Origin of the sequence: Vibrio navarrensis (assembly GCF_015767675.1) — a bacterium.
GTDB lineage: Bacteria > Pseudomonadota > Gammaproteobacteria > Enterobacterales > Vibrionaceae > Vibrio.
Map to the genome: position 1 here is coordinate 2,074,322 of NZ_CP065217.1, position 115,343 is coordinate 2,189,664.

113 protein-coding genes and 1 pseudogene (2 of these 114 running past the window's edge) are annotated in these 115,343 nt (G+C 48.1%); 55 read left to right on the forward strand and 59 right to left on the reverse strand.

Translation table 11 applies throughout. The features are described from left to right. The 17 genes from I3X05_RS09915 to I3X05_RS09990 all read right to left on the reverse strand — a co-directional run. Positions 1 to 649 carry the 5' portion of a hypothetical protein gene (locus I3X05_RS09915; RefSeq protein WP_337970675.1) on the reverse strand. It extends 149 nt beyond the left edge of the window, so only the first 649 of its 798 coding nucleotides appear in the window; it begins with the start codon at positions 647 to 649; the stop codon falls past the left edge of the window. After that, positions 646 to 3,915: a hypothetical protein gene (locus I3X05_RS09920; RefSeq protein ID WP_337970676.1), complete on the reverse strand. Its 3,270-nt coding sequence runs from the start codon at positions 3,913 to 3,915 to the stop codon at positions 646 to 648. The genes I3X05_RS09915 and I3X05_RS09920 overlap by 4 nt, the downstream gene beginning before the upstream one ends. Continuing rightward, complete coding sequence (locus I3X05_RS09925; RefSeq protein ID WP_045571860.1) at positions 3,915 to 4,544, reverse strand: DUF6682 family protein; 630 nt, start codon at positions 4,542 to 4,544, stop codon at positions 3,915 to 3,917. Before I3X05_RS09925 ends, I3X05_RS09920 begins: the two co-directional genes overlap by 1 nt. Continuing rightward, positions 4,544 to 5,140: a hypothetical protein gene (locus tag I3X05_RS09930; protein ID WP_045571861.1), complete on the reverse strand. Its 597-nt coding sequence runs from the start codon at positions 5,138 to 5,140 to the stop codon at positions 4,544 to 4,546. The genes I3X05_RS09925 and I3X05_RS09930 overlap by 1 nt, the downstream gene beginning before the upstream one ends. A gap of 3 nt (positions 5,141 to 5,143) precedes the next feature. Continuing rightward, positions 5,144 to 5,569, reverse strand: a complete 426-nt coding sequence (locus I3X05_RS09935) for a hypothetical protein (protein ID WP_045571862.1) — start codon at positions 5,567 to 5,569, stop codon at positions 5,144 to 5,146. 56 nt (positions 5,570 to 5,625) lie between these two features. Then, positions 5,626 to 6,006 (reverse strand): hypothetical protein, encoded by a 381-nt coding sequence (locus I3X05_RS09940; RefSeq protein WP_045571863.1) that lies wholly within the window; start codon positions 6,004 to 6,006, stop codon positions 5,626 to 5,628. 35 nt (positions 6,007 to 6,041) lie between these two features. Beyond that, positions 6,042 to 7,262, reverse strand: coding sequence for a N4-gp56 family major capsid protein (locus tag I3X05_RS09945; RefSeq protein ID WP_045571864.1), 1,221 nt, complete (start codon positions 7,260 to 7,262; stop codon positions 6,042 to 6,044). A gap of 65 nt (positions 7,263 to 7,327) precedes the next feature. After that, complete coding sequence (locus I3X05_RS09950) at positions 7,328 to 8,335, reverse strand: hypothetical protein (protein ID WP_045571865.1); 1,008 nt, start codon at positions 8,333 to 8,335, stop codon at positions 7,328 to 7,330. A 259-nt stretch (positions 8,336 to 8,594) separates the two neighbouring features. Further along, positions 8,595 to 9,185, reverse strand: a complete 591-nt coding sequence (locus tag I3X05_RS09955; protein WP_337970677.1) for a Gp49 family protein — start codon at positions 9,183 to 9,185, stop codon at positions 8,595 to 8,597. A gap of 100 nt (positions 9,186 to 9,285) precedes the next feature. Next, positions 9,286 to 11,358 (reverse strand): hypothetical protein, encoded by a 2,073-nt coding sequence (locus I3X05_RS09960; protein ID WP_045571868.1) that lies wholly within the window; start codon positions 11,356 to 11,358, stop codon positions 9,286 to 9,288. Further along, entirely contained in the window at positions 11,358 to 13,034 is a 1,677-nt protein-coding gene (locus tag I3X05_RS09965) for a terminase (protein ID WP_193157914.1), read from the reverse strand. Before I3X05_RS09965 ends, I3X05_RS09960 begins: the two co-directional genes overlap by 1 nt. Then, on the reverse strand, positions 13,031 to 13,918 hold the full coding sequence (locus I3X05_RS09970) for a hypothetical protein (RefSeq protein WP_045571870.1): 888 nt from the start codon (positions 13,916 to 13,918) through the stop codon (positions 13,031 to 13,033). The genes I3X05_RS09965 and I3X05_RS09970 overlap by 4 nt, the downstream gene beginning before the upstream one ends. A 290-nt stretch (positions 13,919 to 14,208) precedes the next feature. Beyond that, complete coding sequence (lysC, locus tag I3X05_RS23795) at positions 14,209 to 14,496, reverse strand: Rz1-like lysis system protein LysC (RefSeq protein WP_425304485.1); 288 nt, start codon at positions 14,494 to 14,496, stop codon at positions 14,209 to 14,211. Then, positions 14,408 to 14,740, reverse strand: a complete 333-nt coding sequence (locus tag I3X05_RS09975) for a hypothetical protein (protein ID WP_052702589.1) — start codon at positions 14,738 to 14,740, stop codon at positions 14,408 to 14,410. Before I3X05_RS09975 ends, lysC begins: the two co-directional genes overlap by 89 nt. Continuing rightward, the gene (locus I3X05_RS09980) at positions 14,727 to 15,278 is read right to left on the reverse strand and encodes a lysozyme (RefSeq protein WP_193157913.1); all 552 of its coding nucleotides are present in this window, start codon (positions 15,276 to 15,278) and stop codon (positions 14,727 to 14,729) included. The genes I3X05_RS09975 and I3X05_RS09980 overlap by 14 nt, the downstream gene beginning before the upstream one ends. Next, positions 15,260 to 15,568 carry a hypothetical protein gene (locus I3X05_RS09985; RefSeq protein WP_193157912.1) on the reverse strand — a complete coding sequence of 103 codons (309 nt, stop codon included), beginning with the start codon at positions 15,566 to 15,568 and terminating at the stop codon, positions 15,260 to 15,262. Before I3X05_RS09985 ends, I3X05_RS09980 begins: the two co-directional genes overlap by 19 nt. Positions 15,569 to 16,069: 501 nt before the next feature. Further along, on the reverse strand, positions 16,070 to 16,270 hold the full coding sequence (locus I3X05_RS09990) for a hypothetical protein (protein WP_337970678.1): 201 nt from the start codon (positions 16,268 to 16,270) through the stop codon (positions 16,070 to 16,072). 302 nt (positions 16,271 to 16,572) lie between these two features. On the opposite strand from I3X05_RS09990, the gene I3X05_RS09995 reads away from it, so the two are divergent. After that, positions 16,573 to 16,845: a hypothetical protein gene (locus I3X05_RS09995; protein ID WP_193157911.1), complete on the forward strand. Its 273-nt coding sequence runs from the start codon at positions 16,573 to 16,575 to the stop codon at positions 16,843 to 16,845. Between the two features lie 69 nt (positions 16,846 to 16,914). Here I3X05_RS09995 and I3X05_RS10000 read toward each other — a convergent pair whose 3' ends face one another. Beyond that, on the reverse strand, positions 16,915 to 17,385 hold the full coding sequence (locus I3X05_RS10000) for a hypothetical protein (RefSeq protein WP_193157910.1): 471 nt from the start codon (positions 17,383 to 17,385) through the stop codon (positions 16,915 to 16,917). Between the two features lie 296 nt (positions 17,386 to 17,681). Between I3X05_RS10000 and I3X05_RS10005 the strand changes: the two genes are divergently transcribed. Beyond that, positions 17,682 to 18,071: an SH3 domain-containing protein gene (locus I3X05_RS10005; RefSeq protein WP_193157909.1), complete on the forward strand. Its 390-nt coding sequence runs from the start codon at positions 17,682 to 17,684 to the stop codon at positions 18,069 to 18,071. Between the two features lie 45 nt (positions 18,072 to 18,116). Here the strand turns inward: I3X05_RS10005 and I3X05_RS10010 are convergent, their stop codons facing one another. The 12 genes from I3X05_RS10010 to I3X05_RS10065 are packed head-to-tail and all read right to left on the reverse strand — an operon-like array spanning position 18,117 to position 23,584. Next, positions 18,117 to 18,866 carry a TIGR02642 family protein gene (locus tag I3X05_RS10010; RefSeq protein ID WP_337970679.1) on the reverse strand — a complete coding sequence of 250 codons (750 nt, stop codon included), beginning with the start codon at positions 18,864 to 18,866 and terminating at the stop codon, positions 18,117 to 18,119. Between the two features lie 14 nt (positions 18,867 to 18,880). Further along, entirely contained in the window at positions 18,881 to 19,327 is a 447-nt protein-coding gene (locus tag I3X05_RS10015; protein ID WP_193157907.1) for a VRR-NUC domain-containing protein, read from the reverse strand. Continuing rightward, the gene (locus I3X05_RS10020) at positions 19,324 to 19,614 is read right to left on the reverse strand and encodes a nuclease domain-containing protein (protein WP_045571879.1); all 291 of its coding nucleotides are present in this window, start codon (positions 19,612 to 19,614) and stop codon (positions 19,324 to 19,326) included. The genes I3X05_RS10015 and I3X05_RS10020 overlap by 4 nt, the downstream gene beginning before the upstream one ends. Beyond that, positions 19,611 to 20,207 carry a DUF1367 family protein gene (locus tag I3X05_RS10025; protein WP_193264779.1) on the reverse strand — a complete coding sequence of 199 codons (597 nt, stop codon included), beginning with the start codon at positions 20,205 to 20,207 and terminating at the stop codon, positions 19,611 to 19,613. Before I3X05_RS10025 ends, I3X05_RS10020 begins: the two co-directional genes overlap by 4 nt. Beyond that, positions 20,204 to 20,488, reverse strand: coding sequence for a hypothetical protein (locus I3X05_RS10030; RefSeq protein WP_193157905.1), 285 nt, complete (start codon positions 20,486 to 20,488; stop codon positions 20,204 to 20,206). Before I3X05_RS10030 ends, I3X05_RS10025 begins: the two co-directional genes overlap by 4 nt. Then, complete coding sequence (locus I3X05_RS10035) at positions 20,485 to 20,832, reverse strand: hypothetical protein (RefSeq protein ID WP_226982583.1); 348 nt, start codon at positions 20,830 to 20,832, stop codon at positions 20,485 to 20,487. The genes I3X05_RS10030 and I3X05_RS10035 overlap by 4 nt, the downstream gene beginning before the upstream one ends. Further along, on the reverse strand, positions 20,829 to 21,206 hold the full coding sequence (locus tag I3X05_RS10040) for a hypothetical protein (protein WP_193157904.1): 378 nt from the start codon (positions 21,204 to 21,206) through the stop codon (positions 20,829 to 20,831). Before I3X05_RS10040 ends, I3X05_RS10035 begins: the two co-directional genes overlap by 4 nt. Before the next feature lie 6 nt (positions 21,207 to 21,212). After that, positions 21,213 to 21,851, reverse strand: a complete 639-nt coding sequence (locus tag I3X05_RS10045) for a DUF6475 domain-containing protein (protein WP_193264777.1) — start codon at positions 21,849 to 21,851, stop codon at positions 21,213 to 21,215. A 5-nt stretch (positions 21,852 to 21,856) separates the two neighbouring features. Then, positions 21,857 to 22,723, reverse strand: a complete 867-nt coding sequence (locus I3X05_RS10050) for a MarR family transcriptional regulator (protein ID WP_193157902.1) — start codon at positions 22,721 to 22,723, stop codon at positions 21,857 to 21,859. Continuing rightward, on the reverse strand, positions 22,723 to 22,932 hold the full coding sequence (locus I3X05_RS10055; RefSeq protein WP_045571884.1) for a hypothetical protein: 210 nt from the start codon (positions 22,930 to 22,932) through the stop codon (positions 22,723 to 22,725). The genes I3X05_RS10050 and I3X05_RS10055 overlap by 1 nt, the downstream gene beginning before the upstream one ends. Positions 22,933 to 22,934: 2 nt before the next feature. Beyond that, on the reverse strand, positions 22,935 to 23,321 hold the full coding sequence (locus I3X05_RS10060) for a hypothetical protein (RefSeq protein WP_337970680.1): 387 nt from the start codon (positions 23,319 to 23,321) through the stop codon (positions 22,935 to 22,937). Positions 23,322 to 23,374: 53 nt separating this feature from the next. Beyond that, on the reverse strand, positions 23,375 to 23,584 hold the full coding sequence (locus tag I3X05_RS10065; RefSeq protein WP_082069784.1) for a helix-turn-helix transcriptional regulator: 210 nt from the start codon (positions 23,582 to 23,584) through the stop codon (positions 23,375 to 23,377). Positions 23,585 to 23,687: 103 nt separating this feature from the next. Between I3X05_RS10065 and I3X05_RS10070 the strand changes: the two genes are divergently transcribed. From I3X05_RS10070 to I3X05_RS10150, 17 genes are all read left to right on the forward strand, one after another. Further along, positions 23,688 to 24,353: a LexA family protein gene (locus tag I3X05_RS10070; protein WP_193264774.1), complete on the forward strand. Its 666-nt coding sequence runs from the start codon at positions 23,688 to 23,690 to the stop codon at positions 24,351 to 24,353. Positions 24,354 to 24,397: 44 nt separating this feature from the next. After that, positions 24,398 to 25,693 (forward strand): hypothetical protein, encoded by a 1,296-nt coding sequence (locus I3X05_RS10075; protein WP_337970681.1) that lies wholly within the window; start codon positions 24,398 to 24,400, stop codon positions 25,691 to 25,693. 3 nt (positions 25,694 to 25,696) lie between these two features. Then, positions 25,697 to 25,861 (forward strand): hypothetical protein, encoded by a 165-nt coding sequence (locus tag I3X05_RS10080; RefSeq protein WP_193264772.1) that lies wholly within the window; start codon positions 25,697 to 25,699, stop codon positions 25,859 to 25,861. Positions 25,862 to 26,626: 765 nt separating this feature from the next. Beyond that, positions 26,627 to 27,190, forward strand: a complete 564-nt coding sequence (locus I3X05_RS10085) for a hypothetical protein (protein ID WP_193157896.1) — start codon at positions 26,627 to 26,629, stop codon at positions 27,188 to 27,190. A 94-nt stretch (positions 27,191 to 27,284) separates the two neighbouring features. Continuing rightward, positions 27,285 to 27,875 (forward strand): hypothetical protein, encoded by a 591-nt coding sequence (locus I3X05_RS10090; protein WP_193157895.1) that lies wholly within the window; start codon positions 27,285 to 27,287, stop codon positions 27,873 to 27,875. Between the two features lie 919 nt (positions 27,876 to 28,794). Next, positions 28,795 to 29,181, forward strand: coding sequence for a hypothetical protein (locus tag I3X05_RS10095; protein ID WP_337970682.1), 387 nt, complete (start codon positions 28,795 to 28,797; stop codon positions 29,179 to 29,181). Positions 29,182 to 29,195: 14 nt separating this feature from the next. Then, complete coding sequence (gene bet, locus I3X05_RS10100; RefSeq protein WP_193157893.1) at positions 29,196 to 30,047, forward strand: phage recombination protein Bet; 852 nt, start codon at positions 29,196 to 29,198, stop codon at positions 30,045 to 30,047. Further along, the gene (locus tag I3X05_RS10105) at positions 30,034 to 31,767 is read left to right on the forward strand and encodes a lambda-exonuclease family protein (RefSeq protein WP_337970683.1); all 1,734 of its coding nucleotides are present in this window, start codon (positions 30,034 to 30,036) and stop codon (positions 31,765 to 31,767) included. The genes bet and I3X05_RS10105 overlap by 14 nt, the downstream gene beginning before the upstream one ends. A gap of 70 nt (positions 31,768 to 31,837) precedes the next feature. Then, complete coding sequence (locus I3X05_RS10110; protein ID WP_337970684.1) at positions 31,838 to 33,364, forward strand: DNA cytosine methyltransferase; 1,527 nt, start codon at positions 31,838 to 31,840, stop codon at positions 33,362 to 33,364. An 11-nt stretch (positions 33,365 to 33,375) separates the two neighbouring features. Beyond that, on the forward strand, positions 33,376 to 33,618 hold the full coding sequence (locus I3X05_RS10115) for a hypothetical protein (RefSeq protein ID WP_193157891.1): 243 nt from the start codon (positions 33,376 to 33,378) through the stop codon (positions 33,616 to 33,618). Between the two features lie 40 nt (positions 33,619 to 33,658). Next, a complete protein-coding gene (locus I3X05_RS10120; RefSeq protein WP_193157890.1) occupies positions 33,659 to 34,054 on the forward strand; it encodes a hypothetical protein in 396 nt (131 codons plus the stop codon). 33 nt (positions 34,055 to 34,087) lie between these two features. Beyond that, positions 34,088 to 34,912, forward strand: coding sequence for a DUF2303 family protein (locus I3X05_RS10125; RefSeq protein ID WP_337970685.1), 825 nt, complete (start codon positions 34,088 to 34,090; stop codon positions 34,910 to 34,912). Between the two features lie 59 nt (positions 34,913 to 34,971). Next, positions 34,972 to 35,628 (forward strand): phage N-6-adenine-methyltransferase, encoded by a 657-nt coding sequence (locus tag I3X05_RS10130; protein WP_193157889.1) that lies wholly within the window; start codon positions 34,972 to 34,974, stop codon positions 35,626 to 35,628. Then, entirely contained in the window at positions 35,625 to 35,807 is a 183-nt protein-coding gene (locus I3X05_RS10135; RefSeq protein ID WP_193157888.1) for a hypothetical protein, read from the forward strand. The genes I3X05_RS10130 and I3X05_RS10135 overlap by 4 nt, the downstream gene beginning before the upstream one ends. Positions 35,808 to 35,814: 7 nt before the next feature. After that, a complete protein-coding gene (locus tag I3X05_RS10140; protein WP_193157887.1) occupies positions 35,815 to 36,009 on the forward strand; it encodes a hypothetical protein in 195 nt (64 codons plus the stop codon). Between the two features lie 100 nt (positions 36,010 to 36,109). Beyond that, entirely contained in the window at positions 36,110 to 36,517 is a 408-nt protein-coding gene (gene umuD, locus I3X05_RS10145; RefSeq protein ID WP_039461217.1) for a translesion error-prone DNA polymerase V autoproteolytic subunit, read from the forward strand. Then, entirely contained in the window at positions 36,517 to 37,773 is a 1,257-nt protein-coding gene (locus I3X05_RS10150) for a Y-family DNA polymerase (RefSeq protein ID WP_337970686.1), read from the forward strand. The genes umuD and I3X05_RS10150 overlap by 1 nt, the downstream gene beginning before the upstream one ends. A gap of 17 nt (positions 37,774 to 37,790) precedes the next feature. On the opposite strand, the gene I3X05_RS10155 is transcribed toward I3X05_RS10150, so the two are convergent. Next, a complete protein-coding gene (locus I3X05_RS10155; RefSeq protein WP_193157821.1) occupies positions 37,791 to 38,768 on the reverse strand; it encodes a hypothetical protein in 978 nt (325 codons plus the stop codon). A 305-nt stretch (positions 38,769 to 39,073) separates the two neighbouring features. Between I3X05_RS10155 and I3X05_RS10160 the strand changes: the two genes are divergently transcribed. From I3X05_RS10160 to I3X05_RS10175, 4 genes and pseudogenes are all read left to right on the forward strand, one after another. Next, entirely contained in the window at positions 39,074 to 39,442 is a 369-nt protein-coding gene (locus I3X05_RS10160) for a hypothetical protein (protein WP_193157820.1), read from the forward strand. A gap of 5 nt (positions 39,443 to 39,447) precedes the next feature. Next, positions 39,448 to 39,693 carry an excisionase family protein gene (gene xisR, locus I3X05_RS10165; protein ID WP_193157819.1) on the forward strand — a complete coding sequence of 82 codons (246 nt, stop codon included), beginning with the start codon at positions 39,448 to 39,450 and terminating at the stop codon, positions 39,691 to 39,693. Further along, complete coding sequence (locus I3X05_RS10170) at positions 39,690 to 40,952, forward strand: tyrosine-type recombinase/integrase (protein ID WP_337970687.1); 1,263 nt, start codon at positions 39,690 to 39,692, stop codon at positions 40,950 to 40,952. The genes xisR and I3X05_RS10170 overlap by 4 nt, the downstream gene beginning before the upstream one ends. A 33-nt stretch (positions 40,953 to 40,985) precedes the next feature. After that, a pseudogene (locus I3X05_RS10175) lies at positions 40,986 to 41,063 on the forward strand (integrase); the annotation flags it as partial. 65 nt (positions 41,064 to 41,128) lie between these two features. Here I3X05_RS10175 and rplT read toward each other — a convergent pair. The 5 genes from rplT to I3X05_RS10200 form a co-directional block, all read right to left on the reverse strand. Continuing rightward, the gene (rplT, locus tag I3X05_RS10180; protein ID WP_004727974.1) at positions 41,129 to 41,482 is read right to left on the reverse strand and encodes a 50S ribosomal protein L20; all 354 of its coding nucleotides are present in this window, start codon (positions 41,480 to 41,482) and stop codon (positions 41,129 to 41,131) included. 42 nt (positions 41,483 to 41,524) lie between these two features. Next, positions 41,525 to 41,719, reverse strand: a complete 195-nt coding sequence (rpmI, locus tag I3X05_RS10185; protein ID WP_045571902.1) for a 50S ribosomal protein L35 — start codon at positions 41,717 to 41,719, stop codon at positions 41,525 to 41,527. Positions 41,720 to 41,824: 105 nt separating this feature from the next. Continuing rightward, positions 41,825 to 42,376: a translation initiation factor IF-3 gene (infC, locus tag I3X05_RS10190; protein ID WP_082069785.1), complete on the reverse strand. Its 552-nt coding sequence runs from the start codon at positions 42,374 to 42,376 to the stop codon at positions 41,825 to 41,827. 3 nt (positions 42,377 to 42,379) lie between these two features. After that, positions 42,380 to 44,308, reverse strand: a complete 1,929-nt coding sequence (thrS, locus tag I3X05_RS10195) for a threonine--tRNA ligase (RefSeq protein ID WP_039435471.1) — start codon at positions 44,306 to 44,308, stop codon at positions 42,380 to 42,382. Positions 44,309 to 44,514: 206 nt separating this feature from the next. Next, the gene (locus I3X05_RS10200) at positions 44,515 to 45,258 is read right to left on the reverse strand and encodes a sporulation protein (protein WP_045571904.1); all 744 of its coding nucleotides are present in this window, start codon (positions 45,256 to 45,258) and stop codon (positions 44,515 to 44,517) included. A gap of 182 nt (positions 45,259 to 45,440) precedes the next feature. On the opposite strand from I3X05_RS10200, the gene hutC reads away from it, so the two are divergent. From hutC to I3X05_RS10230, 6 genes are all read left to right on the forward strand, one after another. Then, a complete protein-coding gene (hutC, locus tag I3X05_RS10205) occupies positions 45,441 to 46,148 on the forward strand; it encodes a histidine utilization repressor (RefSeq protein WP_039429420.1) in 708 nt (235 codons plus the stop codon). Between the two features lie 119 nt (positions 46,149 to 46,267). Continuing rightward, positions 46,268 to 47,485, forward strand: a complete 1,218-nt coding sequence (hutI, locus tag I3X05_RS10210) for an imidazolonepropionase (RefSeq protein WP_337970688.1) — start codon at positions 46,268 to 46,270, stop codon at positions 47,483 to 47,485. Beyond that, entirely contained in the window at positions 47,485 to 48,486 is a 1,002-nt protein-coding gene (hutG, locus tag I3X05_RS10215; protein WP_337970689.1) for a formimidoylglutamase, read from the forward strand. Before hutI ends, hutG begins: the two co-directional genes overlap by 1 nt. A gap of 100 nt (positions 48,487 to 48,586) precedes the next feature. After that, a complete protein-coding gene (gene hutU / locus I3X05_RS10220) occupies positions 48,587 to 50,278 on the forward strand; it encodes a urocanate hydratase (RefSeq protein ID WP_337970690.1) in 1,692 nt (563 codons plus the stop codon). Positions 50,279 to 50,289: 11 nt separating this feature from the next. Next, positions 50,290 to 51,825, forward strand: coding sequence for a histidine ammonia-lyase (gene hutH / locus I3X05_RS10225; protein WP_337970691.1), 1,536 nt, complete (start codon positions 50,290 to 50,292; stop codon positions 51,823 to 51,825). 164 nt (positions 51,826 to 51,989) lie between these two features. After that, on the forward strand, positions 51,990 to 52,715 hold the full coding sequence (locus I3X05_RS10230) for a DUF3581 domain-containing protein (RefSeq protein WP_045571909.1): 726 nt from the start codon (positions 51,990 to 51,992) through the stop codon (positions 52,713 to 52,715). Between the two features lie 84 nt (positions 52,716 to 52,799). On the opposite strand, the gene I3X05_RS10235 is transcribed toward I3X05_RS10230, so the two are convergent. Both I3X05_RS10235 and ydiJ read right to left on the reverse strand, forming a co-directional pair. Beyond that, positions 52,800 to 53,261 (reverse strand): methyltransferase family protein, encoded by a 462-nt coding sequence (locus I3X05_RS10235; protein ID WP_045571910.1) that lies wholly within the window; start codon positions 53,259 to 53,261, stop codon positions 52,800 to 52,802. Between the two features lie 43 nt (positions 53,262 to 53,304). Further along, on the reverse strand, positions 53,305 to 56,334 hold the full coding sequence (gene ydiJ / locus I3X05_RS10240; RefSeq protein ID WP_045571911.1) for a D-2-hydroxyglutarate dehydrogenase YdiJ: 3,030 nt from the start codon (positions 56,332 to 56,334) through the stop codon (positions 53,305 to 53,307). Between the two features lie 214 nt (positions 56,335 to 56,548). Here ydiJ and I3X05_RS10245 point away from each other — a divergent pair, with 214 nt between their 5' ends. The 7 genes from I3X05_RS10245 (at position 56,549) to I3X05_RS10275 (ending at position 62,316) form a co-directional block, all read left to right on the forward strand. Then, entirely contained in the window at positions 56,549 to 57,235 is a 687-nt protein-coding gene (locus I3X05_RS10245) for a DUF3334 family protein (protein WP_045571912.1), read from the forward strand. Positions 57,236 to 57,385: 150 nt separating this feature from the next. Further along, positions 57,386 to 58,075: a DUF2786 domain-containing protein gene (locus I3X05_RS10250; RefSeq protein WP_337970692.1), complete on the forward strand. Its 690-nt coding sequence runs from the start codon at positions 57,386 to 57,388 to the stop codon at positions 58,073 to 58,075. Between the two features lie 88 nt (positions 58,076 to 58,163). After that, positions 58,164 to 58,829 (forward strand): OmpA family protein, encoded by a 666-nt coding sequence (locus I3X05_RS10255; RefSeq protein WP_337970693.1) that lies wholly within the window; start codon positions 58,164 to 58,166, stop codon positions 58,827 to 58,829. A 96-nt stretch (positions 58,830 to 58,925) separates the two neighbouring features. Continuing rightward, positions 58,926 to 59,921 carry a tetratricopeptide repeat protein gene (locus tag I3X05_RS10260; protein WP_337970694.1) on the forward strand — a complete coding sequence of 332 codons (996 nt, stop codon included), beginning with the start codon at positions 58,926 to 58,928 and terminating at the stop codon, positions 59,919 to 59,921. A gap of 174 nt (positions 59,922 to 60,095) precedes the next feature. Further along, the gene (locus I3X05_RS10265; RefSeq protein WP_039435389.1) at positions 60,096 to 60,278 is read left to right on the forward strand and encodes a hypothetical protein; all 183 of its coding nucleotides are present in this window, start codon (positions 60,096 to 60,098) and stop codon (positions 60,276 to 60,278) included. A 340-nt stretch (positions 60,279 to 60,618) separates the two neighbouring features. Next, on the forward strand, positions 60,619 to 61,011 hold the full coding sequence (locus tag I3X05_RS10270; protein ID WP_045571915.1) for a SulA-like leucine-rich domain-containing protein: 393 nt from the start codon (positions 60,619 to 60,621) through the stop codon (positions 61,009 to 61,011). A 201-nt stretch (positions 61,012 to 61,212) separates the two neighbouring features. Further along, entirely contained in the window at positions 61,213 to 62,316 is a 1,104-nt protein-coding gene (locus tag I3X05_RS10275; RefSeq protein WP_045571916.1) for a phosphoribosylaminoimidazolesuccinocarboxamide synthase, read from the forward strand. Between the two features lie 345 nt (positions 62,317 to 62,661). Here the strand turns inward: I3X05_RS10275 and I3X05_RS10280 are convergent, their stop codons facing one another. The 3 genes from I3X05_RS10280 to I3X05_RS10290 form a co-directional block, all read right to left on the reverse strand. Next, positions 62,662 to 63,051, reverse strand: coding sequence for a hypothetical protein (locus tag I3X05_RS10280; RefSeq protein WP_045571917.1), 390 nt, complete (start codon positions 63,049 to 63,051; stop codon positions 62,662 to 62,664). Between the two features lie 266 nt (positions 63,052 to 63,317). Then, entirely contained in the window at positions 63,318 to 64,079 is a 762-nt protein-coding gene (locus I3X05_RS10285; RefSeq protein WP_193251880.1) for a phospholipase A, read from the reverse strand. A gap of 107 nt (positions 64,080 to 64,186) precedes the next feature. After that, positions 64,187 to 66,535 (reverse strand): helicase-related protein, encoded by a 2,349-nt coding sequence (locus I3X05_RS10290; protein ID WP_337970695.1) that lies wholly within the window; start codon positions 66,533 to 66,535, stop codon positions 64,187 to 64,189. Between the two features lie 239 nt (positions 66,536 to 66,774). Between I3X05_RS10290 and I3X05_RS10295 the strand changes: the two genes are divergently transcribed. From I3X05_RS10295 to I3X05_RS10305, 3 genes are all read left to right on the forward strand, one after another. Continuing rightward, positions 66,775 to 68,463 carry an NAD-dependent malic enzyme gene (locus I3X05_RS10295; protein WP_039443825.1) on the forward strand — a complete coding sequence of 563 codons (1,689 nt, stop codon included), beginning with the start codon at positions 66,775 to 66,777 and terminating at the stop codon, positions 68,461 to 68,463. A 133-nt stretch (positions 68,464 to 68,596) separates the two neighbouring features. Then, entirely contained in the window at positions 68,597 to 69,328 is a 732-nt protein-coding gene (locus I3X05_RS10300) for a SanA/YdcF family protein (RefSeq protein WP_193167515.1), read from the forward strand. 215 nt (positions 69,329 to 69,543) lie between these two features. Continuing rightward, positions 69,544 to 70,914 (forward strand): SLC13 family permease, encoded by a 1,371-nt coding sequence (locus I3X05_RS10305; RefSeq protein WP_045571921.1) that lies wholly within the window; start codon positions 69,544 to 69,546, stop codon positions 70,912 to 70,914. A 134-nt stretch (positions 70,915 to 71,048) separates the two neighbouring features. Here the strand turns inward: I3X05_RS10305 and I3X05_RS10310 are convergent, their stop codons facing one another. Then, entirely contained in the window at positions 71,049 to 72,368 is a 1,320-nt protein-coding gene (locus I3X05_RS10310; RefSeq protein WP_045571922.1) for a diguanylate cyclase, read from the reverse strand. Positions 72,369 to 72,702: 334 nt separating this feature from the next. Between I3X05_RS10310 and I3X05_RS10315 the strand changes: the two genes are divergently transcribed. Then, entirely contained in the window at positions 72,703 to 73,527 is an 825-nt protein-coding gene (locus I3X05_RS10315; RefSeq protein WP_337970696.1) for a DUF2797 domain-containing protein, read from the forward strand. A gap of 361 nt (positions 73,528 to 73,888) precedes the next feature. Here the strand turns inward: I3X05_RS10315 and I3X05_RS10320 are convergent, their stop codons facing one another. Together I3X05_RS10320 and I3X05_RS10325 are read right to left on the reverse strand one after the other, a co-directional pair. Continuing rightward, positions 73,889 to 75,124: a cysteine desulfurase-like protein gene (locus I3X05_RS10320; RefSeq protein WP_337970697.1), complete on the reverse strand. Its 1,236-nt coding sequence runs from the start codon at positions 75,122 to 75,124 to the stop codon at positions 73,889 to 73,891. Then, complete coding sequence (locus I3X05_RS10325; protein WP_082069787.1) at positions 75,108 to 75,767, reverse strand: 2OG-Fe dioxygenase family protein; 660 nt, start codon at positions 75,765 to 75,767, stop codon at positions 75,108 to 75,110. Before I3X05_RS10325 ends, I3X05_RS10320 begins: the two co-directional genes overlap by 17 nt. 433 nt (positions 75,768 to 76,200) lie before the next feature. Here I3X05_RS10325 and trxB point away from each other — a divergent pair, with 433 nt between their 5' ends. The 3 genes from trxB to cydC all read left to right on the forward strand — a co-directional run bounded on the left by trxB (position 76,201) and on the right by cydC (position 80,769). Continuing rightward, on the forward strand, positions 76,201 to 77,160 hold the full coding sequence (gene trxB, locus I3X05_RS10330) for a thioredoxin-disulfide reductase (protein ID WP_045571926.1): 960 nt from the start codon (positions 76,201 to 76,203) through the stop codon (positions 77,158 to 77,160). 107 nt (positions 77,161 to 77,267) lie between these two features. After that, on the forward strand, positions 77,268 to 79,055 hold the full coding sequence (gene cydD, locus I3X05_RS10335) for a heme ABC transporter permease/ATP-binding protein CydD (RefSeq protein ID WP_337970698.1): 1,788 nt from the start codon (positions 77,268 to 77,270) through the stop codon (positions 79,053 to 79,055). Then, the gene (gene cydC / locus I3X05_RS10340) at positions 79,048 to 80,769 is read left to right on the forward strand and encodes a heme ABC transporter ATP-binding protein/permease CydC (RefSeq protein ID WP_193157817.1); all 1,722 of its coding nucleotides are present in this window, start codon (positions 79,048 to 79,050) and stop codon (positions 80,767 to 80,769) included. Before cydD ends, cydC begins: the two co-directional genes overlap by 8 nt. A gap of 257 nt (positions 80,770 to 81,026) precedes the next feature. Here cydC and serC read toward each other — a convergent pair whose 3' ends face one another. Next, on the reverse strand, positions 81,027 to 82,121 hold the full coding sequence (gene serC / locus I3X05_RS10345; RefSeq protein ID WP_193157816.1) for a 3-phosphoserine/phosphohydroxythreonine transaminase: 1,095 nt from the start codon (positions 82,119 to 82,121) through the stop codon (positions 81,027 to 81,029). Between the two features lie 128 nt (positions 82,122 to 82,249). After that, on the reverse strand, positions 82,250 to 83,512 hold the full coding sequence (locus I3X05_RS10350) for a DUF945 family protein (RefSeq protein ID WP_193157815.1): 1,263 nt from the start codon (positions 83,510 to 83,512) through the stop codon (positions 82,250 to 82,252). Between the two features lie 188 nt (positions 83,513 to 83,700). Between I3X05_RS10350 and I3X05_RS10355 the strand changes: the two genes are divergently transcribed. The 3 genes from I3X05_RS10355 to I3X05_RS10365 all read left to right on the forward strand — a co-directional run bounded on the left by I3X05_RS10355 (position 83,701) and on the right by I3X05_RS10365 (position 86,888). Beyond that, entirely contained in the window at positions 83,701 to 85,635 is a 1,935-nt protein-coding gene (locus tag I3X05_RS10355; RefSeq protein WP_045571931.1) for an ATP-binding protein, read from the forward strand. Then, positions 85,628 to 86,125, forward strand: a complete 498-nt coding sequence (locus I3X05_RS10360) for a response regulator (RefSeq protein ID WP_039443801.1) — start codon at positions 85,628 to 85,630, stop codon at positions 86,123 to 86,125. Before I3X05_RS10355 ends, I3X05_RS10360 begins: the two co-directional genes overlap by 8 nt. 214 nt (positions 86,126 to 86,339) lie before the next feature. Then, positions 86,340 to 86,888, forward strand: coding sequence for a hypothetical protein (locus I3X05_RS10365; RefSeq protein WP_045571932.1), 549 nt, complete (start codon positions 86,340 to 86,342; stop codon positions 86,886 to 86,888). 64 nt (positions 86,889 to 86,952) lie between these two features. Here I3X05_RS10365 and I3X05_RS10370 read toward each other — a convergent pair whose 3' ends face one another. Continuing rightward, the gene (locus tag I3X05_RS10370) at positions 86,953 to 87,540 is read right to left on the reverse strand and encodes a TfoX/Sxy family DNA transformation protein (protein WP_045571933.1); all 588 of its coding nucleotides are present in this window, start codon (positions 87,538 to 87,540) and stop codon (positions 86,953 to 86,955) included. A 357-nt stretch (positions 87,541 to 87,897) separates the two neighbouring features. Between I3X05_RS10370 and I3X05_RS10375 the strand changes: the two genes are divergently transcribed. The 5 genes from I3X05_RS10375 (at position 87,898) to I3X05_RS10395 (ending at position 93,641) form a co-directional block, all read left to right on the forward strand. Next, the gene (locus I3X05_RS10375) at positions 87,898 to 88,818 is read left to right on the forward strand and encodes an HDOD domain-containing protein (protein ID WP_045571934.1); all 921 of its coding nucleotides are present in this window, start codon (positions 87,898 to 87,900) and stop codon (positions 88,816 to 88,818) included. 333 nt (positions 88,819 to 89,151) lie between these two features. After that, positions 89,152 to 90,057 carry a lysine exporter LysO family protein gene (locus I3X05_RS10380; RefSeq protein WP_045571935.1) on the forward strand — a complete coding sequence of 302 codons (906 nt, stop codon included), beginning with the start codon at positions 89,152 to 89,154 and terminating at the stop codon, positions 90,055 to 90,057. 72 nt (positions 90,058 to 90,129) lie between these two features. Then, positions 90,130 to 90,642: a hypothetical protein gene (locus I3X05_RS10385; protein ID WP_045571936.1), complete on the forward strand. Its 513-nt coding sequence runs from the start codon at positions 90,130 to 90,132 to the stop codon at positions 90,640 to 90,642. A gap of 170 nt (positions 90,643 to 90,812) precedes the next feature. Then, a complete protein-coding gene (gene panP, locus I3X05_RS10390) occupies positions 90,813 to 92,468 on the forward strand; it encodes a pyridoxal-dependent aspartate 1-decarboxylase PanP (RefSeq protein ID WP_045571937.1) in 1,656 nt (551 codons plus the stop codon). A 318-nt stretch (positions 92,469 to 92,786) separates the two neighbouring features. Continuing rightward, entirely contained in the window at positions 92,787 to 93,641 is an 855-nt protein-coding gene (locus I3X05_RS10395) for a MurR/RpiR family transcriptional regulator (RefSeq protein WP_039429516.1), read from the forward strand. 38 nt (positions 93,642 to 93,679) lie between these two features. Here the strand turns inward: I3X05_RS10395 and I3X05_RS10400 are convergent, their stop codons facing one another. Further along, positions 93,680 to 94,933 (reverse strand): iron-containing alcohol dehydrogenase, encoded by a 1,254-nt coding sequence (locus I3X05_RS10400; protein ID WP_045572065.1) that lies wholly within the window; start codon positions 94,931 to 94,933, stop codon positions 93,680 to 93,682. Positions 94,934 to 95,208: 275 nt separating this feature from the next. On the opposite strand from I3X05_RS10400, the gene I3X05_RS10405 reads away from it, so the two are divergent. Then, positions 95,209 to 95,472, forward strand: a complete 264-nt coding sequence (locus I3X05_RS10405; RefSeq protein WP_011080656.1) for a GrxA family glutaredoxin — start codon at positions 95,209 to 95,211, stop codon at positions 95,470 to 95,472. Positions 95,473 to 95,653: 181 nt separating this feature from the next. After that, a complete protein-coding gene (locus I3X05_RS10410) occupies positions 95,654 to 97,333 on the forward strand; it encodes an aspartate:alanine antiporter (RefSeq protein WP_045571938.1) in 1,680 nt (559 codons plus the stop codon). A gap of 69 nt (positions 97,334 to 97,402) precedes the next feature. On the opposite strand, the gene fabV is transcribed toward I3X05_RS10410, so the two are convergent. From fabV to I3X05_RS10450, 8 genes are all read right to left on the reverse strand, one after another. Next, positions 97,403 to 98,605, reverse strand: coding sequence for an enoyl-ACP reductase FabV (gene fabV, locus I3X05_RS10415; protein ID WP_045571939.1), 1,203 nt, complete (start codon positions 98,603 to 98,605; stop codon positions 97,403 to 97,405). 175 nt (positions 98,606 to 98,780) lie between these two features. After that, the gene (locus I3X05_RS10420; RefSeq protein ID WP_045571940.1) at positions 98,781 to 101,063 is read right to left on the reverse strand and encodes an acyl-CoA dehydrogenase; all 2,283 of its coding nucleotides are present in this window, start codon (positions 101,061 to 101,063) and stop codon (positions 98,781 to 98,783) included. A gap of 61 nt (positions 101,064 to 101,124) precedes the next feature. Next, entirely contained in the window at positions 101,125 to 101,751 is a 627-nt protein-coding gene (locus I3X05_RS10425) for a TetR/AcrR family transcriptional regulator (protein WP_045571941.1), read from the reverse strand. Positions 101,752 to 102,170: 419 nt separating this feature from the next. Next, complete coding sequence (nhaA, locus tag I3X05_RS10430; protein ID WP_337970699.1) at positions 102,171 to 103,328, reverse strand: Na+/H+ antiporter NhaA; 1,158 nt, start codon at positions 103,326 to 103,328, stop codon at positions 102,171 to 102,173. Positions 103,329 to 103,628: 300 nt separating this feature from the next. Continuing rightward, on the reverse strand, positions 103,629 to 104,765 hold the full coding sequence (locus tag I3X05_RS10435) for a lipocalin-like domain-containing protein (RefSeq protein ID WP_045571943.1): 1,137 nt from the start codon (positions 104,763 to 104,765) through the stop codon (positions 103,629 to 103,631). Then, the gene (locus tag I3X05_RS10440) at positions 104,765 to 107,218 is read right to left on the reverse strand and encodes an FtsX-like permease family protein (protein ID WP_193157813.1); all 2,454 of its coding nucleotides are present in this window, start codon (positions 107,216 to 107,218) and stop codon (positions 104,765 to 104,767) included. Before I3X05_RS10440 ends, I3X05_RS10435 begins: the two co-directional genes overlap by 1 nt. Beyond that, positions 107,199 to 107,870: an ABC transporter ATP-binding protein gene (locus tag I3X05_RS10445; protein ID WP_039429534.1), complete on the reverse strand. Its 672-nt coding sequence runs from the start codon at positions 107,868 to 107,870 to the stop codon at positions 107,199 to 107,201. Before I3X05_RS10445 ends, I3X05_RS10440 begins: the two co-directional genes overlap by 20 nt. Positions 107,871 to 107,983: 113 nt before the next feature. Then, positions 107,984 to 109,360 carry an MATE family efflux transporter gene (locus I3X05_RS10450; RefSeq protein ID WP_045571945.1) on the reverse strand — a complete coding sequence of 459 codons (1,377 nt, stop codon included), beginning with the start codon at positions 109,358 to 109,360 and terminating at the stop codon, positions 107,984 to 107,986. A 109-nt stretch (positions 109,361 to 109,469) separates the two neighbouring features. Here I3X05_RS10450 and I3X05_RS10455 point away from each other — a divergent pair, with 109 nt between their 5' ends. Further along, entirely contained in the window at positions 109,470 to 110,921 is a 1,452-nt protein-coding gene (locus tag I3X05_RS10455; RefSeq protein WP_193186298.1) for a DUF2867 domain-containing protein, read from the forward strand. A gap of 24 nt (positions 110,922 to 110,945) precedes the next feature. On the opposite strand, the gene I3X05_RS10460 is transcribed toward I3X05_RS10455, so the two are convergent. From I3X05_RS10460 to rsuA, 3 genes are all read right to left on the reverse strand, one after another. Further along, positions 110,946 to 111,605: a DUF2913 family protein gene (locus I3X05_RS10460; protein ID WP_045571947.1), complete on the reverse strand. Its 660-nt coding sequence runs from the start codon at positions 111,603 to 111,605 to the stop codon at positions 110,946 to 110,948. Continuing rightward, on the reverse strand, positions 111,605 to 112,807 hold the full coding sequence (locus tag I3X05_RS10465) for a Bcr/CflA family multidrug efflux MFS transporter (protein WP_337970700.1): 1,203 nt from the start codon (positions 112,805 to 112,807) through the stop codon (positions 111,605 to 111,607). Before I3X05_RS10465 ends, I3X05_RS10460 begins: the two co-directional genes overlap by 1 nt. 239 nt (positions 112,808 to 113,046) lie before the next feature. After that, positions 113,047 to 113,748 (reverse strand): 16S rRNA pseudouridine(516) synthase RsuA, encoded by a 702-nt coding sequence (rsuA, locus tag I3X05_RS10470; RefSeq protein ID WP_039429560.1) that lies wholly within the window; start codon positions 113,746 to 113,748, stop codon positions 113,047 to 113,049. A 73-nt stretch (positions 113,749 to 113,821) separates the two neighbouring features. Here rsuA and I3X05_RS10475 point away from each other — a divergent pair, with 73 nt between their 5' ends. Continuing rightward, positions 113,822 to 115,343 carry the 5' portion of a DEAD/DEAH box helicase gene (locus tag I3X05_RS10475; protein ID WP_337970701.1) on the forward strand. It continues 224 nt past the right edge of the window, so only the first 1,522 of its 1,746 coding nucleotides appear in the window; the start codon lies at positions 113,822 to 113,824; the stop codon falls past the right edge of the window.

Below are 115,343 nucleotides of genomic sequence, written 5' to 3' on the forward strand. Positions count from 1 at the left end.
TCCAGCCGATAGACTCCTGCGCTTTATCTGGATTCGCCGCCACCGCCGCAATGCGTTTGTTGAAATTATCAATGCCAAACAAACCATCTTTGCCTTGGCCCATCTGATACAACTTACCGTGGTACTCGATATCACTGAACGTTGCAGACTTGCGAGTTTGAATCGCTAAGTCAGCATGGTAGGCCGCGATGTCACGCATCAAATCGTGGGTAAAAGCTTCCTGCTTGGCCACATCCACCACCGGACGCTCTGGCGCGGGGATAATTGTCTCGATGTATTCTTGCTGTTCTTCATCCCAAACTGGCTCTGTAGGTTGCTCTTTCTCCCACAATGATAGGGCGTACAACCAGTCGAGGTACTGGTTGTGATTTACGCTGAACTCTTCCCAAGCAATGGCTCTTTCAAGCTCCGGCTTGATAACGCTATCCCAAGGCTTACGCTCACTCTTACGAAGCTGCACATCTTGGTAAGTGACTTTATCCGGCTGGTTAACGACCACCACAATGTAAGGCTCTACGATAGGAGAGCTTTCGCCCTCCTCGTTAGGTTCCGTATACCCAACCACACGTTCGCGAGTATCTTCTGCGTAATAGTGACGTATGTTTTCATCCACCTCAGCAAGCGAGGCGTAGTTTGTATCAATCATCATAAATCCACTCCTGGCACTTGCGCCCCAAACCTTGCGTGGTTGTCTACCCAGCCAATAGGCAGGGCCAGTTCAGCGTAGCCGTACAAGCATGATTGCCCGTTAAGGTTGTTGTAGGTGCCAATGCCATCAATAACCCGCATTTGACCATCATCATTCCAGCTAGTACCGTCATGCTTAAGCTCATTCCAAACAAAACCAAGGGTTGCTTGACCGTTTCTTGAGGCGGCATGAGGTAAGATTTTGATTGCGACTTGGGTAGGAGACGCTTGGTTGGTAGCTAGAGATATCGGTAAGTGAGAAGGGAGCTGGCCGTATGTTGAATCAGAACTGATCTTACCGTCAGACGACAGGAAGTATTGAGTGATGGAGATTTTTTGCACAGTTTTTCCAACGCTAACGTAATTACCTGCTTTACCCAAAATACTCTCAGTTAGCAAAACTCCAGACTGTAAGCTTCTAGACATAGTAGCTAAAACATCGCCTAGACCAGCCCTACCACCATAAACTGGCAAAGCCGCTGACGGCTTGGTCACTTTCGAAGCGGCAGTGTAGTTTAGTATTAATACGCCACTAGTTGTAGTAAAGGTAAAGTCATTAGTGCCGCTTGAAAATGACGGAGTAAACGACCCCCAAGTGCTGCCAAAGTTATTACTGAGCAACCCTGTAGGGTCAGATAATGCCTTCCTCGTCACGAGGTATTTCTTGCTAGTGCCATCAGGAATCTGAGGAATCCAACTACCCAACCACCCATCTTTCAACGCCTCAACTTGCAGGATATTTGCGGGATGGCCGGAGACGTCGGTTTGCAGGAAGTTGCCGGAGACTGACGGGCCTATATCTCTAGAAACAACAACGTGATACGTCCCAGCAGGGAATTTAGACACCACGTTGCCAGCTTCTCTTGAGATGTAACAAACACCACCTAAAGCGAGGGGGGTAATGACCCCAAGCGGGTATACACTTCCATCTGACGCAATTATGTAACTATTAGGTAAACTGGCGTCTCCGGCAGAAATAGCAAAACCATACCAGTCTGAAAATTCTGCTGACCAGACTTGCCCTGCGGCAACTAGCTTTGTGTAGCCATCACTGTAAACAGCGTTTCCTGTATGTGTAACTGTTCCAACCTTAGTCCAAACCAGCTTCTCCATACCCCGCATCGTGCCGTTCTCAGCCTTCGCAATCGCTTTGAAATAGTCTTCCATTGTGACGGGAAAAGCCGACAGTCTGCGGTCAATCACACCGCCTACGCCGTCGGGGTAGATTGCGTCGTAGAATTTCCCGTCTGGTCGGCCTGAGTTATTTCCAGAAATACTACCATTGCCGCTATTTGCAGTGACAAACTTAAAACACTCCGCCCGAGAAGACGGGGCGTAAGCAGAAGAACCATACCAAAGCCACCCGTTATTAATATCACCTGTTTTATCGTGAAATCGACCAGAGCCAAGCGGATTAAAGCTTGGGTGATACGCCCCTTTATTGAGTCTAAGCACAGTGGCTAAGACGTAGAAGTAGCATTCGCCGTCTGCGGCTACACCTTCAACTGGATCCCCTCCCGTACTGGTACAGGTGTAAGCCCCCCTAACCTTATTCCAATTGTTATAGTGGCCAGTGGCGTAATAGTAAAAGCTGCTAGTCCCAACTTTAGGGGCGGTATCCAGTAACCCTTGAGGGATGACTCTAAGGACAGGCCCATTTATCGAGAAAGCCAGTATGCCGCCATTTGTTGAATCAACCCCAATCCAATCCCCATTCCCCGCACCTGCAATCGTTCTTGGGCGAACTCTGAACTGCACCAACTTCCCATCAATCACATAAACATGATGGTACGGGTTCTGCAAAATCGTCAGCAGTTGCGCATCGGTTAAATCGTTCAAATTCCAACCACGGCCACGAGACGTTGTATCACCGTCGAAGTTGGCGAAGTAAGTGATTGGTCGAACGTTATCGACTGTGGTAGCAATGCCGTCAACACTGGTTGCTTGGTTGTTAATGCCGCCGTATGGGTAGATGTACGGTTTGGCTGGCGTGATTTCTTCTAAGTAGCCTTCGAGACCGGAGAGGTCTACGCGTTCGGTGACGACTTCTTCTGTGATTGGGCGGATGTAATTAAGTCTGAAATGAGCAACCTTGAGTGCGTCTTTTACTATTAGACTAATATACGCGCCCTCAGTGGCAGTAAAAGTACATACGTAAGATCCCGCTATATAAGGGTAGAAGTAAGTGTTGCTACTGCTTGTACTTGGCTGTAGGTCTGTAATGCCACCATAAGAAGAAATGCCTGCCCCGACAACCTCCCCAGTATCCAGTAACTCAAACGAGATTTCATATTTAACGCCAGCTTTAAGAACTTGGTTAGCTCTTGCGCTACCCCACACGCTATCGCCCTCTACACCGATAACCTTATTACCAATATCGGATAGTGTCGTACCAGAACTCTTAGACCAACCATCTAAACCATTACGCAAATCAGCGTTCTTGGCTGCACCCTCAAACGCCCTCGCCACCGCCTCGTTTACATTCGGCGCGACATCCCCATACTTAGGGTCAACTTCGGTTAGCAGGTTCAGCGTAGGCTTGCCCGTACCACGGCAGTTGCCAGAACTGTCGTAGATATCGGTGCCGTCTGGGGCTTGGGGGAATTTGATACTTGCCTGTTTGGTTGAAGCCGTGTTAACCCCAATAAGTGAGACTGGAAACCCTGCAATATTAAACATAGCTTCATTTGTATCACTAGACCCAGAAGCAGACGCTACCCTACCTAGGTAGATTAGGTTTGCGGATGCACTAGCTGATATAGCTTTTATGGCAAACATCCCCTCATTGATCGGCCCCCAGTTGGAGCTGTCTAGGTGTTTACCCGCATGAATCATCCCACTCGCCGCGCACTGACGATTAACCGACGCTCTCATTGCGTCCATGTCTGCTTTAGTACGGGCGAACGCAAGCGCAGTAAGCCAGCCTGAACTAATCTTACCCTGTGAATTCGCCAGCGGAATTTTGCCCGGTAAAGGATCAATCGTTGCGGTCCCTCCGGTGACGATAGCAGCAGCGTTTTGTTCGGATATCTTGGCTTCGGCGGCTTTTTGGGTGGCAATATTCGCCTGGTTGACTGAATTTGTTTCCGACGCTTTGGCAGCGGCGGCAGAGCTGGCCGCATCACTGGCGCTGTTTTGCAGCACGGTGTTGCCCTTCACATACTCTTGGAGTAGTGCCGACGTCTCATCTGTCAGCTTGTTAACGCTATTTACCAGCTCTTGACTCATTACCGCGCCCCTTCACTTTGGTTAATCATTTGTGCTTTGGCGTTATCCGTGGCGGTTTTATCACCAAGCGCCGTGGCAAACGCTTGCAAGTGAAGCTGTGCCTTCTGCCCTTCTGCCGGATTTAACGAATCTTTGTTGTAGGCGCGATACATCACAAAGTCAGCGACAACGCCTTCATAGACTTCTGAGAGCGGAAACGCCGCACTTTCATCTGTGACTTTTAGTGTGCGGGAGTAGACCACCTCCACATTCACTTGCTCTTGTGGCGCTGGATATAGAAACAGTGTGGTTTCATCGAGCTCATTGCGCGTCCAGCATACCGGTGCGCCAACCGTCGTGCGCCATTCTGGATAGAGCTGATTAAGCTTGTTGATGCTAACAAACGTCGCGGCAACGTTATCGATGTGGTTCACAGCAAGGATTTGATACGCATCGGCGGGCAACGCCACCGTATTCGATGACGTCGCGACAGCCGCCGTAGCACGGCTCAAATCAGGACGACGAATGACAATCGCGGCAATCGCATCATTCATGAAGTCGATCAGTTCAGGGCGCGACCAACGCACATTGCGAAGATCGATTAAGTCCCGCGAAATGCGGTCAATCAGGTTTTTAACGGTGATGGGCATTAGAAGAACTCCCGTTTGCGGATCGGGTTAGAAAAGGCTTGCGGCTCGCCAGATTCCAAAGCAAAGCGCTTCGCGCTACGCATCGCTTCAACAAACCATTGACGGTACTCATTACCGAGCGATGGGTTATGCCAATCGCTGTCGGGTTGAAGCATCAGGCGATGGGCAGCACCGTAACAAATGGCTTGCGCGTACTCATCGAGCAACAGCTTCGGCAAGGTTTTAGAGTTGACACCAGGCTCGACACTGCAATGCACGTAGACAACCGGATTCGAAACGATAAACGACATCACATCGCGGCTCATTTGGCGGTAGTGTTCACCTTTAGTCAGTGCCGCGTGTTCTGCGTCAGTCACGCTAATCATTTCGCTGGCAATGTAACTGCCTGAGTCGCTGTTCAGGTCCGAGCTTCCAACCACGGCAATCACATCGCCCGCCGCCACGTTTTCCAGCGTTCGTGAGTAACGAACCACACCGCTCTCGCGGCAAAACTCCTGCGCTGCTTGAACCAGTGCCGAGTGCATAAGCGGCGGCAAAGTCACATTGACGAGCTGGCGAAGCTTAGGCGTAAACAAATCGACTGAGACAGTTTCCATGGTTTACCCTTTTAACTCGGAGCGAACACGCTTGCGGTAATCATCCGCACTTTCACCAGATTGCTGGCCTTTGATATCCAGACCAGCAGCAACGATATACGTATGAATTTTCGCAGCGGCTAACTTAGAAATATCAACTTCTTCACCGCCAATGCTGACCAAGAACGAAGCTTGTTCTGCTTCTAGCTCAGCTTGCTTTTTACGTTCTTCTTCTAACGCTGCTTTATGGGCTTCGGCTTCTTTCTGCTCTTTGATTTTGCTTTCAAGCTTATCAACATGAACAAATGTATTTTCAAAACGAAGTAGGATTGCCGCTGCCTCTTCGGTCACTTCAATTGGCTTTAAACGTGGGAACACCTGACGACTTCCAGTGATGGTGTCACGCTTACGCTCTTTAGGTCCGATGTAAACAATTTGGACTTTTGACATGTCTTTTCTCCAAATAAAAAAGGCGGACCATGCCGCCTTTCCTTTGACTGGGTTGGTTAGTAGCCTTCGGCTAGATATTCCACGCCAAGGGTTACCGTGCCGTTTGCTTCAGCACCTTTGATAACGAGTGCCAGTGGCTGCTTGCTTTCTGTGTATTCAGTAGGGATCAGAATGCTTTCTGCCTTAGCACCAGAGAGTGCAATACCAGCTTTAACGACTTTTTCACCAACTTTGATGTCAGCAGTAACGCCAGCGCCAATACCAGTGGTGATTACACGAAATCCGGTGATCTTCATGCCGATTTCAAGTTCAATTACTTGAATCTCATCATTGGCGGCAATGGCAGATAACTGGACATTAACCAGTGCCAATGCAACGTTGCCGTGGGTGCCTACATAAATCCGGTCTCGCATGGATGGTGCTTCATGAATTGCCATGTTTGTTTCTCCAAGGGGCACTTAGCCCCCTCTAATTAAAAGCCGAGCTTCACCGCCGTATCGAGAACGATGATGCCGTGATCGTTGACGCGTCCAGTTTTGTCAGCGAAACGGATTTTCTTAACGCCATTCATCCAGCCGATAGTGATTTCGGTTCGGTTCCCGGCGTCCGTTTTTTCTTCGACGATGGAGAAAGAGTTACCCGATTGAGTTTTGCCCCACGCTGTAGCTAGAGCTTGACCGCCCATCAACATAGCGCGATCAATAGTCGTCCCCGCGGTTTTCTGTGAAACCGTAGCCAACTTATCGTTGTTCGATACCTTGACTGTGGAACCGGCATTGAAGCGAATCGGCATCCCTTTGTACTTACGCACAAGAATGTTGCCCATCATCGCGCACTCACCAGAGAACACCGGATGCTTGAAATTGCGGCCTCGGTTCAATGCTGATGCGACCAACATCTGCCAATCTTTGTAGCTAGAAGTTTTTTTCCAGCTATCCCACTGACGAGGCGTTACGTTTAATAGATAGAACGGTTCATCACCTGCCAGTTCGTCTCCATTAAAGCGGATTGGCTGAATCGGGTTCGCCATCTCTTCAATGAACAAGTTCAAATTGTCCACCGACTCCATAGAGAAAACATCAGCTTCGTCCAGCTCTTCGAAGCTATTGGCATCACCGCCGAAGAAATGGCGATCATGAGTTGGCGGCAACACATCGTTTACCATGATCTCTGCGTACTCTTCGTGAGACTCTTGCGGCACGATGCTGTCTATCGCGAAATGGTCGCCACGCGCACCAGCAGCATGGATAATCGACACTTGATCTTGAAGATTGTTGAAGTACGGGCCAAGCAGCGTTCGTGCGGTCTTGCGTAGATCATGAGTCGTACGCTGTTGCGTCATTTTACCGCCAGCATCGACTTGGTGACGGCCTTGGTTGATACCAAGCTCGAAGCTGGTGAAATCGATTGATTCACCACGCCCCGCAATTTTCTTATCACCCATTGTCGGACGTTTGTTCAAGTGATGGACAATCTGCATATCCACCGTATCGCCGCCGCCTTTAGAAAGGTCAGTCACACGCACAATAGGAGCGTGGGAGCTGGTTTGACGCTCCATGCCTTTCTTATCTGGCATGGCTTCTTTGGGGAGTTCTTCGGTCAACATATTGACAAGAGAACGGGCACGAAGCGTAGAGGTAAATAAGCCAACCTCTTGAATTTTCCGTGCTTGTTGTTTGGTAATGGTAGTCATTTGTCAAACTCCAGACATAAAAAAACCCCGCTCTTTCGAACGGGGTTGGTTATTTGCTGCGGCGTCTACACGCCTGCCATTTCAAGTAGTGCTTCAATTTCTGCTGTGCTCTTACCTTGCATCATCGCCATCAAGCCTTCGGCATCTGCGTTTGCCATCTTTTCCAGCTCAGAGGGCTGATGCTTACTAGTAGAGCCAACAGCGCTAGGCGAAGAAGGCAGAGAGTTTTTCACTTGGCTCTCCACCTCTTCAGCTTTAGCTTTTATGTCTTGCTCAGTGATCTGCGACGCAGGCGCAGGTTCTGGCACCGACATTTCGGCTTTGGTCAGATTAACCACTTCGGCAAAGCGCTCTGCCAGTGGCTTGTTTGCCCAATTTGGATCGGCACTTAAACGGTCATCAATCTCACACGCCTTTTGCCATTGCTCTCCACCTTTCTCGCGCCAAGAAGATAGATCAGCATTCCCTTGAAGCGCTTCAAAGATGGGGTCAACGTTAGGTTTCTGTGTTTCCTGTGGCGATGTATCGGCTTGCTTCGCCGCACCATTGGTTTTCGCAACGACGACCTTCAAGATTTTACCAATCTCTGGATAGTCATCCATTAGAGCGTCAAGCTGTTCATCGGAAATTGACAAGTTCTCTGGTAAGTCCTCAGGTTCAACGCCGAGCTTTTCCAACTGCTTATTGCGAATTTCAAGTAAGCGCTCATTCTGGCTAAGCTTTTCACGATCTTTTTCAAGCTCTTCGAGCTTAGCTTTCAGTTGCTTGTTAGTCTCACGTTCACGCTCAAGCGTTTCGTAAGGGATAACGTGCTCACCATCTTTCGCTACAATGCCAATTGGCTTTTGTTCCGCTACCTGCTGCTCTTTAACTTGTGCGGGTGCCGAGTCCGCAGCATCACTATCGGCAATGTCAGTATCCGAGCTACCATCCAGAGTCGTGTCACCAAGCTCAATGGGTTCATCGTCGTCATGCTCTGGATCGTCATCCAACACGCCATCAATGCTATCAAGCAAGGCTTCAAGCTCTTCGGGGGTTTCACTACCAGTTAAATTGTCTAGATTGATTCCCATTTGTACTTCTCCTGTGTAGACGTATCGCTGTCTGTGCGCGTAAGCACTCTGTTAAAAAATGCTTACGAGCTCAGGCAAGCAATATCAAATTCGGTGGGTTGAGCGGTTTTAATGCAAGCGCATGTAAGAAGTTGGGCGTCTTGCTCTGGGTAGTCGGTGATCACAGCCTTGCCAATAGGCACTGAGCGAAAACCTTGGTCGCATAAAAAAACCGATAGCCCTTGAGCCATCGGTTCTGTGTAGCATTCGAGTTTGAGCATTAGATGTAGTTTCGCTGTTCGAAAACACTGCGGCGAACGTGGTAGATATCTTTCTCATCCAAGAAGCAAACGAAGTCGCCAGCATTAACAGGCTCGAAATGGGCAAACTGGTAGCGCTCACCACCAATCGCAATCTCACTCAAGCATGGACCACCTGATTCTGCTTGTTTGAGTGGGATAATTACTTCATCTGGTTTCACTTCATAGGCAATGCGCTCTATGGCCTTGCCCTGATAAACCTTGAATTCATTCAAAACGGCATGAGGTTTTGGTTTGTTAGTATTTGCACAGGCATTTCCGGTACTTGGATCGCCAAAGCGATCACTCGTTTTGCCCGTCACTTTCAGCAAGTAGCCTTCAAGCTCCCATAGTTTGTTAACTGCCGACTGTACGCAACGCTCTTTCGCGTACTTGCAGCCGTCTTCCCATTTGTAGTTTTCCGGATCGACACAAGCTGATTCGCCGTAAGCCACTTGAAAACCATTGGGCAGAAAAGCCCAACATCCTGTTACCGTTGTGTTCTCAACTCGAGCAAACTTGAATTCAAGCTGGTCAACCAAGTTAAGGATGTGTTCCTTTTGCACTTTCATCTTTTGCACCCAAATTTCGCCAAATAAAAAAGCCCCGACCAGTTAAGGGCGAGGCTTTGCATGATGGGAGAAATGTACCCCACATTTTGGCGCCGTTCAATTACAACGTCAGAGCTTCCAATTGCTGCTCAATCATATTGGCCCATTGAGCTCGGATTTGCTGCAACTCTTGATTCATTCGCTCTACTTCCTGCAGAAGCTTGCCCGTTTCAGCTTGTGTCTTGGCATCGTTGTATCGCGCTGAATTTGCGGCCGCTCTCTCTTTCTCTGCAGCAGCAATGGCCCTCTCAACTTCGGCTTCGAGTTTCTTCACTTTCGCTTCCATCTCACGCATCGCCAATTGCATCTGAGCTTCCTGCTGTTGCTGCTGAGCCTGAATAGCCGCTAACTCTTCCTCGCTCATCTCCTCTTGAGGCTTCTGAATACCAATCGCATCGCGAACCCGATCAATAAACTCGGCTTTGTTTGGAATATCGGTCAGTTCAGCCACAAGGTCTATTACGGCAACTTGAACCTCTGGCGGCATCTGGGCGGTAATTTGCATCATGCGATCTGCAAGCTGCTGTTTATAAGCCGCGGTCTGTTGGACTGGTGCCAACGCAATGTGTGCTCGTAGCTTCGTGATGTCGTTGCTTAAACCTTCATCCGTTTCTTGGTTAATCATCACATGCTTGCGCTTACGTCTGTCTTCACGATTAATCGTTACTGGTACGTTTCTGCGTCCCTTGAGGTCCGTAATTAAGTAACCAAGGATCAACTCTCCGAGTAGCTGGCAAGAGTAGCGATAGTTATCATTGATTTCAGCGAGTGTCGTGGCTCCTTGTTCGACCAGATTTGCGATTGCAACACCACTCGCTGCATTGGACTCTTGACCTAGAAAAGCCCCATATACGCCCATGGTATCTTGAATCAACTTCATTGATTCTTGCATGACCGCAAATTGCTGTTGAGCAATGGCAAAATCCTGCTCAACTTTGAACGCATCTGATACCGATTTTTTGTTGCGCCGTTCCGGGTTGAGCTCAATGTAGCCATCAGCGCGCTCTATCTCTGTCAACACACTCTCACGGCTCATGTTTGTCGCATCTTGGTCGGCGATGACACGTTTGGCTTGCAGTAACCAAGTCAGCTTGATACGTCTAAAGTTCACTTCATCCTGTGCAGGAATTGCTCGAGCAATCAACCCATACGGTTCACCGTTCGCATCTTTGCGGTAACCAAAGAAAGGAACAAGCGGAAACAACCCCTGAGGCGCATCACACTCTTTATCGCCGAGATGGTGCGGCCCTGCGTACCAACTCTCAATGATTCGGCTGACTTGAGCCATTCGCACATTTGCCTTACCGAGTGCTGCTGCAGTCGCATGCACCAAGTTATTTTTATCGAACTCAATCACTCGTCCATTTTGCAACTCGATTACCGGCTTTCTCTCCATCGTCCGGTAGTAAATCACCTGCAGACGAATACGTTTTCGGTTTTGGGATAGCCACTCGGTTTGCTTACGACTGTAGCCTTTGTACTCTTCATAGGCATTGACCAGATTAGATTCCATGCCCTCAACCAGTTCTGTTTCAACAAACCCATGCCAACCATTGGCCGCGTTCTCTAAGATGTCAGCCTTGTGCGGCACCAATGTCATCAGCTCATCAACGTCAATCCAGCGACAGCGCATTACCCATCTTGCATCGGACCAGTCAGGTTCTTTTGATAACCAGTCCCAATACACTTCATCGCGAGGAACACTTTGAATCTTATACTTAGGACCAAAGAGGTTTTCATTTCGAAAGACTTCGACGACACCAAAGCCGCATTTTATTTGAGATGAGTAAGCATCAGAGCGGGCTTTATCCAACTTACTAAGACGACAAATGTCCTTGAACTGCTCGTTGATTGCCTCTGCGAGTTCATCAAACTCTTTGCTTGGGTCATCGGCCATCACAACTAGGTCAGTGCGAGTCTTTGCCTCCATGCCAAGCACACCGTCAACGGTTGGCGCAATCAGGTTGTGCATTGTCATCGGTTGATCGCGTTCTTTAAGCACTTCAATGACTTTCGGTGCAAGCTGGTCGCCGTCGTAGTAAGCGCAGGCCTTGTTCGCGTTGGTTCTCCATCCGGGTTGTCCGTCGATATCAGACATGATCTCTAGGAGTTTTTGTTGCTCGATTTTTTTCATTAGTGCGCCATCCAGTGCTTGGGTTCGCGTTTAATTGGAGAGGATTTGTGTGTGATTGGCATTCTTGCCCGCATTTCTTGGGCGATGGCGTAGCTCATGACTTGATCGTCAAAGCACCCTTCTTGAGCGTTCATTGAGCCGTTTTTTTGATAAACGTAAGTGGTAATTTCACTGATTGTGCCAATCCAGCGAATGCCGGACTGTCGATTCCTAAGTAAAGTCTTTAGGCCTTCTGTCAAAATCGGCTTGCTGTACTTATTAGTGAGCCAGCCTAGTTTCACCGTTTCATCTTCATCGGCCCTATCAATATATTGCTCAGAGTAAATTCGGCTGAGTTTGTAATGCTTTTTAAACTCAAGAATGAAAGCGTGGCCATGGTTATTGCGCTCTGGCCCTGCATAAGCCCAGTTGTAAAGCTTGCCGATGTGCGCTGCCAACTGAGCAAAAAGCTCTACATCCAAATGCCCGTACCAATGAGCCACTTGCTCGCCAGTGCTTCGCTTGACGACATCAAGACTGCAGCGGTCACCGTGTTCAAGTCCTTCTGCGATATCGATACCCATCGCGTAGTCTTCATCTTTTTCAGGCAGTTCCCAGACAAGCAGCATGTTCATCACTGAGTTCTGCCCCTGCTCATCCATTGTTTCTGGTTTATTAGCTCTGGCCATGTTCCCGGTTACGGGTTCAACGTCATAGACAATGAGCGGATTCATCGTTTCGCCTTCCGCTTGCATGGTACTGAGCGAGTCAAAGACGCGACGGCCAGAAGTCAGAAAGGCTTCGAGTGGCGTGGATGGAAATTCTTGTTTCATTTCATCGCGTTGTTCCGCTTCTTTCAAAACGTACCATTGGCGCTGCTCATCATCGATAATGCACCCCATCGCATCCTCGATAGCGTCAAAGTACTCTCTCTGAGTTTTGCTTATCACAAGCCCAGTATCAGGCACCTTGGCGCGATACTTCGGATCTTGCCACCACGCGAAGAAATGAAACTTCCAGTCGAGCTGAGTTAGCGGCTTTTCAATGCGACTCATCTCTAGCGACTTCATCGTCATGTTGTAGAAATCACCGCCAACGCCCTCGGCAGTGGATTCGATGAATGCAATACATCCAGGATGGACGGCGTTAAGCGTCCCTGTTCGAACCTCTTTCGCTTTCGCAGGATACTTAGCGCAGATTTTGCCATGCTCTGAAACGTGCAAGCGGTGAACGGTACCGGAACGAAACGACGTCGCTACTTGAATGCTTGAACCATGTTCAAAAACAATGTAGCCGCCAGTTGAACCAGAGCGCCTGCTTTTAACCTTAAATCGCGTCTTGAGCCAAGCTGGCAAGTTATCAAACGGTACCTCAATCTTGGTTCGATAAATTTCACCTGACGCGGATTGGTCTTGTGCGATAATCCCGCACTTTAAGTTATTGTTAAAAAGCGCTTCATCGAGCAGGTAGATATCAATAGCCGTTGAGAAACCAAGCTGCCGCGCTTTTAAGATAATGTTGAGATACCACATCATCTCAAAGAGCAAACGCTGAGCGGGTCGAAGCCGGAAGCGAACTAACTGCCCCTGCTCGTTCTCGATCATGTAGAGATTATCGAGACGCCACCATTTATCGCTGAGTTTGTCCTCAATCTCGAGGAGTTCAGCATCGGAGATTTCTTCAAACTGATGTGTCATTGCGTCTTGCTCATCAAGCCATCGCCGCCCATGGCGCGAATATCATCAAGAATCTTGGAAACTGGCGTGTCGTCGCCTTTGCCCTCTTTACTGATTTTGTCAGCTTCTAGGCCAAGTTTGCGCGCTGCGTTTTCAACTCGCTTAGTATCAGCAACGATGTGTGGCACTTTGACTGTATCGATTTTCAAAGCGGAAAGCGTTCGAGTAATCGACTCAATACGGCTAGTCAACGAGCCCAATCCATTTTCAATTCGATAGTAGGATTCATACAGCGAAACGCGGTCCTCGATGCTATTTGCGTTTTTAATGTCGTCCATGCATTGAGAAAGCGCCTCCGCGCCAGATTGAAGACGAACACGACAAAGCTCCAATTCATCTTGCAAGTCTGCAATGGCCGCAGCATCAAACTTCTCAAGCTCGTTTTCTTTGAAGTACCTAGCGTAGATGCCATGTTTTCTGGCCCTAGAGTTGCCTGGCTCTGCGGAATTGCTTGGATTGGGATTGCCAGCGTTGCCAACAGAGATTTTATGACCGGGAAGAAAACGCCCGCTTTCATCTCGTTCGCTTTGTCCCATGTCATGTTCGTTACTGGGCTCTAAAGCCTCTGACTGCTTGTGATTTTGTTTGTGACCATTTTTTCGTGTCACTTTTTTCTTATCTGCTTTTTGCGCACATTGCGCACTTCGACTTTGCGCAGAGTGTTTTTGCGCATTTTGCGCAGTGCGATGCGCAGATTCATCATGCGCAGTGTTACGCACTTTGATATATCGCCGAGCGGTCTGATAGTTGAGCCCTTCGCTCTCACACCACTCCTTTGCAGAAATGCCAGTTCTCGCGTGGGCAACTTCGAATTTCTTTTGTAATAGTTCCCATTTGTTCGACATGTTTTTCTCTTACTACTTTCTCATAAGCTCGTTGGAGAGTTCCCCTTCCACTACCCAATCCCCGATAACGGGACGATGGGTAGTTGGGATGCAAATGCGTTCACCCGAAGAGAGGTAAACCCGAGCCGATTTGCCGTTATACCCGATAACGCCCTTAATCTTTCCTGTCCGATTTGGTTGACTGACTTCAGTGAGCTTTTTCATTTGGGCATTCCACTACAAACATAATTGGAGCCACTGCGGTGAGTGGCTCCTGTTATGGCTATGGTGTTATCGGTGAGAGAAGTGAGCTAACCCGGCTTGTTCTTTTGAGTACGCCATTGGAGATACTCGTCGGCTTGGGCTGCGCATTCACTAAGTGCAGCTTTCAACCGCGGGATGTCTTGAGTAACGATTTGCGGCCAGGTACCGATGACTTGAGGCTTATAACAGGGAACGATAAGCCCCTCGGGAGGGAGAATGTATTCAGTTACTACGATGGGTTCAGGTTTAGTAGGGCTGGCGCAACTGCTCAGTAACGGTATCAGGGATAGCGCAGCGACTATCCGCCACTTGCTGCTCAAGGAACTGGATGTCATGGCGAAGCTTTTCCTCCTGCTTTGCGTTTCTGTTGGCTCTTTCGATAAGTAAGGTGTTCATGCGCTCGCGTTCGTTACTGACTTGCTCAAGAAGTGTTTTGCGCATCAGGCTCGTTGCATTGGCGCTGGCCAGTTGCTCACGTAACAGCGAGTTTTCAGCCTTTTGAGCTTTGATGTGCATAGCCATCCCAAAGAGCGTGGCAATGAGAAGAGCGGCGACTACCGCTTTACTAGCGAAGCTCATTGATAATTTCCGTATCGGTTGGAAGCTGGCCCAGTTGGATCAGTGCGTCGTAAACAGAGATTTGCCCGAGACAGAGCTGGGTTTCGATTTCCCGCCTAGAGACTATTCCTCGGCATTGCCACTGCGGATCCCGACAGTCTCTTGGTTCTCCGCCAATCGTGACATAACGCCAACGGTTGAACTGATAACAGGCGTATTGGATTTGGCCACGCTGCAGATGACGATAGAGTGTGGAGTTTTCGAGTGCTCCGACTCCGACGTTGTAAGCAAAGTCCAGCGTTGCGATGTGAACATTAGGGGGGAGTTGGTAATCGAGTTTTTCAAGTGGCTTGTTGTGTTTCTCTAGGGATTTAGCCAGCATTGCCGAGCATTGCGCATCACTAAACGAATCCCCCGGTTCGATACCTGCCGTTTCACCAAAGCAAGCAGTCCAGACACCACCAACATCCCGATATGCCACATTCTCTTTGCCCTCGAATGCAGCCGTTAACGCAACGGCTCCGACAAGCGTTGCACCGATTAGTCTGTTGTACCGCATTGTTCATGCTTCTCGATGGGAGATTTAGGATACAGCCATCGAGCGGCCGTTAGCGCGATACCCAAAATAGACAGCGAGGTACCGACCACGAAGGCAATATCACTGCCATACCAAGTAAAATTGCCCGCAATGATGTCTGCAAAGCTCGAATTGAGCATGGATTGGTAGTTTTCTACCCCTTTTGCGACACCAACGCCGACGGTTGTGCCGCTACCAACGGCGATAGACATGGTGGCTTTGTCGGTAAGAACGGGGCTGGATGTCTTACCGATGGAAAAGAAGAAGCTCATTAATAGTCCCCAGAAACGAAAAAACCCCGCCGAAAAGGCGAGGTTCTACATCATGGGTAATAATCTACCTATTTTTTTGGCTCAGTCAATGACAACCAGCTTGATAATACCGTAAACAACTTTTTGACAGAATATTAAACTTTGCAGTACTGCAAGTCCCCAATAGAAGGGGAAACATATTGTATATTGTTCGTAGTTACAGACACCTGTGACAATAATTACTGCTGTAGCACAGACAACACAAATCATTGATTTATAAGGACAAAATATGTTTACAACATCTGACACTCTAATATTTATCATATTCTTAATTGCATACATGTATTTTGGTTATAAATACGGAATTAAGGCAGCTACTATTTTTTGCGTACTATTTTCCATCACATGGTATGCTTTTGACACATTAGGGTTACAGTTTCTTGTCCAAATCGCTCTAACCGTCACGAGTACAGTTTTAACTACCTACTGCATTTCCGTCTTTAAGAAATAACAACTACTGATTTAATCGACATAAAAATCCGAACACATCAGCACAATATCTTCGACCTGTCCAGATTCATTATAAATGAAGTGTCGCTCGTCAACTCGGAAGAATACTTTAGCCTCAAAGCCTAACGATATCGTATCGCCAATGCGTGGGGCCGCTTCGTTCTGAACTGTCTGTAAAATGGTATCACCTGTGTTGGTGTGTATTACTCTCATATATAGCCCTCATCGTTTGTTCCCTACATTTAAATGAGGTCAAAAGTCGCTTCAAATATAGAGCCTGAGTTTTCGAGTCAAAGCCAATAAAGTTGAAAGACTAGTGTTAACGAAGAATTGATAAATGTGACCTGCATATGATTTTTTGGTATACAACACCGCCGATAATCGTATGCAATAGCCAACGTCCGAGCATGAAATCACAAATAAGAATTAACTCAAAAAAGACTTAAACCACGTGATTTTTCATTGAATTATGCTAGGTTATCAGCCCTAAACAACATTTATATTTAGAGGAACTTATGACGGTTTACATGTTTGCATCTGTAAAAAATGGTTTAATGTATACTAGTTCAAACAAAGGCTACGGCGAAATGAACCTTGATGAAGCAAGGGAAGACTTGAAGACATTCGCTCGTAAATCTAAATTGAAAAGTGAATTAGATGCAATTGCTTATAGTGATGATTTCTACTTTTCAGCATTTGATAACGTAATTTCTCTGGATGAATACAAAGCACTTCTTGGTGAGTTTGCCTATCATGGCTGCAAGTTAGTTGGAAAGCCGACAATTTAGAGATAGCCGTTGCAGATGTAAATTGGCCACAGTTTGTGGCCAATTTTGGTTTGATTGCTAGTCGTCTAACTAGTCAATCATGCAAGCTTTCTTGCTTTCGTCTTGTTCTTCACCAGCGTCCGAAAGACCTGATTTTTCATGACTCTCAGTGATCATCTGCAGCAATTGAGCTGATTCATAGAGCCTAACAGAGCAAGAACTAGATTTGGGCGGCACTACAACCATCTTGTCTTCATGCAACTCAAGAACTACTGGACCACCGTCTTTCGCATCACTTGCGGTAAGATAGCAGTAAAAATTGGCTTTACAGGTATAGATTTTCCCGCCGCGTTTAAACTCTATCCACCAATAATCATAGCCAGTTCGAAGAAATCCGGTCCAATAGACAGCCTTGCCTATTGTCGCTTCTGCGCGGTTTTCTAGGTTGTCTAGTTTACCGTGATCGTAGCTGTCCTCATCATATCGGTGAGAGAAATGAATGTCCTCGATATGAGAGCCAGTTTTATTCAAAACTTTCACAGTTGTAGTATTCTTTCCCATGCCAATCTCCGTTGATTTTTGTTGTATACCGTTTTTTAACCTTCAGTTAAGCAGGCTCCTAATCAGCTAGCCCACCACAACAAATATGAATCAAGGTTCATAATAAGCAAGTTCATTTCATGCTCTTCTATCAAAAATATGGAAGCTATTTCAGCATTTGCGCGCGACCTCAATGTTACACTGATTGCACATTCAATTTGTCGCATTTCTTAAACATACCAAGCGAACAAGAACATCTCCGCAGCTAGAAATGGCGGACCACTGATTCAAACAACAAAAACAAACAAGGTGAACATGTGAAATTCAAAACCATTATTATTCTCTTGCTGGGAACAACGGTAGGCTTTACGGCTCAAGCTAAGGTGTGTAAGAAAGGCCAACCATGTGGTAACTCGTGCATTTCATGGAAGAAAACTTGCCATAAAGGAACGTATTCGTCGTATTCGAGCCCAGTTTATTCAAGTGACAGTACCAGCAATACCGTTGGTATCGCTGGTAAGTATGTTGTCACCGCAAACCGTCTCAATGTACGAGACAATCCGTTCAATCCTGGAAATGGAAACGTAGTTGGTACCTTGGTTAAGGGCGAAGAGATTAACGTTAAATTGTTCCTTCAAGATTGGGCGATGTTTGAATATCAAACGGGGCTGTTCTGGGTTAACCAAAAATACATTAAGTTGCTTTAACCTGTTACTGATGCAACCGCCTAATCCAACAAGGCGGTTGTTTGCTTATCCCCCAAACTTCTCCAATCTCAGCCGCTTTTCCAAAGCATCTGCTGCGATGATCTCCTGCCTGCAATAGCCACTCACAAGCTCAGTGATCACCGGGAGGAAGGTACGCGCAAAATCCTCTTCTGAAATGCGCACGCCGAGCTGACGAAACTCCGCGTATATCTGCTCTCTTGTTGGACGAAGCATCCCTACACCACCGCATTCATTGCACAAGCGAAGCAGGTAGTTACCTGAACCATGACATTTGGGGCAATTGAGTGATTCACCCGCTTTCATCTGCGCATGTTCGTGTAACCTCGCTTTCTCAAGTTCTATGTCCTGCTGGTGTTTCTCTATCAATGGTTGCATGGAAAGATTGCCGGACTTTTCCATCGACTTGATGCGCAATTTCCACGTATCGATAAGCTTCAGAGAGCGCTTCGAACGTGCGTCGTATTTCTTATACAAACTGCGCAGTTTAACTCGCTGTGAACGCAGAGGAACTTGCAGCACAAGGTTGGCAACAATATCGGCTACCGCGCTCACATGGTTTACCTTCTCCTGCGCGACAGTTGCGCGCACATGGTCAATGAAGGTCAGGCGTGCAGCTTCATCCCCCAAATAGCGTGCCTCGATAATGGTTCGACCTACTGGGTGATGCAGCAGTTCAGCCGAGAACGCTGCCAGTATGACATCTGGCGTTAATCGTCTGCGCCCTACTTTCGACTCCACAATCATTGCCTTTGGTGCATGGAGCTTTGCCAACATTTCCACTGCTTGATTCATAGTTCACCCGCCATATAGTTGATTATTATTTGTTTTGCTTCTTCACAGCCTTTCGGAAAGACCACCAAGTAACCCTGCTGGCACAACTTGTCACCTAGCTCACTTTGCGCATTTGAAATTACAGAGCGATAAGGCGCAGGCGTTTTCATTTCAATGCGCAAGCCGTGATAGCGACTTCTGGCCACATCAAAGACGTAGTCCATGTAGCCAGATGTCCCGCCCATTTCGATGAAATCCTTTCGTGCTTTAGGCCCGCGCTTTCCTTCATTGGGAATGTGAGTGAGATAGTCGGCGATATTCAGCCCGTCGATGACAGTGCGCTTGGCCCACTGATACAGCGCTTTGCATTCGGCCAATTCGATTTCTCTGACCTTTCGCTTAGCCTTATCACCGCTCATAGAGACATGCTTCCCCGCAAGCCTTTCGATTTCATAGGGGTTCATGCAAACGTCAGTATCCCTTCTTCCACAAAACTTTCTTGAGTCTCTTCTACCGCTCGGAGCTTATCGGCTGCATACGCTTCGCGACCGCAGCGATCAATCTCTGCATGGCAGGCTGAACATGCATAAACCACCATGTTATCGCCTGCTTTAATGCCCATCCCACGGCGTAAGCCAACATGCGCCGCCACCGTCGTTTCTGGGTCAAAATTACAAATGCCGACTAAGCGCAAAGTGCATGCTTTACCACGAGCCGACTTCATGATTTTTTTACTGCGAACGAGCGTCATACATACCCCAGCATCTGGTTAATGACATTTTCCATTTCGGCTTCGTTTCTTAGATAGCCACCTGGTCGAACGATTTGATTCCAAACCACATTGAATGAAGCGCGATACAGCTCCTGAAACTCGTGCTCCTGCATGTTGGCAAAGCTGATTGACTTAGGCTCTTTGCGGATTGCGCCATTAGGTAGCGTCACAATGCTGAAAAAGCCCGCTTCCACAACAACCCAACGGCGGTAAGAGAGAAAACTCTTTTCAACGGCGTAAGAGGTTCGCTTGTGTGTGAGCTGGTTGAGAAATGCCGATTCGAACTCGAGCAAAACGTCTTCCTCTCCAACATGCTTCACTAAGAACTTCACAAAGTTATCCAGCAAATGACGCTCGTTCGGACACACGGCCCCGCCAGTGGGTTGCCAATAGTCAAACCCAAGTTTGAGCAGTGCCATATACTTGCGGTGAAACATTGGATTGCGCACTTTGCTTGGCAGCTTGGGGAACTCAATCACTTCGCCGATGGCGTAGCGACGTAAAACCTCATCATCTTCAGGAGACAGAGGGGCTAACCCCCCTGTTTTACAGCGAACAAGGGATAAGCTCATTGCAGATCCCCTTGGTCGTCTTTAAGCAGGCTCAGAATACGATCATTCGAATGGCTGAAGTTCTCGTAATCTTGTGTCTCGCACTCGTCCCAACGCTCGATTTCTTCGCGCTTTGCCTCACCGGAAATGCAGTAAAAAACATACGTCACCACACACGCGCACGCGTAAGCAAACAGCGCCTTTTCTTCAGGCTCGAATGACGTCAAAGAAATAAAATAGCCAGCCGCAATCGCAATACAAACCGCGACAAACATCATGGAGATTGATTGAATAGATTTCATGAGTTCACCTTCATCCCTATTCGTTTCGCCACCTCTTTCACTGGCAGAGACGGCACAAGGCGATAGCGCCAAACTTGTTTCTTGTTCACGACTTCCATTTTGCGCTGCTTAACCAAGCCATGCCGTGAGGGGCTGACTTCGCGAAGCCTCGCAGAAATGGCCGCTTGCGTATCACGGTCTGGAAAATGAGCGTGGATCATCGCTTCAATCTCGCGCAGAGTATGCCAACCGTTATCCGACACCATCACCGCAATCACTCGGCCAATCTGTGACGTATTGAAATTGATCTGCTCTGGATACTTACTGCGTTTCCACGCTTCGATGGATGTCATCACTTCCGTCATGCAACGCGCTCCGTCTTCAGGCCCATTTCCCAATGCTTGAACAACTGTTTAGTGGGCGGTAAATGCTTGTCTGCTTCAAAGCAGTACATCAGCCATTGGTGCACAATGGCCCGTGTAGGACGAAACTGGTGTAAATACATCTTCACGCCGTATTCTTTGGCAAGATCAGCAAGGACAACCGCGTGCTTTCTTGGTATGCCCTGCTTTTCCCAATCTCGAACAGCGCCATAACTCAGATCATCACAGCGACGAGCGATCATAAAAATCGCGTCTCCCCGCTCCATTGGCAGTTTGCGAAGCAGTGCGAGAAATGCATACGCACTGAGCTCATCACGCATGGCTTTAAATTCACGTTTGGTAAAATGGATAATCATTGGTCGTTACCTCTTTTGGGCTAATTGCATTTGCACAACATTGGATTGGCCAACAAGAGCCACTGGCGCTTTCTGAGTGGCATCACCGCCTCGATACACAAGCTTGCATTGCTCCCTATCGCCAACACTCAATGGCGGGTCGATAGCAAAGCCCGAAGCCGCGTTCTCCGTTTCAGATACACCAGCCAACACTCTGGGATAGCTGCTCGGCGGATTGAACAGATACGTGCGATAGCGGTTCTCAAAGTCCTTTTGGCGAAATGTCAGCTCTTCCTCGCTTCCGTGACAAAGCGCTGGCCATCCTCCCATATCACTCACCACTGCATGGATCAGCGCATCGTCAAACACCACAGAGGTGTAAGAACCAACACTGCCTATCGCCTTTTTGGTTTTGTTCCAAGCCAAGATCGCCCGATCTTTCGAGGTACCGCCAAGCAAGCGCACAATGTCTGCCGGCTTTGGCGCAAACTGGCCGTTATCTGGGTTGCGGCGGTGCATGGATAACGCCTGTTTCACCGCGGCAAGGTCAAAGATACTCAGGTCTTCCCAATACACACTGAGCAGTGCGGGGGTCAGTTCCATCCGGTAAATACTCAGCGTGGCCGCGAGTGTTTCTGCAAATTCTGGTCGTTGATTTGGTGTCATGGTCGTTACTCTCCGTGTTCGAAGGTGTTTCCTGTGCTTGTGGTCGTTCCTAGCCATTGGTCAATGGCGCTCTGGTTCCTCGCTTCCAGCGCGGATTGACGCCCTTGAGGTGGCGCAGAGATTGGCGCATGTGAACGTGCCAAGTGGTTTTCCAGCCACTCAACCTCAAAGCCTTGCCAGCCTCTCTCCACGCAAATCCCCAGCACATCGTCGGCGGTCAGCCCAAGTTTCTGCTGGGCAAGTTCAAGTTTGGGTCGCAGACGGTTGATCGCCGTTTGCGTCAGAGGGGCGCGTTTCTTGTTGCGGATTAGTTGCCAATCACTCAGCACCTGATCGCTTGGTTGTGTTGGCCAGTTTGAAAAATCCAAAGCCTGCGCTTTTTTTGGTTTACTTTTTTTCTCTTGTTTAAATTCAGTATTTGTTAAGTGATCAGTACTTATTAAAAGATCAGTATTTATTAGTGTCGGCTCAGCCGGATACGGTTCGGCCGTTTCCGGTTCAGCCGTATCCGGCTCATCCACCGTTTCCGTGTTATCCGTATCCGGTTTAGGCGCATCCGGTTTTTCTAGTGGTTCATCAAATACCACATAGTCCACACCCGACATTCGGCCAGAGCCATTACGCCGTTGTCTGCGTTCCACAAACCCTTTCTCAACCAGTTCTGTAATGGTTGCGTAAACAGCGTCACGCCCAATAGGAGCCGCGGTATCACTAAAACACTTCACCAACTGAGCAGGAGACACCTCCCAGTTATCCGGCTTGCTCAAGAGGTACGTCAGCACTCCAATAGCGCGTGGGGACAAACCGCTATCAAAGATGGCGTTATTGATAATCGTAAAACCGACCTTTCTGGCGCTACGGATGATGCTCATTAGTGAACTCCTTCCGCTTTCTTACTGAAATCAAAGGGATTATCAGTCCCCGCCCCTAACATATGCGCAATCAAACGGCCACGAACTTGATCGCGGCGCTCGCCTGAATACTCAGCAGCCTGAGTGATCACCAATTCAACAAACGCGGACTCCGAACTGCATGGAGTGTGAGCGGGGTTGGTCCCCCGCCCTTTTTTAGTTGTGTTCATGTTTATCGGGCCTCTTGTTGTGGCGAGCGAGAGGAAGGCGTAACAACATCAAACTCCCCCTCAACGGTGAATGGTTTGTGATTTTCGATCTCATCAAAAAAATCAAGTCGCTCTCCCCCTTGTCTCTGCCAAGCAAGCAGCACTTGGTCTCGTAACTCGGGTTCGCTTTTCAAAAGCGCGATCACCGCTTGGATGATCAGCACATTGCAAAGAACGGCCTTTTGCGCGTCTACCTCATTTGCCAGCAAGGAAAGAAACTCGCTTTCATCCAACGTGAATCGGGCTTTCACCTGAGACGTTCGAACCTTATCGAAGGGCAAGCCCTCCATTCCTACAGTTCGGTTTTGCTTGAGCAGTTCAATTTGCTGGTTGATTTTGGTCATTTTCATTTGGTCGTTACCTCGTTAGGGGCCATTTCATTGCCCATTTACTGTTAGTCTCACTACGAGTGAGGTTCAGGGAACACATCACTGAAAGTGCAATTAGCATTTAAGCCATTGAGAGCCTTTACGATTTTCCAAGCGGTAGAAACATTTAGATTTCGCTCACCGCTTTCATATCGGTCAATGGTGCTTTGGCCGACACCAATGGCTTCGCCCAAATCTTTTTGAGTTGCTCTAACGGCATTTCTGTAGTGTCTGATCTTGTTCATAACACCTCCAAATTGGAACTTATACCATATCGGAATACAAGCAACAACATGGATATACCAATAAGGCCATTTCAACCACATTCCGATATGGCATAATCTGGGAATGAAAATGAATTGGAACGATCTGGTTAAAGCCAGAATGAAAGAAATTGGCATGACACAGGATGCTCTTGCCGAAAAGATGGGTCTTGCGCAGGCTTCGATAGCCCGTTACCTAAATAAAAAACGAGAGCCAGATATTGACACAATCGCCAAGATTATGAAGTGTGTAGGTCTTGATCAATTGATGTTGAGCTCTGATGGTTATGTTGAATACCCTGACGAAGTATTGGCGAACGTATCGAGAGTTAAGGTTCAACTCAAATACCAGAATTCTTTCCCGCTATTGAGCTCAGTTCAGGCTGGCGCTTGGTCTGAAGCCGTCGAACCCTATCGGCTTGATGAAATAAGCCACTGGTACGAAACCACAGAAAGAACCAGTGAGCGCAGCTTTTGGTTGGAAGTAGAGGGTGATTCAATGACATCCGCAACAGGAGTGAGCTTCCCAGAGGGTACGCTAGTGTTGGTGGATACAGAAAGGGATTACCAAAACGGTTCACTTGTCGTCGCTAAGTTAACCGATGTAAACAGCGCAACGTTCAAAAAGTTGGTAATCGATGCAGGGCAAAAATACCTTAAGCCCCTGAACACCGCTTACCAAATGATGCCCATCAACGGAAACTGCCGCATTATTGGTGTTGTTGTTGATGCAAAACTAAAACTCTTCTGAAAGGGCCTCCATTGTGAGGCCCTAATCTATATAAGGATATAGTCATGACTGCAGAGATCGCCGTGTATAACAAAAGCGCCATAGCCTTGGCCGCAGATTCAGCCGTAACGATTTCTGATGGTAGTAGCTCAAAAATTTACAACGGAGCAGAAAAGTTATTTGCTTTGTCCAAATATCAACCGCTAGGTATTATGCTATATGGTGCAGGTAGCCTATGCTCTATTCCTTGGGAATTAATAATCAAACAATATCGGAAGAGCTTAGGGAAAGAGTCGTTCCAAACCTTAGATGCTTATGCCGAAGACTTTTGGTCTTACTTGTCGAATGCTCAAAGGTTAGTCCCAAAAGATCTTAGGTACTCGTTTTTGGATAGCTCTTACAACAGAGCCATACAACACGTTATAACTATGGTTGATGGGATTTTCAAAAGAGAAATCGAGTTAGACAACTCTTTTCAGATTACCACAGACCTAACAATGCAAACGTTTTTAAGGTGTTCGGCAGAAATAATTATCGAACTACAAGAAGCCGATTTTTTTAGTGGCTTTGACTCGCATGATCTGGTTGAGGCTGAGGTCTATGCAAGTTTATTTTTGGAGCGTAATTTAAGCTCTTTGTTTCCTGATATCGATTTCCCAGATGCGAACATTTCTTCGTTTAAAAGGTTATTAGCACTAATTACATGCAAAGATAACCAACTAGGGCTCATTACTGGTGTGGTGTTTGCGGGCTACGGAAGTGAGGAGTACTTTCCTGTGGTCTTAGCCTACAACGTACATGGATTCTTTGGAAATAAGTTGCGTTTTACTCAAAATCTTGAAAAAAGCTCTGCTGCTGGGAATAGCGGGATGACGGCTTATGCTCAAGAGGAAGAAGTATTTGCATTTGAATACGGCGCTAACCCTAGGCTGCTCAACATCATTAATGAAAAATTTCGGACAATGCTTGGTGATAGCCTGACTGAATTTGAAAAAATAGTCGGTACCCTAACAAACGACAATGATTTGAAAAAACGTCTTGTTGTTGAGTTTACAAGCTTTACTGAAAAAAACTGGCAAAGAAATGTTAACAGCGTAAATGATTTCATAAGAGTTGAACACTGTGACAAGGTAACTCAAATGATAGAGTTCTTGCCTAAAGACGAGCTAGCTTATATGGCAGAGTCACTCGTAAACATGACCGCATTCAAAAGAAAGGTGTCAAATGATGCTGAATCCGTTGGCGGGCCCATTGATGTTGCTATAATATCTAAAGGTGATGGCTTCATTTGGGTAAAGCGTAAACACTATTTCTCTAAAGAGCTGAATAGCCATTACTTCAACGAATTTCTTAGAGGATAAATCATGACACATAAAACGCTGCAAGGAAGCGTAGCGCTCGATGAATGGAGAAAACTCTACAACATAGAGAAGTTCAAACAGGAAGAGAACAAACAAAGAGCTGCTAATGCTCCTATTGCAAGAAAGAAAACACAACATAAAAGCAACGCACCTGCTTTTTCATACTAGTTTTCAATAACTTGCTAAGTCATTGATACACTAAAAGGGAGCTCACGCTCCCTTTTCTATATATGGCCTTTTTTGGCTGGTTAGTGCCTAACTACCAACAACTCATGTCATTTCTTAAGATTTCATCTTTAACCTTGCACTACATAAGTGTCGTAATTTTCTGTCGTTGTTTGTCCGAACCCTCAAAAGCTCAATTTGATACCGTGATTCTGTAGCAATCAACGTCCAAATTTTCCTCTCCTAGACATACACCCTCAGTAGCAATCCAAAATGCCATACAGATCACATTCCCGTATCTCCAAAAATTTAATTCCAATTTGGTATTGACAGCACTATACCATTTCGGAATACTGATTATACCAAAGGCAAACTGCCTTCCGCTCTTTAACAACATGAACCATGAACGATAACTACCCTCTCCGCTAGTAGGTGAGAGTAGAGGTCAGCCCAAGCTCCACGAATGGGCGACATGAATTTCGTGAAACAGACTTGTGTGCCTCTTGCGGCGACCGGATGTTGGCCCCTATGGATAACGGGAAAAGCTTGGAAGAACCAAGCCGCTAACAGTGCTGGAATGGCTTAACCGAGTGGATGACCCGCAATGCACACAACCCCGCCTAGTTTCGGCGGTGAGATAGAAACGCAAATCGGCTTTGCTAACAGAGCCAATTTGAAACCCCTTTTTTGGTCGGACAGCGGCGTTAGGAAAGGCCGACAAAGCCTAACAAAACTGCATTAGAGGGGTTTCAAATAGAAGGAGGATTTATGCTTGAGCAGCGATTCATTTTCACTAAGCCAATGCCGTTCATTGCTTATCGCCATTTTGACAGATTGATGGCCGATATTAACGGCCTAATGAAATCACAAACCCATACCGATATGTTACGGCTCACTCTCTGCTTGGTTGCGAGTAATGGGCAGATCACTGTTGCGGGCTTTACGACATTCGCAAAACTTGCCGAACGCAAAGATGTAGCCGTTCATTTTCAACTGCCGTCCATAGTTGATGCATATAACTTACGCGGCATTCCAGAACATGACCATAACGTAACGTTCACTTTGTTAGGAATTGAACTGCTCTCTGGGTCGATAGAAGCAATTACTGATCTGATTACCACCTATGAAGGAAAAATGTGCTTTATGAACTTCTCAAGCGACATCACTCAACGAGCAATGTCGCCAGATTCTTTTGAGCATTGGAAAAAGAATGAAGTTTCTACTTTAGCGCTCACAGACGCGACTTTGCGCCCCGCTCAAGTAGATGTTGATGAGTTGTCTCTTCCTCAATTAGCTCGAAGCGTTCTAGATATTTTTGATACCGATTCTTAATGCTTTCTGACACTCAGTAACTCGGGCGCGAGCTATAAAAAACAAGCAGTCAATCTTGTGTTTGGGGAAAGAGTTTCAAATAGAAGGAGGTTCTGTGTCAGATCTTGTCAGAAAAGGGCTGGTTTTCCCAAGCTATCGGCCTTCACTTAGCTATAACGAGGCATACAACGTTTTCAACGTTTTGCGCGATGAATGCTCTAAAGGCCTTTACCCAAATCAAAACTTTGTTGTCATGCTCAGTTTCATCTGCCGATTCAAAGATTTTACGTTGGGAGCCAACGTCAGCTTTATGCAAGCCGGAAACGAGGTTCGCACCGATTGCTCTCAGGTTGGCCTCTTTGACCACGGAGTTGTCCCAGATGGCATATGTAAAACAAATGGTTGGGAAAACACTTTAGCCTTAGAGCTCGTTGGCATTGATTCCCTTATAACCACGCGCAAGAGTAATCTTGTCGAGTTATTTAAAGCGTTTTGGGAATCAAACGAGCGCTTCTATCACCTTACAGGCGACATCAATAAAAACCTGATGCCACCCAGCAGTGAGTTCGAACAATGGCTGAATGGAAAACTTATCTCATTTTCTCAGGAAGCGCACTTTTCGCTCCAATCTCTTGAAGATAATCAAGGGAAACATCCACAGGTGTTAATTTGTAGCCTTTTAGAAAGTCTGGATACATGGCAATAACATCTTCAGTTACCCAGTAATCTTGCTTGCCGTACTCGTCAGGATTTTTATTGTAAATCAAAAAATTAACCTGCTTTGGTGAGCGACTGTTTTTCTTCAACTTTTGACTGTCGGTGTTAAATTTTTGAAGGTCGCTCAACCAAAGCAAGTGAAAGCGTGACTACAAGGTGTGTCAGCTAGTAGTGCAAATCCTTGGCTCGATGTTCCCAACATCGAGTTGCCGCAGCCGGGGCAGAACCGGACGTTGAATTAGCGGTAAAAACACTAGCATTGCAGGGGCTAAGCCTCCAAAAGCCTGACTGCATGGACACCGGGAAAGACTGGCGAGTGACTGCCGAACGTAGTCATTTTGAAAGCAGTTTGAAAATAATGAAGCCCCTATTTCAGACTGTTTTCAAAATATAGTTCATCGGTGTAGCTGGCAGCTTACTGCCTTTAAACCAGATACCCACTGTGAGGCACTAAGCAGTGGCGCGGGGATGGCGCGTAATCAGGGTGTTCGTCACTAACACAATATCCCATCCGAACGGCAAAGCGGTTAACTCTGCAATGTTCGTTCAGTGACATTAGCCAACTGACGTTGTTACACATTTAGCCCCATACATCATGGGGCTCTTTTTTACGGATTCAGTATGAATGAGCGGAAAACGTTCTTGATTAATCAATCGCTCTACATAGGCATGCTTATCATGGTTTTGCTGTGATGTGATTCAGCATCACAGCAAAACAAAACCAAAAAGCCCGACTAATGCCGGGCTATTGGGGAGTGCATAACGACCAAGAAACGCACTCCAAACCGCCGAGGCGGTCAAGGTAACGACCAATAGACAACCACATCGCAGACTCATCCACATTGCAAAGGCCTATTGGCAGCTAAGGCAACGACCAAGAAGCCCTAACCGTTTGGGAGAATAACAAAGTGAATATCCTAAATCTAGTACCCGAAAATCAAGAAGCTGCGTTCAGCCACTTCATTGACAACGGAATCAGTCGCATTAAAGCCAATCGCGAATTTTGCGGCTTAACCCTAAGCAGTTTTGTTGAATGGATGCTCGAGCAAGATATGCCCTTTCGCATGATGACAGGCCTCGTCCGCAATATTCTCTCCATCCAGTTTGAACCCATGATGAGTAGCCACAAACTCATCGAGCTTGAAACCTTTCAAGAGCACTTTAATGAGCTTTTAGAAAAGTACGTGGATGCCAACCGGAACATTGTTCTTAAAGGCTACCGCGAACTCAAAAACGACCAAATCCAAGAGCAGAAAGTGACTCAGTTTGAGCAACAGCAGCTCTCTAACTTTTAATCGAGGTAATGATAATGACCAATATTGTGCCATTTGAGCAGCGTCACCCACTTGTCGCACAGCGCGGGATAGACGAGGCCACCTGGTCTGCACTGCAAAACAGTGTTTATCCGGGTGCGAAGGAAGAATCTATCTTGATGGTGACGGATTACTGCCGTGCCCGCCACTTAGATCCGCTTCTTAAGCCCGTTCATATCGTGCCAATGAACGTAAAGAACTCACAAACCAACAACTACGAATGGCGTGATGTGGTGATGCCCGGCATTGGGATGTATCGCATTCAAGCAGATCGCAGTGGTAGCTACGCTGGCTCAACAGATCCAGAGTTCGGCCCACTGATTGCCATGGAATTTAAAGGTGAAAATAACCACTCGGAAATCATCAACATTCCAGAATGGTGCAAAATCACGGTCCATAAACTGATCAATGGCACTTTAGTCGCCTTCTCGGCAAAAGAAATGTGGTTAGAGAACTACGCAACTGCAGGGAAGAACACCCAAATTCCCAACGCAATGTGGAAGAAACGCCCATACGCACAGTTAGCAAAATGCGCCGAGGCTCAAGCTCTTCGCAAAGCATGGCCTGAAATCGGACAGCAAGCGACTGCTGAAGAAATGGAAGGTAAAGACCTCATTATCGAGCACGATGTTACGCCATCTCGCAACAACATCACCGCAAAGCAGTACCCCGCTCAAGACTTCGAAAAGAACTTCCCTTCTTGGCGAAAGAAAATCGAATCAGGCCGCAACACACCTGAACGCATCATCGCCATGGTTGAAGCCAAGGGAGCACTAACCGAAGACATGAAACAGCGCCTTTTAAGCGTTAATACCATTCAGGGAGAAACCACTCATGCAAGTCACTAACATCCAGTTCCACAACGTTCAGCAAGGCACCGATGAATGGCATGCTTTGCGTGAAACCGTCGATTTTACCGCTTCTGAAGTTTCTGCCGCACTAGGGTGCTCACCTTATAAAACCCGCGATCAGCTCATGCACGAGAAAGCGACGGGCATTAAGCCAGAAATCAGTAGCTATCAAGAGAAAATCTTCGCCGATGGCCACCGCTTTGAAGAAATGGCGCGCCCTATTCTGGAAAGTAATCTTGGTGAAGAGCTCTATCCGGCCACCATTACTGGCGAATGCGAAGGGCTTACTCTACTCGCTTCGCTTGATGGCTTAACAATAGATGGCGACATTGCATTCGAGCACAAATCGCCTAATGGAAAGCTTGTTGCCAAAATCGCTGAACGCAACTTAGACACTCATTATGTTGTGCAGATGGAGCAGCAGTTACTTCTCTCTGGCGCGGCAGTCTGCAAGTTTGTAGCAAGTGATGGCACAGAGCAAAACTGGCACGAAATGGACTACTACCCCGACGAATCGGTACAAAGCTGGATTATTTCAGGCTTAAAGCAATTCAAGTCTGACTTAGCGGAGTACAAGCAAAAACTGGCAAACGGCGAAATCGCTCAGGAAAGCAAGCCAGTGGTAACCGCCGAGGTAATTCAAGATTTACCCGCCGTCACCTATAAAATGAACGGCCTTGCGATTGTCAGCAACCTAGACGAGTACAAGGCTAAGGCGCTAGAACTGGTTGAGCAATCCAAAAAGAAACTGGAAACAGACCAAGATTTTGCCAACGCAGAAAGCATGGTGAAGGTGTTCAAATTCGCCGAAGATAAACTCGGCCTAATGTCACAGCAAGTTCTCGGTGAAGTGGAGAGCATTGATACCTTTGTGAAAGATCTTGGCTTTATCAGCGAAAACATCCGCCAAGCGCGCCTCGCCTTAGATAAACAGGTCAAATCTCGCAAAGAAGAGATCAAGGCTGAACTGGTTATGAAGGCAAAGACTGAAATTCAAGCCTTAGTTGCTGACATGTCACAAAAATATAATGTCGGTTTTAACGTTAAGCATGACTTTGCTGCGGCCATTAAAGGCAAGCGCAACATTGAAAGCATGCAAAGCGCAATCAATGACGAACTGGCCAAGGCAAAAATTGCACTGTCTGAGCTAAAAGATATCGCGCAAACCAACCTAGATACCGTTAATCAGAATAGCGAATACCGCTTCTTATTTAACGACTGGGGGCAAATAGCCTTTAAAGCACCGGAAGACTTCGCAACGCTCGTTAAACTGCGTATTGCCGAGCACAAAGATGCCGAAGAGAAACGCCGTCAAGCAGAGCGCGACCGCATCCGCAAGGAAGAAGAAGCCAAAGCGCAAGCCGAAGCCGAGCAAAAAGCAGATGCATTACGTAAAGAGCAGGAAGCCGAAGATCGCCGCAAAGCGCAAGAGCTTGCACAAAGCCAAGCTAAAGAGAACGCGGTTGAACAAGCAATGCAGGACATCCCTACCCCTGCAGACCCAAATCGCATAGCGCATGCTCGCCGAGTTTTAGCAACGGCCGAAACCGCCGAAGTAAAACCGTTCACCGCTGCGACCAAAGCGGTTATCACCATCCCAACCGACGAATACAACGAACTGTTACGCAAAGCAGATTTGCTTGAAGCGCTCTACGCATCGGGTGTCGATAACTGGGACGGATACGGCGAAGCCATCGCCATGTTGAAAGCGTCTTAAGCCACTTCTCCAAGTGGCTTTCTTTTTGACTAACTCAGGGGCTAGCCCCTGAGAATCAAGGTAACGACCAATGATATTTCCCAATGAAATAGTAGTAGATAACTTTGCGGGCGGTGGCGGTGCATCAACTGGAATAGAACTTGGCTTAAATCGTCATGTTGATATCGCTATTAATCATGATCCAGAAGCAATCGACATGCACAGAATGAACCATCCAGAAACTAAGCACTATTGTGAATCAGTTTGGGATGTTGACCCGATTGAAGCTTGCGCTGGCCGTCCAGTTGGTTTGGCTTGGTTCTCGCCTGACTGTAAGCATTTTTCAAAAGCGAAGGGAGATCGTCCAGTAAGTAAGAATATTCGAGGGCTTGCATGGGTAGCGGTGAAATGGGCTCTTAAGGTGCCCGTTCGTATTCTGATGTTAGAAAACGTTGAAGAGTTTATGACGTGGGGTCCGCTAGTAAACGTAAACGGTAAATTTCGCCCTTGCCCAACGAGAAAGGGGGAAACGTTTGATGCATTTGTAAAGGTATTGACCACCGGGCTATCAACTTACCACCCCGCATGGAGTGAAATGTGCGAGGCGATAGGCATTGAAGATGATATCGACGCAAAGAGAAAGCTACGGGATGGCCTCGGCTATAAGCTTGACTACCGAGTATTGAGTGCGTGTGATTACGGCGCGCCAACCATTCGTAAGCGCTTTTTCTTGGTCGCGAGAAATGACAACAAGCCGATTATCTGGCCATCACCAACGCACGGACCAAAAGGGTCTGGTTTAACACCCTATGTAACAGCGGCAGACATTATTGATTGGTCAATCCCCGTCAAATCCATCTTTGGCCGAGCAAAGCCGCTTGCTGAAAAGACAATGGAACGAATTGCCAAAGGGCTGGAAAAATTCGTTTTCGGCGCGGATAAGCCCTACGTTGTCGAAAGCGGGAGCTGTGCATTTATCGCTAAGCACTATACGGGAGTAACAGGCTCAGATTTAAGAAGCCCATTAGCGACCGTAACAACCACCGATCACAATGCTCTTGTGATGGCATTCATGACCAAATTCCGAATGGGTAGCGTTGGCTATGATATTGAAACGCCTGTCCATACCATTACCTCTGGCGGAGAACAGAAGAGACCGGGAACCGCCAATACTCAAGCGCTGGTAACGAGCCATATGGTCAAGTTGCGCGGCACAAACATCGGTCACGGAACCGACGAACCTGTACACACGATTTCCGCCGGCGGTTTTCATCTCGGAGAGGTTCGCGCTTTTCTTCTCAAATACTACGGCACCAGTTTCGGCGAAGATCTTCAAACCCCTATTGGTACAGTCACCACAAAAGACCGATTCGGCCTTGTTACCGTTAGAGGAGAGCAATACCAAATTGTCGATATTGGTATGCGTATGCTCGAACCGCATGAGCTGTTTGCTGCGCAAGGATTCCCTGCCAATTACAAAATCACTCATAACTCTGTAGGTAAGAAAATCACAAAAGCAAGCCAAGTAGCGCGTTGCGGCAATGCCGTGTGCCCACCAGTAGCACAAGCACTTGTTGAGGCCAACATAGCCAAAGAATCAATTTCTAAAGCAGCATAAGGTAACGACCAATGAAAAAGCACATTTCATTTATTGCTTACGGCCCCGTAAGCATAGATCCACGCGATGGCGAGACCGAAGCCACCGCAAAAATCGAAGACGTTCTCGGTAACTTCACTGCAGAGGAAATCGCTGAACACGTTAACACCGAAGAATTGCTAAGTGAGATTGGCAAAGACAAGGTGATTGAATGGCTACTCACCCAAATGGGGACTGATGAGCTGATTAGTCTATTGATGCTTAAAGCTGCATAGATCGACATAAAGATATAGCTAACTAAACGAGGGCATTGACATGTCAAAAACAGAAGCAGGAAACCTCAGTATTGAGGACCGCACCACCAACTTTCCAAAACTCATGCAAGAACTTGACGGCGGCGTTATCTCCAATGTTATTGGATTGGCTCTCTCGAATGTAGCTCGCGCAGTCTCATACAGCGATAAACAGGGCAGCGTAAAGATTGATCTAAAACTAAAGCCAATGGGCACAAACAATGAAATGGTCGAGATCACCGCCAACATGTCGGTTAAAGAACCTAAAGCTGGCTTTGGAACCAAAAACGAAGACTTTCAATACACTTCAATCGCTTTCGTTGGCAAGGGCGGAAAACTCACTTACGACCGCCCTAAAGAAGATATCCGCGGGCAACTAATTATCGACGATTCTAAACAGTTGCGCGAAGTACGTTAATTCATTCACCAATCACATTTGAGAGAAACAGCTATGAGTATGGACAAATCTGCTATTCAACAAATTCAAGAATCCGGCAGTGCCAAAGATTTTCTAAACCAGCTGGTAAATACTGGTTTCCCTGTCGCAGCACTGCCAAGTTCGTTCGATTTACACGATCTGGAATCATACATGCCACACCGCAATATGTTTCGCGGTGTTATGGAAACGAGCCATATTGATGAATTTGTACGTTACCACGAAGAGTATCAAACCGAAGGTATTCAGTGTTTCATCAGCACAGAACGTATGTCAGCCACAACAATTTTTGATATCGGTACGATAATGAAGCCAGGCCACTGTAGACATAAGGCTAAACTCGCACTTCGGCAAACGGCATCATATCGAGCCCTTTTAGAGATCAACGGCGAGCGCCTAAATCAGAAGAAACTCTCGGATTGGATTGAAGACTACAGCACATCCATTCAAGTATTCTCCACCACAGGTGAGTTAATCGAGAACTCCATAGCCTCTGCTGCAGTACGCAATATGAAATTTGAATCCAAAGCGGGCCGAGAATCGAACGTGGATGATTTTAGTCATCAACAATCAGAATACGAATCGATAGCCGTGCGCACCAAAGAAGAATTTCCAATGCCAGCAGTTTTCAAATTCACCTGCCAACCATATCTCGGACTTTCAGAGAGAGAGTTCGAGCTGCGAATGAGCACCATTGGAAACGAAATTCTAGTACTACGAATCAAGCGACTCGAACAGCACGAGGAAGAAATGAGCGAAGAGTTTAAAGACAACTTAGGAAGAGGATTTATCTCCGAAAACATCGAGATCAACACTTTTATCGGCACATTCACTTCTTAACCGCTTATCTTCACTTTTTCTTTAAGCCCTCACACGAGGGCTTTTTAAGGTAACGACCAATGAACCACTACGCACAAAAGCTGCTAGAAACACAGCAGCAACCGAGCCATAAACTGAAAGAAATCGGCGACCAATGGCAGACACCAAAAGCCATTGCTTGGGGGCTATTTAGCACCTTCAACGCTCGTCTTGGCTCCATCGTCATCGATATATTTGCCGATGATTGCAATACCCTACTTCCAAGCTACTACACCGCTGCTGACAATGCCTTAACCAAAAATCTAGCGGAGGACCTACGCAAGATCGGCGGCAGTGCAGCTTATGGCAACCCGCCATACTCAAGAGCGAGTTTTGATGACGAGAATAACGCCATCACAGGCATGGAGCACATCATTGAATGGTGTCGAAATCAGCGTGATGAAGGCGCAAAAATTCTCTTGCTCATCAAAGCGGCCACCTCTGAAACATGGTGGCCAGAGGATGCAGATTTCATCCAGTTCATCAAAGGCCGCGTTGGCTTTGAAGCACCGGACTGGTTTGTACCTGCCACGCCCAAAGACAAGCCAAGCTCTGCAGGCTTCCCTTCCGCAGTCGTCATCTTCGATAAATCGTGGGCATGGGAACGCCGACCAACTGAGCGACTAAATCGAGATGACCTTATCGCCCAAGGTAAAGTCATTTTAAACATGATGGCAAAACAGAAGGAGGCAGCATGAAGATACGAATGCTTCCAAAAAGCAAAGCCGCCGATGCTGCAGAAATTAGCTTTAAGCGGAATCTAATTTTCGAACACGACGGCAAAGCTTACTTCGTCAAATCACTTAGCAAAATCGGCACTGGGCAAGATTCAAGGTTAGTCGCTGAGTTAGAACCTGCCTTCAACCCCATTCATTGAGGTACCCATGGGAAACATTGTAAAACTTACCGATATTGGCGAGAACGAAACGCTGATTGATTATGCGGTTCGCAAAGAGGCAGAATGCAACGAACTCCGTGACCGCATTGCGATCCTACGTGAAACCATCGGCCAAGCCTGCATAATGGAAGACAGTGAACAAATCACCGAAATACTCTCCGGTGCGCTAGTGTCTGTTTGATAGCAAACGATGCTTTTTAACTCGCTTGGGCTTTAGCGTATTGCCTTTTTCCGTATCTCATATCAAAATAACACTGTATAAATAAACAGTGTTATTATCTATGAAAGTTATCCCTATTTACGCGAGTGCCGGCATTACTGGCTTTGAAAGCCCTGCGGCTGAGTACAAGAAGCTTGCAATAGATTTAGATGAATTGCTCATTGAGCACCCGAGCGCAACCTTTCTAGGGCAAGCAAAGGGCGACTCGATGCAAGGCGTTGGGATCTTTGATGGGGATTTGTTGATTGTTGATCGGCATGTGCAAGCTTCAGATCAAGACATCATTGTTGCTAATTACAACGGTGAATTTGTCTGTAAGATCCTCGATATTCGTCGCCGTTTGTTACTTTCAGCCAATGAACATTTACAGCCTGTTCCTATCCATGAGTTTGATTCTTTTTCAATTGAAGGTGTGGTGATTCGCTCGATTCGCTGCCACCGCCCTAGCCCGTTGTTGTGTGGTGAATAATGTTCGCGCTTGTCGATGCTAACTCGTTTTACTGCAGTGCAGAGCAAGTCTTTCGGCCTGAATGGCGGGGTAAGCCGGTGATTGTTTTGTCGAATAACGATGGCTGTATCGTTGCCGCAAACCGACAAGCAAAGGAAGCCGGCATCGAGAAGTTTAAGCCCTATTTTCAAGTTCGCGCCTTGTGTGAACAGCGAGGGGTGATTGCCCTTTCTTCTAACTACGAGCTGTATGCCGATCTGTCAGAAAAAATGATGCAAGTGATCGGTCGATTCGCACCAGAGCAGCATGTTTACTCTATCGATGAAACTTTTCTTTCTTTTGAACGTTGTTTAGCTGCGATCGGCGATTTTCGTCAGCACGGCACTTTGATTCGTCGAGCGGTTTGGAAAGAGTGCCGTTTACCGGTTTGTGTTGGCATGGGCCCGACCCTTACGTTAGCTAAGCTTGCCAACCACGCGGCGAAAAAAATACCCGGTTACTCCGGTGTTTGTGTGCTCGATAATGAAGCCGAGCGCCTAAAAGTCTTAGCAAAAACGCCTGTTTCAGACGTATGGGGAGTTGGCCGTAAACTCTCTTCCCATTTCAAACTAATGGGTATCAATACCGCGCTTGATCTCGCCAAAAAGCCTGCGCCGTTAATGCGCAAAAATTTTAATGTTGAAGTCGAACGGACCATTCGAGAGCTGAACGGTCAACGCTGTAAAGATTGGGATGTGGCTAGGGCTGATAAGAAACAGATTTTTTCTACACGCAGCGCAGGCCAGCGGATCACCGATGTTGAATCACTGCGCCAGGCATTGTGCCTGCATGCGGGGATAGCCTCACGCAAAGCGAGAAAACAAAGTTCGCTATGCCGTGTGATGTTAGTGTTTGCCTCGAACTCTCCATTTGATGAAAAACCGGTGAGTTTTAAAGCCATACATCGCTTTGCTTACCCTACATCTGACGTTACTCAGATCACTTCTGCGGCGTCCCGTTTAGCCAATGAAGTGTTTCATGAGGGGGTTCGCTTCTACAAATTTGGGGTTGGTTTGCTCGATTTGCAAGACGGCCGACATGAGCAAAAAGACCTTTTCAACCCATGTCCGAACGATGAAAAATTGATGGCCGTATTTGACAGCTTAAATCAACGTTATGGGGATGGCGCTGCTTTTCTAGCAGCGCAAGGCATAGGGAGTAAATGGGAAATGCGGCGTGAAATGCTCACGCCACAATACACGACCCGTTGGCGAGATCTGCCTAAGGTAAGGTGTTGAGCCTCAAATACATATCGCTAAGGCTTAATAAACTCATATTTCTTACCTTGCGTGTATATCGCAGGGACAACAACATTAGTCATTCGATATGAGAATGTTTTTACGCATGTTGCACATTTCCAATCTTCTGGGTTTTGTACTGTTTGATAACCTGTATGCGGAAATGATGGCAGGTAGAAATAAAAGCCCTTTGGTAATTTAGCTGTAACGTCTTTTAGGTATTGCTCGTACCCCTCTACCCCGCTATACCCTTTTATTTTATTGTCGTAGAAAAGGTAAAGTGAACCAGGACCCATCGCAGGAGTATTCCAAGCTGTGACATACTGAGACTCAGCATCAATTAAATTCGTCTTGCCAAATTTCATACCATTCAGGTTTTCATAATCATCGCTAACCAGTCCGAAACTGACTGTTTTATCTTCACCAATGACATAACTGGTTCGCCCATAAATCTTTCCTCCAAACGTAGCTGTCCGTTCTTCCTCAAGAACTACTTTGGAAAGGACATTTCCTTTTTCTCGGAGCGTTTCTAATACAGCATCTTCGATAAGCTTATTCGCAGCCATATTTGCTTCAATACCATCTTTATATGGAGCGGCATCAACCGAAATGACCCAGCCAGCTCTTGAAGCAATATGGTCAGATGTTACTAGCTTCTCCAATGAACCACCTGAAAAATGAATTGCTGATGCCATCAAATTTCCGGTTGTAAGAGCTATAATCGATGCTAAATAGGCACCGTTCCCACGCTGATTCTTAAGAGATGTCTTCAGAGACTCAATCTCTTCTTCAGTGAAATCTTTAAGCGGACTTTGATAGGTTTCGAGACCCCACGTAAATGGTTGTCTCAAATATGACTGGTTAGCGATATTTAGTGCAAAGCTATTTTGGTCACTGAAAGGTACTGGTTTAACTTCAGTTTCTGACGTAACACTTGAGGAGGAGCAGCCTGAAAGCATTATCCCCAATATAACCAGAAAACTAAAACGCTTCATATTACGAATTCCTTTTTATTAACTTTTACAGAGAGTTATAGCAAGCTTTAAGCGCTATCAATTGAATAGATAATCTATCATATCAAGCAAAGTCACATAACTAGCCTAAATGCAATTTATTGAATTATATCAAAATATGAAAATTAGATATCACAAGTTTGGGATAGAATTCCAACGATAAATGCAATCATACAAAGCCGATATTCGGAAGCTTTAACAGGTTTTAAACAGAATGAGGGTCCATGAGCCCCTATCTTACCTAGCTTTTACCGCTACATTGCATACGAGATAAAGGAGTCATCTCAATGCAATGTAGCCGCTGCGACCAATCCGCCATTGTTTCCAACCCAAAGCCTCTTTGCGAAGGCTGCGCACTAGACACGGCTTTGGGGCTGCTCGCCGCTTGTAGACTCAGCGAGCAATCTATTAAAGCACTCATTCAATCTGGCTTTGCTATGCCTGTCATAACCGAACGTCACTATTCCGCGACCGATCTTGCTAAGGAGTTTGGCATATCGGCGCAGAAGATAGGCAAGTTGGCGAATGCGAACAACCTAAAGCAAGCGCCATTCGGTCAATGGCGGTTAACCAAAGCCGCTAACAACCCCAAACAGATCGACTCCTTCTTTTATAACGAGGAAGGACGAGACCAAATCAAGCAACTATTAAGGTAACGACCATGCCACAAAAAGAAACCACTAATGTAGAACCTATTTTCATTGCACCAAATGAATGGGTTGAAGATACTCTACTTTCAAAAATAACCGGAATGACTGAAGGGCAAATTAAAAATTATCGTCAGTATCGTTGGGTTGAAGGCATACACTTTAAACGAGCTTCTTCATGCAATTCCAGTAGAGGTAGTACTTATAAATACAACCGTATCGCAATTGACCAATTTTCTTCACAAGAGAAGGTGGCATGATGAAGCTTCCAGAAGGCGTTGAAGTACGCGGAAACTCGATTCGTATCCGCTTTACTTACAAAGAAATCCGATGTGGTGAAACGCTGAAGGGCTGGGAAGTTACTAAGAGTAACATTAAAAAAGCTGGGCAATTGCGAGCCGTTATTCTATCGGAAATCAATGACGGCACATTTAATTACATTCGCAGATTTCCAAACTCAAAAAAAGCAAAAGAACTGTCCTCCCCTAGCACCCTAGTATCAGAAATGACCGTACAGCAGCTACTAGATACATATTACGAATTCAAAGTAAAAAAACTCTCATCCCAGACTCAATACGTAATAAAAGGGACCATTGAACGCTGTAAAATGTTACTAGAAAACACAAAAGTAAAGGATTTCAACCACATACATGCATTGGAGTTTCAGAAGTTTCTAGTAGAGAAACCGACTATTCGTGGTAAAGCACGAAGCCCAAAGACAACAAACAACCACACTAAGCTTATGCGAAGAGCATTCGATTTAGCCGTCAAATCTAAATTTATTGACTCCAATCCATTCGCAGATCTTCAACTTGTTAGAAACAAGCCATCTGAACCTGACCCGTTAGAGCGAGATGAGTTTGAAAAATTACTTAAAGCAACACCTAATGAACGATGGGCAAACATGTTTACCGTCGCAGTTTACACTGGTCTACGAACCGGGGAACTATGTGCCTTAGCGTGGGAGGACATTGATCTAGAAAAAGGCATCATCAACGTTAGGCGCAACATTGGAGTAAAAAGAGTATTTACAACCCCCAAAACTCACCGCTCGACTAGGACTGTACATTTGCTAAAGCCAGCCTTAGAGGCTCTACGCTCACAGATGAAATATACCTACTCGCTTACTGCGAAAGATATTGAAGTTGAGGTAAAGAATACCAGTGAAGTTCGTCGCGAATCTGTGAGATTTGTATTTGTTCCTATGAATTGTTTGCAGAAGACCGAACTAACCTACAAGACAACCACCTACAATCGTTTGTGGACTCGCAGGTTGAAGGCAGCGGGCATTCGCCACAGATGCTCCTACCAATCACGCCACACCTACGCATGTTGGTTGATAAGCAACAATGCAAACCTATCATTTATAGCAGAGCAAATGGGGCACGTAGGAACGTCTATGCTAGAAAGAGTATATGGCCGATTTATGAAGTCACATGCTAGCAATCAAATAGACATTTTGAATAAAGTAATTTCCAATTGGCCCACCAGTGCCCCATCAGAAAATTCTATCGAATAGAACACTTTAAAATCAGATAGTTATTGAGAGTGTATGAAAACGACGCAAATATATACTCACGTGCTCGACAGAGGCGCATCGGGCGTACTCAGCCCGCTATCTCGTTTGTAAATGAAGAAAAAGGATAAGAAAAAAGGAGAGCAAATGCTCTCCTTTTCTTAAACCCAAACTGCTAATTAAAGAGCAGCTTTCGCTTTTTCAACGAGAACAGCAAATGCTGCTTTGTCGAATACTGCGATGTCGGCCAGGATCTTACGATCGATCTCGATAGAAGCTTTCTTAAGACCGTTGATGAAACGGCTGTAAGATAGACCATTTTGACGAGATGCTGCGTTGATACGTGCAATCCATAGTTGACGGAATTGACGTTTCTTAGCGCGACGGTCACGGTAAGCGTATTGACCAGCTTTAGTAACTGCTTGGAAAGCTACGCGGTAAACACGAGAACGTGCACCGTAGTAACCTTTAGCTTGTTTCAGAACTTTCTTATGACGTGCACGAGCTTGTACACCACGTTTTACGCGAGGCATTATGCTTCTCCTAAACTAAACGAATTAAAAACTAAAAACAAATTAAGCGTATGGCAGACAACGAACGATACCCGCAACTTCACATTTAGGAAGAATTGCGTTTGGACGTAGTTGACGTTTGTTCTTAGTAGTACGCTTAGTCAGGATGTGACGTTTGGTAGCGTGTTTGAACTTAAAACCACCAGCAGTTTTCTTGAAACGCTTAGCAGCACCTTTGTTGGTTTTCATCTTAGGCATGATGAATAACTCCGCATTGTAGTAGTTTAATAAACAACGTAATTAGGGCGAATAAAAAACCGCCGCGTTAAACGGCGGGTATTTATTACTTGCAAAAGCCGTTAATTACTTCTTTTTAGGGGCCAACACCATGATCATCTGGCGACCTTCAATCTTCGTCGGGAAAGATTCCACAACAGCGATATCTACTGTGTCTTCTTTCAGACGATTCAGAACGTCAACACCGATCTCTTGGTGAGCCATCTCGCGGCCACGAAAGCGAATAGTTACTTTCACTTTGTTGCCTTCCTCAAGGAAACGCACCAGGTTGCGTAGTTTTACCTGGTAGTCTCCGATATCAGTTCCAGGACGGAATTTAAGTTCCTTGATCTGAATCTGTTTTTGCTTCTTCTTTTGCTCTTTAGTAGCTTTGCTCTTCTCAAAGAGGAACTTGCCATAGTCCATCACTCGACAGACTGGTGGCTCGGCGTTAGGGCTGATCTCTACGAGATCCATACCAGCTTCATCGGCTGCTGCTAATGCTTCTTGGATCGATACGATACCGACAGATTCACCGTCAGCGCCTGTTAAACGAACTTCACGAACGCCACGAATTTCACCGTTTAAACGGTGCTGGTTTTGTTTGACCGGAACTTGGCCACGTCTTCCGCCTTTAATAGTTTATTCCTCCAGATTGAGCTTACGGCTACTGATTTGGTCTTGGATGTAAGAAATGAAGTCATCCACCTTAAATTTACCTAAATCATTACCTTTACGAGTACGCACTGCGATTTCGCCAGCTTCCATTTCTTGGTCGCCGCAAACCAGCATAAATGGCACGCGCTTCAAAGTGTGTTCGCGGATTTTAAAGCCAATCTTTTCATTTCTCAAGTCCGCTTTTGCTCTAATTCCACATTTTTGTAGTTTTTGAGCAACTTCCTGAACATAATCAGCCTGTTTGTCAGTGATGTTCATAATCACTGCTTGCTCTGGCGCCAGCCAAGTTGGGAAGAAACCCGCGTATTCTTCGATCAAAATACCGATGAAACGCTCAAGTGAACCCAAAATCGCACGGTGAATCATAACCGGGATAAGGCGTTCGTTGTTTTCACCAACGTAAGTTGCACCAAGACGAGACGGCAGGTTGAAGTCGAGCTGCACGGTACCACATTGCCAAGCACGATCTAGGCAGTCATACAGCGTGAATTCGATTTTCGGGCCGTAAAACGCCCCTTCACCTTCTTGGATTTCGTATGGAATCTCCATCGACTCCAAAGCCAGTTTCAATGCTTCTTCTGACTGATCCCAAATTTCATCGCTACCAACACGTTGTTCTGGGCGAGTAGAGAGTTTCACGACGATGTTATCGAAACCAAAAGTTTGGTAAGTGTCATACACCATCTTGATACAGTTGGTCACTTCTTCTTGAATTTGACTTTCTGTACAGAAAATGTGCGCATCGTCTTGAGTAAAGCCACGAACACGCATAATGCCATGCAGTGCACCAGAAGGCTCGTTACGATGACAAGAGCCAAACTCCGCCATACGCAGTGGTAGATCGCGGTACGACTTCAAACCTTGGTTGAAGATCTGCACGTGACCCGGACAGTTCATCGGCTTAATCGCATACTCACGGTTTTCAGAAGAAGTCGTGAACATCGCGTCAGCGTATTTGTCCCAGTGACCAGAACGCTCCCACAATACACGGTCCATCATCAATGGGCCTTTCACTTCTTGATAGCCATATTCGTTTAGCTTGGCGCGAATGAACACTTCCAAGTCGCGGAAAATTGACCAGCCGTTGTGATGCCAGAACACCATGCCCGGTGCTTCTTGCTGCATGTGGAACAGATCAAGTTGCTTACCGATCTTACGGTGGTCACGTTTTGCCGCTTCTTCAAGGCGAGTCAGGTGGTCTTTCAGCGCTTTCTTGTCGTGGAAAGCCGTACCGTAGATACGTTGCAGCATCTTGTTGTCGCTGTTACCACGCCAGTACGCACCAGCCACATTCAACAAAGTGAAGTGTTGGCAAAAGCCCATATTAGGGACGTGCGGACCACGACACATGTCGATGTATTCTTCATGATGGTACAAACCGGGACGATCGTCACGAGAGACATTCTCGTCCAAAATTTCCATCTTGTAGGTTTCGCCGCGCGCTTCAAACGTATCACGCGCTTCCTGCCAACTGACTTTCTTCTTGATAACCTGATATTTGGTTTTCGCCAGATCTTTCATGCGAGCTTCGATCTTTTCTAGATCGTCTTGTGTTAACGACTCTTCAAGATCAATATCGTAGTAGAAGCCACTGTCGATGGTCGGACCGATCGCCATTTTCGCATTTGGATAAAGCTGCTTAAGCGCGTGCCCCAAAAGGTGCGCACAAGAGTGGCGCACAATCTCAAGACCATCCACTTCATCTTTTGTGGTGATGATTTCAAGACTGGCATCGCTTTCGATCAGATCGCACGCATCCACACGTTGACCGTTGACACGACCTGCAATGGTCGCTTTCGCAAGACCAGGACCGATCGATTGCGCAACTTCCATGGTAGAAACTGGGTTATCAAAATGACGCTGACTGCCGTCAGGAAGAGTAATAATTGGCATGTTTTTTCCTTTACAGTGGTGTTGCACACCAAGCAACACATGTTTTAAGAAATACGCTTTAGATTCATATTGGTATGAAAAACGCATTGCGAGTGTAATTGATTTGGTACGAATTTTGGTGCAATTACGGATGCACCAGCCTAGGTACTGAACCCGCATTCTAACCAATGAAACTGAAATCGCAATGAGTTTCTTGTTTGTGAAGCCTACAGATTCAACGTCGGCGCAAGCGCTTGAGCAATTTGCGCGGCGGACGCATCTAACGGCAGGGTAAAGGAACGATATTGATCGCCAGAAAAGCTCAATGAGCGATCAATTTCCGCCAAGCAATGGACTCGCTGCCCGTCCAAAATAAACGACAGTTCGATCTCTTTACTGCCGATAAAGCCGTTACTGCGAAACTCAAGCTCTTGATAGCAGCCGGAGCGAGAAGAAAAACTCTGTCCACGCAACTGCCCCTTTTCGACGTCCGCTTTCACCATAGTGAACCCCGCCTGAACAATAGCGTCGATGACCTTGCTCACTACGGGCAGTGGTTTTACTTCGATAAAATCTCGGTCACGGGGATCGATGGCAAAGCCAATATCCAATGTCGTTTCCAACCAAACATGGCACTGGTTTTTCAGTGCATTGACCGCGGTGATCGGGGTTTCGTCATGCAATTTCATCTCAAACGGCACTTGTTTTTCTTCATTCGCTTGAATTACGAATGGCTCAACGGCAGCCAATTTGTCCAGTGTGAACGTTTGGTAGCTGACACTCTCTTCGCTCTCTACTTTGACTTCGGTATTGAGCTTGATGATGATGGCGTCGATCTGCTGTTCCACATCGCCGCCCTTAATGTGAACGTAGCCTTTGAGTGTTTCACCTTGATACACACTCATTTGGTCGAGAATCGTATCCACCTTGGCTGAACCAATTCCCAATGACGCCTTAAGTTTTTTAAACATGAGATCCCTTTTTATGCTGATTTATTTGTACTTTGCCCCTGTTTACACAACCGCATAACGTGTCGCAAGTAAAATGGCGCAAAAGAATGGTAAGAATGTGTCACAGCACAAAATGGTCATCTTGAGTTGCTTTTTATGCCTCTTTTTTGCACTATTTGTATAGTCAATTAAAAGGAACCTTTATGTCATCGCCAATTTATATGCAAATCAAACAGTTTATTGTGCAGAAAATCGACAGCGGTGTGTGGCATATCGGCTTCAAAATTCCCACTGAGCTGGCACTGACAGAGCAATTTGGCGTCAGCCGCATGACGGTTAACAAAGCAATCCGCGATTTGGTCAATGAAGGACGACTGCAGCGTCGGCCACGTTTAGGCACTTTTGTCTGCGAGCCGACGGAAAAAGCCGAATCGCCGTTGCTGGATATTCGCAATATTGCCGAGGAAGTGAGTAATCGTGGCAAAGCGTACCGCAGCAAAGTGCTTCGCCAACAAGCTTTGAAAGCGGACGATACAATTGCGACCAAATTGGGCGTAATGCTAGGCACGCAAGTGTTTTACAGTGAGATCATCCACTACGAAGACAAAGAGCCGATCCAACTTGAGCTGCGCTGGGTCAATAGCAGCTATGCGCCCAATTACTTGCAGCAGGATTTCACACAGATAACGCCGAACCAGTATTTATCGGAAAGCTGCCCGCTGAGCGCGATGGAACACACGGTAGAGGCGATCATTCCCGATGCGCGCGTACGTCAAGAACTCAATATGAAAGTGAGCGAACCTTGTTTGCTGCTCAACCGACGCACATGGAGCGACGACCGACTCGTCAGTACTGCCCTGCTCTATCACCCTGGTAACCGCTACAAGCTAAGTTCCAAGATTCTGCTTTGATCGCCACCTTGCCACTTCGACTTGATCACATTTTTGCAACATCCAACTTGTCATAAATACTTTTTTAACCTATTTATTTGTATATACATTTAATGCATACAATTAATCAGGATGACATCATGGATCTGCTGCTCACCAATGCTCGCCTCGTCACCATGCTTGACGGAGATACGGGTTACCATCCGACTGACCCGCTCACCATTGGTATTCAAGATGGGTTGATCGCGTATGTGGGTGCGGACACCACTGAGCTCCATGCAAGCCAACGTATCAATCTGGAAAGCCGTCTTGTCACTCCCGGCCTGATTGACTGCCACACCCATCTTGTATACGCCGGAAATCGCGCGAATGAATTTGAGATGCGCCTAAACGGGGTGCCATATCAGCAGATCGCCCAGCAAGGCGGCGGAATCCTTTCTACGGTACAAGCCACACGTTTGGCGAGCATCGACACCTTGATTGAGCAAAGTCTACCAAGATTGGATGGGCTGCTTGCCAGCGGTGTCACATCCGTAGAAGTAAAATCGGGCTATGGGCTGACCTTGGCTGAAGAGATCAAAATGCTGCGAGCCGCGAAGGAGTTACAACGTCACCGAAAAATTAAGGTCACGACGACTCTCTTGGCCGCGCACGCCCTTCCTCCCGAATACGCTGGCAGAGCGGATGAGTATATCGAGTTCATTTGCCAAGAGATCATTCCAACGGTTGCACAAGAGCAACTGGCTTCGAGTGTGGATGTGTTTTGTGAGTCGATCGGCTTTAACCTCGCGCAAACGGAGAAGGTGTTTCGCTGCGCCCTTGAGCATGGTCTGCACATCAAAGGCCACACCGAACAGTTATCTAACCTTGGTGGTAGTGCATTAACTGCCAAGTACCAAGGGCTGTCCGCCGATCATATTGAATACCTAGATGAAGCAGGCGTTGTCGCGTTAGCCGCTTCATCCACAGTCGCCACACTGCTGCCCGGCGCTTTCTATTTCTTACGTGAACAGCAACAGCCGCCGATTGATCTCTTGCGCCAGCATCAAGTACCCATGGCAATTGCCACCGACGTCAACCCAGGCACTTCCCCTTTTGCCGATTTGACCTTGATGATGAACATGGCGTGCACGCTGTTCAGACTCACGCCACAAGAGGCGCTGCGCGGCGTCACTCAACATGCGGCGCAAGCGCTAGGCTATCAAGGAAAACGTGGGCAAATCGGTCTTGGTTTGGAAGCCGATCTGGCGATTTGGGATATCGAGCACCCCGCTGATCTAAGTTATCAAGTCGGTGCAAAACGCCTGCATGCCCGCGTGGTTGATGGCGATTACCAACAGCACAAAGGAGTGTTGTGATGAAAAGTCCGCTTAATCTCACCAACGAGTTTCCTTGGCAAGGCCGACACGATGCCGAGGATGGTGCGCTGGGTAAACGCGTCCATCATGTCATTCGTCATGTCGATTATGCTGCCATCGACCCGCTTTCACGTGCCGTTGCCCTGCTGGGTTTCGCCTGCGATGCGGGTGTGGCGCGTAACAAGGGTCGTATCGGGGCGAAAAAATCCCCCGATTTGATCCGCCGTGCGTTAGCCAATCTGGCTTGGCACAGCGATGCGCCGCTCTACGACCTCGGCACTGTGGTGTGTGAGGATGACCAACTCGAAAGCAGTCAGCAGCAATGTGCAGAGGTTATCAGTCAAGCGCTCGCCCACTGCCCGGTCATTATCCTAGGCGGCGGACATGAAGTCGCGTGGGCTTCATTCCAAGGCTTAGCGGGTTATCTGCAAAATCATCAGCCGCAGAGTAAGCCCAAAATTGGCATCATCAACTTCGACGCACATTTCGACCTGCGCGCGTTTCACAGCCAACAGGCTGAAGTTAAGCCAAGCTCAGGCACACCATTTAATCAGATCCAGCACTTTTGCCAGCAGTCGGGATGGGATTTCCATTACGCGTGCCTTGGGGTAAGCCGTGCGAGCAATACCAAAGCGCTCTTTGAACGCGCGGATCAACTCAATGTTTGGTATGTGGAAGATAAAGATCTCGGGGTACTCAATCTCGACTATCACCTGACAGAACTGCAGCACTTCATCGATGGTTGTGATTACCTCTACTTAACCATCGACCTCGATGTTTTCCCGGCAGCAACCGCACCGGGCGTCAGTGCGCCAGCCGCCAGAGGCGTGAGCTATGACTACTTGGCTCCGTTTCTTGAACGCATTCTCAGCCATTATCCCAAGCTGATGCTGGCAGACATCGCGGAATACAACCCAACCTATGATATAGACAGCCAAACCGCCCGTTTGGCCGCCAGATTGTGCTGGGACATCGCCAACGCAATGAATAACAAGTTTTAGACCGAACTCGGCCTGAACAGCGCCAGCGTTCAGGCGACTTAAAACAACTATCAGGTCGGCCAATGAGCCTGCCAATTCGTGAAATTAAAGGAGTCTTCACATGACACAAAGACACGATCCTCGCCTTGACACCAGCAGAACCATTCGCGCCCCACACGGTACGACTCTGCGTGCCAAATCCTGGCTCACTGAAGCGCCACTTCGCATGCTGATGAACAACCTCGACCCTGATGTGGCCGAGCACCCACACGCACTGGTGGTCTATGGCGGCATTGGCCGAGCCGCTCGTAACTGGGAATGTTTCGATAAAATTGTTGAAGTGCTGGAGCGCTTGGAAGAAGACCAAACGCTGGTGGTGCAATCGGGTAAGCCTGTGGGCGTTTTCCCCACCCACAAAAACGCACCACGCGTTCTGATTGCCAACTCAAACTTGGTGCCACATTGGGCTAACTGGGAGCACTTCAACGAGCTCGATAAAAAAGGTTTGATGATGTACGGCCAGATGACGGCCGGCAGTTGGATTTACATCGGCTCACAAGGCATAGTGCAAGGCACCTACGAAACGTTTGTTGCCGTGGCGAAGAAGCATTTTTCAGGTGATGCCAAAGGGCGCTGGGTTCTAACTGGTGGCCTTGGTGGCATGGGAGGCGCGCAGCCTCTGGCAGCGACAATGGCTGGCTTTTCTATGATTGCGGTTGAGTGTGACGAATCACGCATCGACTACCGCCTACGCACTGGTTACGTAGACAAAAAAGCCACGTCGCTTGACGAAGCCTTGGCGATGATCAAAGAAACCGATAAACCGATTTCGGTTGGCTTGCTGGGTAACGCCGCCGACCTCTTCGCTGAGCTGGTTGAGCGCAACATCACCCCAGATGTGGTCACCGACCAAACTTCGGCGCACGATCCGCTTAACGGTTATCTTCCGCAAGGTTGGAGCATGGCACACGCCGCCGAAATGCGTCTGCAAGATGAAGCTGCGGTTGTCAAAGCAGCAAAACAGTCGATGGCGGTTCAAGTCCGCGCCATGCTCGATCTGCAAGCTCGCGGCGCTGCGACGCTCGACTACGGCAATAACATTCGTCAAATGGCGTTGGAAGAAGGGGTAGAAAACGCCTTTGATTTTCCGGGCTTTGTACCCGCGTATATTCGTCCGCTTTTCTGTGAAGGAATTGGTCCATTCCGCTGGGCGGCCCTTTCTGGTGATCCGGAAGATATTTACAAAACCGATCAAAAAGTCAAAGAACTGATCCCAGATAACCCTCATCTGCACAACTGGCTCGACATGGCACGTGAGCGCATTCAGTTCCAAGGCTTACCAGCACGGATCTGCTGGGTCGGCTTGAAAGATCGCGAACGTTTGGGTCAAGCGTTCAACGAAATGGTTAAAAATGGTGAATTAAAAGCACCGATTGTGATTGGTCGCGACCATCTCGACTCGGGTTCTGTCGCCAGTCCGAACCGTGAAACAGAAGGCATGATGGATGGATCAGACGCGGTTTCTGATTGGCCACTGCTCAATGCCCTGCTGAACACTGCGGGCGGCGCGACTTGGGTTTCGCTGCATCACGGTGGCGGCGTGGGAATGGGCTTCTCACAACACTCCGGTATGGTGATCTGCTGTGATGGTAGCGATGATGCGTCTGCGCGTATTGCTCGCGTGCTGCACAATGACCCAGCCACTGGTGTGATGCGCCATGCCGATGCCGGTTACGACATCGCCAAAAAATGTGCTGCCGAGCAAGGGCTTGATCTGCCCATGCTTAACGAAGAATTGCGCAAGTTGAAGTAAGGAAAATCGACATGTTTAATTTTACGCTTAACCCAGGCCACTTGAGCCTCAATGAACTGCGCAAAGTAAGCCGCTCCCCTCTCAAATTGTCCTTGGATACATCGGCGATTCCAGCGATTGAGGAAAGCACTCGAGTGGTGGATCGTGTTATTGCGGAAAATCGCACCGTTTACGGCATCAACACTGGTTTTGGTTTACTGGCCAATACGCGTATCGCGCCAGAAGATCTTGAGACACTGCAACGCAGCATTGTGCTTTCGCATGCTGCGGGGATCGGTCAGTTGATGGCGGATGAAACCGTCCGTTTGATGATGGTTTTGAAAATCAACAGCTTGGCTCGCGGCTTCTCCGGCATTCGTTTGAAAGTGATCAACATGCTGATCGATCTGGTGAATGCCAAAGTCTACCCTTGCGTGCCACAAAAAGGCTCGGTTGGCGCTTCTGGCGATCTCGCGCCACTGGCCCACATGAGCACGGTTTTGCTCGGTGAAGGTCAAGCGCGTCATAACGGCGAAATCATTTCAGGGCTGGAAGCGTTGAAAATCGCCGGGCTTGAGCCAATTACGCTGGCACCAAAAGAGGGCTTGGCGCTTTTGAACGGCACACAGGCGTCTACCGCCTTTGCACTGGAAGGTCTGTTTATTGCGGAAGACCTATTTGCCTCGGCCACCGTGTGCGGCGCCATGTCGGTGGAAGCAGCGCTGGGCAGCCGTCGTCCGTTTGACCCGCGCATTCACCGCGTTCGGGGTCATCGCAGCCAAATGGATTCCGCAACGGCGTATCGTCACTTGCTGGAGAACAACAGCGAAATTGGCGATTCCCACAGCAACTGCGAAAAGGTGCAAGACCCGTACTCGCTGCGTTGCCAGCCACAAGTGATGGGTGCGTGTTTGCAACAGATCCGCAACTCAGCCGAGATATTGCTGGTTGAAGCGAACTCTGTATCGGATAACCCGCTGGTGTTTGCCGAAGACAATGACATCATCTCTGGTGGGAACTTCCACGCAGAACCGGTGGCAATGGCCGCGGATAACCTCGCCTTAGCGATTGCTGAGATCGGCAGTCTGTCAGAGCGGCGTATGGCACTGCTGATCGACAGCGCGTTGTCGAAACTGCCTCCTTTCTTGGTAGATAACGGCGGCGTGAATTCAGGTTTTATGATCGCTCAGGTCACTTCAGCCGCGCTGGCCAGTGAGAACAAAACCTTGGCCCATCCTGCGTCTGTCGACAGTTTACCGACTTCGGCAAATCAGGAAGATCATGTGTCGATGGCAACCTTTGCGGGGCGCAGACTGCGTGAAATGGGCGAAAATACGCGCGGCATTCTTGCGGTTGAGTATCTCTCCGCTGCACAAGGGTTGGATTTCCGTGCGCCGCACAAATCCTCACCACGTATTGAGCAAGCCAAACAGATGTTGCGTGAAAAAGTCGCTTTCTACGATAAAGACCGCTACTTTGCGCCAGATATCGAAAAAGCCAATGCGTTACTCGCACTGGCGGTACACAACCAACTGATGCCTGAAGCGCTATTACCGAGCGTCATCTAAGCGAAAAAAGCCGAGAGAGTTGCGATTCTCTCGGCTTTTCACCTGCTTAATTCATCTTTTGCATATAAATCCGTGAGCACATCCCAATCTTGACACTGGATGGACCATTGACCTCTCAAAGTTGGCATATAATCCACGGCAGTTTAAGTTATGTCAGATGAAATATGTTTCTAGCACCTTATTTTTCAAGCAACCAACAACAATTCCAGTTTACCCGCGAACAGGCAAGCCACTTTGCCAAAAAGGTCGCCGGTGATTTCAACCCTATCCACGATGAAGACAGCAAGCGCTTTTGCGTACCCGGCGATCTGCTTTTTGCCGTGCTCCTGCGTAAAGAAGGCGTGAGCCAGAAAATGCGTTTCGACTTCTCTGGGATGGTCAGCGATGGCGTTGCACTGCACATTGAAAATAAGTGTGAGAAAGAGAGCGCAGTAGTCGATGCCGCAGGCAAAGAGTATTTGCATATGCAGCGTGAAGGCCAAGTGAATCACAATCCCGAATTTATCGAGCATGTGGTCACCAACTACGTTCAATTCTCTGGAATGAACTTCCCGCACATCATGGTGCCGTTGATGGAAGAGCAGCAGATGATGATCAACTGCCAACGCCCTTTGGTCATTTACGAGAGCATGGAAGTGGAATTTAGCCGTCTCGACCTGACCCACCCTGAAGTGGAGTTTACTGGCGCAACATTTAACGTCGATGGCAAACGTGGCGTAGTCACCATGAACTTTGCGTTTAAAGAAGAAGGTGAAGTGGTTGGCCATGGCATCAAACGAATGGTCGCCAGCGGCTTAAAGCCGTACGACCAAGAAGCGGTGGACGATTTAGTCAATCGTTTTCATTTGCGTAAAGAAGAATTCTTGCAACGTTTTGCCGCGGCGGCTTAACCAAGCGAAATGATAAAAAGGGGCCATTTGGCCCCTTGCTCTTTTTTGGCTGACGATTTACTCCGTTGTTTTTTACATTGACCATCAAATCCAGCGTCTAACTTTTTGTTTATATTGTAAATAAGCCGAACCAAACCGCTTTTCTAGCGCACGTTCTTCCGGCTGGATCTGAAAGCGATTCATATACAACACAAACAAAGGAGCAAACGCGAAAGTGATGACATTCTGCAACCAGCAAGCATACGCGGGTAACAGCAGCAACAACGCCAAATACATCGGGTTGCGGCTGTAAGCAAAAATGCCACTCGCTACCACGGTTGAGGCCGTCTCCGGTTTGACCGGATTGACTGTCGTTTTTGCCTTACGAAACTCTCTCACGCCCGCAATACCGACGACAGCGGAAAGTCCGAACGGCAGCAAGGCGCTCACACGGGGAAACGTTAAGCGAAACAAAGGTTCGGCCAGCCACAGGTCAACGGCGAACATGCCTGTGCACATCAGCAAGAATACCGCCACTGGGGGAATTTTGAGCTCTAACTTACGCATAACTTCTCCAAAAAATAACCCGGCTGAGCGCCGGGTTGAGGTATTACAGAATGCTGAGTAGAGCTTGAATCGGATGCATCTGCTTCGTGCCTTCAAAACGTTTTACTTGGCTACGGCATGAATAACCAGTAATCAAGCAACGTTCTTTGGGCAGTTGCTCTAGGCTCGGCTTCCAGCTCAGCGCATAGATATCTTTCGACATCTGCAGTTTGTCACTTTCATGGCCAAAGGTTCCCGCCATACCGCAGCAGCCCACCGGAACCGTCTGCAGCACAGCGCCAAAGTGGCTAAAGATAGCACCCCACTCTTTTTCCGCATTTGGCAGCTTGGTTTTCTCCGTGCAATGGGCAAACAGATACCAAGGCTGGCTATCTTCGGCGGTGAAAGAAAACTCTTTTAGGCGCGGCAACAACCACTCGTGCGCGGTAAGCACTTGGAACTCGCCGCGTTTATCGGCCAGAATTTCGTTGTACTCATCACGGTAACAGAGCACCAGTGCGGGATCGACACCAACCATAGGAATACCGAGATCGGCCACCATAGTAAGGAATTTGGCGGTATCTGCCGCCGTCGCCGCAAAACGTTTCAAGAATCCTTTGATGTGCTGCGCTTTGCCATTGGGCTTAAAGGGCAACAACACTGGCGTTTTACCCAGCTTGATGGCCAAGCTGGCAAAATCTTCCACCACTTGTGCATCGTAATAGCTGGTAAAGGGATCTTGCACAATCAGCACATGATTGCCTTTTTCCTCAGAAGACAAGGCATTGAGCGCTTGCAGATCAAAGCGCTTCAACGTGGTGAGTCTCTGTTTCAGCGTCGGCACAGATAGCAGCGGCGTATCGACGTAACCAACGGTTTTTTCCGTCAGGCTTTGCACCCAAGGCTGAGAAATGACACCGTTGACCAACTTGGGCGCTTTGCCCATCAGCGGCAATAAACTCTCTATGTTGGCAACCAGATAATCTTTCGCTGGGCGTTGATAACGACTGTGGTAAATATTGAGGAATCGCGAGCGAAAACTCGGCACGTCGACTTTGATCGGACATTGGCTGGCACACGCTTTACACGCTAAACAGCCGTTCATCGCTTCGTACACTTCGTGCGAAAAATCATACTCATGACGCTTATTGATCGAGTTTCTCACTCTATCCAATAAACTTTTCACCGTGGGCGAGCCGGCGACAAGCTGCTGTTCCAAATCAAGAATATCAATGCCTTGTTCCGTCAACTGGCGTAGCCATTCACGCACTAAGCCCGCACGCCCTTTAGGCGAGTGGCGACGATCGGCGGTGACCTTCATGGAAGGGCACATCGGCGAGCTGGTGTCGTAGTTAAAGCACAAACCGTTACCGTTACATTCCATTGCCTGTTTAAAGCTGTCTCGCACCTTGACGTCAATTTGCCGATCGTAATAACCCCGTTTGGTATCGGACACTTTCACCAGAGGTTCGTCACTTTCAAGCGGCGTACAGATTTTACCCGGATTCATTTTGTTATGCGGGTCAAACGCCGACTTGATGCGTCTGAGCTCGGTAAACAGCTCGTCACCAAAGAACTCTGGGCCGTATTCGGACCGGAAACCTTTGCCGTGTTCGCCCCACATCAAACCGCCGTACTTAGACACCAACTTGACCACTTCATCGGATATCTGCTTCATCAGCAGCTCTTGCTGAGGGTCACACAAATCCAGCGCTGGACGTACGTGCAGCACTCCGGCATCAACGTGACCAAACATGCCATAATCTAGCTGTTTGCTATCGAGCAGTTGGCGAAACTCGGCAATAAAGTCGGCGAGGTTTTCCGGTGGCACACAGGTGTCTTCCGTAAAAGCAACAGGTTTAGCGCGCCCTTTCGCTGCTCCAAGCAAGCCCACCGCTTTTTTGCGCATATTGTAAATTCGGCCAATACTGGCCAGATCATCGCACACTTGGTAGCCAATAATGCCCGCTTCGCCGTTTGCCAACATCTCATCTAAACGAACGATCAATGCGTTTACCTGCTCGTTGACTTCTTGCGGATTTTGCCCGGCATACTCAACCATGTTGATGCCCAACATCTCTTGCCCCGGCACATCGGTGATTAAGTCGCTCACGGTATGCCAAACGATGTCCTGCTTGGCCAGGTTCAACACTTTGGAGTCGACGGTTTCCACGGAGAGCGCTTTGGCTTCCACCATGAATGGGGCATTACGCAGCGCGGCATCAAAACTGTTGTACTTCACGTTGACTAAAGTACGCGCTTTGGGAATTGGCGTGAGGTTGAGCGTCGCTTCTGTGATAAAGGCCAACGAGCCTTCGGCGCCACACAAGACACGAGTAAAATTAAACTCGCCACTCTCATCGTCAATGGCGTTTTTCAGATCGTAACCGGTAAGAAAACGGTTAAGCGGCGGAAATTTATCCACAATTTGCTGACGTTTTTCCCGGCAAACGGCTTCCGTCACTTGAAGCGCTTTGTGGGCGTATTCGCCTTCTTGCGGCAAACCATGTGAGAGATCGGTTTCAAGGATGGAACCATCAGCAAATACCGCTTGCAATGAGATTACATGGTCAGAGGTTTTGCCGTATTTCAACGAGCCTTGGCCAGAAGCGTCAGTGTTGATCATTCCGCCCAGCGTCGCACGGTTGCTGGTCGAGAGGTCAGGAGAGAAAAAATAGCCGTAGGGCTTCACTGCATCATTGAGTTGATCTTTGATCACCCCTGCCTGAACGCGAACCCATCCTTCCTTTTCATTGATCTCCAGCACTTTATTCATGTGCCGCGACAAGTCCACCACAATGCCTTTGGTCAGCGACTGGCCATTGGTTCCGGTACCACCGCCGCGCGGAGAGAAGGTAACTCGTTCATAAATAGGCTTTTGAATCAGTTTGCCAATCAAAGCCACATCTTGGGTAGTTTTAGGATGAACAACCGCCTGAGGAAGCTGCTGATAAACACTGTTATCTGTGGCGACCGCGAGACGGCTGGAATATTGGGATTCGATGTCGCCGCTAAAACCAGCCTGCTTAAGCTCTTTGAGAAAGCTCAGCACAACAGGATCGACATCCGATTGCGAGTTAAGTTTTGGTAACATTTGCTTCCTGCCCCTACAACACTGATCCAATCAGTTGCGGGTTAATATTTTTGAGTTTGAAAATAATCTTTGAATTTCGTCACTTTACAACATTTAAAAAGGTGATCAAATCAGAATCTCAATGCAAAAATGGAAGAGTTGCTTTCTTTTCTGCAGATTAAAACCTAAATTCATTACAAGAGACATTGTAAAGAACACACACAGAGCATTGATAATGAAAAAAAATAAAGTCGTTACGACTGAAGACATCCTGTTAAAACTGTGCCAATCCGTTTCTGGCGTATTAACTTCCGCCACCTCATCACAAATCAACTACTCTGCCATGGTGCAGAAAATCAACAAAACCAGCTTAAAACCTGATTTTGGCTGTTTCGTACTCTTTGATGGCGGTTTTACTGGATTAGTTGTCATCAATTTTACCGCAAAAGCGGCGTTAGAAATCTACACCAACTACATGCGCAGTATGGGCATGCCAGAGGAAGAACTTGCTGTGTTACACACGTCCGACGAAGTGGGCGATGTGCTCGGTGAACTGATGAACCAACTGGTTGGTGACTTTACCAACAAAATCCGCAAAGAGTTGCAAACCAATATCACACAAAACCAGCCTAAAATGCTTTCTTTGAACAAGCAGGTTTTGCTGTCGGTGGATACTAACCTCGACCGTCCTCAAGCGCGTCGCGTTACTTTCTCGACCGAAAACAACAACATTTTCTATCTTGAGTTAGCAATGGATAAAACAGAGTTCATCCAGTTAGAAGATTTTGAAGTGAGTGAAGATGAAAACCCAGATGACATCTTAGAAATGACGCAAGCTAACATGCGCAGCAAGCAGCAAAGCCAATCCTCCAGTGATGATTTGGACATGGCCTCTGACCTTTTGGACGAATTGGGCATCTAACTCGTTTTGCTAAGCGAACTTCAAGCCGCCTCCTAGTGAGGCGGTTTTTTTATCGCACGACACTGGTTAAAGATGCAGGATTTAGTTTTGTCACAAAAAAGGGTAAAATATGCGACTTTTCTGAGCCACCAGGATTTGTTGTCATTTTCCATGGATAAACAAAAAGCACTGAAGAAGATCGCCAAGTGCCTTGAACTAGGTAACTCTGCGAACGTTAACGAAGCGGCCAATGCGATTAAAATGGCCCATCGCCTAATGATGAAATACGGGCTAGACAAAGACGATATCGAGTTCATCAAAATGGGCAAGACACAGTCTAGTCATCTGTTGCCAGCCAACGTCAGCTCCGTTTTGCTCCGTGTGATCCGTGGAATCAATACCAAATTCGGCGTCGAAGCGGTACTGCTTAACCATAAAGGCTTAAAGAGGTTGGAGTTTATTGGCGAAGCCGATCGCGCTATCTTTGCCGCCTTTGCCTTTGACATTATTTACCGTGAGATGAACGAAAGTACCGGACAGTTTCGCAATAGCTTCGCAGGCTCTGGCACGTCCAGTCTTGAGGTGACCAGACGGGTCAATTCCTACGTTTCCGGTTGGGTAGAAGGCGCTTTGGAAAAACTGCCGGTAATCACACCCGATGAAGAGTCGGCGAACAAAATCAACAGTTACATCGACAAAGAGTTTCAAAACATTGACCGCGAAACCTTCAAGAAGCAGTTGCGAGAAGCGATGAAAAATCTTACTGCCGATTATGAAGTGGGTTTGAAGAAAGGCCGAAAAGTGTCGGTTAACCGCCCCGTTGGTGGTCAAAAATCCGCTAAGCAAATAGAAAAAAGATAACCTTACACTGACAATTAAAACATTAGTTCTGTGAATAATTCTCTCTTGGAGGCAGATGTTCGCCTCCGATTCACACGGAGAGATAACCTTGAAAAACCGTTCACTTGCTTTAGCGATTCTACTGACCCTTAGCGGCTGCCAAGCGACTCAACGACAAAACGCAACCACCGGCGAAGCCGAAACCAATTCCGCAACCAAAGGTGCCCTACTTGGAGCTCTCGCTGGCGCCGTTGCAGGCGCGGCTACCGGCGACAAAGATGACCGAGGCAAACGCGCACTGATTGGCGCGGCAGGTGGTGCAGCCATCGGTGGCGGTGTCGGCTACTATTTTGATCAACAAGAGAAAGCGCTACGTCAAGCCTTGCTCAACTCGGGTGTTCAAGTCGAGCGCGTTGGAGAAAATCAACTGCTGCTGCGTTTGGAAAATGGCATCGGCTTTAGCTCAGGTTCTTACAACCTCGAGGCTTCCATCCACAGCACACTGCAAGGCGTTGCACGCGTTTTGGTCGAGTATCCGGACACCAGTTTGGTGATTGATGGTTATACCGATAGCACGGGCAGCGATTCATCCAACCAAATTTTGTCTGAACGCCGCGCTGAATCTGTGCGTGCTTTCTTAATCTCGCAAAAAGTGGCTGCTGGCCGAGCGATTGCACGCGGAAACGGCGAACGTTACCCACTTTGCACCAATAGCACTGCCGAAGGCCGGGCCTGTAACCGCCGAGTAGAAATTCAGATCCTGCCTTTAAAATAGGGCTATCTGGACAGTATGAACGGCCGTGTTTACTGCTGATTTCAATTCAGGTTCCGTCTATACTTGGCACTGAACCTGAATTTGAGAGGCACGACTTTGCGCTATAATCTTCTGATTCTTATCGGACTTCTCTTGTCCACTTCGGCATTCGGCCAATCAGTGCAACAGTTAACCGAACAGGCCAATCAAAGAGATCCAAACGCGCAATACCAATTGTCACTTGAATTGGCCAAGGAAGAAGGCGAGGCGGCCAAAGCCGATGCCTTTTATTGGTTGCAGCAATCGGCACAATTGGGCTATGAGCCCGCACAAATCAAGTTAGCCCAAGCTTACGAAAGCGGTATCGGCACACAAGTTGATCTTAAACTTGCTGCCAATTGGTATTGGCAAGCCGCCGTACAAGGTAATCTGGACGCGCAAATCAAATTAGGGGCACTGTTTGAAGAGCAAGGCTCTCTCTTTTCACAACTTGATATCGCCCAGTTCTGGTTTGGAATTGCGTCCAAACATTCTGCCGAAGCGGAAGACGCTTACAATCGCATTCTAGAAATCAAATTTAATGCAATGCGCGCCAAGCAGGTTTCTGCCATTTCACAGTTGGATACGGCATTAGATACCCAAACGCAATCGCTAGACTCCGGGCTAGAGACTTCGGCTGCAACTACCGCTCCGCCCTCGCCTATATATACCGACTGGATCTCCATCAGCGCCATTTTGTTTCTCGCACTCTCCTTCAGTAGCGTCATGTTCTACTTTCGCCGTAAAAGAGTGTCGCGGGAAACAACGCAACAGCTTGAACTGCAAAGCGAGCTCAAAAAACAACGCTATAGCAACAAACAGCTCAAGCGACAGCTGGAAAAAGTCTTTAATGAATACAAAAAGGTACAGGCCCAAGCTGGAAAGCAGAAACTCTCTCTGGCGTGTGCGATGTTTGGTTATTCGCCGAGTGCCATTCCCGACGAAAAATCTATTAAGATTCGCTTTCGCCAATTATCCCGTCTCTACCATCCTGACGCCCGCGGCAGTGAAGAAGAAATGAAGCGTCTGAATGGCGCATTGAAGGTTCTGTTGCAAAATGTTGCAGATTCGTAAATGCACCCATATTTCTTAGACCAAATAGACTTCTTCACCTTGTTAATAAAGGATCGCAATCGATCTCCCTCTCATTTTTTATTAACAGATATTTAACGCAGTAACGAAGTTTATGGCATAATGCGCCTCGAAAATGACACCAGCACAACAAGAAGCCTGGTGAGGAGAAGCAGCATGTTTAATATTGAAGGCACCTGCGATTGGTGCAAGAGACCAAGATTGTTGACACGTCACGATTATCTGGATGGCAAATCCAACCATTCTTGTGAAGAGTGTAACGACATCGCCAAGATTGACGTTCGTCTGTTTAATCTTGGTGAGCAACAAATGCGCGACCGTCAGGCGAGAGCCTGCTAAAACGGGAAATCACGCAAAAGAACGGATTCTTTAAGCACCTTACGAGGTGCTTTTCTTTTACCTACTGTTCTTGAATTACGCAATGTACCCCTGACAACCTTACTGAGCAGCACAGTATACCCCTGTATAAACCTTCACTCGTCGCTGAGAAGTCCATCACAAAACCTCACACTCTTCTAAACGCCAAAGAATGGAAAATATCACATACAAACAATAAGTTAATACACAGCACCCTACCATCAGGCGCGCAATATGTGGCGAAAAAGAGAGCAAGTAGGTTGACGAACAGCATTGGAAAAATTACTGTATAAACATACAGCATGTATATAGGAGCAGTAAAATGCAGATTCAAGGTCAAACTCGTACATACTCACATTTCAATGTTCTGGCACAACCGACTCAGCCAATGAATGCCTCAGCGCCGTTGTTGCAACAATTGGCCGTTTTATCTCAGCTGAATCAATGGATTTTATTTACCTCCGAGTGCCCACGTCCGGATCTTAGCCAGCTCACTGCGTCTAATATTTGCTGTAAAAATGTCATCCAGATGAAACCGTCCCACTCTCTGACTGAAATTGAAATCGTGATGAAAGCGATACGCTCTGGCAATGCTGCCGCGGTTGTCGCGTCTAGCCAGATTGATTTAGTCAACCAATCTCTGCTGCAGGAGATGGCAAAAGAGTTTGGCTGTGAAGTCTTTTTCGTTGAAGGCAGAGCAACTCAGTATCATTAATAAGTTCAACGTTATCCATCCTGCATTTGGCCTTCTTTATGAAGGCTTTTTTAAATTTCGTCAAACCAAGGCAAACGTTTGCTTTTCTTCTGGCGAGTTCAAATAGTTCTGGTATCATGCCCCGGTAATCGATGAATCTGATGGATTTTGTTGTCCGATTCGTTTCCGCATGACGTTTGAAATTATGATAGGAATGTCAAAATGAGCCTCGCTGATCAAGTACTTGCCGTCAATGACGATCTGCCCATCCGTACCGATAAACCCGTTCACAGTGGAAAAGTTCGCTCTGTCTACTGGCTTACTGAGCAAGACAGTGCCCGCCTGATAAAAGAAAAAGGCTATAACGTTGCCCCAGATGCGCCCCTAGCCATCATGGTGATCAGCGATCGTATCTCCGCTTTCGATTGTATTTGGCACGGTGAACACGGGCTCAACGGCGTACCGGGTAAAGGGGCCGCATTGAACGCCATTTCTAATCATTGGTTTAGGCTGTTTAAAGAGAACGGATTGGCCGATAGCCACATTCTTGATATCCCACACCCGTTTGTTTGGATTGTGCAGAAAGCGAAGCCTGTGCGTATTGAAGCCATTTGTCGCAAATACATTACAGGTTCCATGTGGCGCGCATACGAAAAAGGCGAGCGCGAGTTTTGCGGTATTCAATTGCCAGAAGGGTTAGGCAAAGACAAACCTCTGGTCGAACTGCTGATGACACCGTCGACCAAAGGGATTTTAAAAGGAATTCCTGGCGTGCCTGAAGCCGATGATGTGAACATTACCAGACAAAATATTGCCGACAACTTTGCCGCATTTAACTTTTCCAGCGCTGACGACATTGCCACTTACGAGAAGCTGCTGAAAGAAGGTTTTGCGGTGATCAGTGATGCTCTAGCACAAGTAGGACAAATTTTTGTCGATACCAAATTCGAGTTTGGTTATGTGCAAGATGCGCAAGGCAACGAAAAGCTGATTTACATGGACGAAGTGGGCACGCCCGATTCATCGCGGATTTGGGATAGCGAAGCGTATCAAGCGGGTAAAATTGTCGAAAACTCGAAAGAAGGTTTCAGACAGTTTCTGCTTAACTACTTCCCAGACCCTGATATTCTGCTCAACAAAGATCGCATGCCTGAGCGCGAAGCACTGGCTCGTGACAACACGCTGCCAGAAGAGGCTTTACTGGCGGTATCTCGCACCTACATCGGCATCGCAGAAAAAATTACCGGTCAATCAATCACTTTAAGCGAAAATCCAAAACAAGAGATTATTGATATCCTTGCGCGTGATTACGGTCTTATCGATTAAATGAATTCAATATAACAACGTCAGTACCAACAGCCCGCCACCAAGCGGGCTGTTTTTTTATTGCAGCGCTGCGTTTAACTCATGGAAATGGTTTTACCATCGTTGGTAGTAACGCGTTTTGGTCACCAAACTGACAATCCCTTCCATCGACGGCGTATCGAGCGAAAAATAGTCTAGAGGTTCTGCACGCGCGACCACTCGCGTATCCAACATGTAGAGATAGAGTAAATTACCGATTGATTAAAAAATCTAAATGAATGAAACATTTACATGAGACAAACAGAAACGCAGCCAGTGATAAATCATCAAACTGGCTGCGTCTAAAAGCGGCTAATTGGCAGGATTCTAGCTAAAGCCTTTGAGGTGAATGGTAAAAACATCCTGCTCGTAGCAGTTGATCACGCTGTCGCTACGGCTTTGAATAAAATCGATTTGTCTAGGTTCCAACGCGTAAGGCATCACCACGGTAAGCTCATCAATCCCTTCCAGTTTCGCGAGACGAAGCAGAGTTACCAGATTGGATTCATCACTACGACGAGAAGACATCGCTTTTAGTGCTGCATCCCAGAGGCGGTCTTCTGGTTTGGCAAGTTCGGCAATGCTGTCTTTCCACACCGTACTAAACACAGGCGCGAAGGTGGTCATCGCTTCTAAGAATGTCCATTTTTTGTTGCAAGAAGCCCCGAGAAAACTGGTGTAATCAAACTCAACATGCGTTTTTTCATTCTTTTCCATTTTATCCCCCGACAGACTGTCAACACAGCCTATCCACTATTAGACAATTACTTTGATATAGCAATAGGATATAAAACAATCGTCTTTTATGCCCTTATTTTAAGGAAAAAGGAAATATCAAAAGCAAATTCGTAACAATAACAGCACACATTCTGTAACCATGCGCATCTGATTGATTAATATTTCAAGCTAAAAACAAATTACAGACTAGGAAACTAGAAAACTAGAAAACTAGAAAACTAGAAAACTAGAAAACTAGAAAAAGCCTACCACTTGACTAATTTAAACCCGAGGCCAATGCGTGTCTGATTGTGGTCATAGTCAATAAGCGTTTCGCCATAGCCATGATAAGCCTGCAAGTAGAAACCGATTATGTCATTGAAATAAAATGTGTAGCCAACCTCAACACCACCACGATCGTCGTTCCAGTTGTAAAATCCGCGAGTATTGAAAATGCCAGCGGCGCTATAGAACTTCAGCCAGACTTCGTAGGGAGCATAGTAATCTTCGATGTTGCGATTCTCCGACGTATCGCCAACAACCGACCACAAATGCACACCCCACTCTACAGGACCTTCCAGTCGCTCCGCAGCGAAGTAGAGCCGGTCCCAACTGCGTGATAAGTCCCCCGAACGACCATTGGATTCGTGTTTGTAACCCGCTTCCAAGTGATTGAAAAGCAGTAAGTTGCTTTGGTGAGCAATAAACAGTTGTGGTTTGTAATTGGTCTCACGAAACGGGGAAGAGATACTGGAGTTAGCTAACTGCCACAGCGACTTTTGCGTGTAAGAACCGACAATCGCGGTGCTTTTGCTAAAGCGATAGATAGGCACTGCCACGGACAATTGATATTTGACCTCGAAGTTTTGCAGATCTTCTAGATCGGTACCTGCGTATTCTTCTTGATTCACATCGGTGGTGTAGGTGCCGAGCGCGTAGTTGTCTTCGTAGCTCGAGATATTAACTAAGCTTTTGCCACTGGCGAAACAAGGCAGCGCTAAAAGAAACCATAGTGCGTTAAACTTCATATTCATCTTCATTTTTTTAGGCAAATGGCTGCCGTATCAAGAGGATAAGCGGCAAATGTAAACACTCATCGTTTGAGAAAGCAAATTTTATTCCCATTTACCTATGGCTAACGCACATCGACAATACGGCTCGCTTTACGATACTGGACTTTCCAACCTGAAAAGCGCGGCAACTCCCAACGTTTCGGATCTTCTTTGCGATTGCCGCCACAGTGGACCACTTGCACCAGCTTACGCGCCGGGAAATACTCCACCTGCAATTGCAGATCCGATAAGGTCAACGATAATGGATACTGCTGTGCAAAATCGGCGTATTGCCAGTCTGGAATGCCGGCAAAAGGAAAGTCGGCGGCGTCAAACAGCGCCATCTCTTCTAGCGTATTCACCCCCAATGTATCTAACTGCTCGGCAAACCAAACATCAAAACTCACTTCTTTACTGTGAACTGAATTATTGTCATTCAGGCCTAATGCACAAAAAAGTTTCCAATGTTCAATTTGTTGGTGGCGCTCGGTATAAAATCCGTCCAACAGTTGACCCGACTTCACCTGCGCGACAATCGCTTGAATCGCACTTTCACCTTGCGGCTGCACCAGCTTACTGGCGACAACGCGTCCGGCGAATATTCGCTCCATCAACACTTGGCCTTGCTCGCTCTGTAAGCGGCTTTCGGCCTGACGCCACTCCCCTAGATCGAGCTCATCAACCAAGGTTAGCGCCACGGGCATCATTACCGAAGCGAGATTGAGCGTCTGCTTAACGCCTCGACCAGGCAGAGAGTGGCTATCTAGCACCACCGCCGCTTGCGCCTTGTCCGCAAAGCGGCTCTGTTTGCCCACCAGCATCTCCATCTGGCCGTTACCAAGCGCCTCCTGCCTTTTGGCGCGGCGAACAAACAGCAGCTCCGGGTGTAACGTGGCGATTGCTTTTGCCAGCGCTTCCCGATGATAGCGCGACGCCACCTCCAGTTCTGGTAGCTCAAACAGCGCGCGCATTTGCTCTGCCAGCCCCATCGCCTCTGTCAGAGCTTGCTCATCGATGTTGACGCCGGGATAGCGTTTGCCACGAACTAGGCCAATCAATAACGTGACATCGCACAAGTTCGGTTCAGCAACATCGAGCTCTTGCGCTTGTTCGCCACCAGCGAGCTGATATAAGTTAGCGGGCACCGAGAGCGCCGCGGCAAGGTCAATCATCGCCTCTTTAAGCGCTTTGCTGGGCATGCGCGTGACAAGGTCGGCGTACAGTGTGTCAATTGGCAGTGGGTTGAGTAGTCTGCCGTGATCTGTCACACGCCCGAGTTGATCGATGGCTTGCATGGTACGCAGTACTTCGCTGGCCTGACCAAGCGATTTTTCCGGCAACGGGTCGAGAAACGGCAACTCAGCCAATTGATAGCCACAACAAGCTGCAGAGAGCATCGGCTCGCTGAGTTCCTCACGTTGCAGTTCAGGTGGTGTAGCAAGTTCCATCGGCGCATGTTCACCAAACAGTCTGACGCAGCGACCGGCCATCACTCGGCCTGCGCGCCCCGCTCGCTGCGCCGCACTGGCTTTGGAGATAGTGCTTAACACCAGTGCAGTTCGTCCGTTGCGTTGCACGTTACGCCGCTCTAAACCGGAATCGATCACGCAGGTGATGTTAGGAATGGTCAGCGAGGTTTCAGCCACATTGGTGGCAAGAACCACTTTTCGCAGCGGCTGGACCGTTAATGCTCGCTGTCTTTCTTCGTCACTCACACTGGCATGCAGCGTCACCACCATGATGTCAGTGAAGGCTCTTAGCGCCTGCGCCACTTGCGCTATCTCTTTTCGCCCGGGCAAAAACACTAAAATATCTTCCCCGCCTCGCGTCAGTTCATTGCCGATGGTCTCAACCACTGAGCGTTCTAGAAATTTCTTCTGCGGCAGTTGCCTGCTCTCTTGCGCCAGATGCTGCACTTCAACCGGAAAGCAGCGCCCGTGAGAGACGATGCGGTGAGCGGCAAGATAGCTGACCAAGCGATCTCCCGCCATGGTCGCCGACGTGACGATCAAACGATGCTCGCCACGCACTTTCAGCATCGCGGTGAGTAAGTCCATATCCCAGCGGCGTTCATGAAATTCGTCAATCAAAACAATATCAAACGATTTTAGACCGTCCTCGGCAAACCAGCGCAGCGCCACGCCCGGTGTGACAAACACAATCGGTGTATTCTTTTCAAAAACCGCTTTGAGTTTTATCGCGTAGCCGACCTGTACACCGAGCGCTGAACCCGACTGCTGCGCTAGGTATTGCGCCAATGACGTGCAGACGATGCGGCGCGGTTCTATCACCAACACCCGGCCATGTTCTGACGCCCACAATGGCAAACGCGTTGACTTTCCTGAGCCGGTTTCTGCCTCTACCACCAAATGAGAATGTAAAATTTTTGTTTCAAATTGTGATTTAACACTATCGATGGGCAGAGCAGTCATAACAAATTCGCCGTGTTTAATTTGGACTCGCATTATAGTCAAACAGGCAGGTAACAACAGGCTTAGCGGCTAACAATTGTGTATTCCAATTGGTATCAATTGTTTTAAAAGGCGTTTCGCCTAGCGTGTAAACAATTTTGCCAACGAATGTTTTGATGTATATCAAGTCCTATTTACAACTAAACAGTGAAGCCGTTATCATTTTCGCCGTTTCCTCAAACCCTACGTTAAGGCACCCAATGAATAACGATAAACGCCCACTTTACATCCCTTTCGCGGGCCCAGCGCTTCTCAGCACGCCACTACTCAACAAAGGAAGCGCATTTTCCAGTGAAGAACGCGTTTCTTTTAACCTTGAAGGTCTGCTTCCAGAAACCACTGAGACCATTCAAGAGCAAGTTGAACGTGCTTACATGCAGTACAAAGCGTTCGAAAGCGACATGGATAAGCACATCTACTTGCGTAACATTCAAGATACCAACGAAACGCTGTTCTACCGTTTGGTACAAAATCACATCACCGAAATGATGCCGATCATCTATACGCCAACGGTTGGTGCGGCATGTGAAAACTTTTCCAATATCTATCGCCGTGGCCGCGGGCTGTTTGTCTCTTACGCCAACCGCGATCGCATCGATGACCTGCTCAACAACGCATCGAACCATAACGTCAAGGTGATCGTTGTTACCGACGGCGAACGTATTCTTGGCTTGGGTGACCAAGGGATCGGCGGGATGGGCATTCCTATCGGAAAACTTTCCCTCTACACCGCCTGTGGCGGCATCAGCCCTGCTTATACGCTACCTATTGTGCTCGATGTGGGTACCAATAACCCACAACGTTTAGCAGATCCAATGTACATGGGGTGGCGTCATCCACGCATTACTGGCCCAGATTACGACGCGTTTATTGATGAGTTCATGCAAGCAGTACATCGCCGCTGGCCAGACGCACTGATCCAGTTTGAAGATTTTGCACAGAAAAACGCCATGCCGCTGCTTGAGCGTTACAAAAATCGCGTCTGCTGTTTCAACGATGACATCCAAGGAACCGCTGCAGTGACGGTCGGTTCCCTACTGGCGGCGTGTAAAGCGGCAGGTAGCAAGTTGTCTGAACAGCGCATTACTTTCTTGGGTGCTGGCTCTGCAGGCTGCGGCATTGCAGAAGCCATCATCGCGCAGATGGTGTCGGAAGGCATTTCGGATGAGCAAGCGCGTTCGCAAGTATTCATGGTCGACCGTTGGGGTCTACTGCAAGAGGGCATGCCAAACCTACTCGATTTTCAGCAGCGTTTGGTGCAAAAGCACGCCGTCACTGGCGAGTGGCAATCGGAAGGAAACGGATTCTCTCTGTTTGATGTGGTGATGAACGCCAAACCGACGGTGCTGATCGGTGTCTCTGGTGCCCCCGGTCTGTTTACCCAAGAGATCATTGAAGAGATGCACAAACACTGTCCGCGTCCAATCATCTTCCCGCTGTCAAACCCGACCAGCCGTGTGGAAGCGATTCCGGCTGATATTATTCGCTGGACCAAAGGTGAAGCGCTGGTGGCAACTGGCAGCCCGTTTGATCCGGTGATTCATGAAGGCAAAACCTACCCGATCGCCCAGTGCAACAACAGCTACATTTTCCCGGGTATTGGCCTTGGCGTTTTGGCGGTTAACGCGCGACGCGTCACTGACGAAATGCTGATGGAATCGAGCCGCGCGCTGGCGACCTGTTCGCCGTTGGCGATTCATGGTCGTGGCGCTCTGCTGCCACCACTGGAAGAGATCCATACGGTATCTAAACGCATCGCCTATGCGGTAGCGAAGAAAGCCATTGAACAAGGCGTCGCGTTGGAGATCGCCGACGATGCGCTGCAAGTGGCCATTGAACAGCATTTCTGGCAACCGGTCTATCGCCGTTACAAACGTACCGCGTTCTAAGCCTCTCCCTTTCAGCCCTCGCATGCGAGGGCTTTTTCTTCACCAATTTGTCGATTTTTACGAGAATAGAGCTTCATTGTCTGCTTTACTTTCCGTTATGATGCGAGTTCTCAATAACTTGGAGTGAAGAGCATTGGATCATCCGCTTTGCCAAACACACGCAAAACGTCGCTGGAAAAAACTGGCGCTGCTGGTGTTTGTGTTGCTGATCCTTTTTGCCGCGGCGGTTATCGCGGTTGACCGCTGGGTCAGCTATCAAGCGAGTGAACGCATCATCACCTCTTACGACCAAGTACGGCCATTCGATGTCGCAGTGGTACTCGGAACCAGCAAATACATCGGCAAGACACTCAACAGCTATTACACCCACCGAATTGAAGCCGCAATTGAGCTCTATCGCTTAGACAAGGTGCAACACTTTTTGCTGAGCGGTGACAACGCCCATCGTTCCTACAACGAACCTTGGACAATGAAGCGTGATTTGCTCAAAGCAGGTGTGCCTGAAACCGCCATTCATCTCGACTATGCCGGTTTTCGCACGCTCGACTCGATTGTGCGGGCAAAAAAGATTTTTGTTACCGAAAACTTTCTCATCATCACGCAACGTTTTCACTGTGAGCGCGCACTTCTTATCGCGAATGCATACCACATTAACGCGCAGTGCCTAGCGGTTGCCGGGCCGGACAATCCATCGCAAACGTGGTCAGTACGCATTCGAGAGATTTTTGCGCGCAGCAAAGCGTTATTAGACCTCTACATTATTGATACTCAACCTCGTTTTCTCGGGCCTCAACAACCAATTCTGCGCAGAACGGACGAAGGGGATGCACCCATGTCTGACTCCATCCCATCAGCCAATGGGTAGGAATCTACTCCTTTTCATTCCAGCACCTCACACTTTGTTGCTATTAAGTTAAAAGCCACCAACATAGATTGCACAACTCTCGTAACATCCAAGTAACACAAGTCAGATATTCGCCTCTGCAACAACCGTCCTTGCCATGCCCAGCACAGTGCTGAGCTCTAGGTCGGTTGACAAAACAACAACACGCTACAGAGGCAGAGCAAAAGGAGCACTCAATGACTGCACTCGTCGTTACTCTAAGAAACTGGTTTTTCACCAGAAACAGCATGATATTTATCGCCAATATTTTGTTGTTTATCACTCTGCTGGAGACGCTACCGTTTGACCCAAAAGTGGTGATCGGTTTAAGCATTCTCACTTTCGTCGCAGTATTGTGGCTGACTGAAGCAATCCACGTCAGTATCACCGCTTTGTTAGTGCCGCTGCTGGCGATTTTCTCCGGCATTTTCGACACGCAAGCTGCGCTAAACAACTTTTCTAACTCGATCATTTTCTTATTTCTAGGCGGTTTCGCTCTCGCAGCGGCACTGCACAAGCAAAAACTTGATCAAGCAATTGCGGATAAAGTGTTGCTGATTGCAGGCGGCAAAATGTCAACAGCGGTATTCATGCTGTTTGGTGTCAGCGCCGGTTTGTCGATGTGGATTTCGAACACCGCCACCACCGCAATGATGTTGCCACTGGTTTTGGGCGTGATGAGCAAACTTGACCGCGAAAAAAACCATAACACCTACCTGTTTGTGCTGCTTGGTATTGCTTACTGCGCGTCGATTGGCGGGATCGCCACCATCGTCGGTAGCCCACCTAATGCCATCGCGGCAGCAGAAGTTGGCCTCGATTTCACAGGCTGGATGAAGCTCGGTATGCCGATCACCTTCTTGCTATTGCCAATCGCGCTAATCGTTCTCTACAGCATGACCAAGCCGAACCTCAAGCATTCGTTTGAACTTGACCACCAACCGGTTGAGTGGACCAACGGCAAGCTCATCACACTGGCCATCTTCTTAGTCACGGTGACTCTGTGGATCTTCTCTAAACCGATCAACAGTATGCTGGGCGGCTTTAAGAGCTTTGATACGCTAGTTGCCATCGGCGCCATCTTAGCGCTGGGCGTTTCTCGTGCGGTTGAATGGAAAGACATCGAAAAAACCACCGATTGGGGCGTTCTGATCCTATTTGGCGGCGGTATCTGCTTGAGTAATGTACTGAAAGCAACCGGCACCAGCGTCTTCCTCGCTCAAGGCCTCAGTGCTTTCCTTGACCAAGCGGGGATGTTGCTGAGTATCTTGGCAGTGGTGACTTTCGTGGTGTTCTTAACCGAGTTTGCCAGTAACACCGCTAGTGCGGCGCTGCTTGTTCCTGTGTTTGCCACCATTGCAGAAGCGCTGGGCATTTCACCAGTGATTCTTTCCGCGCTGATTGCGATTTCGGCTTCCTGTGCATTCATGCTGCCCGTGGCGACGCCACCCAATGCAATTGTGTTTGCCACCGGGCACATTAAGCAAAGTGAAATGATGCGTATTGGTATGGTGCTCAACATCGCCTGTATTGCCGCACTCACTCTCTTCGCCGCGATATTTTGGTAATCAGTTTCACTTTGCAGATGCGCAAATCCGTCTAGGATGATGCTTTGCAAAAGCTTGCCCCTTCCCCGGGGCAATCTGCAGCCCCTGTTAGGTGGCCAAGTGCCACCTTTTTTAATTTGTTTTCAACGCAGCGTTTATGCAGAGGCGGCGGTATTGCCGTAGTTCACTTCTACCCGATTACGCCCGCGGTGCTTGGCCTGATAAAGCGCTTCATCCGCACGTGCCAACACCTCGGTTATCCGCTCTGCGCCCATTTCCGCCACACCTATACTGCACGTCAGCAGCCCACCATGTAACCAAATATGCTGTGCAATATGACGACGCAAGCGCTCCGCCTTTTCACTCGCTTGATGCAAATGGATACCCGGGCAAAACACGACAAATTCTTCGCCGCCCCAGCGGACTAACCGTTCATCGCCTTCGAGCAAACTGGCGACCACCATGACAAACTCACGGAGAATGTCATCCCCCATCTGATGTCCATAGCGGTCATTGATGTGTTTGAATTTATCAAGATCGAGATAAAGCAGCGACAAAGACTCTTGCCCCCAACGCACTTGTCGAGCGGTTTGATTGAGCCAATCACGCACTGCATGACGGTTCATCGCTCCGGTCAAAGCGTCGCGGTGCGCCAGCTCGGCAAACTCATAATTTTGCGCGCGTAAATCGGCGTTGAGCTTTTTCAAGTGTAATTGACGTGCACGCACCTCACGAAAGGCTCGTTTGCTTTTACGCAGTTCATTGAGTGAAAAGGCCAAGCCGAGCAACACCCAAGAAAAAAGCAACGTGGTAAGCAGCGTCTCTTTCGCAAGATAAGCGCCTTCAAACTCGATACTTTCGACTTGCAGATGGTGATGACCCAAGCGTGCCCCCGAACCCGTCGCTAAGTCGATGCGCACAATGTTAGTGAACTCCGGCCCCGATTCGACAATCGGAATTTTGTTGTCTGACAGCCACCAGCTCATCACTTGCAAGTTAGCCAGAGGAATTTCAATCGTCTGCGCGCCTTGCACGACACTAAACTCCACGCCGTTGTATTTATAGCTGTACTCTTGCTCTGCCGTCGAATAGACCAGATTGAAGTTGCGCAAATAGAAGCGCAGTCGAGGCTCGCTACTCTCCGGTGCATCATAGCGAAGCCGTAGTCTGACTGTATGATAGTTTGAAAGATCAAGCCCTTGTGTTTTTGTCACCGTATCGGTGTGAATGGAAATACCACAATAAGGCCACGGGTAGTTTTCCAGTTTGAGTTGACATTGCAGATCGAGGGCTTGGTTGTGGGTGTGCATTTCCGACTGGCTGACTCCCCCATCGAGGCGATCATCATTGGAATAAAAAGTGAATTGATCCGGTGTGACGAGGAGTACGCGTGTATCGCCTAGCGCCCGATAGAGCAAAAACAGCGCTATGGTACCTATTGCCAAGACAAGCACCAGTTTAGGGATCGATTTCATCATTGCTCTCCACACTGCTCCAAAAAATCGGGAAAATCGAAACTTAAAATGCAAAACTTTTTTTAGCTTTTTATTGTTATTCTTAATTTAGTTACATCTTATCTTAATCACTAATGTGATATTAGTTCAGAAATGGTCAAGTCTGTTTAAAAGCGCATAATTGCGACATAGTTCACGTCGCAAAATAAGCATGCAATCACATAGCCTGCTGGCACTATCCGTCCTCGCAATCGGTCAAGAACAAGGCGTTTGCAAACCGAATACGGCAAAAGCTGCCCACAGTCGCTATCAGCCCTGATATACTGCAAAAAAAAGCAAAACAATGAGTAATGTCATGTCAAAGCAAATCACCGGCACGCTGGATAAACTGCGTGCGACCCTCGACGGCGTTGTGTCCTACCGCCTCCCGGTCGGAGAGGAAGAAATTGAACTCAACCGCCTGATTGGCCAACCTATTCGCCTCACTTATACCGGCAATATTTTTTGTAGTTCATGCGGCAAAAAAACCAAGAAAAGCTACGCACAAGGCCACTGCTATGTCTGTATGAGCAAACTGGCCAGTTGCGATATGTGCATTATGAAGCCAGAAACCTGCCATTACGCGGCGGGCACTTGTCGCGAGCCTGAGTGGGCACAGAGTCACTGCATGGTGGATCATTTCGTTTATCTTTCTAACACCTCCAGCCTCAAAGTGGGCATCACACGTCATACGCAAATTCCGACCCGCTGGATTGACCAAGGGGCGACGCAAGGCTTGCCAATATTGAAGGTAAAAACTCGTCATATTTCCGGTTTGCTTGAAGTGGAACTGGCGAAGCACATCGCCGATAAAACCAACTGGCGTGCCCTTCTTAAAGGTGATGGCCAACCACTCGATCTCGCCGAGCAAGCCAACGTATTGTTGCCGTTGCTGGAAGAGAAAATCGCTCAGGTAAAAGCCGAGTTTGGTGAAGAGAGCGTTGAAGTCGTGCATGACAGCTTGACCTCTCTGGCGTATCCGGTTGAGCACTACCCAACCAAGATCACATCGCACAACTTTGATAAAGAGCCACAAGTGAGCGGCATTTTGCAGGGAATTAAAGGGCAATACCTGATTTTAGATACTGGCGTTATCAATATTCGCAAGTTCACATCTTACGAAGTGGAATTCGAAGGCTAGAGATCGCCTAAACTATATTCGCCTCAATGATAGAAAGAGCCCGCACTTAGCGGGCTCTGAGTTCTCATGTAACTAGGGTCTGTTGACCTTTTGAGATGATTTTTGCAGCAGTTTGTGGGTTCTTTGTGCAAGGCAGAGGCTTTGAATTGTAGGGGCCTACATGATAAGCCGATAACGCAGCAAAAAGGAGCCACAAACGCTGCCCGAAGGGTTCGAGCTAGGCGCCCCCGCAAAAAGCGTTTTACTCTTTGTTGAGAGGTGTTTTGCTTAGAATGACTAGGCTACAAACCTCTCGCCGCGATTAAAACGCTTTTATCTCGAACAAAATTTAACCGCAAAAGGTCAACAGACCCTAGAGTGACTACTGATCGAGAATACTTTCCAACACGTTAAACAGCAGATCGATCTCTTCAACGGTGTTGTAGTGCATACAACCAATGCGGATCACGCCACCGCTCTCTTCTAAACCAAGCTGACGAACCAAACCCAATGCGTAGAAGTGGCCATTCCACACACAAATGTTGTGCTCACCCAAGGTCTTGGCGATAAAACCCGGTGGATATTGCGCAAAACGCACTGCAAACGTCGGAGTACGTTTGTCGCTTGCACTGTCGTTGATGCCGTATAAGGTCGCGCCATCTAACGCACTTAAACGCTGTAAAAAGTGCTGGCTGAGGCGCTCTTCATGCAGATTGTATTGCGCGTAACTCTGCACTAAACGCTGGCGCAACGGCAGATGCGGCTCGCCAAACTGCGCCAGATACTCCACCGACGCCGTCACACCCGCCAAGCCTTCAAAACTCTGGGTGCCCGTTTCAAAACGGCCAGGGCCAACATTGGTGGCAGGTTCCACTTTGTAAGGTTGTAGTGATTGCAGCCAAGGCTCTGCCACAAACGCGATGCCAACGTGCGGGCCGAAGAATTTATACGCCGAGCAAGCAAGGAAATCACAGCCAAGTGCCTGCACATCGACCAAGTGGTGTGGCAGATAATGCACCGCATCCACGTAAACCTGCGCGCCCACCGAATGTGCTAACTCAACCACCCGCTCGACATCCACAATCGAACCCGTAGTATTTGAGGCATAAGTAACTGCCACCAAACGCGTTTTCTCATTGAGCAATTGCTCAAGATGCGCCATGTCGAGCGTGCAGTCTGACTCGTTGACTCGCACTTGATGCACAATGGCCCCTTTGTCTTGCGCCGCTTGCTGCCAGCTCGATACGTTGGAGTAGTGATCCAAGGCGGTGACAATCACTTCGTCGCCCGCCTGCCAATCACGGCTGATGGCACGGCTCAATTGGAAAGTCAGCGAAGTCATGTTCGCGCCAAACACAATGTTGTCGGCACTGGGGGCATTGAGCAATGCTTGCGCGGATTGGCGCGCCTGCGCCATCACATCCACCGTGATCTGGCTAGAAAAATAGTGCCCGCCTAAGTTGGAGTTGTAATGACCCAGATAACCAATCATCGCATCCAGCACCGATTGCGGCACTTGAGAGCCGCCCGGACCATCAAAGAAGGTCACCGGTTTATCATTGTGGTACTGATGCAGCGCGGAAAACTGTCCGCGAACTTGCTCAAGATTGAAGTTCATGTGCAGCCCCTTTGGCAGTCAACACAAACACGTCCATATACCCTTCATGCGCGTTTTCCAGAGCGCGGATCGGTTTGGCGTTGTGCCACAACTTGCTGTCTGCCAGCATAGCCACTTCGCCATTTTCTAGCACTTTTCTAAAGAAAGGCTCGGCGTGGAAGTCGCTATACAGCAGAATATCACCGCCTTCGATGTTATTGCGGCCGATGCCGACAATAGCGATGTGATCAAAACCGTCTTGGTGCACCCCTTCTGGCGCCACTTCGGTTTGGTCGTAAATGGCGGTGATACGGATCTGATGGATTTCAATTTCCTGCCCATCGCGCAGATTATTTTTATGGGCAAAGAGCTGACACATTTCGCAAAAACCTTCACTGTGTAAAGTGTGCGACTCGATCGGCTCGAACTGCCGGGTCACATCGCCTTGAAAACGATTGATATCCGAACTCTGCACAAAGTTACTCTTCTGCAAATCGATCAACTTTCCTTGCTTCATCTGCACGACAGAATAGCGACGCAGACGGTACTTTCCATCGGCATGTTCCGTATGCGGCAAGGTCGCGAACGAGGGAGAGAGTTGTTCGATCGCTTGGCGGCTCAGTTGGGTTAAATGTAAAGTGTTCTCGTGCGAATGTAGCATCATTCACTCCTTTGATAGATACATTTGTTGTTATATTTGTTAACAATAAATTCACATATAGGATACGAGTAAATATCGTCAAAGCAACGTTTAACCACAACTTATTTCAATATATTTATATATTCGACATATAATACCATATTAATTTAAATTACCAGTTCAATAGCCCAAACTGAGCACTTGGCCGATTCCAAAAGCAGTGAAGTTCACTAACATTGAAACTAAAGCTAATATTTTCATAATGTTAAGTTCATTTTTCCCATCAAATGATCTTTAGCTACGTTAGCTCATCAAAAATATGGAACGCCCGCACCAAAGCACAAACTTAGCTATAACCTATAACCAGAAATTCGTTACAGTGTGTGGCTTGCATCTTTTATTAGGCCAATATTTTCCATACAATCAGGCAAATTTATCTGCCCGATAGGGAGTCGAAATGAGCGACGTAAAACACTGTAAATTATTAATTCTTGGGTCTGGTCCTGCGGGGTACACCGCCGCGGTTTACGCAGCTCGAGCCAACTTAAACCCAGTGCTGATTACTGGGATGCAACAAGGTGGTCAGCTCACTACCACCACTGAAGTGGAAAACTGGCCGGGCGATGCGGAAGGACTCACTGGCCCTGCTCTGATGGATCGCATGAAAGAGCATGCAGAACGCTTTGAAACTGAAATCATCTTTGATCACATTAACCAAGTTGAACTAACTTCTCGTCCATTCCGTCTTAAAGGCGACTCTGGCGAGTACACTTGTGATGCACTGATCATCTCAACCGGCGCATCAGCCAAATACCTAGGTTTAGACTCTGAAGAAGCCTTTAAAGGTCGCGGTGTTTCGGCTTGTGCCACCTGTGATGGTTTCTTCTACCGCAATCAAAAAGTTGCGGTGGTGGGCGGCGGCAATACCGCAGTTGAAGAAGCGCTTTATCTGTCAAACATCGCTGCTGAAGTGCACCTTATTCACCGTCGTGATTCCTTCCGCGCAGAGAAAATCCTCATCAATCGTCTGATGGACAAAGTGCAAAATGGCAATATCGTGCTGCATACTGACCGCGTGCTGGATGAAGTGCTCGGCGATGAGATGGGTGTGACAGGCGTGCGCATCAAAAACGTTCACTCTGGCGAGTTCGAAGAAGTTGACGTCATGGGCACGTTTATCGCGATTGGCCACCAGCCAAACACGCAGATTTTCCAAGATCAGCTTGAGATGAAAGATGGTTACATCGTGGTGAAATCAGGTTTGGAAGGTAACGCGACCCAAACCAGCATCGAAGGTGTGTTTGCCGCTGGCGACGTGATGGATCACAACTATCGTCAAGCCATCACCTCTGCAGGCACTGGATGTATGGCAGCGCTGGATGCAGAGCGCTACCTTGATTCACTGAACGATAAATAACTTTTCACATTTGTGTCATAACCTTAAGGCCCGGCAGTGTTCCTGCCGGGCTTTCTTTTGTATACTTAGCTCCCTCGAAATAAAACAATTCTCATTAAGCCTTCACAATGGATAAAAAGAAACAACGCAGCTTGAACAAATGGCTCAAGCAGCAGAGTAAACTGGCCAAGCGCTGGTTGATGATTGCTGTTGGCCTAGGCGTATTGTCGAGCGTGTTTTTGTTGGCCCAAGCCGCTTTGCTCGCCACCATTCTTCATCAGCTCATCATAGAGCAAGTCGATAAGTCGCAACTGCTGCCGCAATTTCTCGGCCTAGTGGCACTCATCGCACTGCGAGCTCTCTGCTCGTGGGGACGCGAGATCGCGGGTTACCGTTGTGGTGAACAGATCCGCGTTTACATTCGCCAACTGATCCTCGACAAACTGCGCGAGCTTGGCCCCGCATACATCAAGGGTAAACCTGCTGGCGCGTGGGCGACCTTAGTGCTTGAGCAAGTCGACAACATGCAGGATTTCTTCGCCCGCTATTTGCCGCAAATGTCACTGGCGGTGCTGGTGCCTTTCGTCATTTTGGCGGTGGTGTTTCCGGTCAACTGGGCCGCAGGGTTGATCTTTTTGATCACCGCGCCATTGGTGCCGCTCTTTATGGCCATGGTGGGGATGAAAGCCGCCGACGCCAGTCGCAAAAACTTCAAAGCGCTGCAACGTCTCTCGGGCCATTTTTATGATCGTTTGCAAGCAATGACCACGATCCGCCTTTTTGACCGTACCCAAGCGGAAACGGAAATCATGCGCGGCGCGTCGGAAGTGTTTCGCAGCCGCACCATGGATGTGTTGCGTATCGCTTTCCTCTCTTCGGCGGTGCTGGAGTTTTTCACCTCCATCTCTATCGCTTTGACTGCGGTCTACTTTGGTTTTGCCTTTATTGGCGAACTCAACTTTGGTGATTACGGCGCTGGAGTCACACTGTTCTCCGGGTTGTTTATCCTTATTCTCGCTCCTGAGTTCTATCAACCACTGCGCGATCTCGGTACCTTCTATCACGCCAAACAGCAAGCAGTTGGCGCGGCTGAGAGCATCGTTGACTTTCTCGAAACCGAAGCGAGCAGTGTGCGCTCTGGGGACAAAAGCTTTGACCATTGCCAAGCGATTGAGATCGTCGCTCGCGATCTAGAGGTGTTTTCACCACAAGGAGAGCGCTTAGTTGGCCCAATCAGCTTTGCCATCAACGCCAACCAAACGACAGCGCTAGTAGGCCCAAGTGGCGCTGGCAAAACCAGCTTAATCAATGCGATTCTGGGCTTTTTACCGTATCAAGGCTCACTGACCATCAACAGTATTGAGCGCAGCGAGCTCGATTTAGCCAAGTGGCGCAAACAGATCAGTTGGGTTGGACAAAATCCGCTGCTACTGCACGGCTCGATTCGCGACAACATCACGCTCGGCAAAGAGCAAGTAAGCGAAACCCAACTGCGCACCGCACTGGAACAATCGTTCTCAGCTGAGTTTGTTGACCAGCACGGATTGGATTACCTCATCACCGACCGTTCCGGTGGTCTTTCTGTTGGACAAGCTCAGCGGTTGGCACTGGCTCGAGCGATGGTGCAAAACGGTGGTTTCTGGCTTTTAGACGAACCAACAGCCAGCTTAGATGCACGCAGTGAACGGCTAGTGATGCAAGGCCTTGCCAGTCAAATTCAAGGGAAAACCACCTTGATGGTGACGCACCAATTGACACCCTTACAGCACGTCGAGCAGATCCTGGTGATGCAAAACGGCCAACTGGTTCAGTCCGGCGGTTATCATGAGCTCGCAGAGCAAGCGGGCTTATTCAAACAGATGCTTAACGCCAATCAAGCACTTCATCAAACCAACAAGGGGAATCTTGATGCGTGATTTAGTTCCCTACCTAAAACTGTATAAAAAACATTGGTTCGGCCTCTCGCTCGGGATGTTGCTGGCCTTTTTGACCCTGTGCGCCTCCATCGGCCTGTTAACGCTTTCTGGTTGGTTTTTATCCGCCGCAGGCATTGCCGGGCTGACCATCGCACGGGAAACATTCAACTACATGTTGCCCGGTGCGTTTGTACGCGGCTTTGCCATGGGTCGCACTGCTGGGCGTTGGGGCGAGCGCGTTGTTAGCCACAATGCTACCTTTAAGCTTTTGACTGACTTGAGAATTTTCTTTTTCTCCAAGCTGGCACCGCTTATCCCCGGCCGCGTATCTAACCTGCGTGACGCCGATCTGCTCAACCGCTTGGTGGCCGATATCGATGCGATGGATCACGTCTATCTGCGCCTTATCAGCCCTATGGTGGTCGGTACGCTGGGCATTGCTGGCCTCACTGCGGTGCTGTGCTGGTTTGATATGACACTCGGCCTCACACTAGGGGCCATTTTGCTGGCGCTACTGCTCTGCTGGCCAGTGCTGTTTTACAAGCTGGGCAAACGCAACGGCGCAGAACTTACCCAACATCGCGCGCAATTGCGTATCGCCGCGCTTGACTGGTTACAAGGTTACAGCGAGCTAACACTGTTTGGCGCAGAAACGCGTTATCACGACGCCATTGGCGAGGCACAGCAACGCTTGATGCGTAATCAGTACTTCAATGCCCATTTTTCTGGGTTGGCTCAAGCGCTTTTGATGCTGGCCAACGGCTGGACATTAGTACTGATGCTTTGGTTAGCCGCCGATGGAGTTGGGGGTAATCCACCTGATCCAATGATCGCTTTAGTCGCCTTTGCCACCATGGCGAGCGTTGAACTGCTGATGCCGATTGCGGGCGCATTCCAACACCTTGGCCAGACGCTTTCATCCGCGCGCAGGCTCAACGAAGTGATCTTGTCAGAACCGGAAGTACGCTTCCCTGCCGAACCGGTGGCGCACAGCGGCGAATTCTCGATTGCCTACAACAATGTCTCATTCCACTACCCAGACAGCGAAAAACTGGCGCTGCAAAACGTCAATCTGTCTATCCCTGCGGGTTCAAGAATTGCGATTGTTGGGCAAACGGGCTCGGGCAAATCGACGCTTCTTCAGCTTCTCAATCGCTATTGGGATGTGCAGAGCGGTTCGATTGAAATCGCTGGTCAGCCGTTAATGCAATGGAATGAAAGCCAGCTTCGTCAAGCCTTGAGCGTCGTGAGTCAGCGGGTTGACATTTTAAATGGTAGCTTGCGTGATAACCTCTTGATGGCCTCTCCGGATGCCAGTGACGAGACCATCAGCCAAGTACTAAATAAAGTGGGACTTGACAACCTACTCGAGCACGACGGCTTAAATGCGTGGCTCGGAGACGGTGGTCGCCAGCTTTCCGGTGGTGAGAAGCGCCGTATTGGCATCGCTCGCGCCTTGCTGCACGATGCGCCGATCTTACTGCTCGACGAACCAACGGAAGGCTTGGATAAGCAAACCGAGCAGCAGATCATGCAGTTGTTCGCCAGCCATTTTGCTGGCAAAACCGTCGTTTTCATTACGCACCGTTTAGTCAACTTAGACCAGATGGACAGCATCTGTTTGATTGAACAGGGCGAAGTGGTAGAACACGGTAGCCATCGTGAGTTACTGGCCAAGCAAGGCCGCTACTATCAACTGGCGCAATCTCTTTAAAGGTCAACAAATAACCCGGGCAAGCCCGGGTTATTTTTATCCGCAGTTTTCTCTCAGCGCAGGCGATGAATGCTCATCACGAGCTACTCGCCAAACAAGGCATTTATGCCCATCTCTGGGCGCACCAAACGGGCGGGTTCCTCGGCGAGAAATAGCGTCTACGCCGTTTTTAAACCACGCGTCGTGTTTTAAATACCGAGCATAAAAAAGCGCCTTTCGGCGCTTTTCCTTTCAAAATCAAGCAATAGAGAAACCGGTTAAGCGTTTTCTTGTTCGAATTTGCGCATAAAATCCACCAGCGCTTGCACGCCTTCAAGTGGCATGGCGTTGTAAATGGAAGCGCGCATACCACCCGCAACACGGTGACCTTTAAGCGATTTAAGGCCAACGGCATCGGCTTGCTTGAGGAACAAGGCGTCTATCTCTGGCTTCACCATCTGGAACGGCACGTTCATCAACGAGCGGTTTTGCGGATGAATGTTGTTGATGTAGAAATCCGATTGATCGATGTAGTTATACAGCAGTGCCGCTTTCTCACGGTTGATCTGCTCAATCGCTTTCACGCCACCCTGCGCTTTAAGCCACTTAAACACTAAACCAGATAAGTACCATGCAAAGGTCGGCGGTGTATTGAACATCGAATCCTGCTCTGCCAGCGTTTTGTAATCCAAAACACTTGGCAATACCTGTTTCGCCAAACCAAGTAGATCATCACGGACGATGGCAATCGCGATACCAGATGGGCCGATATTTTTCTGCGCACCAGCGTAAATCACCCCATATTGGGAAACATCGATTTCACGAGACAAAATGGTGGAAGACATGTCCGCCACAATCGGTTTATCGGTAACAGGCAGATCATTGATTTCAATGCCATCGATGGTTTCATTCGGGCAAAAATGCACATAAGCAGCGTCTGGATGAATTTTCCACTGCAAAGCAGGCAATACCGCGACTTTGCCATCAATGCTGGTTTTGGCATCGAACACATCCGGCTCACAATATTTCTTCGCTTCTTCTACGGCACTCTGCGCCCAGTAGCCAGCGTCGATATAAGTGGCGGTTTGCGCGTCACCCAGCAAATTGAGTGGCACCGCAGCAAATTGTGCTCGCGCGCCACCCTGACAGAAAAGCACTTTGTAGTTATCTGGGATGTTGAGCAAATCGCGAAGATCTCGCTCGGACTGTTCCGCCACCGCGACAAATTCTTTACTGCGATGGCTGATTTCCATCACCGACGTGCCTAGCCCTTGCCAGTCAAGTAGTTCTTGCTGCGCTTGCTGCATAACCGGTTTTGGTAGTGCTGCGGGACCAGCACTAAAGTTAAATACGATATCCGTATTTTGTTCCATGACGCTCTTTGCTCCTGCTCGATGATATAAAGAAAAACTGCTCAAGTAATAGCATGTTTTTCTTTGACGAAAAACAACAAAAGAGGTCTTACGACCTCTTTTTTTCTTTAAAGCAGATTAATTGGCAATTACTGCATCATCGCGGGCATCAACAAAGAGAACAGCGGGAACGCCTGGCCATTTTCAAACACCAATTTGCCCTCTTTAATATCGGCCTTTAATTGGTAACCACCTTCAATTTGTTCAAGAAGCTCCATCACCAATAATTCATCGACACCCTCTTGGATGAATGGGTATTGCGTGACAAGTTCATTGGAGAAATAGGTGTGCACATCCCCTTGCATTGCCGTGATGATTTTCATCGGATCCTGAGTGATTTTATCTGTTCCTTGAGGAATCTGCAGATGCCATTGATTTTCAAACTTGCCCTCTCCCAACGTCATAGAGAGATTATCGATCGCGATGGCGAAGCCTTTGTCAAACAAGGTGTCGATGTGCGGCAAGATTTTGCCAAGATCTTCTTCTGTAAGTACTGGGGAATTTTGATAAATCGCCATCACTTGATTAAAAGCCTGACGATCAAGGTTTTTCAATGAGAAATCAATATTCAGATTTTGCGCTTCATTACCGTCGGACATCAGCAATTTGTTGGTTTTGAAGCTGAGCTGGCTTTCCAATCGCTCGCCCTTGGCATCTAGCTGAGTGTTGCCAAGATAGCGACTTTGATACAAGCCAAATATCGGTTGTGCATCCACATCACTGAGCTGCAACTCACCCACTTGAATATCTTGTTTACCCAGCCAGTAGCCGCTTTGTCGCTTTCCTTGCCCTGTCCCTTTGAGATTAGACAAATGCAACTCTTCACCCGATTCAAAATCCACCTGAATCGACGGCACATCAAACTCGAAATTGAGATCGCCAAGCACCGTTGCTCTGCCACTGACACTCATCGGCGCGGTAGACACTGAAACGCCCTCCACCTCGCTCTGCACGTTCCAGCTGTCCATCGCGATAGTAAAATCGGTATTACCATTAAGCTGAGTCGTGGAGGAAATCGTCAACGGTAACGTTTCTATACCCAGTAGCAATGATTGCGCATCCAGCGAGGTCAAACCGTGGGTAAGGTCAGAGCGCATCTCAAACTCCACCGGTAAACCGTCAGCTTCAAATTGCTCCGCAATCACTGGATCGATGATGGTATAGCGAGTGGTGACAACGGATGAGAGGTAACCGCGCTCATAGCTGATAATTTCCGCTTTCAGCGATTGGCTGTCGAGCTTGGCAATGCCATCTTCAATGATCGATTGGCCAATTTGACCGACCGCTAGAGGCCAGCACACCGCCAGAGAGACCGCGCCACCAAGAGCAGCCCATTTTTTTAACGTGTTCATAAAGTCACTTTGAGTGAGAAATTTGCCACAGTCTATCCTATCTGAGTATGGGATAAAACATTGAGATATATCAGGCTATTGCCACTTACCAGCTTATAGCTGATAAAACTCAAACTCAGCTCTCAAACCCCTTGTTCACTTCCTGTTAACGTAATGTGGTGTGATTTGCGCCAATCGACGAGGTCAAGGTGAACCGTTACGCCATACTCTGTTTAGATAACAATCCGATCAGTACTGAGCAGTTTCGTCAGGAATTGGCGACGTTTTCTCATAAGTTTGACGTGTTCAACACCGATTCGCTCGAAGAAGCACACCATGCCATTGAATATTTGGAACAAAGCCAGCAGGAAATGGCGCTGGTTATTGCCAGCCACCACGCCGAACTCAATGGCGTCGATTTCTTGATTGGTCTCGATAAGAATCCACGCACCGAAAGCGCACGCAAAATCTTGATCAGTGGTTCAAGCGATATCGGGGCGATTTTGACCGCCGTTAACGAAGGTAGGCTCGACCATTGCCTGACCAAACCACTCCCAGACAACGTCTTGCAGAACACCGTTCAAAAGGAGCTGACGCAATTTATTCTGAAATTTGATAAAGAAGAGTTACTCAGTTACAGCAGCGTTTTGGATCAAAATCGCTTGCTGCGTGCGCACATTGATAATCAGATGCGCAGCTATCAAGCCGGATTCATTCATGATTACCACACCCTATCCGACGTTGAACTCACTGAACGTTTTATTGGCGCACTGCAAGCCTTCTTCCGCGAAAAAGACGAGACTCGCGCCTGCCGCACTTATTCGGCGGAGCATCTGCTGACCATGGAAGGCGAAGCTAACAAGTTCCTCTGGTTTATTACTTCAGGCGAAGTAGCGCTCTATAAACGTGACGATATGGGCATGCAACGGGAAGTCGTCCGCCACGGCAAAGGAAATCTCGTCGGCGGCATGTCCTTCGTGACCGGAGAAAAATCCTTTTCAACCGCACTAACCTTGTGCAAAACCGAAGTGATCAAACTGGACCGCAGTGTGTTCTCGCAAGTGATGCAATCCGATTCCAACCTGCTGCCCCTATTTACTAATCTGTTACTGCGTCACTTCAACCGTCGTTTGCAACGCAGCATCAACACCAAACTGCAACTGCAAAAAACGCTTGAGTCATTGGAATCTGCCCATCAGCAACTGATCGAAAAAGAGAAAATGGCGATGTTGGGTCAACTTGTTGCAGGGGTGGCTCACGAATTGAATAACCCCATCGCTGCGATTTTGCGCGGCATCGAAAACCTCACTCAGAGTCTAGAGTTGGTGCTACAAAGCCGCCATTGCGAGGCACTGCAATCGAAAGGGATCAAAGTGCTCGATAACGCCAAGCTGAGTAAGCCGCTCTCCACCGCAACCCTAAGAGAAAAAGCCAACCAGCTTAATTTAGCAAACCGTAATCTCGCGCGCAAAATTGTCACTCTTGGCCTAGAGCAAGACAGTGAGTTGATAGGCCGAGTAAAACGCTCAGAAACCGGTGTGAAAGAGGTGGAGGTATTAGAAAACTACTTCCAAATTGGTAACGCACTACGTTCTATTGATGTCTGCGCAGCGCGCATTGCCGATATGGTAAAAAGCCTTAAAGGCTACGCCCGCGCCGACGATGAGCGAGTGCATAAAGTCGACATTCACGAAGGCATTGAAGATACCTTAGTGATCTTTGAAAACCGCTTAAAACGACATAAAGTCATCACAGATTATTGCCAGTTGGAACCGATTTACTGCCAACCTATCGCTTTACAACAAGTTTGGACCAATATGATCTCTAACGCGTTGGATGCGATGCCAGAACAAGGTGAGTTAACCATCACCACCGCGCTGCAAACACGCGACGGGAAAAATTATGTCACGGTCGCCTTTTTAGATAATGGCAGTGGCATTCCCGCCCAGCAAAAAGAGGCCATTTTTGAGCTGAACTACACGACAAAAAAAGAAGGCAATTTTGGACTCGGCATTGGTTTGTCGATCTGTTTACAAATCATTCACGCGCACGGAGGATGGATAGACGTAGACTCCGTCGTGGATCAATACACCTGCATGACCATCTGGTTACCGCTCGAAGCAGAAGGAACACACCATGAATAAATATCTGATCTTATGCGTTGATGATGAACGAGAAGTGTTGGATAGCGTGCTGCAAGATCTTGCCCCTTTTGAAGATCATTTTGTCCTCGAAGGTGCTGAATCGGTATCCGAAGCGCGCGCTGTGATTGAAGAGTACCAAGATGACGATATCGCTCTGGCTTTGATTCTGTGTGACCACATCATGCCCGAACAAACTGGCATCAGTTTTTTGATCGAATTGAGCGACGATGAGCACACCCGAAAAGCAAGAAAAGTGCTTCTCACCGGTCAAGCAGGATTGGAAGATACCGTTGAAGCGGTGAATCATGCCAGCTTAGATTTTTACATTTCAAAACCTTGGTATGGTGAAGAGCTTCGAGCCGCCATCAAGAAACAGTTAACTCAATTTGTCATTAAATACGACGATAATCTGCTTAATTGGGTTTCTATCTTGGATGCCGAAGCGATTCTTAACGCGATGGCGGAAAGACGAAGCAGCTTCGGAGAATAAATTGTCTTCTTTCGCTCGTTCGTCCCGGCCTGAATGTAAGGCAGCTGTTAAAAATGGTACTGTTTTTGCTTAAATATTGGCTACACGACAAAACTATGGCATTTTTTTATTGGTCACTTGCATGCAAGTTGATTAAGATGTCGCGAATCGATTATTGGTGAAACTCGCTCGAGTTCCGTCAGGAAACAATTCATTTTAAAAGGTTTACCGAAATATGCGTAAAACAATTCTAGCCGCAGCACTGCTGATTGCATCTGGTCAGGTTTTGGCCAAGGAAGATTCTAATCGTCCAGAAACCATGAGCAATTTTAGCTACGACTATTTCGAAGCTCGCATTGGCGCTAGCCCAATGACCTTCGGTGCTGGTTTCAGCAAATCTGTTCATCCAAACGCTCACCTCATTGCGCGCGTTGATTCAAAGTTCGAAGGAGATTTTGATTCAGCGGCTGGTTTTGGCTTCCATGCTCCAATCAATAACTGGGCAGACATGACGGGCGCTATGCTGCTACGTGTGGTTGAACCAGAAGATGCCAGCAGTGCGGATATGGGGATGGAACTGAATCTTGGTGTTCGCCAATGGCTTGGCCCACAACTGGAAGTTGGCGGTAAAGTAGGTTACGTTTCTATTGATGATAACGATGACTGGATTGGTTCAGCTTACGCACGCTTCCACTCTACTGAGCTTTTCTCTCTTGGTCTTGAAGCACGCATCAACGATTTCTATGACGATCAGTTGATGTTCTCTGCTCGTTTTAAGTTCTAAGTTCTAAGTTGAAGATAAAAAAACCGAGACGTATGTCTCGGTTTTTTATTTCAAGCTAGATGAACTACTGACAAGCAGAAAGCAGTTGGCGACGACGAGGCTCTTGCAAAAGTTTCCAGTGGATGCCCTCTACCGCACCGGCAAATTTCCACAGCAGTTTGACATCAACATCATTGCCGTACGCTTGCCGTACTCGATTAAACACTTCCACAGCACCGAGTTCGATAAATGTCTCAACATCGTCTATACCCGCTTTCTTTACCATGCGCTCCAATGTCAGCTGCATATTCGGCAGATCTCTAAGCCGACGGCTAGCGGACGATTTTTGAAAGCTACGCTGATGAACGGAACACTCAATTGACTTTTTGACCAGACTATCCAGATCCGCATACTGTGTTTCTAACAACGCGCTAATGTCGTAGTAGTTCACCGTTGCAGTCGTCTGTTTCTTTATATGACGATACTTTTCGCACCCTAGTTCTGTCAGTTGTTCATCCAAGCCGTTGCTGCCACGAAGATAGCAGCAATCGTTGCTAATCAAAGCGAACATCGCATCATCAGCGAATAATCCGATACCGCCAAACATAGAACGTTTTTGGAAATCACCAAACTGACTAACATAGTTAAAAAAAGTTTGCTCTGTCATATCCATTGACTCCTAATTCAAAGATTAACCCCGATTAGTTATGTCTCCAGATAGCAGCATTGTATTTTTAGCGAATAAAAATTTATAAATTGGCTTAATTAGATTGTAGTAACGAAGCGCCAATGCCCTAAATCATACTTAACGATAAAAAATAAGTCGGGATTCGTGTCACAAATAAAGTTTCACGTCTCATAACTGCGTGACTAAATTCACATCTTAGAAAAGTTCTATGCTATTTTTTTGACGTCAAGTTTTTGTAAGGTCGGAAAAACATCAAACAAACTGCAGCGTTAGGTGCATTTGATTGCGCTTTCTGCACTGGTAGGAGTACACTGTATTAAAGCTCACGTGTTCAGATTACCTATGGAACATCTATCATTTTTTTGGCTGCCCAACAATAAGGATATGCTGGTGCAGGCACTGGAGTCAGAGTTTGCTCAACTTGTAGAGCAATCACTCTCCACTGGCAAAATTGCTCTGCCGCCTATCCCTGATGTTGTCCTTAAAATTCAACAACTGTGTACACAGGAATCAACTGGTATTGTCGACGTTGCGGACTGCTTACTCGAAGATCCTGGCTTAGCGGCTATTGTCATACGCGTAGCAAACTCGGTCATTTTCAATCGACGTAACATCACCTGTACTGATTTGACCACAGCGGTATCACGTTTGGGGATATTGCGTGTCAGAGACATAGTTACCGCCCAAGCCATTGAACAGCTTAAACATTCGGTTAACCTTAACAAAGAGTGTAATGCGGTGTTAGTAAATAGCGCTGCGGTTTCACGCGAGTTGGGCGCGACCATGGTTCTGGTGGTAAATACTTTTAGGAAGCTTGGTGCAGATAAATATGCTCACCTTGAGGCGGAAAAAGCACTCTTGGTGGGTTTGCTGGCAGATATTGGTCTCTTTTGCCTAGTTAATGAATACCACCTGTATCTTGATAAAGGTAATTATCTTGATCACCAGATTGCACTACAAATCTTCCAGACACGATGCTCCGCGACCAGTAAACTGGTATTAGAAAACTGGGGATTTGACCGCGATTTTATCGAAGTGGCATCCAACCAGTCTTTTTCTCAAACTCGCCCTGAGGTCAGCTACCTCGATATTGCACGAATCGCGAACCACTTACTCATGTTCCGCAGCCAAGATGAGCGCATTGAAGAGCATGAAGTGGAGTTCAATTTAACGGGTGCTGAAGTGCTGTTTGAGCTGAGTAACCTCAACGACAATGAGTTCCAATCGAAGATTAACGACGTGCTAAACGCTAGCGGCTTATAAAATTACCGTCCCTTCGCTCAAGCCCATAAATTCCGAGCTACAAATGAATAACTGACTGTGAAAAGCCACCAGTTTCTGGTGGTTTATCACGGGTTTGTTCTGTATTCTATGCAAGCGTTCACCTAGCGATGTAGGTTGAGCGTTTGCAAACACTGATCTACTTATTAACGTTCGTCCTCAGACAAATCGTATACTGCACACTCTTTGTTAATCGCCATTGTTCAATGGTTTCGAACACAGGCACTGTTTGTCAGACAAATTACGTTGCGATGAAAACGCTAGCTTAGGCCAACGCTCTACATCGGAAAACTATCGAAGGAATCAGGAGTTCTCATGTTGTCAGGGATGCTATTTATTTTTGCTCCGCTTGTTTTCGGCTATTTCATTTCCATTTCGCGTGAAGCAACCTTAGTGACAATTAACAAGGTTACCTCTCAGCTTATTTACGTGATCCTTTCCCTCATGGGACTTAGCCTAGCCGCTTTGGATAACCTAAGCAGTAACTTACAAACGATTCTCCTCTATACAGCCACGTTTTTCTTTTGCTTGGGCATCTGCAATTTGGCGGGCTTACCCTTGATAGACAGACTACTGCCCGTTGTCACAGACAACACACATAAGAAGCTGCCACTTTCCGCCATGGCATTAGAATCAGCCAAATTGATCCTTGTGGTCGGCGGAGGACTCCTAGTTGGTTTGTTGCTGCCTTTTGAGTTGCATTGGGTAGACACCGCTAGCGAGTGGATATTGTTTATCTTGCTGTTTTTTATTGGCATTCAACTGCGTAACAGTGGCCTGACGCTCAAACAAATACTGCTCAATAAACATGGTATGTTGATCGCGCTGGTCATTATCGTCACATCTATGCTTGGCGGTCTACTTGCCGGGCACCTTTTAGGCTTACCCATCTATCAAGCCTTAGCGATGGCTTCTGGGTTTGGTTGGTACTCGCTAGCAGGCATACTCATGGGGGACGCTTTTGGTCCCGTCTTTGGCGGAACGTCATTTTTGATCGAACTGCTGCGAGAACTGGTGGCACTAGTGGTTATCCCGCTATTAATTAGGAGCTACCCTTGTACCTCGATCGGTTATGCTGGCGCGACAGCTATGGATTTCACCCTTCCTGTGATTCAGACGACAGGTGGAGTGCGCTGCGTACCGATTGCGATTGTCAGCGGTTTTATACTCAGCCTACTCGTTCCCGTATTAATGTTATTCTTTGTGTCACTTGCTAGCTAGATCTCAGGATGACCCGCCCGCATTCGTTACAATACGCGCTAAAAATTAAAACATGTGTCAAAAGGAAGAACTATGAAACGTTTCGTTGTCGCTCTTATGCTAGCTTCAACTTCATCTGTTGCCTTGGCTGCCGACAGCCAATGTTTAGCCCAAAAATACGACGCTTACATCGATGCTTCTCTGAATTGGTACTCAGATCTTGCCCAACTGACCACGCAACAATACCCAGAATTGCAAGATGTGAGTGGATGGTTTCTTGAAGGGCGTAAGCACCATTTCGAGCTCAATCGTGCAGCCGTGCATTACTACCTCAAACACGATGCTAGCCGAGTCGCGACCGACAAATCGATTGAAAACTGGTTGCAACTGGAGCAAAGCGACATTAAACAGCTCGCGAGTCGCAGTGATGAATTGGGTGAAATTGCTAAACGAACCTTTGAAGATCGCCAAGCGGCAAACCATGAGAAGAATTACCAGCTGCGCTCCGCGTTTGCCGATCTCCTCAGCCATCCGAAAAAGATCGAAGCTGCGCTGAATCGTTACAATGATGCCATCTCCGGTGTAAGTCAGGTTAAGTGTAACTAAATCACAAACAGAACCATTTTATTCCTAGGGCGTGTTTCTTTTCTGCCAGCCATTCAGTGGCAGATGAGAAACACGCCTCTGTGATCGTTGAATAAAAACGGGACTTTACCGCCATTTTGGTTTAGATTATCCCGCTCGAACTACTAGTATAATTAAGTCGATTTGTTTATATGGCAATGGAACAAAAAATCGCTGACGTCAGCTTCGAAAGTCTGTTAAAAATCTTTACCATACCAGAGGGTCCAGATTCCACTTTGACGCAAATCGAAGCAAAGCTCTCACAAAACCTCAATAAATTCCTCGGTGAACATATCGTGGCAGAAGAAAAGCCTTTACGTGAAATCGAGAAAGACTTTTCTTCTGCTAGAATTCCGGAACAGCCCGAATTTGTCTCTGACCATACAGAACATTTGTTGGACACTCTGGTTTCTCATTCTGTTCATACATCCTCACCCAGCTTTATCGGTCATATGACTTCGGCATTGCCCTATTTCCTGATGCCATTATCGAAGATCATGATCGCTCTGAATCAAAACTTAGTGAAGATTGAAACATCAAAAGCGTTTACTCCTTTAGAACGTCAAGTGATCGGTATGCTGCATCGTTTGATCTACGGACAAGACGACGCTTTCTATTCGCAGTGGATGCATAGCGCTGAGCACTCACTGGGGGCGTTTTGCTCTGGCGGTACCATCGCCAACATCACCGCCTTGTGGGTAGCGAGAAATAATGCCCTACGTGCCGAGGGAGCTTTTCAAGGCGTTGAAAAAGAAGGCTTATTCAAAGCGATGAAACACTACGAATATGAAGGCTTAGCCGTACTGGTTTCAGAGCGTGGACACTATTCACTGAAAAAAGCCGCCGATGTGCTTGGTATCGGCCAAAGTGGCCTTATTGCTATCAAGACCGATGAAAACAACCGCATCTGCCCACAGGCGCTAGAAGAGAAAATTCAAGAGCTCAAATCGCAGCGCATTAAACCGTTCGCAGTTATCGGCGTCGCGGGCACCACAGAAACGGGCAGCGTCGATCCACTGCGCGCAATCGCTGAAGTGTGCCAACGCCATGCTTGCCATTTTCATGTTGATGCCGCTTGGGGCGGCGCCACTTTGATGTCCAACAAGTATCGTCATCTGCTTGATGGCGCAGAGCTTGCCGATTCTGTTACCATTGATGCCCACAAACAGCTTTATGTGCCAATGGGCGCGGGCATGGTTCTCTTTAAAGATCCCAACGCGATGAGTTCGATTGAGCACCACGCGCAGTACATCCTGCGCAAAGGGTCGAAGGATCTTGGCAGCCATACGCTCGAGGGGTCGCGCTCTGGTATGGCGATGTTGGTCTACGCCAGCATGCACATTATTAGCCGTCCAGGCTATGAACTGCTCATTAACCAAAGCATTGAGAAAGCAAAATATTTTGCTACGTTGATTAAACAGCAAGAAGACTTTGAGCTGATCTCAGAGCCAGAGCTTTGCCTGCTAACCTATCGCTACATTCCTGCCAAAGTGAAACAGGCTTTGACGCTGGCTAATGATGAAGAACGTGTTGAGCTCAACGAGTTACTCAACGAACTCACCAAATTTGTACAAAAGCGCCAGCGCGAAACGGGTAAGTCCTTCGTGTCGAGAACCCGATTGAACCCAGCTCAGTGGTCACGAATGGACACGATCGTCTTTCGTGTGGTGCTCGCTAACCCTTTAACTAGCAACGATATCCTTGCTTGTGTTTTGCAACAACAGCGGCAAATTGTTCAGCAACAAGCCCCCAATTTGATGGCAGAAATTGGACGGTTAAGCGAACAGATACTGAGCAAGTCTCACTGAACGCTTCTCCTAACGAGTTACAGCAAAATGAAATTTTCTTTCTCTTTTGCTGTAATTCCAAAGTCAATATACCGTAGAATTTGCCGAAACAGCGTGCGACAACATTCAGTTTTGTAGTTTTAACAAACTTTTGTTTGAGGCCTGTCAAATTCTCACTAAATAGTACGGCTATTTGTTTTAGTCGTATCGCTTATTAGGTTTATACTCTCGCTATGGCGCTGATTGCAGGTTGCCGTCCTAAATATACGTTTTTCCCAAGAATAGTATCATCTGGACTGGTATTGTCGGCGAGTTGTTCTCTATACCCTCGTGAACACTATGAATACATTAGAAAAAATTCAAAAAAACCTTGAGAACTTTAGCAAGTCGGAACGCAAAGTCGCTGAAGTGATTATGGCGTCACCGCAAACGGCTATCCACTCAAGTATCGCAACACTGGCAAAAATGGCAGACGTCAGTGAGCCAACGGTCAACCGCTTCTGTCGCAGATTGGATACTAAAGGTTTCCCCGACTTTAAACTCCATTTAGCGCAAAGCTTGGCGAACGGAACGCCTTATGTTAACCGTAATGTCGAGGAAGATGACGGCCCAGACGCCTACACGCACAAGATTTTCGAATCCACCATGGCGTGTCTTGACGTCGCCAAAAACAGTTTGGACCCGATGCAAGTCAACCGCGCGGTGGACCTGCTCACTCAAGCCAAGCGTATCTCCTTCTTTGGCTTAGGCGCATCCTCTGCGGTGGCTAAAGACGCGCAAAACAAGTTCATTCGTTTCAATATCCCCATTACTTGTTTTGAAGATGTGGTGATGCAACGTATGAGCTGTATCAACTGCAGCGATAACGATGTGTTTGTGCTGATCTCTCACACAGGTCGCACTAAAAGTCTGGTAGAGATTGCCAATCTTGCACGTGAAAATGGCGCAACCGTCATCGCTATCACCGCAAAAGATTCCCCCTTGGAAAAAGCGGCCTCGCTGGCAATTTCTTTAGACGTTCCAGAAGATACTGACGTCTATATGCCGATGGCAAGCCGTGTGGTACAAATGACCGTGATCGATGTTTTAGCCACAGGCTTCACACTACGTCGCGGCTCAGGCTTTCGCGAAAACCTCAAGCGCGTAAAAGAAGCGCTTAAAGACAGCCGATACGACAAGCTGTCCCACTTCTAAACAGCCCTTTTCAACGGAGCCTTCAGGCTCCGTTTTATTTAGTTTTCCACGTTATCGCGACTTGGTAAGCTTCGCTGATTTCCTCCCAGCACCTCTATCACGGCGGCATTGATTGGCTGCGCATCTTGTCCTTCACCCCAGCGGCAACTGCACACCTGATTAAGAATGTAGATGAGGCGATCTTTGGTCAACGGTAACGGGTTTCCTTTTATCGCAACGGACTTCAAGGCATCTTCCGCAACCTGAGTAAAAGAAGTGGCACAGACGCCAAACTGGCTAAGCTGTGGCACCGACAGCTTATCTAAAAGTTCCGCCACCCAATCAATCCCCTCTTCTTCATCCGCCTCTGTTCTTCCCGTTACGATGCGCGCGATAGAGCGGTAGCGATACAGCAAGTCACTGCGCCCCGCGGTGCGTGCGGCCATAATATTTTCCCGCATCACATGAGGAGCCAAGCGTCCTGTAATTACACTGTGCGGCGCATCTAACTTGCCACCTAATGCCGAAGCTAAACCATGCGCTGCGCCCAGTTTAGCATTGGTGATCGCCATACCGCCGAGTAAAGCGGCAAAGGCAACGTCAGAGCGCGCTTTGTGATCATCTTGTAAACAAGCGGGTAAAATGGAATTCGCCAGTCGCCGCAACCCTTCTTCACATATCATGTCAGTTAGGGGGTTCGGTTCTCCACACACATACGCTTCCATCAAGTGAGTGAAAGCATCCATTGCACCACGCCCCGAAGTATAAGGATCGGTTCCGTAAGTCAGTGTTGGATCAATAATCGCGACGTCCGCCAACATGTCTGGGCTGCGCAAGCTCACCTTGACCCTATCTTGACCTGATTTTAATACCGCGTTGCGGGTCACCTCAGAGCCTGTACTCGCCGTTGTCGGTATCGCGATGAAGTGCAATGGATGTGTCTTGAGAGGGACGTTTCGCCCTACCACTTCAACGTAGTCATAGACATTGCCTTGATTGGGAATAATAGCCGCTAGCGCTTTGCCCATATCAATCACACTTCCACCACCAATGGCAACCACCATATCGGGTTTGAATTTTCGTCCAAGGACGGCCGTCTCTTCCACCATCGCGATGTAGGGTTCACCAGAGATGGCAACATGTTGGTAGCGCATATTCTGTGACTTCAGGTAACCAATAACTGGCTGAGCGCGAGAGAGATCTTGCCCTGTCACTAACAGTACGCTGTAACCAAACTGATTAAGCACAGACAATGAGGCTTGCAGGGCTCCCTCGCCAAAAATGATCCTCGTGGCCGTCATAAACTGAAACATAGCGTACATCCTCTTCCTGTCATCACTGATCCTCAGCGCAAGTTAATGTTGCTCACTGTGCCTTGATTTATCGACAAAATGTTTGATCAAGTGCAACCTGCCCCAATTAACCTTGTATTTTGTGAGACTTTTTGCTGTGCCTCACATCATCTGCTACGCAAATTGTCCAGCAAGTGTTCAATGTGTTTCCTCTATCAGAGCGAGAGGCATTTGCCACTTTATTTCCGCCATCGGATCGGGCATAGTTGCAGCTATCAAAATAAAGGAGAAAGTATATGTTCGTAGTTATCTTTGGTCGTCCGGCTTGTCCTTACTGTGTGCGTGCAAAAGAGCATGCGGAAACCCTGAAAGCCAAACGTGACGATTTCAACTATCGTTATGTAGACATTCAAGCTGAGGGCATTTCAAAGGCAGACCTAGAGAAAACTGTTGGTAAGCCGGTTGAAACCGTGCCACAAATTTTCATCGACCAGCAACATATCGGTGGTTGTGATGACTTCGAAGCTTATGCAAAAGAGCACTTAGGTCTATTTGACTAATCTCCGCTCATTTTTCTTTAAACCCGCTGCGCAGCGGGTTTTTTTATAGCGTTTTTTATTAAAACAGCCAATACAAGTCAACTCTTGGCAAAACTGAAAAATTTCTCTTATCTTTTAGCTATATTTGGTTACAATTCCTATTCTAACCCTGTTCCCTGACCTAACTTTTTAGAGCGACAACGTGAATATAGACGTCGTACTTCTTCTTGAGCAAAATCCAGTTCTGCTCATCTTTGTGGTGTTGGCCATCGGCCTCTCTTTTGGCAAAATCCGCTTTGGTAATATGCAGCTTGGCAACTCAATTGGTGTTCTCATTACTTCCCTTATCATGGGCCATCTCGGTTTTTCGTTTAACGCCGAGGCGCTCACCATCGGGTTTATGCTGTTTATCTATTGCGTAGGTATCGAAGCCGGACCCAACTTTTTCGGTATTTTCTTTCGAGATGGCAAACACTATTTGACACTGAGCCTAGTGGTGTTAGTCACGGCGTTAGCTATTGCCTACTTTGCCAGCCATTACATGGGGCTGGATTTTGGTTTGGCCGCCGGCATGATGGCGGGGGCGCTCACTGCGACACCGGTATTGGTTGGGGCACAGGACGCACTCAATTCGGGATTAGCGTCCATTCCGAGAAATATGGAATTTTCATTGGTGCTAGAAAACCTTTCGGTCGGTTACGCCATGGCCTATCTCGTTGGTTTGGTCAGCATGATCATGTTTGCCAAGTTACTGCCTAAGTTACAAAAGCAAAATTTATCTGACTCAGCGCAACAAATTGCGCAAGAGCGCGGTTTGGGCGGTTCGGGACGTAAAGTCTATTTGCCCATCATCCGCGCCTATCGGGTCGGCGCGGAACTTATTGACTGGACGGATGGTAAAAACTTGCGTGAACTGGGTATCTACCGCCAAACAGGCTGCTACATCGAACGTATTCGCCGCAACGGTATACTCGCCCATCCCGATGGTGATGCGATTTTGCAAGAGGGTGATGAAATTGCCTTAGTTGGTTTCCCCGATAGCCACGCGCGTCTTGACCCGAGTTTTCGCAACGGTAAAGAGGTTTTCGACCGAAACCTGCTCGATTTGCGCATCGTAGAAGAAGAGATCGTGGTAAAAAGCGATGCGATTGCGGGCAAGCGTCTTTCCGATCTTAATCTTTCAGAATATGGCTGTTTCCTTAACCGTGTAGTCCGCGCGCAGATCGAAATGCCAATGGATCTCGATATCGTGCTAGCCAAAGGCGACGTATTGCAAGTCAGTGGTGAAAAGAGCCGTGTTCATGGCCTGGCTGAGCGCATCGGTTTTATCTCGATCCACAGTCAAATGGCCGACCTGCTCGCTTTCTGCAGTTTCTTCATTCTCGGCATTATGTTCGGCTTAGTCACCATGACGTTTGGCCAAGTCTCCTTCAGTTTGGGCAATGCGGTCGGCTTGTTGCTCTCTGGGATCACGCTGGGCTTTTTACGCGCAAACCACCCTACCTTTGGCTACGTACCACAAGGAGCGCTTAACATGGTCAAAGACTTGGGGTTGATGATTTTTATGGTGGGGATCGGCCTTAGCGCAGGTGGTAAGATGTTCGACCATCTGACCCTAGTTGGACCGAAAATCATCGGCATCGCTTTCTTGGTCAGTGTCGTGCCTGTGGTTTTTGCCTACCTTGTTGGTGCTTACATCCTTAAGATGAACCGCGCGTTACTATTTGGCGCCATCATTGGTGCTCGTACCTGTGCACCCGCCATGGACATCGTGAATGACTATGCGAAGTCAACCATTCCTGCCCTTGGTTATGCCGGCACATACGCTATCGCCAATATTTTGATGACATTGGCGGGTACGATATTGATTATTCTTAGCTAGCATCAGCCATCACAAGTAAACAAAAGGCGCTCAACTGAGCGCCTTGTCTATGTGTTGTCTAGTATCAGATTAGATAGTGATAAAATCGGTTGCGACTTGTGGATTCACTTCTGCATCGTAATCGACCCCATCAATCCCAAAGCCAAACAGCTTCAAGAACTCTTCTTTGTACTGCACATAGTCTGTCAGTTCTTTCAGGTTCTCAGTGGTGATTTGAGGCCAAAGATCACGGCAGTATTGTTGAATGTCGTCACGCAGTTCCCAGTCATCCAGACGCAGACGGTTCTTCTCGTCCACTTCTGCCGCGCTGCCATCTTCTTTGTAAAGACGCTGGCTGAACATGCGATAGATCTGCTCCATACACCCTTCGTGTACACCTTCTTGGCGCATTTTCTTAAACACCATCGCAATGTACAAAGGCATCACTGGAATGGCAGAGCTCGCCTGAGTAACCACTGACTTCAACACTGCGACATTCGCGCTACCACCAGTTGCGGCTAGCTTATCGTTCAGTGCAGCGGCGGCGCGATCTAGGTCCATCTTTGCTTTACCTAGTGCGCCATCCCAGTAGATTGGCCAAGTCAGTTCGGTACCGATGTAACTGTAAGCAACCGTTTTACAACCGTCTGCCAACACGCCCGCTTCGGCCAACGCATTGATCCACAGTTCCCAATCTTCGCCACCCATAACCGTAATGGTATCTTGGATTTCTTGCTCCGTCGCCGGCTCTACGCTCGCTTCGATGATCACATCTTTGTTGGTATCAACCGCCGTAGACGTGTAAGTTTGACCGATTGGCTTGAGCGCTGAACGAATCAGTTCACCCGTGCTTGGAAGCTTACGGACTGGCGATGCCAAAGAGTAAACCACCATATCTACTTGGCCCAGATCGGCTTTGATGAGTTCGATGGCTTTCTCTTTCGCTTCATTGGAGAAAGCATCGCCATTGAGACTTTTCGCGTACAAACCTTCTTCACGCGCTAGCTTCTCAAATGCGGCCGCATTGTAAAAACCTGCTGTGCCTGGTTTCTTCTCCGTGCCTTCTTTTTCGAAGAAAACACCAATAGTTGCTGCGCCGCCACCGAATGCCGCTGCAATACGAGAAGATAAACCGTAGCCACTTGACGAACCAACAACAAGAACGCTTTTTGGTGCGTTTTTGATCGGGCCTTGCGCCTTGGTGTAAGCAATTTGTTCTTTTACGTTCGCTTCACAACCCACTGGATGCGTTGTGGTACAGATAAATCCACGAATTTTAGGTTTGATGATCATATTCAACTTCCTTTAAAAAACGCTGCTAGGATAAAAGTTTCGACCACAATTCGCATCTAATTTCTGTAAAAATGCGGCGAAAATGCAAGTGGTTGGAGCACTCTCATAGATTTTTCTCCGTTTAAAATAGAAAAAGCACCTTAAATTAGGTGCTTTTTCGGCAATGCGCTGCGAATTATGCAGCGCTAGTCAGCTTTGCTTTAACGGGGGCATCCGTCAAAGTTTCGGAAAAATCGAAGCTGAAGTGGTCAACTTGAATCGCTTTATAGCGCAGTTTGTCCGCCGCGAGGATCTTATCGATCTCTTGCTCGCTTAATACATCGGCCTCAAACGCTTGCTGTAAGCGGTCGTGCAATAAGCCTTTGCGCGCCACTTTGCCCTCTTTGACCGCTTTCATCAGTTTGCGCTCTAGCGGTTTGATGTCATACATGGCTAAGAATGCCTGCTCCATCAAACCAACACTATCATCTGCAGATTTGCCGATGTAGCAGAGGCTTGTCATGCGATCGCGCTGTACGCCCGGAGTCATCATCGCTTCAGCTAGGCTGATGCACAGATCATCACTCGGTTTTTTGAAATGATTGCCCAGCGGGAAAAGCAATGCTTTCAGTACACCGCCTACGTATTTCACTGGGAAATTGGCGTAAGCTTCGTTGAGCGATTTGGCCGCATGGTGCAAACAGTGCTGAACCGCATAGTGGACAAAGTTGAGATCGCCCTGCTGGCGTCCTTCATCTTCATACTTCTTCAACGCTGCTGAGGCCATGTACAGATAGCTAAGTCCGTCGCCAAGACGCGCTGAGATCATCTCTTTGCGCTTGAGCTCACCACCGAGCGTTAACATCGCAAAATCGGCACTCACGGCGAGCGCACGGCTCAAACGTGTCATATCTTTGTAGTAGCGCTGAGTCGGACCGCTCATGTGCGCTTTGACAAAGCGAGAACCTGTCAGTGCCGCCGCCAATGCGCCGAAGGTATTGCCAGCGGCATGTTTGATGTGTTTAAACAACAGGTCATCAAATTGCTTGGCGCCCTCTCTCTCATCCGGGTTTGCCGCCGCTTCCATCTCTTTAAGCACGTAAGGGTGACAACGCGTTGCACCTTGACCAAAGATCATCAAGTTACGTGTTAGGATATTCGCACCTTCCACCGTAATCGCCACCGGAATACCGAGATAATGCGTCGCCAGATAGTTCATTGGTCCATCTTGAATCGCACGGCCTGAATGGATATCCATGGAATCATTAAGAATGGTGCGCGCCATTTCGGTCATATGGTATTTGGCAATCGCAGTCACAATCCCTGGTTTCTCTTTCAGATCCAGCGACGTGGTGGTCAATGTCCGTGTCGCTTCGAGCAGATAAGTTAAACCGCCAATGCGGCCCATCGCCTCTGCAACACCTTCAAATTTACCAATCGACATACCAAACTGTTTACGCACGTAGGCATAAGCGCCGGTTGTACGTGTCGTCAGGTGACCAATCGCTGTGCCCAGTGCAGGCAGCGAAATACCGCGTCCGGCAGAGAGACACTCAACCAGCATGCGCCAGCCTTTGCCCGCATAATCCGCGCCGCCAATCAGCCAGTCCATCGGAATGAAAACATTCTGTCCACGAGTTGGCCCGTTCATGAAAGCTAAACCCAGCGGATCATGGCGTTCACCAATCTCAACCCCTTCGTGATCGGCTGGGATCAAAGCGCAGGTAATACCGATGTCTGTTTTATCGCTAAGCAGGTGATCAGGATCGCTCAGTTTGAACGCCAGCCCTAGTACGGTTGCGACCGGTGCTAGGGTGATATAGCGTTTATTCCAGCTCACACGGATGCCGAGGACTTCTTTGCCTTCGTGCATACCGTAGCAGACAACACCTTGGTCTGGAATGCCACCGGCATCCGAGCCAGCTTCAGGACCAGTCAAGGCAAAACAAGGGATATCGGTACCATCCGCTAAACGTGGTAGCCAGTAGTCTTTTTGCGCTTGTGTACCATAGTGCGATAAAAGCTCACCCGGGCCGAGTGAGTTTGGCACCATGACCGTCACGGCAGTACTGATGCTACGTGTCGCAATCTTCGAAACGATGGTTGAATTCGCCAGAGCCGAGAACTGGCGACCGCCGTACTCTTTAGAAATGATCAACGAAAAGAAGCGCTCTTTACGCAGATACTCCCAAACTTTCGCAGGCAGATCGCGATCTTCCTTAACCATTTTATGGTCATCAAGCATTTCAAGCAGCGTTTCCAGCTCGTTGTCCATGAAAGATTGTTCTTCAGCGGTAAGAACAGGTTTTGGATAGTGATGCAATTTTTGAAAATCAGGCTTGCCTGAAAACAGTTCTGCATCCCACCAGACGCTGCCGGCTTCCATTGCTTCCTTCTCTGTAATAGACAGAGGAGGCAAAACCTTTTTGAATACTTTAAACGCCGGGTCGCTAACCCACTTCCTTCTTAGAGAGCTCATAGTTCAGATCCTTTTGTTCACTGGTGGAACCCGATCAGGTCCTGGTTATCTGTTATTTTAGTTACTCAGCTGACATTCCTGCCGCCATATAGGGGATCAAGAGGTCAACAACTGATTTTACGTCGGTTTTTTTGTTGAAATTGCTTTCAGCAATTTCAGACAGCGCCTGACTGGATGCCATAGTAAAAACACAGGTTCCCAGTGTGAAATGCAAGCGCCAAAAAAGCGTTTCTTCGGTTAAGGTCGGATTGGCTTTCAGCACGGATTCAGTAAACAGCCTCAATACATCGTTATAACGTGTAGTGATAAACCATCTTAAATGCCCTTGTACGTCGGTATATCCGCGGCCAATCAACAACATGAACAGACTCGTGCCATTCGGACGCACTTCGTTGAGTTCTTTGAGCGGTACGCGAAGCGATTCAAACACTTCGGCCATGGTGTAAGACTCTTTGCTGTTCAGTTGTACTAACGAAATTTTCATTGCTGGCATTAACGCTTCGAGATAACGATCTAACACCGCTCGAACCAAGGTTTTTTTGTCACCAAAGTGATAATTGACCGAAGCCAAGTTCACACCGGCTTTGCCAGTAATGGTACGAAGTGAAGTGTCATTGAACCCGTACTCGGCGAACAACCCTTCGGCGATGTCGAGAATTTTTTCTTTTGTACTGCTTCTTGGTGCCATTTCAATCACTCGTATCAAACAACTGTTTGAAATATACTTTTGACACCAATAATTAACAAGCAATTAACATCACATTTTTTAATATTGGTCGGACCAGATTTCAATTTCGCCTGTCAGCCAAGGGGTTAGCGAGAGAAAATTTTTTAGATATTTTCGTTGATTTAGGGAACTGCAGCTCGAACACTTGGTCTGAATAAGGGTAACAACAAGCGCATTGCTAAGTTTCACTGGCCGTCAAACTTGTTTCAGACTTTTGTTACGTTGCTGCTTTTTCATTATTAACTCCTGTGTTTGTATCTGCCCGAATCCGCTTGGTTTGGGCTTTTTTTTGTCCCCTCTTTCTATTGTTATTGCCCGTTTTTAGAAGCAATAAAAAAACCTCCGAAATTCGGAGGTTTTTTAGCCTAACCTAAGTGAGTTTAGCGGCTGCTACTGTCACTCTTTGGTAAAGAGATGTGCAGTAAGCAATAACCTATCACAGCAGCTGTGGTAGAGCCCATCAGGATCCCCAGTCGTGAATACGTATCATACTCTGGACTTAGCCCGCCAAACGCCAGTGAAGAGATGAATATCGACATGGTAAAGCCGATACCACACAGCACTGACACTGCAAAAATATGACGAAAGGTGATGCCCTCTGGCAATCTCGCAACGCCCGTTTTCACCGCCACCCAACTGAAGGAGAAAATCCCCAGAGGTTTACCAATCAACAAGCCCAAAGCAATACCCAGCGGAAGCATAGACGTTAAGCCAGACATCGAAACGCCTTCCAGTGATATGCCCGCATTAGCGAAGGCAAATAGAGGCAAAATCGCAAACGCAACATAAGGATGCAGTGCGTGTTCCATATGCTTGAGAGGAGAATGCTCACCCTTTTTGCCATTGAGAGGGATAGCAAAACCAATGACCACACCGGCTAACGTTGCATGTACGCCTGACTTCAGTACGGCAGCCCACAAGATAATGCCCACTACGATGTACCACGTCAGTTTTGTCACTTCTTTCGCATTCAGTAAGAACAGTACACCAGTCATGATGAAGCCGACTGTCAGCGCCAGTGTCGACAAATCGCCGCTGTAGAACAAGGCAATGATAACGACCACGCCTAGGTCATCAATAATCGCGAGAGCAAGCAAGAATACTTTCAAACTCACCGGAACGCGCTTGCCAAGTAACGCCATGATTCCTAATGCAAATGCAATGTCGGTAGCCGCAGGGATAGCCCAACCTTGCACCGCTTGTGGATCACCGCTGTTAAACAGCACGTAGACCAGCGCAGGAGCTAACATACCACCGACGGCCGCAATCGCAGGAAAAATCGCCGTCTCTTTTGATTTCAACGCGCCTTCCAATAGTTCGCGTTTCACTTCTAGACCGATCAGAAGGAAGAAGATGGCCATCAAACCGTCGTTAATCCAGTGCGATACTGACATACCAAATACATAACTATGCAGTACCGACTGATATGTATCGTTTAGCGAAGTGTTGGCAATCACCATAGCAATGGCTGCAGCAATCACCAGCAGGATGCCGCCTGCGGATTCCATTTTGAAAAAGTCACGGATAGCATCGTTCATGATTTCGCCCTTATATTTATAATCGTGATAAATGAACAACTAACAATGTGTAGCAGTGTATCGCGAAGAATAATGTAGGAATAATCGCTTGTTTAGATGTTAAACATCGGTTTTTCCTACATTGATGTCAACGTCACTCATTTGAAAATAGCCGCAGTCACCCGATAACTGACTGATAAGATTATAGTCAATGAGCGACATACAGGTGAACATAAGCATGACAACTACGCAACAAATTGTAAATACGTAGAAAAAAGTAAGGGTCCCATCGTCGGGACCCTTTTTACTTTTGAATGCGCTTTAATTGGTTTCGCCGTAGCCAGTTAACTGCATAAAACCCCAACCTTGATGGCTGCCCGCCACCTGAATAGGTCCTTCCCAGTAAGGCAGTAAAAAGGGTAACCACATTTCCTGATCCACAGCCGTGGCGGTGAGGCGGATTTGATACTGTGGCACTTCAACAGACCATCGCAGAGGTAAACGCGTACCATCGGCCAGCTCGCTTTCCTCTAAGGGGATGATCTTGATGTCTTGCTCTTTGAGGGGAAAAACCTTACCCGACGAGGTAGAGAGTGTGCCAAACACATAAGGCAACCGGCTTTTATGTCGGTACTGATTGACGCTCAACGCCATACCGTTGTCGAGATTAAACACCAGCCAGTCCCAGCCCTGTTGATCTTGTCCTACCAGATCTGAGCCCCACTCTTTTTGCAGCCATGCAGAGCCACTCACTTTGATACTTTTGCCATCAAGATGCAAAACACCATCCGTTTGCAGAAACGGTGCGCTCACACTAAACGACGCAACGGATTCCAAGTCATGCTTGAGCTGATAACCACTTTCGCCATTGAGGACAAAAGGGCCGCTGGTTCGCGTGGCCAACTCCAGTGAAAATTCGTCACTGGCCGCGATCAGATTACCCGGAAAAGGGGTCACCCCTAAGGCTCGCCAAGTCCAGTTATCAATCCACATGCGAAACGGCTTATCGCTCGAGCCCGCCTGACCTATGCCCCCACGGGCAATACGTTGGTCTTTCCACACTTTACCTTCGCCACTGACAACCACATTCGCAAGGTAAATCTGTGGGTTTTGCCAACCATTGACGTCTCTTTCATCACCTGCCAGACGAAAAAAGCTCCACTGCACAGAATAAGACGTACCCTTTGCATCTTGCAGACTGGCAAAGTAGTGCCACCACTCATGCTGGTATTGTGAGTGGAAGCGGAAATCGTTTGGCAGGCGGACTTTTTGTCCTGGCAGTACGGGTTCAAACACCATCTGCGGTGGTGCAGCAAACACACTGTTAAATTGATACTGTGTTTGCGTTGTCGAATTTTTGACATAAAAAAGCAGATACCAAGCGGCCACTAAACTTGCAACAGCAATGGTAGAAAAAAGCAGCGACATTAGGATAAATCGACCACGTACTCGCTTCATTACAAGGCGTCCCTTAATGACTTCATCGGCGTATTTCTCACCATTCTGAGCACAGGCAAAGCACCCGCCAGCATGATCGCCAGCATTGCCCACGCAAGGGTTTCACCATATTCGCCGGGGTTAATTTGTAGCTCCAGCGACCAGCCAAAAGATTGCTTAATCACGATGTCAACAATCAAGGTGGCCAGCGCCATACCAAGCGGCACAGCGATAACGGCGGAAATAAGACCAAAAACAAACAGTTGCAGTCCACCCAGCGCGATCAATTCTTTGCCCGATACGCCGAGACAGCGCAAAATCGACACGTGACGCTGACGCGAAACCTCTCCGGCTAACGTGGCGAAGAACAGGCCGAACACCGCGATAACGAGGGTGATATTGCCTAAGGTATCGGCGATGGCAAAAGTATGGTCGAACACTCGCATTGCCTGCTTATAAATATTGTTATTATCGAGCACACGCTCTGGCGTCATGCGGAAAATCTTTTCTAAACGCCCTTTCAGCCCCTCAATATTCACCCCTTCGTGCATGACCGCACCCAGCGCGACATTCCCATTTCCAGCAAAGGCATACAGCCAGTTACGATGGGACAACAGTACCTGATTATACGGATTGCCGTAGTCATAATAGACGCCGACCACCAACCACTTGTCCCCTAAAGGCGCCGTCAGATTGATAAAATCTCCGGGACGAATACCCATTTTCAACGCCATCGATTCGCTGATCATCACACTGCGGGTACTGTTGAGATAATACCAATAATTGGGCACACCGAGCTTGACCGTCAATGCATCAAGTTCCCCTTCCGAAGCACCGGTACTGACCACTTGCAACTGCCCTGCGTCAGTTTGAATCTCTTTTTCCCAGCGCCACCAAACTTGGTCCACTTCTGGCTGCGCCATCAACCAACTGCTGATCCTTGCTGCCGAGTTATTGGTTGGGTAGATATAAAGATCTGCGGCAAGACGCTGGGTTAACCATTTATCGGTCGTATCTCTAAAACTGCCCACCATGGTCTCGACACCGATATTTGCCGCTAACGCTAACATGAATGCCATCATCGCCACACCGCGATAACTCATGCTGGCCGCCGTATCGGCAAAGAACCAACGCAACCTCACCCAGCGCAACGTGTAGGAAAAGCTATTAAATACCGCCCACATCAAAAAGGGAGTAAACAAGGCAACGCTGATCAACATCAAAGCGATAATCGCAAAGCCCGATTCCTGAGTTTTAGGGGCTTGGTAAACGGCAATGGCCGCTACGCAGAATGCACACGCGGCGAGTGCCTGCCACGCAAACTCACGTCCAGCAAAACGCACCAACGAGAGTTTCGCGGACAGACGAATCGGCTGAGATTTCAACAAGCGAATCAAAGGCCAGAGACAGGAAATCAGAGCGCCGAGCGCCGCCATCAGCAAGCCGTACAAGCTCGATTGCCAACTCCAGCCAATCGAAAGCCCGACGTTGGCATCATACAGATCGCTCAAGCTGGCAGAAACGGCCGGGATCAGCTCATTGGCTAATAGCAGTCCAAGCACGTTGCCACATAACCAAGCCACGACCACCAAAATGGTCAACTCAAGAATCAATGCTTTCGCCAGTAGCATGCCGGTGACACCCGTCTGGCGCAAAATGCCTACTAAAGGTTGGCGTTGGATAAACGAGAGCGACATCGCTTGATAGAAGATAAACAGGCCGACCAAAAACGACAGCATACCCATGGCGGTAAGATTAAGATGAAAGGCTTTGGTTAACGCGTTAAGCTCATCTCGGCTATTGCGCACCAAAGACAAGCCATTGGGCAATGATTGTTTTAACGCTTCCAGCTTCTCTGGCGGCATTTCACCACAGGCAATCACCGAGAGACCCGAACTGCGCTGAAGCATACGCAATGTGGCGATGTCAGCCACGATCCGCGTACCATTAAGACGCTCTTCGCTCTCGATTTTCAACGGGCCAAGCAGGCTCCCATCATCCAGCGGAATAGAATCACCATTTTGCCAATGCATATGCTTAGCAAGCGCGTTGCTGACTAAGATCGGGTAAGGTGGGTTCATCAACGCCAGCAGAGAGAGTTCTCCCATCGCATTGGGCTGCTCCAACGAGAGCATCGCAACAGGATCGATGCCCACTAAGGTCAACCCAATTCCGTTGGCGGTGTCGATATGATGCATATCCATCGGTACACATTGCTGATAACCCGCTCGGCGCAGTTGAATGTAGAACCCTTGAGGGATCTTGTTGGCGTTATGCTTTGGCCGAATGCGATAAGGGAGCGGATTGGAAAAGAGCTTTTCACCATTTTGATAGCTCTGTTTCGCATGATGGTTGATCGCAGTAACCCCGACGAGCAGGGAAACGCCGAGCGTTAGGCCAAGCCAGACCAAAATGATTTGCAGCGGATAGCGCCGATAATGACCGAGTAGTGCTTTAACTACGGGCCATAACATGCAGCTGTCCTCCTTGAAGTCGAATTCTTCCTTCCATATGCTGGGCGACTTTTTCACTGTGCGTGACTAAAAGCAAGGTGCAATCGAGTTGGCGAGTGAGTGAAGTCAGTAAGCGCATCACCGCTTCGGCGTTACGCTCGTCTAAACTGCCGGTCGGCTCGTCTGCAAGCAGCAACTTGGGCTCCATATACAAAGCACGTGCAATTGCAGCACGTTGCTGCTGCCCACCGGAGGCCTCTTCGGGATAGCGGCCCAGTAGCGGCATGAGATCGAGTGCAGAAAGGATTTGTCGCAACAGTCCTTTGTCTTCCGGCAAGCCTTTGAGTTGACGGCAGAAACGAATGTTATCGGCGATATTGAGTGTAGGAAGTAAATTAAACTGCTGAAAAATATGCCCAATATTGTTACGGCGGTAGGTTGTGCGCTGATATTCAGGCGCATCATGCATCGCGAAGCCAGGAAAATTGATGGCGCCGGAATCGGCAATGTCTAACCCTGCGATTAAATTGAGCAGCGTACTTTTGCCTGAGCCACTCTCACCCATTAGGGCAATTTGTTCGCCACGTTGCAACGTCAGTTCAGCCCCTTGCAATACCGGATGAAATTCTCCACCATCCACATAGCCTTTACATAGGTCTGACAGTTGTAACATTAACTTTGCCGCTTCGCTTTCAGAAATTGGAACCAGAATCTACACTAAAAAGCTGATTATCGAAAGTATTTTGATTGCTGGATCACATTAAATGAATGCAAATCAGCGCATATCTAATCTTCGATGAGATTTCGCATCCATTTACGGCTGACGATGCGATATAAAACGCCGACCCACTTGACCACTTCTTCGACCAAAAATAACAGATACACCCACACGGGCGACACCTCAAGGTAGATAGCCGCAAACGCCGCCAAAGGGATACCAATGACCCACTGAGCGAGCAAATCCTGATAGAGACAGAATTTCACATCGCCGCCCGCACGCAATACGCCAACAATCGCCATCATCGGCAACGATCTCAGTACCACAGCGGCGCAGAGCACCATCATGAACTGCTCTGCAAGTTGTCGAGTTTTTGGGGTTAAGGCGCTAAAGGCATTTAGAATCGACTGGTGGAATAGATACAACAGCACTGCGACCACAACCCCAATGATGACATTCATCAGTACTGTCGCCCAAGCTTGGTAATAAACGGGCTCAAAATTTTTCGCCCCCAACTGATTCCCAACCAGCACGGCGGCAGCATTGGACAGGCCAATCATCATCGCCAGTGAAATCGACTCCACTGGCGTCATCACCGACAACGCCGCAAGTCCTTGCACACCCGCTTGTCCCATAATGGCATGATAGGCAAACAGCCCGCCAGCCCAGGCTAAGAAGTTAAAGGTCGTGGGTAGCGAGAGTTTGAGAAAACGAACAATTTTTTTCCAATCAAGGATGGCGTGTATATCCGCTCGGCCAAAAGCCAACAAATGCTGCTTCGCGTAGAGGTAACCATATAACGTTGCCACTTCAATCGCCCCGCTGAGCAAAGTCGCGATTGCGGCACCTTTGATCCCCATTGCTGGCAATCCCCAATGGCCAAAAATCAATAGCCAGTTCAAAAATACGTTGGAGAGAATACCGATGCCACTAAAGAAAGTGCTGATACCAGGCTTGTGCATCGCCCTGAGCCCAACCGCCATACTCGCCACACAAGCGACACTGAGCATGGTCAACGAGGTGAGGACCAAGTACTCTCTGCCAAGTTGATTCACGAGTGGCGAATCGGTGGTTAGCGCCATGATCTGCTGAGGAAAGAGCAGAAAAAGCAAGGCGGTTAGCAAGGCAAACGCCATCGACACCAACCAAGTCAATGCCGTACTTTGTCTAACACCGTCTTTATCCCCAGCCCCCCAATATTGCGCAGTCAGCAGAGCGCCACCAGTAGTGACGCCGACCAGCATAATAGTGGTGACAAAGGTCGCTCTGGCCGCAACACCAACCGCAGCAATCTCCGCCTCACCCAGCTGTCCTAGCATCAATACGTCCACCAAACCTCGGCTGGAAAACATCATACTTTGCAGCGCGATTGGCAATGCGATCATCAGCAGACGACGCAAAAACGCCGCGTCGGCATGCTTCGCCACCAGAGCAAGAAAGGACATAGACACCTCAGATACAACTTATTGAAGAAGCGGAGAAAATAGCCGATGATTATAACCAATTGGGTGAGTATTCCACCCACTTTTTCGACTTTTGTTTAGGGAGAGCGCAGTGCAGAAAGTACTAGTGTTGGGCGCATCAGGCTACGTTGGGTCGCAATTGGTGCCACTTCTTTTGGCGCAAGGTTATCAAGTGACGGCCGCAGCGAGACAAATCGACTACCTTAAAGCGCGAGTTAAACCTCATCCGCACCTAAACGTTGCTTACCTTGATTTGGCGGATCAAAGCGCGACTCAAGCGCTCATTCCACAATTTGACCTGATCTATTTTCTGGTTCATGGCATGGCTCAAGGGCACGATTTTATTGATTATGAACTCTCCCTCGCTGACCATTTTTATCAAGCCCTACAGGGAAGCCGCGTCAAACAGGTGATTTACTTAAGCGCACTTCAGCCGCAAAGTGGCAGTTCAGCCCATCTTCAAGCGCGGAAAATGACCGGCGATGTCCTGCGCAAAGCAGGGATTCCGATTATTGAACTTCGTGCTGGGGTGATTATCGGCCCGGGCTCAGCCGCCTTTGAGATCATGTGTGATTTTGTCTACCACTTGCCACTGTTGATCACCCCAAAATGGGTTGAATCAAAAGCCAATCCGATCGCACTGGAAAACCTTAATTACTATCTGTTGCGATTGGCCGAAGAGGCCCACGCCACTCATGCAATCTACGAAGCGGGTGGGCCAGACACACTGAGCTACCGCGAACAATTTCGCCTCATCTGCCAAGCTACAAAGCGCCCTTTTCGCCTTTTTTCGACGGCGCTTCTGACACCCAAAATGGCCTCATACTGGCTCGGGTTAATTACTTCGGTCCCTTCAAGCATTGGTAGCGCCCTTTTAGCTGGGCTGGAACATGACTATGTAGCAAACAGCGCAGAATTGGGGCAAAAGTACCCACAAGCCTTGCTCTCATACCAGCAGGCGGTTGAACAAGCAATTGAGCAAGAAGGCACCTTTGTTAGAAGCAATGTCTGGGGTTTTGAACCCGAGGCATTACAGCGCTGGCAGCCGGGTTACGGCTATTACGCGAAAAAAGCAGGCGCCAGCATTCAAACCCAAGCCTCTGCCGAGGCACTTTGGCAATGGGTGGAAAAAATAGGCAGTCGGGAACAAGGCTACTATTTTGCTACGTCACTGTGGCGAACACGTGAGTGGCTTGATGTGCTATTCGGCGGCAAAAAACCGATTCGCCGCGCCCCATCTGGGCCGGAGCTTAAAGTCGGTGATTACATCGATTCTTGGAAAGTGATCCGCTGCGAGAAACCGCACTTTCTTTCTCTGTTCTTTGGTATGAAAGGCCCCGGGCTCGGACGGCTGGAGTTCACTATTGACGATCACGGACACTATCGCCAACTCACGGTCACCGCTTGGTGGCATCCGCAAGGTTTTCGCGGACTGCTCTATTGGTTTGCCATGATGCCCGCCCACTTGTTTGTTTTTAACGGTATGGTCAAAGCCATCGCCAGAAAAGCACTCTCGTTTAACCGCGACAAAAAAGGCGCTTAATCACAGCGCCTCAGAAAATGGTGGTCAGCATTGAAAATTGAGCGGAATTTCCGCCAGCTGATTGCCTAAATTGGCTGGAAAAATCAGGTACTCGCCATGGTATTTCACGTTCGACTTGTAATCCGTCACCTTGTGTACCATAAATCCTGCCTCAGTGGCCTTTGCGACAAACTCGGCGTGATTGCCCCGTACAAACCAACTCATCGGTTTCACTAAGGTGTCGCCATCGAAGCAGCTTTCACACTGCTGGGCGCAAAGCGCTAATGAGTGTTGGCCTTCGGTAAAAATCTGCACTTTACCACAACCCACTAACGGCTCAGCCGTGGAAACTTCCCAGTCGGCTTGCTCCATCTGATCTAAAAACGCTTCTATCTGCTTATCGGTAATCACCGCAGGCTCTTTATCTGCACAGAAAAAAGAGGCATAAAATGCGGCGATACGCTTAAAGGTCGGCAATAGTGCGGCATCGTTGCCTTTCGAGCGACCTGCCTTTTGCCAGCGAGTCAGATCATCGACGACGCAGCGATGAAAACGCTGTGCTTTCAGCGCCTTGGTCACCCAACGCACGAGAAAGTGGTTGTTCGCGACAGGCGCGTCAGCCAGTTTACCTGCGCGATGCTCCGCCTCTAGCTCTTGCAGCGCGGTATTAACCAGTCGTTGAATTTCCGTTGTGTAGTTCGACATTATGCTTTTCTTCCGAATATCCAGTAAAAGAGGGCTGACAGCAACGAGCAGGCTGACATCACCAAAATCATCGGCCACGCAACGGCAGATGGCAACGCAGCCACCAGCGCGCCAACCAGCGAACCAGTGCCAAAGCGCAAAGTACCCGCTAAAGAAGAAGCGGTTCCCGCCATCTGCGGATAACCAGAAAGCAGCAGTGCCATTGAGTTGCTGCCGATGGTGGAGAGTGTACCGATGTAAAGAACCACGAATGGTACCGTGCCCCACAAACCGAGGTCTAGTAGCCAGCTAACAAATAAACCGACTCCGGCGACTAATTGCACGCTAAGCCCCAATCGCAGCATAAAGTGCGACCCGACTTTCTTCACCATGCGACCATTTAAACTGGTCATGATAATCATCGCGACAATGTTAAGCCCGAACAGATAACCAAATTGGTCTGGCGATACGCCATAGATGTCAATGTAAACAAACGAACCTGCGGTCAAAAAGGCGAACATACCAGAAAAAGAGAAAGCACCAGCCAGCATCAAACCTAATGCAGTGCTGTTTCTGCACAGCTTGGCATAGTTACGTAACGTGGTTTTAAAGCGCAGTGGTTGACGATTTTCCGCTTTCAGCGTTTCTGGAATTTGCCACCACACCAGCGCGATCACCAACACAGCAAAACCCGCCAGCACCCAGAAAATAGAGCGCCAGCCAAACCAAATCGCAAGGTGTCCACCGATCATCGGTGCGACCAAAGGCGCGATGGTGATAACCAAGGTGACAAACGACATCGCCCGAGCGAAGTCTTCTCTATCAAACATGTCGCGCACCACGGCCTGAATGATCACCGCGGCCGCTGCTCCGGCAAAACCTTGCGCGGCACGCACGTAGGTCAGCGAATCAATGCCGTTGGTGGTTGCACTGACAACCGCCGCTAGGCCGAAAAACAGCACGCCAAGGATCAGCACCGGACGACGACCGAAACTGTCCGAAAGTGGGCCATGAATCAGCTGCCCTAGAGCGAAGCCTGCGGTGTAGGCCGTCAGAGTCAACTGCACCGCACCGGCATCCACGCCAAGATCTTTGGCGATCGTCGGCATGGATGGCAAATACATGTCAATCGCCAACGGCGTAAGCGCACCAATCGCGCCCAGAACGACGAAAAGGAAAAAACTGATGTGTGATTGCGCAGTGGCTTGTGATTTGTCCGTCATTTATTCTCCCGAGAAATGGGTTGGGAATAAGCTTGACGCTGCAACGCCACTGATTAGGTTGACTCTTTATCGTCGTCAGAACAAGGCTGACACAGATTGGTAATCGAGGAACGCTAGGAATGTCGCATTACAGCCAGAAAAGGCTTGATTCTGAAAACTCCGCCCCATGAAAGAGCGGAAAAACTGCCGATATTGTGATACAGATCAAGCCTAAACACTAGTTCCATTTAGGAACTAAATCATTTCCAAACTGAATCTATTTCTTCCTGAGTCAGATAACGGTACTCGCCCGGTTCGAGATTTTCATCCAGTACGATCTCCCCCACTCGCTCACGGTGCAACTGCTCGACTTTGTTGCCCAGCGCAGCAAACATGCGTTTTACTTGATGATATTTGCCTTCGTGAATCGTCAGCAGCAGTTCATTCTCTGCTTCATTCACGACCGTCATCTGCGCAGGTAAGGTGAGCTCCTTTTCATTGCGCAGTTGAATACCTGCCGCCAGCTTTTCCTGATAGTCGCTGCCAATCGGGTCGGCGAGCCAAACACGATACGTTTTGTCGCACTTATGCTTTGGTGACGTGATGCGATGGGACCACTTGCCATCATCGGTGATTAACACCAACCCTGTGGTATCCACGTCCAAGCGGCCAGCAAAGTGAAGCTCGTCCATCTTAATTTCGTCCAGCAGAACAAAAGCCGTATGGTTGAAGCCATCCTCGTGGGAACACACAAACCCTTCCGGTTTATACAGCATAATGTAACGCGGCCCCTGAACGGCCAGCTCGCGACCTTGCCATTCAACCACACTTTGCTCAGAGACTTTGAACGCACCGCTTTTTTGTACCTGCTCATCCACGGTCACTTCACCGCTTTTCAGGATTTTTGTCGCCTCTTTTCGTGTCGCGCCCAGCGCATCACAAAGAAATTTATCTAAACGCATGAATACCTCAACTGGTTAAGGTCGGGTATTATAGCGACCCTGCAAAGAATAGTTGAGTGATTTCACCGTTTTCATGTACACCCTAAGACCCTATCAAGCCGACTCGGTAAAGGCCGTTATCCACTACTTTCGTCAGCACTCGACGCCAGCGGTGATCGTGCTGCCAACAGGGGCAGGCAAAAGTTTAGTGATTGCCGAACTGGCAAGATTAGCACGCGGCCGAGTTTTGGTGCTGGCACATGTCAAAGAACTGGTGGAACAAAACCACGCCAAGTACGAAGGATACGGGCTCAAGGGCTCGGTATTCTCCGCTGGGCTAGGCCGCAAAGAGACACAACATCAAGTGGTTTTTGCCTCGGTGCAGTCGGTGGTGCGCAACTTGGAATCTTTTCGCAACCAGTTCTCTCTGCTGGTGATCGATGAGTGCCATCGTGTTCCGGAAGATAAAGAGAGCAGTTATCAGAAAGTGATCTCGCACCTAAAAGAGCTTAATCCGGGGATGAAAATACTCGGTCTGACCGCCACGCCTTATCGCCTCGGCGTCGGTTGGATTTATCAGTACCACACCCGCGGGCAAGTGCGTAGCGAAGAGCCACGCTTTTTCCGCGATTGCATATTCGAATTGCCGATACGTTATTTGCTCGACGAAGGTTTTCTCACTCCAGCGCGAATGATGGATGCGCCTGTGCTCTCGTATGATTTCTCCCAGCTAAAACCCGCCAATACCGGGCGCTATAAAGAAGCTGAACTGGATATGGTGATCGATAACGCCAAACGCGCCACGCCGCAAATTGTTCAGCAAATCCTCCAACTTGCCCAGCAGCGGCAAGGAGTGATGATCTTCGCGGCCACCGTCAGACACGCGCAAGAAATTCATCACTTGTTGCCAGAAAATGACACCGCGCTTGTGATTGGCGATACACCAACACCAGAGCGAGACGCGATTATTCGCCAATTTAAAGCGCGTGAAATAAAGTTTCTCGTCAATGTTTCGGTACTGACCACCGGCTTTGACGCGCCGCACGTCGATCTCATCGCTATTTTGCGCCCAACCGAATCGATTAGTCTTTATCAACAAATTGTCGGTCGCGGTCTGCGGTTGGCCCCGGGCAAAGAAGAGTGCTTGGTACTTGACTACGCAGGCAATAATTACGATCTGTATCAGCCCGAGGTGGGTGACCCGAAACCCGACTCTGATAGCGAAATCATTACCATTCCCTGCCCCGCCTGCGGCTTTAACAATAATTTTTGGGGCAAGTTAGACAGCAACGGTTTTTTACTTGAGCACTTTGGCCGTCGCTGCCAAGGCTATTTCACCGACGAAGAGAACGGCGAACGCGAACATTGCGGCTACCGTTTTCGCGCTAAGTATTGCAACGAATGTGGTGCGGATAACGACATCGCAGCGCGAATTTGTCACGAGTGCGATGCGACCTTGGTGGACCCTGACAAAAAGCTCAAAGAAGCCCTCAATCTAAAAGACGCTTTGGTCTTTGAATGCCTTGAGATGGTGCTCAGCGTTCATAAAACGGCGCAAGGAAAATCCCAGTTAAAGGTCAGCTATTTGGGCGAAAACCAAGCTCAGGTGCATGAGT

Coding starts and splice junctions, on each gene's coding strand:
- I3X05_RS10375 (WP_045571934.1), top strand. CDS start 87,898: ATGGAACATCTATCATTTTTTTGGCTGCCCAACAATAAGGATATGCTG.
- I3X05_RS10315 (WP_337970696.1), top strand. CDS start 72,703: ATGTCAAAGCAAATCACCGGCACGCTGGATAAACTGCGTGCGACCCTC.
- I3X05_RS10050 (WP_193157902.1), bottom strand. CDS start 22,723: ATGAGCATCATCCGTAGCGCCAGAAAGGTCGGTTTTACGATTATCAAT.
- I3X05_RS10105 (WP_337970683.1), top strand. CDS start 30,034: ATGCAAGTCACTAACATCCAGTTCCACAACGTTCAGCAAGGCACCGAT.
- I3X05_RS09945 (WP_045571864.1), bottom strand. CDS start 7,262: ATGACTACCATTACCAAACAACAAGCACGGAAAATTCAAGAGGTTGGC.
- serC (WP_193157816.1), bottom strand. CDS start 82,121: ATGGAACAAAATACGGATATCGTATTTAACTTTAGTGCTGGTCCCGCA.
- I3X05_RS10115 (WP_193157891.1), top strand. CDS start 33,376: ATGAAAAAGCACATTTCATTTATTGCTTACGGCCCCGTAAGCATAGAT.
- I3X05_RS10160 (WP_193157820.1), top strand. CDS start 39,074: ATGCAATGTAGCCGCTGCGACCAATCCGCCATTGTTTCCAACCCAAAG.
- I3X05_RS10290 (WP_337970695.1), bottom strand. CDS start 66,535: ATGACTGCTCTGCCCATCGATAGTGTTAAATCACAATTTGAAACAAAA.
- I3X05_RS10055 (WP_045571884.1), bottom strand. CDS start 22,932: ATGAACACAACTAAAAAAGGGCGGGGGACCAACCCCGCTCACACTCCA.
- I3X05_RS10270 (WP_045571915.1), top strand. CDS start 60,619: ATGCAGATTCAAGGTCAAACTCGTACATACTCACATTTCAATGTTCTG.
- I3X05_RS10140 (WP_193157887.1), top strand. CDS start 35,815: ATGGGAAACATTGTAAAACTTACCGATATTGGCGAGAACGAAACGCTG.
- I3X05_RS10120 (WP_193157890.1), top strand. CDS start 33,659: ATGTCAAAAACAGAAGCAGGAAACCTCAGTATTGAGGACCGCACCACC.
- I3X05_RS09950 (WP_045571865.1), bottom strand. CDS start 8,335: ATGGGAATCAATCTAGACAATTTAACTGGTAGTGAAACCCCCGAAGAG.
- I3X05_RS10235 (WP_045571910.1), bottom strand. CDS start 53,261: ATGCGTAAGTTAGAGCTCAAAATTCCCCCAGTGGCGGTATTCTTGCTG.
- I3X05_RS10325 (WP_082069787.1), bottom strand. CDS start 75,767: ATGATGCTACATTCGCACGAGAACACTTTACATTTAACCCAACTGAGC.
- I3X05_RS10230 (WP_045571909.1), top strand. CDS start 51,990: ATGTTTCTAGCACCTTATTTTTCAAGCAACCAACAACAATTCCAGTTT.
- I3X05_RS10320 (WP_337970697.1), bottom strand. CDS start 75,124: ATGAACTTCAATCTTGAGCAAGTTCGCGGACAGTTTTCCGCGCTGCAT.
- cydC (WP_193157817.1), top strand. CDS start 79,048: ATGCGTGATTTAGTTCCCTACCTAAAACTGTATAAAAAACATTGGTTC.
- I3X05_RS09970 (WP_045571870.1), bottom strand. CDS start 13,918: ATGTCGAACAAATGGGAACTATTACAAAAGAAATTCGAAGTTGCCCAC.
- I3X05_RS10250 (WP_337970692.1), top strand. CDS start 57,386: ATGGATAAACAAAAAGCACTGAAGAAGATCGCCAAGTGCCTTGAACTA.
- I3X05_RS10435 (WP_045571943.1), bottom strand. CDS start 104,765: ATGAAGCGAGTACGTGGTCGATTTATCCTAATGTCGCTGCTTTTTTCT.
- fabV (WP_045571939.1), bottom strand. CDS start 98,605: ATGATCATCAAACCTAAAATTCGTGGATTTATCTGTACCACAACGCAT.
- I3X05_RS09940 (WP_045571863.1), bottom strand. CDS start 6,006: ATGGCAATTCATGAAGCACCATCCATGCGAGACCGGATTTATGTAGGC.
- I3X05_RS09965 (WP_193157914.1), bottom strand. CDS start 13,034: ATGACACATCAGTTTGAAGAAATCTCCGATGCTGAACTCCTCGAGATT.
- rsuA (WP_039429560.1), bottom strand. CDS start 113,748: ATGCGTTTAGATAAATTTCTTTGTGATGCGCTGGGCGCGACACGAAAA.
- I3X05_RS10275 (WP_045571916.1), top strand. CDS start 61,213: ATGAGCCTCGCTGATCAAGTACTTGCCGTCAATGACGATCTGCCCATC.
- I3X05_RS10060 (WP_337970680.1), bottom strand. CDS start 23,321: ATGAAAATGACCAAAATCAACCAGCAAATTGAACTGCTCAAGCAAAAC.
- I3X05_RS10310 (WP_045571922.1), bottom strand. CDS start 72,368: ATGAAATCGATCCCTAAACTGGTGCTTGTCTTGGCAATAGGTACCATA.
- I3X05_RS09985 (WP_193157912.1), bottom strand. CDS start 15,568: ATGAGCTTCTTCTTTTCCATCGGTAAGACATCCAGCCCCGTTCTTACC.
- I3X05_RS10035 (WP_226982583.1), bottom strand. CDS start 20,832: ATGACGGAAGTGATGACATCCATCGAAGCGTGGAAACGCAGTAAGTAT.
- I3X05_RS10440 (WP_193157813.1), bottom strand. CDS start 107,218: ATGTTATGGCCCGTAGTTAAAGCACTACTCGGTCATTATCGGCGCTAT.
- I3X05_RS10280 (WP_045571917.1), bottom strand. CDS start 63,051: ATGGAAAAGAATGAAAAAACGCATGTTGAGTTTGATTACACCAGTTTT.
- I3X05_RS10130 (WP_193157889.1), top strand. CDS start 34,972: ATGAACCACTACGCACAAAAGCTGCTAGAAACACAGCAGCAACCGAGC.
- trxB (WP_045571926.1), top strand. CDS start 76,201: ATGAGCGACGTAAAACACTGTAAATTATTAATTCTTGGGTCTGGTCCT.
- I3X05_RS10420 (WP_045571940.1), bottom strand. CDS start 101,063: ATGAGCTCTCTAAGAAGGAAGTGGGTTAGCGACCCGGCGTTTAAAGTA.
- bet (WP_193157893.1), top strand. CDS start 29,196: ATGACCAATATTGTGCCATTTGAGCAGCGTCACCCACTTGTCGCACAG.
- cydD (WP_337970698.1), top strand. CDS start 77,268: ATGGATAAAAAGAAACAACGCAGCTTGAACAAATGGCTCAAGCAGCAG.
- rpmI (WP_045571902.1), bottom strand. CDS start 41,719: ATGCCTAAGATGAAAACCAACAAAGGTGCTGCTAAGCGTTTCAAGAAA.
- xisR (WP_193157819.1), top strand. CDS start 39,448: ATGCCACAAAAAGAAACCACTAATGTAGAACCTATTTTCATTGCACCA.
- I3X05_RS10380 (WP_045571935.1), top strand. CDS start 89,152: ATGTTGTCAGGGATGCTATTTATTTTTGCTCCGCTTGTTTTCGGCTAT.
- I3X05_RS10125 (WP_337970685.1), top strand. CDS start 34,088: ATGAGTATGGACAAATCTGCTATTCAACAAATTCAAGAATCCGGCAGT.
- I3X05_RS10045 (WP_193264777.1), bottom strand. CDS start 21,851: ATGACACCAAATCAACGACCAGAATTTGCAGAAACACTCGCGGCCACG.
- I3X05_RS09980 (WP_193157913.1), bottom strand. CDS start 15,278: ATGCGGTACAACAGACTAATCGGTGCAACGCTTGTCGGAGCCGTTGCG.
- I3X05_RS10170 (WP_337970687.1), top strand. CDS start 39,690: ATGATGAAGCTTCCAGAAGGCGTTGAAGTACGCGGAAACTCGATTCGT.
- I3X05_RS10110 (WP_337970684.1), top strand. CDS start 31,838: ATGATATTTCCCAATGAAATAGTAGTAGATAACTTTGCGGGCGGTGGC.
- I3X05_RS10085 (WP_193157896.1), top strand. CDS start 26,627: ATGCTTGAGCAGCGATTCATTTTCACTAAGCCAATGCCGTTCATTGCT.
- lysC (WP_425304485.1), bottom strand. CDS start 14,496: ATGACATCCAGTTCCTTGAGCAGCAAGTGGCGGATAGTCGCTGCGCTA.
- I3X05_RS10080 (WP_193264772.1), top strand. CDS start 25,697: ATGACACATAAAACGCTGCAAGGAAGCGTAGCGCTCGATGAATGGAGA.
- nhaA (WP_337970699.1), bottom strand. CDS start 103,328: ATGAACGATGCTATCCGTGACTTTTTCAAAATGGAATCCGCAGGCGGC.
- I3X05_RS10465 (WP_337970700.1), bottom strand. CDS start 112,807: ATGACGGACAAATCACAAGCCACTGCGCAATCACACATCAGTTTTTTC.
- I3X05_RS09930 (WP_045571861.1), bottom strand. CDS start 5,140: ATGGAAACTGTCTCAGTCGATTTGTTTACGCCTAAGCTTCGCCAGCTC.
- I3X05_RS09955 (WP_337970677.1), bottom strand. CDS start 9,185: ATGAAAGTGCAAAAGGAACACATCCTTAACTTGGTTGACCAGCTTGAA.
- I3X05_RS10400 (WP_045572065.1), bottom strand. CDS start 94,933: ATGTTTCAGTTTATGACGGCCACGAGGATCATTTTTGGCGAGGGAGCC.
- I3X05_RS09920 (WP_337970676.1), bottom strand. CDS start 3,915: ATGAGTCAAGAGCTGGTAAATAGCGTTAACAAGCTGACAGATGAGACG.
- I3X05_RS10015 (WP_193157907.1), bottom strand. CDS start 19,327: ATGAACCCCTATGAAATCGAAAGGCTTGCGGGGAAGCATGTCTCTATG.
- I3X05_RS10000 (WP_193157910.1), bottom strand. CDS start 17,385: ATGGGAAAGAATACTACAACTGTGAAAGTTTTGAATAAAACTGGCTCT.
- I3X05_RS10365 (WP_045571932.1), top strand. CDS start 86,340: ATGCGTAAAACAATTCTAGCCGCAGCACTGCTGATTGCATCTGGTCAG.
- rplT (WP_004727974.1), bottom strand. CDS start 41,482: ATGCCTCGCGTAAAACGTGGTGTACAAGCTCGTGCACGTCATAAGAAA.
- I3X05_RS10305 (WP_045571921.1), top strand. CDS start 69,544: ATGACTGCACTCGTCGTTACTCTAAGAAACTGGTTTTTCACCAGAAAC.
- I3X05_RS10425 (WP_045571941.1), bottom strand. CDS start 101,751: ATGGCACCAAGAAGCAGTACAAAAGAAAAAATTCTCGACATCGCCGAA.
- I3X05_RS10010 (WP_337970679.1), bottom strand. CDS start 18,866: ATGTTGGCAAAGCTCCATGCACCAAAGGCAATGATTGTGGAGTCGAAA.
- umuD (WP_039461217.1), top strand. CDS start 36,110: ATGAAAGTTATCCCTATTTACGCGAGTGCCGGCATTACTGGCTTTGAA.
- I3X05_RS10370 (WP_045571933.1), bottom strand. CDS start 87,540: ATGGATATGACAGAGCAAACTTTTTTTAACTATGTTAGTCAGTTTGGT.
- I3X05_RS09975 (WP_052702589.1), bottom strand. CDS start 14,740: ATGAGCTTCGCTAGTAAAGCGGTAGTCGCCGCTCTTCTCATTGCCACG.
- I3X05_RS10350 (WP_193157815.1), bottom strand. CDS start 83,512: ATGAACACGTTAAAAAAATGGGCTGCTCTTGGTGGCGCGGTCTCTCTG.
- I3X05_RS10025 (WP_193264779.1), bottom strand. CDS start 20,207: ATGAGCTTATCCCTTGTTCGCTGTAAAACAGGGGGGTTAGCCCCTCTG.
- I3X05_RS10405 (WP_011080656.1), top strand. CDS start 95,209: ATGTTCGTAGTTATCTTTGGTCGTCCGGCTTGTCCTTACTGTGTGCGT.
- I3X05_RS10445 (WP_039429534.1), bottom strand. CDS start 107,870: ATGTTACAACTGTCAGACCTATGTAAAGGCTATGTGGATGGTGGAGAA.
- hutU (WP_337970690.1), top strand. CDS start 48,587: ATGACACAAAGACACGATCCTCGCCTTGACACCAGCAGAACCATTCGC.
- I3X05_RS10020 (WP_045571879.1), bottom strand. CDS start 19,614: ATGACGCTCGTTCGCAGTAAAAAAATCATGAAGTCGGCTCGTGGTAAA.
- I3X05_RS09960 (WP_045571868.1), bottom strand. CDS start 11,358: ATGAAAAAAATCGAGCAACAAAAACTCCTAGAGATCATGTCTGATATC.
- I3X05_RS10450 (WP_045571945.1), bottom strand. CDS start 109,360: ATGTCCTTTCTTGCTCTGGTGGCGAAGCATGCCGACGCGGCGTTTTTG.
- I3X05_RS10155 (WP_193157821.1), bottom strand. CDS start 38,768: ATGAAGCGTTTTAGTTTTCTGGTTATATTGGGGATAATGCTTTCAGGC.
- I3X05_RS10065 (WP_082069784.1), bottom strand. CDS start 23,584: ATGAACAAGATCAGACACTACAGAAATGCCGTTAGAGCAACTCAAAAA.
- hutI (WP_337970688.1), top strand. CDS start 46,268: ATGGATCTGCTGCTCACCAATGCTCGCCTCGTCACCATGCTTGACGGA.
- I3X05_RS10385 (WP_045571936.1), top strand. CDS start 90,130: ATGAAACGTTTCGTTGTCGCTCTTATGCTAGCTTCAACTTCATCTGTT.
- I3X05_RS10135 (WP_193157888.1), top strand. CDS start 35,625: ATGAAGATACGAATGCTTCCAAAAAGCAAAGCCGCCGATGCTGCAGAA.
- I3X05_RS10285 (WP_193251880.1), bottom strand. CDS start 64,079: ATGAAGTTTAACGCACTATGGTTTCTTTTAGCGCTGCCTTGTTTCGCC.
- I3X05_RS10460 (WP_045571947.1), bottom strand. CDS start 111,605: ATGTCGAACTACACAACGGAAATTCAACGACTGGTTAATACCGCGCTG.
- I3X05_RS09925 (WP_045571860.1), bottom strand. CDS start 4,544: ATGCCCATCACCGTTAAAAACCTGATTGACCGCATTTCGCGGGACTTA.
- hutH (WP_337970691.1), top strand. CDS start 50,290: ATGTTTAATTTTACGCTTAACCCAGGCCACTTGAGCCTCAATGAACTG.
- I3X05_RS10030 (WP_193157905.1), bottom strand. CDS start 20,488: ATGAAATCTATTCAATCAATCTCCATGATGTTTGTCGCGGTTTGTATT.
- I3X05_RS10395 (WP_039429516.1), top strand. CDS start 92,787: ATGAATACATTAGAAAAAATTCAAAAAAACCTTGAGAACTTTAGCAAG.
- I3X05_RS10070 (WP_193264774.1), top strand. CDS start 23,688: ATGAAAATGAATTGGAACGATCTGGTTAAAGCCAGAATGAAAGAAATT.
- I3X05_RS10040 (WP_193157904.1), bottom strand. CDS start 21,206: ATGATTATCCATTTTACCAAACGTGAATTTAAAGCCATGCGTGATGAG.
- I3X05_RS09935 (WP_045571862.1), bottom strand. CDS start 5,569: ATGTCAAAAGTCCAAATTGTTTACATCGGACCTAAAGAGCGTAAGCGT.
- hutG (WP_337970689.1), top strand. CDS start 47,485: ATGAAAAGTCCGCTTAATCTCACCAACGAGTTTCCTTGGCAAGGCCGA.
- I3X05_RS10265 (WP_039435389.1), top strand. CDS start 60,096: ATGTTTAATATTGAAGGCACCTGCGATTGGTGCAAGAGACCAAGATTG.
- hutC (WP_039429420.1), top strand. CDS start 45,441: ATGTCATCGCCAATTTATATGCAAATCAAACAGTTTATTGTGCAGAAA.
- I3X05_RS10360 (WP_039443801.1), top strand. CDS start 85,628: ATGAATAAATATCTGATCTTATGCGTTGATGATGAACGAGAAGTGTTG.
- I3X05_RS10200 (WP_045571904.1), bottom strand. CDS start 45,258: ATGTTTAAAAAACTTAAGGCGTCATTGGGAATTGGTTCAGCCAAGGTG.
- panP (WP_045571937.1), top strand. CDS start 90,813: ATGGCAATGGAACAAAAAATCGCTGACGTCAGCTTCGAAAGTCTGTTA.
- I3X05_RS09995 (WP_193157911.1), top strand. CDS start 16,573: ATGACGGTTTACATGTTTGCATCTGTAAAAAATGGTTTAATGTATACT.
- I3X05_RS10075 (WP_337970681.1), top strand. CDS start 24,398: ATGACTGCAGAGATCGCCGTGTATAACAAAAGCGCCATAGCCTTGGCC.
- thrS (WP_039435471.1), bottom strand. CDS start 44,308: ATGCCAATTATTACTCTTCCTGACGGCAGTCAGCGTCATTTTGATAAC.
- I3X05_RS10150 (WP_337970686.1), top strand. CDS start 36,517: ATGTTCGCGCTTGTCGATGCTAACTCGTTTTACTGCAGTGCAGAGCAA.
- ydiJ (WP_045571911.1), bottom strand. CDS start 56,334: ATGTTACCAAAACTTAACTCGCAATCGGATGTCGATCCTGTTGTGCTG.
- I3X05_RS09990 (WP_337970678.1), bottom strand. CDS start 16,270: ATGAGAGTAATACACACCAACACAGGTGATACCATTTTACAGACAGTT.
- I3X05_RS10245 (WP_045571912.1), top strand. CDS start 56,549: ATGAAAAAAAATAAAGTCGTTACGACTGAAGACATCCTGTTAAAACTG.
- I3X05_RS10295 (WP_039443825.1), top strand. CDS start 66,775: ATGAATAACGATAAACGCCCACTTTACATCCCTTTCGCGGGCCCAGCG.